The sequence below is a fragment of the Paenibacillus amylolyticus genome, assembly GCF_003719335.1.
GTDB classification, from domain to species: domain Bacteria; phylum Bacillota; class Bacilli; order Paenibacillales; family Paenibacillaceae; genus Paenibacillus; species Paenibacillus amylolyticus_D.
Window position 1 is genome coordinate 576715 of sequence record NZ_RIAS01000001.1, and the last position, 115343, is coordinate 692057.

Consider the following 115343-nt stretch of genomic DNA (forward strand, 5'->3'; position numbering starts at 1 on the left):
CCTGTTCTAACGAGCTCTTATTAGTTACTTACAGTCATCATCGTCTCCCGTGGAGGCTGGTAATTGTCCAGTTTGCGGAACGAAATGCCTTTCTGCTGCATCATATTTTTTACTTTGCTCGTATCTTTGGGATATGAGCGATGAAATACAATCTCCGTAACGCCACTGTTCGCCAGCATGTTGGCACATGTCCAGCAAGGCTCATCGGTTACATACACAGAGGAACCTTCGCGGTCAATGCGATCCGTGAATAAAAGCAAGTTCTGCTCCGCATGAATGGTACGAATACAGCGTTGCTTTTTAACCATTTCCTCCTGGCCGTCCGTGACTACAAGTTCATATTCTTCCGATATCATGCAACCTTCCTCGGAGCAATCCGCTACTCCCATCGGTGCTCCGTTATAGGCAGTACCCAGCAGCTTTTTCCCTTGAACCAGCACAGCTCCTACATGCCGGCGCGGACAACGGGAACGTGTCGATACCATATAAGCAATGTCCATAAAATACGTATCCCAGTCCTTGCGAAGCTCTATTGCACTCATGCCGTTTTCTCCTCCCGCCTTGAAGCTATTACTATTATGCTGAACTTTTAGCGAATCTGTACATACGGAGCCATCTTCTCCAGCATCTTCATGCCTATGCCCTTCACCTTGGTAAGATCACTAACTTTGGTAAAAGGACCATGTGCATTGCGATAATCCACAATAGCTTGAGCTTTCTTCTGTCCAATCCCCGGAAGCTCCGTGAGTTTGGTGACAGATGCCGTATTCACATCGATCTTACCGTGATCTGCCGTCTCACTGGTTGTTTTGTCAGCCGGTTTAGATGCTGTTTCAGATACAGATGAACGGCTTTCATTTAACTGGGTCTCTGGCTGAGCCGGTGGATTGCCTTGATTGCTTGACACAGTAGGAGCAACATTAGGCTCCTGAATCTTCGAATCCTGTGCTGAAGCAACATCGTCCGATTGCCGCTCGTTCCCATCACCTTTAGGCGCAACATCAGCTGAATACTCGGTAACCAAAGCAGCCGACTGTATAGCAGAAGAATTCTGCTCACTTGTCGGCTGATTGGAGCCGAGCTGCATCGGTTCCCAGCCGCTAGGTGGCTGTTCACTTTTGCCCGACCATAATATCAGTATACATCCAACCACTGCCGCAGCAATGGACAACACTTTGTTCCATCTCATCTTCCGCACACTCCCTCTTATTCAAAATAGAGATCATTTCGAACACGGGCGGTGCTTCCGAACCGTTTAATGCTATGGCGTACATAAATTACATATTTTCATGTCATGTGAACCAGAGTCCCCCGCATACAATAGAGGGAAGATACTGCGCCATTACCGTAAAGCATGAAAGGAGGCCTGAACCAATGAAGGTTGGATTTATCGGAACCGGCAGCATGGGCAGTCTGTTGATCTATGCCCTGATCCAATCCGGTGCACTCGAACCCCGTCAGATTGCAGCAAGCAATCGAACTCCATCCAAAGTACGTCAGCTTTCCCTCCGCTACCCAGGGCTGCATGAATCACAGAGCAATCGGGAAACAGTCATTCGTAGCAACATCATCTTCCTGTGCGTGAAACCGCTGGAATTCAGACATGTCATTGATGATATCCTGCCTGTTGTGAATTCCAATCACATAATTGTCTCGATCACCAGCCCCGTGCAGCTGCGCCATCTGGAATCTTCACTTCCTTGCAAAGTCTCCAAGGTTATCCCCAGTGTTACACATCAGGTTGGCAGCGGAGCAAGCCTATTCATCCATGGTGAACGCATGACTGCCGAAGATCGCTCTCTGCTCGAAGGCCTGATGAGTCATATCGGCAAACCATATCAAGTGGATGAAGCCTGCACCCGAATCACATCTGATTTCTCCAGCTGTGGCCCCGCATTCATATCCTTCTTTTTGGAGCAATGGATTGAAAGTGCTGTTCGACTGACAGGTATCAAGCGTGCGGACGCTTGTGCCCTTGCCGGTGAGATGCTTCTAGGAACAGGCAAGCTGCTCACCGAGGGAGGTTATACTCCACAAGAGCTTCAAGCTCGTGTCGCTGTACCTGGCGGAATTACCGCTCAGGCACTTGCACTACTGAGAAACAACCTGGATGGCGTATTTGACAGCCTGATCCATACGACACATGAAAAATACGATGAAGATTTAGTCAAACTGGATGAGGTATTCCGTGCCAGCGAGATTAACCGGCAACAATATTAACCAGTTTGCCTGGAACGGCAATGACTTTGCGAATAGTCTTGCCTTCCAGTGCCTGTTTCACAGGTGCAAGTTCCATGGTGTAATCCTGCATTCCCTGTGCATCTAGATCCTTCGCAATGGTCGCACGAGTTACAATTTTGCCATTCACTTGAACCACGATTTCCACTTCTGCATCCACAGTCATGGACTCATCGTATTCAGGCCAAGCTACGTAAGAGATTCCGCCTTCATGTCCAAGACGACTCCACAGTTCCTCTGCCATATGCGGTGCCAAAGGTGACAGCAATTGAACGAAGTTCTCCATCGCTTCGCGAGGCAGCGTCTCTGCTTTGTACGCGTCGTTGATGAAGATCATCAATTGGCTGATCGCCGTGTTGAAGCGCAGATGCTCCAGGTCTTCTGTGACTTTTTTGATCGTTTTGTGTGCTGTCCGTTTGAACTCATCGGTTCCACCTTCAGCCGTAATTTTCTCATTGATCGCACCAGTATCTTCGTTAATGAACAGGCGCCATACGCGTGACAGGAAACGGTGCATTCCCTCTACCCCGTTTGCGTTCCAAGGTTTAGTCGCTTCCAGAGGGCCCATAAACATTTCATAGAGACGCAGTGTATCTGCACCGAATTCGTTCACAATCTCATCTGGATTGATGACATTTCCCCGAGATTTACTCATTTTTTCATTGTTCGTTCCCAGAATCATACCTTGGTTAACCAGTTTATGGAACGGCTCTTTTGTGTGTACGACACCCAGATCATACAGCACTTTGTGCCAGAAACGAGCATACAACAAGTGCAGTACTGCATGTTCTGCTCCACCGATATACAGGTCAACTGGCAGCCATTGCTGTTGCTTTTCCCGTGAGATCAGTTCCTTGTCATTGTGTGGATCAATAAACCGCAGGTAATACCAGCAACTTCCGGCCCATTGTGGCATCGTGTTGGTTTCGCGGCGAGCTTTCATGCCTGTTTCCGGATCAACCGTATTTACCCAATCCGTTACGTTTGCCAGCGGTGATTCACCTGTGCCTGAAGGTTTGATCTGGTCGATGTCAGGCAGCAGCAATGGCAATTGATCTTCTGGTACAGTCTTCATCGTCCCGTCTTCCAGATGCAGAATCGGAATCGGCTCTCCCCAATAACGTTGACGGCTGAACAGCCAGTCGCGCAGACGGTACGTTGTTTTTCCTTGTCCTTTGCCGTTCTCTTCGAGCCAAGCGATCATTTTCGCCGCGGCTTCTTCATTGTTCAAACCGTTCAGGAAATCGGAGTTCACATGTGCGCCGTCACCTGTATACGCCTCTTTTGTAACATCTCCGCCGGTAATGACTTCAATGATATTCAGATCGAACTGATTCGCAAATTCCCAGTCACGTGCATCGTGACCCGGAACAGCCATAACAGCTCCTGTTCCGTAACCAGCCAGTACATAGTCAGCAATCCAGATCGGCAGCTTCGCTCCGTTGACCGGATTGATCGCGTATGCACCTGTGAACACACCTGTTTTGTCTTTGGCCAAGTCTGTACGTTCCAGATCAGTCTTACGCGCAGCCTGCTCCTGATAAGCTTTCACTGCCCCGCGTTGTTCTTCGGACGTAATCGCGTCAACCAATTCATGTTCTGGAGCCAGAACAGCAAAGCTTGCACCGAACAATGTGTCTGCACGGGTTGTGAATACTTTGATCACTTCTTCACGGCCTTCGATGGCAAAAACCACTTCAGCCCCGGTCGATTTGCCAATCCAGTTACGCTGCATATCCTTGATGCTTTCCGACCAGTCCAGCTCTTCCAGATCTTCCAGCAAACGCTCCGCGTATTCCGTAATTTTCAGTACCCATTGACGCATCGGTTTACGTACAACCGGGTGTCCGCCACGTTCACTCTTACCGTCAATAACCTCTTCGTTCGCCAGAACCGTGCCCAATGCTTCACACCAGTTCACCGGCACTTCATCGACATAGGCCAAACCTTTATTGTACAGCTGAATAAAGATCCACTGTGTCCATTTGTAATATTCAGGGTCTGTTGTACTGATCTCACGATCCCAGTCATATGAGAATCCGAGAGATTTGATCTGACGACGGAAATTGTCAATGTTGCGGAATGTGATATGACGCGGGTGCTCCCCCGTATCCAGTGCGTGCTGCTCTGCTGGCAGACCGAAAGCGTCCCAGCCCATTGGGTGCAGCACATTGTATCCACGCATCCGTTTGTAACGGGATACGATATCCGTTGCAGTATATCCTTCCGGGTGACCTACGTGCAGTCCTGAACCGGACGGATATGGGAACATATCCAGTGCATAAAACTTCGGTTTGGACGGGTCTTCTCCTGTTTTAAACGTTTTGTTTTCATCCCAATATTGCTGCCAACTTTTCTCCATCACTTGCGGCTGATAGCCGTGCTTCGGCTGATGATTCTCACTCATCTATAATTCCTCCTTCAGGTTATATGCGCTTGATAACAACAAAAAAACCTCAGCATCCCGTAGCGTTTGCAGCGCTAGGGACGAGAGGTTGAATTCCCGTGGTACCACCCTAGTTAGCGGACGAACGTGCTTCGTCATCCACTCCCTTTAGACCTGTAACGGCGGTTAACCGATGCGGATTTCCGGTTCTTCCCACAAGGCATAGAACTTTGTAATCACCGCATTTCTCCAAGGCGAGTTCGCAAAATACTGTCAATCGGCTTGCACCAACCGCCGACTCTCTGTCATGTACAGCACCTGCTACTGATCCTTATCATCGAAATATGTATACAATATAGGAAGCATTATATAAAAATGCAAGCTCAAAGTCAATATGACATGTCACAATCTCTTTCTCACAAGTCAGACTGTATTGCCCATCACATGCCAACTGGCCTTACTCACATTTTTCTAAACCGTTCAATGCCTTCATGCAAATTACGAATCGTCCAGTCGATATGCTCATTGTTATCATACAGACGGTAATCGCATTCAATCCGTAGCGCAAGATCAAAATACAAATCGTACAAACCTCTGCGCTTCCGCTCATGATCCGTCTCAACCTCACGTCCATATCCTTTGAGAAAACCCGGAGTATAGTTAAAATGACTGAAATAATGCTCCATGAGCGGATCGCCCCATAGCGAGCGTTCAAAATCTATAATTGCCGTAATTTGTTTATCCTGGACCAGCACATTGCCATCCCATAGATCCCAGCTGATCAGGGAAGGTTCTGTCACCTCATCCAGTGCATCTGATTTCTCATCAATTAAACGTCTCAGCTCATTGTAATCAATGCCGATGTCAACTCCCGCCTCTTCACCATCCGCAAGCATATCATCCATGAGCATCAAGAAAGCTTCTCTCCACGTCGCACGTTGTCTGTCCTTTCCGGAAAAATAACCAAACCTCTCCCCCTTAATCTCGTTGATTCGCTGGTTATACCAGCCTAACTGCTGTTCAACCGCTTCCTGATCTTCGGCAGTAAACTGTGCTTTCACCTGGTTGTATGGAATCCCAGACATAAACTCCATAATGAAATACTGGGCGGGGGCCATGATTAATGAAGCATCGTATGCCAGTACCAGAGGCACAGGGACATCCTTCAACTCAGCAACATGCTTGAGTGCTTCCACTTCGGCCGTCATTAAATCCTGTTCACAACGCATTAGATTGGTCGTAGCCGCAGGTGCAATTTTAAGAACAACTTTCCGTCCATCATCAAGCAAAATTTTATAAGCATGGTTGGCCCAGCCATCAATCATTTCCTCGTAATCTTGAATCGATACAGCAAGGTGATGCTTAATGATCTGATCCAGCTGTTCTTTGGACAATCTCGTTTTATATGTACTTTCCATCTCTACAAATCCCCCTGTGATTGGAATGTGGTTCGCTCGTTTAGAAAACGTTTTCCTTTTTCCATTCATTATGTCTCTCTTTGCTCCAAGCGGCAATACTTTTTATCATATCTGTTCAAAAAAAACTGCCTCTAGCAACATACTTACGCGTTGCACAAGGACAGTTTCTTATCCGAATTAATTTAAATTAGTTAAGCATCGCTATTTATATCTCATTAAGCATTCATTTTACAGCTACGTAGAACAAACGCTGCGCGTGATCTTCAGCTTCTTTCCACTCAAAGTCTGCATATACCTTCACATCACGGAAGCCCGCTTTGCTTAATTCAAGCTTCATCCATTCTGGATCATAAGCCCGTTGCATATGAATCTCCTCAAATCGCTGATACGTATCCCTGTTGCCATCATCCAATCTAGAAAAAATGCTCAGATGATGCTCAATCTCACACCGCTCCTGATCGAAATCACACGTCCAGATATATGAGACCGAGCGTTCATCTAATACAAAAGGCTGTTCCTCGTCATACCGAATCAATGTATTGGGATGGTGTACATCAAACAGAAATGTACCTCCCGGCTTCAGCATTTCATACGTCCGCTCGAATGTTCGAATGACATCTTCTGATTCCAGCAAATAGTTCACACAATCGCAGAACGAAATGACCGAGTCTACAGGTTCAGGCACTCTCCAATCACGCATATCCTGCTGTATCCAGCGTACACTGCCTTCCCGGTACAAACGGTGCCCCTTCGGTGTCGCTTCCATTTTGCTACGTGCAACAGATAACATATCTGCGGAGAGGTCAATACCCGTCACTTCAAAGCCAGAGTTCACCAGCGGAATCGTAATTGATCCCGTTCCACAGCCAAGCTCGGCCACACTTTTGGGCATGCCATGCTGTTCCCAGGCAGTTCTTGCAAACCTTATCCAGTCCGGATAAGGCATATCTTCCATTAATTCATCGTAAACGTAGGCAAATTTCCGGTAAGACATGTCGGCACCGCACTTTCAATATCATTTTCCTCGTCGGATTGGATCAAAACTCAAACAAAAAGCAGGGCTTCCGGTGTTTACCCAGCCTGGCCCTGCCTTACTTAAACCGCTGCATAAAGTATCGGCTCAATGAAACATGCAATATTTCAACCTGTACTCGGCTGCGCCTCGCCTGTGTCTACTCTTCCTGCTGTGGTTTTGGCACAGATTCGGACAGGTATGTCCAGTTTTCCTTCTGTACCACCAATCCATCTTTCATCAGCTTACCGAGAGCACGTTTGAACGCAGATTTACTGATGCCAAAACGTTGTTTGATAATATCCGGAGGTGTCGCATCGGAATACGGCATGCCGCCCATAGGGCGCTCTTTCATAAATGCGAGCAACTTGTCTGCGTCTTCGTTACGTCCGACTTCTTTACGCTGCGTCATCGCCAGGTTTACACGGCCGTCTTCACGCACCAGCGTAACCCGGCACTTCACCTTTTCACCCAAACGCAACATATGGCTGCGCTCCGAGGAATGGATCATGCCAATCGCTCCAAAACCAAGCACACCGCCATCTACGAGGACAAACGTACCCATCTGAAGTGGCTTGTACACCAAAGCTTCAACCCACTCATTCACCCATGTTGTCGGAGCGTGGAAGGCAAGCGGAGCAAGTTCACGTTCTCCGGCCAATTTGGCACGCAGACGTCCTTGCTTGTCATGCTCCATGATTACGAATACTTCATCCCCAACTTGGGGACGCAGTTCTTCAAGTTCAGGCAACTCACGGATTGGAAGCAACAACTGGCGACCAAGACCCATTTCCAGGAAGCAGCCGAGGCGCGGATGCACATCAGCTACGACCAGTTTAGCCATTTCACCAAGTGTGAGGTAAGGTTTTTTCATTGTAACAGCAAGGCGGTCTTCTGTATCAAAGAATACAAAAACCTCCAGCGTTTCACCGATCTTGATATCCCGAGTCAGCTCGGTATAGTGAAGCAATACATCTTCCGATCCTGTCGTCAAAAAGTAGCCAAACGGTGACACTTCACGTGAAACCGGCAGTGAGACGACTGTTCCTGCGATCAAACTCATACCGTTTCCACCACTTTGGCGTCAGACCAGAGACGCTCGATATTGTAATACTCACGCTCATCGCGGTGGAATACGTGAACCACGACGTCACCAAGATCCATCAGCACCCAGCGTGCAGAGTCCATACCTTCTATACCTTTAATGGTTACACCAGCTGTATGCGCCTGTTTGCGAATCTCTGTAGCAATCGCCTGTACCTGTGTATCCGAGTTACCGTGGCAGATCACAAAATAATCAGCGACCAGTGAAATATTGTTCAGGTCAAGCGCCACGATGTTTGATGCCTTTTTATCGTCAGCGGCGGCAACCACCATATTCATAAGTTCTTTCGATGATACTGTCATGAACCAACCTCCATAATCTATAATTGTGCAATCAAGTCATTACGTGAGAGCACCGTAAGCGGGTAGATGACACGGCGCTGGGAGAGCAATAGGCTGATCGTCGAATCAAACCCTGCTATCAGACCTTCCTCCAGACTGCGCTGTGCCTGCTCGCGAATGTACTCTACTCCCGGGAAATCACGTCCCGGCTCAATATAATCGGCAAGGCATACCACTTTGTCCAGCAGACTCATCCCTACCCTACCAGAAGTATGCCACCGAATGGCGTTAATAATTTCGGAATCGGACACACCATAATCCCGTTCAGCTACAAAGGCACCCACTTCCGAATGCCAAAGCTGTTTATCATGATGTAAAAGTTCTATATTTAATCCGTTATCACGAATAACTGCTTCCATCTCAGCTACCGGCCAATATTTGGCCACGTCATGTAAAATCGCCGCTATATCCGCTTTTGCCGGATCAGCACCATACTTTTCAGCTAAGACAACGGCTGATTCCATAACACCCTGCGTATGTTTCCAGCGCTTGGCCGGCATCTGTGCAGAGACAGCCTCGATTAACCCCTCACGGCTTAGTGCCATATAAACCGCTCCTTACAATATATTGATGAACTGCATCGGGGATCATAAACCGCACCGAATGTCCACTCGCAAGTCGTCTGCGAATAGCTGTGGATGAAATATCAACAAGCGGCATCTCGGCCAGCAGAACCCGTCCCTGCAATGCATCCGGTAAATCGTCCAGATGTAGCTGGAAGCCCGGACGTCCAACACCGATGAAGGTCATTTTGGACGCCAGCTCTTCAATCTCTTCCCATTTGGGAAGGTAGTTCACCATATCCGCCCCAATGATAAAATAAAATTCATGCTCAGGGAAGCGGCTCCATAATTCACGCATAGTGTCAATTGTATAGGATACGCCGCCAAGTTCCATTTCGATGCCTAGTACTTCATACTGAGGAGCTTGCTTCACAGCCGCCTCGGTCATTTCCAGACGTTGTTTCCCCGTCGCACCTGCACTGGGTTTGTGAGGCGGGACATGGGACGGCATAAACCAGATTTCATCCAGTGCATGCGAATCCCTTGCCGCTTCCGCTGCCAGCAGATGCCCCATGTGGATCGGATCAAACGTACCGCCCATGATGCCGATCTTCACCCGCGCCACGCTCCTTATCTTGGAAGTTCGATTTGTTTATTGTCGCGTGATTCTTTGTACAAGATAATGGTGCTACCAATCACTTGCACAAGTTCACTGCCTGTTTCGCGAGCTATTTCTGCAGCAATTTCATTTTTATCATCAAGGTTATTGTTTAGCACTTGAACTTTCATCAGTTCGCGCTTCTCAATTGCCTCTTCGATGTGACGGAACAAATGCTCATTCGTGCCCCCTTTACCAATTTGAAACACAGGGGTCAGATGATGTGCTTGTGACCGCAAAAAGCGCTTTTGTTTACCAGTTAACATGAATACTTCATACTCCTTATGTTGAGCAGGCTCTGCACATAGCACGAGGCTGATTCAGGGCCTGGCCGTTCAATTATTATTTTTCAAAACTATCCAGTACTGCACGTCGCATCGTGTCGACAGGGGCAGGGATGCCAAGCCAGTGTTCAAATGCGACCGCTCCTTGATAAACAAACATCCCTAGTCCGCCATGCACGGTGCATCCGCGCAAACGGGACTCACGAAGCAGACGTGTCTCTAGCGGGTTGTATATCAGATCGCTGACAGCTGCCCCTTCCCGGATCCATGCAGGATCAACTGGCACATCATCCACATGTGGGTGCATGCCCGCTGCTGTCGTATTGATAACGATATCTGCCGTTGCGAGTACAGTTTGAGCATCCTGCATCCCGTTGCCGGAGATGTCTCCCAGACCATGACCTCGCAAATCCGCAGCAAGAGCTAGTGCTCTGTCAGCCGTGCGGTTCAGAATGCTGATCTGTTCAGGCTTTTCGAGTGCAAGCGCATAGATCACACCTCTTGCCGCGCCGCCTGCACCAAGAACAGCAATCCGTTTCCCTGCAAGCTGAGGAACAGCCTCTTCTTTCAACGAGCGCACATATCCAATTCCGTCGGTATTGTACCCTGTCAGCTTGCCATTTTCGTTCACGATCGTATTTACTGCTCCAATTAAGCGAGCACTGTCATCAATCACATCGAGGTATTGCATCACCTGCTCCTTATGTGGAATCGTGACATTAACACCACGATAGCCCAAAGCAACAATGCCACGAATAGCAGCTTCAAGCTGATCAGGGTGCACATGCAGCGGCATGTACATTCCGTGCACACCGGTTGCTTGCAAAGCAGCATTATGCATGGCCGGGGATTTGGAATGAGCAATCGGGTCCCCCATTACACCCAGCAGTACAGGAAGTGAAGATTTGAACTTATTTTCTGCTGACATCGATACGCCTCCGATCTGATCCGTTGTTCGAATGTAAAGATTGTACCCAAATTAGATCAGGGAAGGACGAATCTGTACCCGAATGCCTTTTGGAACATGGACAGCCACCAGGGCACCGTTATCTCCGTTAACCTTGATCCAGCCCAGACCAGAGATGAATACATCCGACTGACTTCCACGCTTGATTCGGAATTCATGTCTCGTCCATTCCGGCATCTCGGCCGCGTACTCACGTGTTGGCGGAGCCAGCAACTCACCCAAGTGATCACGGTATAAATCATCTGCCCGCTCCAGTTTCGTCCGGTGGATGTTCAAAGCAGTGCTGATGAAACAAGTAAACGATTGGCGATCCCCTTCAATAAAATCAAACCGAGCCATTCCCCCAAAGAACAGAGTCTGACCGGAATTCAATTGATATACAGCAGGTTTAAGCGGTTTCTCCGGCATGATCGCTGCAAGATCCTGGCGCGATACAATTTCGCTGAAGCGCCATGGATACACAATTCCCGGCGTGTCAATAATATATTTTCCGTCGTCCAGGGGAATGTTCACCATATCCAGTGTCGTTCCCGGATAACGAGAGGTCGTCAATTCTTGTTCCAGATCGCTGTAGTCTCGAATCAAACGGTTAATCAGTGTCGATTTACCGACATTGGTTCCACCGACAACGTACACATCCCGATCTCCACGGTACGTGCCTACGAGCTCAAGCAGACGGTCAAACCCTTGGTTTTGCTTCGCACTGCAGAGCACAACATCTACTGTCCGCAGGCCCTGTTCCTTGGCTTGCTTTTGCACCCAGTTCCGAACTTTGTTCCAGTTAGTAACTTTAGGAAGCAAGTCCGTTTTGTTCACAGCAAGCAGTACCGGATTGTTGCCAACAAAGCGTTGCAATCCGGAGATAATACTGCCATCAAAATCAAACAAATCAACGATATGAATGACAAGCGCATCCTTATCCCCGATTTTGCTGAGCAGAGCCAGAAACTCGTCCTGATCCACCGTAACAGATGATGACTCATTATAATTTTTGATACGGAAACAGCGCTGGCAGATGACCGGCTCACGGTCAAGTGCTTTTTCTGGAAGATATCCGGGCAAATCAGGATTTTCCGTTTGTAAATTCACGCCGCATCCACTGCATCTTACGGCAATATTGCCGTTATGCGGTTCTGTCATTTCTTCTTTTCCTCCTCAAGCCATAAGCCTTTCTTACGCAAATTCGATAGAGCAATCCGTTCCACTCTCCGATTAAAGCGGGTCATAAAGCCCTCATCCCCGATGGAAATCGGCAGCACCAGAACGGTATAGAGTCCAAGCCTGTTCCCTCCATAAACATCGGTAAGCATCTGATCCCCTACAACAATCGTTTTTTCGGGAGTAAGCTCCATCATTTTCATTGCTTTACGAAACGGTACATTCGATGGTTTGCGTGCACTATGCACAAACTGGATATCCAGCGGAGTCGCAAACAGGGAAACCCGATTCAGATTGTTATTGGACACAATCATCAGCTTGAATCCCACCTCTTTTACACGCGCGAACCATTCGATCAATTCTGGTGTAGCATCAGGTGCTTTGGCTCCAACAAGCGTATTATCCAGGTCAGTTATGATTCCACGATACCCTTGAGCGTACAGTTCTTCCAAATCAATATCAAAAACCGTGTCTACACGCAGCTTGGGCATTAACATTTTAAACAAAGAAGTCACCTCAGTTTCATACGACACACTATATCACAAATCTGTCTTTCCTGAAAATGAAAACACCCTTTATCACGTTAAAAAAAGGAAAAACGGGACGGGCATTACCTATGCCCGTTCCGCTTTCAGTTCTTTCCGCAACTTCAAAGCTGCCTGATAGACAACTTTCCAATCATCGGCGGTTACGGTTGCCGGACTGTAGCGGGTCTGTTCAAATTTCATAAGCAACTCTTCCAATGTGCCTTGAGCAGATGGGATTAGCTGACTCCAGCGGGTTACGGACTCACGAAGCGTTTCGTCCCCACTGCGCGTCAGACCTCGTCTTCTTGCATAACGAATCCAGCGTTCTGTCTCAGCCAGCACCTTCTGTTCAGGTGTCAGCGGTCTGCCTGTCCGCAGTCGAAGCAGCAAAAATCGCAGTGAAAGGCGGTTGCGCCAGAACATATAAGCAACCCACAGTACGATAACAGCAACTGCAATCCAGATCACAAAAGTTGGAATCGCAGCTGTAGTCTGCTCAGGAGCAGGTGCTTGCTCTTCTTCTTGAACCGGTTCTTCCTCTGGTTGATCTTCTGGCTGATCCGCCGGCTGAACTTCTGGTGCTTCGGTCAGTAACGGCATATCAAATCCCGGTGTTGCTTCAACCGGAATCCATCCGTACTCGCCAAAATACACTTCTGCCCACGAATGTGCATCTGCATTCGTGACGGTGTAAGTCGTTTCAATGGGTGCACCTGGCTGCCGTGGAGCCTGCATGTCCGAGTTCAGCGACATCTGTCCGGGTGCATAACCCTTTACCCATCGGGCTGGGATGCCTTCCGCCCTTGCCATCATCACAAGCGCGGTGGAAAAGTAATCACAATACCCTTCACGAATATCAAACAAGAACCCTTCAACAAAATCATTGCTCACTTTCCGGGACAGATCCGGATTGTTGGTGTAGTTGAAGTTTTGTTGTAAATAGTCTTGCAGTAATGCTACTTTTTCATACGGTGTTTTTGCGGACGCTGTAACCTCGGCCGCGAGATCCTTTACCCTTTCAGGGAATCGGGAAGGCAATTGCAAATACTTGTCGTCTGCCGGATTGCTTGTATACAGAGTATCTGCTGATTTGGTACGAAGCTCATCTTCTACGATAATCGGCACTTCGGATACAACCGTATAGTTTTTGGGATACTGCGGCTGCTGACGCGATGTGACCACGTGCAACTCCGCCCGCTCTGTATTCCAAAGCATACGATCCGCTCTTTCTTCACCATTCACAGAGCTCACTTGTGATATGGAGTATGCACCAAATAAAATGGGATATACCGTGTCATTCAACATCGTTACTTTCTGTGTGACTTTTTTCGTATTTACTTTACCAGCCTCTTCATTTTCCAGCGTTTGACTGGCTGACACATTCTCCATTGAAGCACGTCCAGGCTCATCCCAGCCCGTGCCTGTATATTCAGAACGCGTTTCACCCCGCCAGTAACTTCGATCACTGGTCGTAATGGACATGACTGGCGTGTAATCAAAGTTAAACCCACCGCCAAGCTGACTATCCTCACGGCTGTATCCTGACTCCGTTGCTGTAGGGATATCCAGTACTCCGTTCCCGGATTGACTTGAAGATGTTCCCGTGTAATTTCGCCAAGCGGTGTAAGGATCGGTCAAGGTTGGCGGAATTTCCGGCATGTTCACACTGGCAACAATAATTAATGAGAAAATGATAGCAATATTCGCCAGTATTTTATAAGGATACCGAATCATTCGTTTCCAGCCCTGCGGATACTGAAGCTGATAATTACGGAAGTGCTGACATACGAGCCAACCCATACCTGCAAACATCACCCAGGCAATCTCAACCCAGAGTGGAATTTGAGTAAAGGAATCCAGAATGCCTAGAGATATGATATTAATTCCCAGGAACACAAGGATGCGGCGGGTTGAGTTTACAAGGCGAAGCGCAGCTTCTAACATCACCCATGCACACAAGGTAAACCAGATGTACGGAGGCATGTGCAAGATAAATTGCTCCATACGCTCTGTTAACGTCCCGTAAGGGATGTAAACCATGTAATCAATCAACGTTTTGTGCAAAATATATAAGAGAACAACGGCCTTGGTTATCGTTCGATACAGCATTTTAAAGGGAAGAATGACCTCCAAAATACTAACAGCTGCCAGAGTCCACAGCACCAGCGAAGTCGTCTCGGTATACCATGACTCCTGGGTGAACGATATCCATTGCAACGCAATGAGAAATATCCAGAGCAAGGATGCCGCATGATACCAGGATCTTTTCAATCCCAAACTTTCATTTCTTATGGCATTCATACCGAACCTCCCCCCATAACCGTTGGAAGTTCCTGCAGGTGAGCAACACTGAATGATCTTGTGCCCCTGCCACGCAGCATGGCATTCCATTCCTTACTTTGGCGAGATTCCGTTGAATCAATCAGAATGTGACATGGGGTCATGCCACGTGTATCTGCCCAGCGAAGCAACTCGAGAATCTTTTCATCTTTTTGTGGAGAGATGACAACAAAATAGGCTCCCTGCGGAAACTGACGGGCTAATTTCTCAACTCCAGGTAACAAGGTAGCATCCTTTCCGTTATCCTGGATATCCACGAGATGATGCATCATCTTCTGCCGTTCAATCAGACTTTCACTTGGAGGCATGAAGGATGACTTATCAGCCAAGGTTAACAATCCCATCCCCATGCGTTCCCTGCTGCCATAGTCTAGCAGAGAAGCTGTAGTAGAAACGGCCAGTTCGAATGCTTCACCGTGCGGATAACTTCCGGCGAGCGCATCCAGAACCAGAATGGTTTTAGGCACAGACTCATGTTCAAATTCTTTAGATTTCCAGTTGCCTGTTTTTGCTGTAGCATTCCAGTGAATGCGAGAAAGACGGTCCCCATAAACGTAGTCACGCACGCCGTTGATCTGGGTTGTTTCCCTGCGTGAACGTGTCAAGGCCGTCTGTGGCCCTGACAAGCGTGACTTGCGATCATACAGCTGCCAATAAGGAATAAATACCGTACGAGGTAAAACACGAAATTCACCACTGGCCTTGAATGTTCCGCGATGTTCGATCAATCCAAAAATATCCTCGCTAGCACATTCCGTATCCGAAAAAACATATTTTCCCCGCTCAAGCGGTGGAGTTTGAAAGGACAGTTCACCCGTTCCCCGCATACTCGGGATCAGGCTTTCCTTAAATGACCACGATTCCCCATTATGTCGATGTAACATCTCACGCACGACCACATAAGGAAGCGGAAGAAATCCCGGAATGGTCAAGTTCAGCTTCACCCGCACCTGATCACCGGCATGAAGCATTTCTTCATGATCCTGTCCGGAAGAGAGCCTCCGTACGCCCTGAGCCCGTTTCACACCGCTGAATCCGGCAATCGCAAGATACAGGCAAAGCAGCGTTACCATGGACAAAAGCATAAGTGAGGTCTTTCCTCCTTGAAATAAAACGTACGCCAGACAGCACATCCACACCACGGCGATGCCCCATACGCGAGGGTGGCGCAGGCCTCGATTGACTGTAGTCAAAAGCGGTCTCATCAACTATTGCCCCATCGATACAGGCACACGAACCTGCTGTAATACAGCGTTCAGAACGGCCTCTGAGCTCATGCTGTCCAATCTGGATTCGGGACGAAGCACAATACGATGAGAAATAACATACGGAGCCATCGTTTTCACATCATCCGGCAGCACGTAGTCTCTCTCTTGCAGGAAGGCAAAAGCTTTCACGGCCATCATGAAGGAAATTGCAGCCCTTGGGCTAGCACCCAATAAAACAGACGGGTGAGTGCGCGTGTGGCGAACAACATCCAGCAGATAATCCATCACAGGGTCTCCAATGAACACTTCTTTAATCTCTTGCTGGATAGCCGAGATCTGATCCATGTGAGTCACAGATTCAAGCCGATCTACCGGTTGGCCCGATTGATGCTGCTTCAGCAACATTTTTTCAATATCCTTGTCGGGATAACCAAGGCTGATTTTCAACATAAAACGGTCAAGCTGCGCTTCGGGTAACGTATAGGTCCCCTCAAAGTCAATCGGATTCTGTGTAGCACAGAGCATAAACGGATGCGGGAGATCATACGTGTCACCGTCCACGGTTACACTGCGCTCTTCCATAACTTCCAGCAATGCGGATTGCGTTTTGGTCGTTGCACGGTTAATCTCGTCTGCGAGCAAAATATTGGTCATGACCGGACCCGGTCGGAAATAAAAACGCTCATCCTTCGGATGGAAAACAGAAACTCCTGTAATATCACTTGGCAGGATATCAGGATTACATTGAATACGCCGGTATTCCCCGCGCATGGATTTTGATAGTGCTTTGATCAGCTGTGTTTTGCCCGTTCCCGGTACGTCTTCAATCAGAACGTGTCCACCTGCTAGCAAAGCTGTGAGTAAAAGTTGAATTTCAAAGGACTTCCCCATAATGCAGGATTCCAGATTGGAACGAACTGCAGAGATGATTTGGATCGACTCTTTGCGCACAGGCATGTGGTCTAACCTCCTAAAAAAGCATACAGATTTCCTTTTATTGTACATGATCCAACGTCACGAGTACACTCGAAGGAACTCACAATTTGTTTCCAGTCGTCAGATTCACCGCATTTAACGCATAGATACGACAAAAAAAAGGCCGCGGATCACATAGATCCGAAGCCCTTGCTTATCACAGCATATATTTAAAAATTTAACCTTTTGGCCTGACAACCAGTGCCGCGAGAAAAGAAAAGATAATCGCCGACGATATCCCTGCCGCCGTGAGATCGAAAATACCGGTGATTACGCCTATCCAACCCTCTTTTTCCAGTTCGGTTAAAGCTCCGTGCACCAAAGAATTTCCAAAGCTTGTAATGGGAATGGATGCCCCTGCACCAGCGAATTTCACCAGAGGGTCATACAAACCAAAGGCATCAGCTACAGCACCAGCCACCACCAGCGTACTCATCGTATGCGCGGGTGTTAACTTCGCACCATCCATCAACAGCTGTCCGATCACACAGATCAGACCACCTACGATAAAAGCCCATAGAAATTGCATCTCTTTTAACCCTCCTGTTCAATTGCGACAGCATGTGCAATACAAGGAATACTTTCACCCTGCTGATATGAGAGTGGAGACAAGAGCGCTCCTGTTGCAACCACAAGCACACGCTTCAGATTACCTTTTTGCATCCGGTTCAGGATGTGACCATAAGTAACTGTAGCAGAACATCCGCAGCCGCTTCCTCCAGCAACGACTTGAGGCTGACTCTCCCGATCATAGATCATGAGCCCGCAATCGTTAAAAACGGTCTGCTCCATCGGAATACCTTCCTTATGCAAAAGTTCCTTCGTTATAGGCAGACCGACCGAAGCCAGATCACCTGTAACGATGAGATCATAATATCCTGGCTCCAGTCCGGTATCTCTGAAATGAGAAATAATCGTATCTGCCGCAGCCGGTGCCATCGCTGCACCCATATTAAAAGGATCCTTGATGCCGAGATCCATAATCCGGCCAATCGTGGCTTTCGCTACATACGGGCCTTGTCCTGTACGGGAAATGACACCACAACCGGAACCCGTGACGGTGTACTGTGCATATGGCGGCTTCTGGGAACCATATTCCGTCGGATATCGAAACTGTTTTTCAACCGTACAGTTATGACTCACCGTTCCAGCGAGCACATAATCGCCGGCACCAGAATCGACAATCATGGACGCTAGAGCTAACGTTTCCATTGAGGTTGAGCAGGCTCCGAATACACCAAGATAGGGTGCGCCCAATTTCCTTGCCGAAAACGAACTGCTGATAATTTGGTTCATCAGATCCCCGCCGACAAAATAATGCAGTTCTTCCTTGGTAATATTGGCGTTCACCAATGCGAGCTGGGATGCCTGTTCCAGCAGTTTACGCTCTGCTTTTTCCCATGTTTTCTCACCGATCTCCAGGTTATCATAAACGTAATCAAAATCAGAAGATAACGGCCCCTTACCTTCATCTGGGCCTACAACGGTAGCTCTGCCTATAATTCGCGGCTGATGTTCATACTCCCAAGTCTGGCGGCCCAGCCTTTTCATAGATGTCCACCTCCAAAGCCCAAAAAGGCATACACGATCCCAATGATAAAAGCCGCCACGACCCCAAAAACAATGACGGAACCGGCAAGCTTGAACATATTTGCTCCAACACCGAGCACCAGGCCTTCAGCACGATGCTCCAAAGCAGCCGAGCACATGGAATTGGCAAATCCTGTGACAGGGACCCCCGTACCCGCTCCCGCCCACTGCGCAATTTTGTCGTATACACCGAGACATGTCAGAATAACTGAAATCAGAATCATGACGGCCACCGTGGGACTTGCGGCCTCTTTGGATGTCATGTCCAACCCAGCCATAAACGCTTCCTGGATGGCTTGTCCAATCAAACAGACGGTTCCCCCCACCAGAAAAGCTTTGATACAATTTTTAAAAATTGGACGTGAAGGTTCATGTTTTTTGGCGACTTTTTTATATTCCTTTTCATCCATCGATAGCGATGAGGTTTTCTTCTTTCCGGTTGCAGATTGTTCTGGCAAGTACAGGACCTCCTTTATGTGAATGGTTTGCAGTTATAGCTGAATGGCGATTGTGGAGCACTTCTATACATTGTTTGTTATTATCGGGAAGGTTATGTATCCGGCGAGAAACAGCATATGTTTCCAAAGAGAAAGAGATGGGGAAGTTATATAGATCACGCCGCTTGATTGTAGTTCACAACCTGTTTGTTCTATAAATAAAGAAGAATGATGACGAGCAAAATAAAGAGTACAATGAACAACACCTTCTCATTGCCTTCTTCAGGAGGCTTCATCTTGTATCCCGGCTCCTTCCTACGCTTGAACGTCGTTTAACAGGACAGCCTGATTACAGAAGAATATGGCTCCCTTTTATAATCATATTCATGAAGGCGGCTTCAAGATTGAGACAACAGCGGACAGAAAAACGGAAAATCTAGACTAACCACGCAAAATCATGCCTTAAAAACGTAACATAAACATAGACATTCACTTGTGCAAGGTTCATACTATAATGTGACCAGTGGTTAATAACGAGTCCTTTGTACGAAAAAAAGGACACCAGGCCAGCAACCGTTTTACTGTGACCTGATATACATATCAACAGAGGAGTTGTTAACACATGAATGAAAAAACGTTGGACATGTTTCGCACATTAACGGAATTCCCTTCCGCCTCCGGCTTCGAACGTGAACTGCGCGGCTGGATGAAGGAGCAACTGTCCGCATATACCGATGAATTTGTACAAGATCGCTTGGGTAGTCTCTTTGGTGTTCTTCGCGGGGATGAATCCGGCCCGAAAGTCATGGTCGCCGGACATTTTGACGAAGTCGGCTTTATGACAACAGGCATTACGGAAACGGGTATGATCAAATTCCGTCCACTTGGTGGATGGTGGAGTCAAGCTGTGCTTTCGCAGCGTCTTCAGATTATTACTCCTGAGCGCCGGATTACAGGTGTTGTCGGCTCTACGCCTACACACTTGCTGGATGAATCCCAGCGAAGCAAGCCGGTAGACTTGAATTCAATGTATCTGGACATTGGCGCAGATGATCGTGCGGAAGCAGAATCATGGGGAATTCATCCCGGAATGCAGATCGTACCGATCTGTGAATTCACACCGATGGCAAACCCTAAGAAAATTATGGCCAAAGCCTGGGATAACCGTTATGGTGTCGGTCTGGCTCTTGAACTGGTGGAAGAACTGCATAAAGAGAAGTTACCGAATATCCTCTATTCCGGTGCAACGGTTCAGGAGGAATTGGGACTGCGCGGAGCACGTACAGCAGCCAACCTTATTCAACCAGACATTTTCTTTGCTCTGGACTGTAGTGCGGCTAATGACATGACGGGTGACAAACAATCCTTTGGTCATATCGGTCAAGGTGCATTGCTTCGCATCTTTGACCCAGGAATGTTCACGCATCGTGGAATGGTGGAGTATGTTAAGGATACTGCTGCTTCCAATAAGATCAAGACGCAATACTTCATCTCGCCGGGCGGTACGGACGCAGGTCAGGTTCACTTGAGTGGTATTGGTGTACCTTCTACCGTAATTGGCATCTGCGGCCGATATATTCACACCTCATCTTCCATTATTCATACGGATGATTACGATGCGGCTAAAGAATTAATTGTGAAGCTCGTGAAAGGTCTCGATCGTTCAACGATGGAAACCATTATTAATAACGCTTGATTTAAGCATAAGTCAACGGTATAAAGCTTCAAACCATAGAGATATCCTTTTTCGGGGTATCTCTTTTTCTATCGATCAAATAAATAAATGGATCGTTTGAACATGTTGAGCACGAGATACATAAGATAGGATACTGGAAGGTTAGTTAACTAAAGATGAAGAACCAACACATCAAACAGCGGGGGACCTTTGTATGGCAATGGGAAGGAACGGAAAATCAAATAAAGGTTCCAGAAAAACTAATGCCGCAAACACCCTTCTGAGTGGCAATTTAAAAGGAAAAAAACTTGAACTGATTGTTGCCGCATTATTGGTTAGCGGGAAATTAAGAGTGGATGCAGTCACGCTGTTTAGAGAAGCCACATTAGTTGTAGAATTAGTGGGCCAGTATAAAACACTCCAAAAGGTTGAACCTTCTAATTCAGATAAACTAGTCCAATTTTTGGATGAAACGGGCCGAGATATGACTCTAAACGATGTAATTCAGGCTTTTCAGCAACGTATAAATTCCTAAATGCCAAGCATGAAAAGAGGTGGCTGTGATGTCTGAGTTTGATGGAGTCGGTTTTGCCGAAATGCTAATTGTACTTATTCTTATTGTTTTGTTAGCATTTGGTTCTACAGATATCGATACACTTAGCGGTACACCTACGAAAGTCTAAATTACTTGTTTCTTGATATGTAACCAAACAACAGCGATTCTGAGGCAATGGCGGCTTAGCGCGACCATTCAAGTTACGCTCTTGATTTTTAGAACGCCAGTCCATAAAAATGGGCTGGCGTTTGTGGTTGTCCTACAGAAATAAAGGCGAGAATGCAAACCAAGCCAAAATCAGTGTCAGGATCACGCAGACATTTTCTACAACTGCTCCATGTTTAGTTCCCGTACTCATCAGATTTGCACGAATACGCAGCTTTAATGGCGGCAATGGACGAATCCCTCGATTAGTCAAGGAATCGGCAAGCAGATGAAGAGCATAAGCGGAACCTCCAGCGACCCAAATTTCTGGGCCTTGTTGCTGCGTTGTACTGTACAGTAAACCCGTCCAAACAGCTGTTCCGTACAAGGTATGCGTTAATCCCCTGTGTGTAAGTGTCGTGCACAACATAAGCAGGCTACCTGCAATCAAATTCCACGGAGCAAAAGCATGACCATAGAAGACCAAGCCCAGTCCAATGGCAAACATTAATACTTTACGAAGTGATCGCGAAGGCAGGAACGACACAAGCCCAATGAATACAGCAAGCAGCAGATTCCACGGTTTGGCCGGAACGTAAAAATACACAAACACAGCCGCAGGCAAAAGAATGGTCTGCAGCAGTCGAATCAAACTGCTCGGCAATGCTTTCGATACCAGCAATGAATTAGGCTCATCAATATCTGGCAGCAACGAGCCTATTAGTGCGACTGTTACAGCCGGTGCAGCAACCTGCATTCCAAGGAGCTGCAACACTGAAAGCGAAACGCCTGTCCCGATAATAAGGTGGGATCTTCCCATCATGATGCAAAAACGTCCTTTCGAGAAAATAGGGAACGTAACCGACCCCAATCTGATCATACCTCGAAAGAAAAACAAGAACAATAGTTCGTATTTCTTATTTCCGAAAAATATTTTTCATTCGTGATGCTCATCACACTTATTTTAATATGAATGATCTATCGTAATTAGTGAAATTAATCACATTTAGTTCGAGTTAGTCGTTGTATAATTCAAATATAAGCCATTAAAAATGTTGGTAAATGCACAGGTTTACCCAAGGAGGCATTCACATGAACGGAAATAAAGAAAGACTAGTTGTCATTGGTAACGGGATGGCCGGAATCAGCACGGTAGAGCAAATTCTAAAATTAACTTCGCGTTTTGATATTACGGTTTTTGGTACAGAACCTTATCCCAACTACAATCGTATTATGTTGTCCTATGTCCTGGAAGGCAGTAAAACGCTGGATGACATTGTCCTTAACGATCTTCACTGGTACAAGGACTATGGAATCACGCTTCACACAGGCACAACCGTTGCCCGCATTGATGCGGAGACTCGTGAAGTTGTAACAGAAGATGGTCACCGTACTCCGTATGACAAAGTTATTATCGCAACAGGTTCAAGTTCTTTTATCCTCCCTGTACCCGGACATGACAAGCAAGGTGTCGTTGGGTTCCGTGATATCGCCGATTGCAATATCATGCTGGAAGCAGCAAAAGCATACAAAAAAGCAGCTGTCATCGGGGGCGGACTGCTGGGTTTGGAGGCTGCTAAAGGACTTGTCCAACTCGGCATGGATGTTACCGTTGTGCATTTGATGGATGATCTGATGGAGCGCCAACTCGATCCACAGGCTTCTGCGATGTTGAAAGCGGAACTGGAACGTCAGGGAATTAAATTCAAAATGGGAGCACAAACCTCCGAACTGCTAGGCGGAGACCGGGTTGAAGGCATTCGTTTTGCGGACGATTCTGTGCTGGCTGTGGATTTTGTAGTGATGGCAGTTGGTATTAAACCGAATACATCTGTGGCCCGCGAGAGCGGTTTGGAAGTCAATCGAGGGATCATCGTGGATGACTACATGCAGACCTCCCTGAAAGATGTCTACTCTGTCGGGGAATGTAACGAACATCGCGGGGTATGTTACGGACTTGTGGCTCCTCTCTTTGAGCAAGGCATGATTCTTGCCAAACATATTTGCGGCGTGGAGACTGCTCCGTATGAAGGCTCGGTTGTATCTACGAAATTGAAAATTTCGGGTGTAGACGTCTTCTCTACTGGCGAATTCATTGACAGCCCTGAACATACCGTGATTTCACAGAAAGATGACTGGAAACGTACTTACAAAAAAATCCTGCTTCGAGACAACAAAATGGTAGGCGCTGTACTCTTTGGTGACATTACGGATTCCGCTGAGCTGCAGAAACTGATCAAGAACCAGACTGAAATGACAGATGAATTGTACAGTTCACTTATGGGTACAGGCTGCGGCGGTCACAAAAAAACGACGTCAGTTGAAACGATGCCGGAAGATGAAATCGTTTGTGGATGTAACGGCGTAACCAAAGGTGCTATCGTAGATGTCATTACCAATCAAGGTCTGACTACAGTTGACGAGATTAAAGCCTGCACGGGTGCAACCCGCTCTTGTGGAGGATGTAAACCGGTGGTCGAACAGATTTTACAATACGTGCTTGGAGATCATTTCACTGCCGGTGGCAAACAGGGAATCTGTAGCTGCACAACTCTCGGGCGAGATGAAATTGTAGCTGAAATCCGGGAAAAAGGCTTGCAAACAAGCAAGGAAGTCATGAACGTACTTGGCTGGAGCCAGCCTGAGGGCTGCTCGAAATGTCGTCCGGCCATCAACTACTATCTGGGCATGATCTATCCGGACACACATGAGGATGAAAAAGAATCCCGTTTTGTTAACGAACGTATGAACGCAAACATTCAAAAAGACGGAACATATACCGTTGTACCTCGGATGTACGGCGGGGTAACGACACCAGCCGATCTGAAAAAGATCGCTGACGTCTCAGTCAAATATGATATCAAAGCGGTTAAAGTGACGGGCGGTCAACGTCTGGATCTCATCGGTGTCAAAAAAGAAGATTTGACTAAAGTGTGGGCTGAACTGGATATGCCTTCGGGTTACGCCTACGCGAAATCGCTTCGTACCGTTAAAACGTGCGTTGGCTCCCAATTCTGCCGCTTCGGTACTCAGGATTCGATGGCCATGGGTGCGAGAATCGAACGTAAATTTGAACGTCTCGATCTGCCAGCCAAATTCAAATATGCCGTGAACGGCTGTCCTCGAAACTGTGCAGAAGCATGCACGAAGGATATCGGTATCGTCGGCAATGATGGCGGCTGGGAAATCTTCATCGGTGGTAACGGCGGAATCAAAGCAAGACTCGCTGACTCGCTGTGTAAAGTGAAAACCGATGATGAACTGATCGAATTGTGCGGAGCCATCATGCAGTATTACCGCGAGACAGGTAACTATCTGGAGCGTACTTCGGAATGGGTAGAACGCATGGGTCTGGAGCACATCCGCTCGGTTGTTGTGGATAACATTGAGGAACGTAAAGCGCTGATGGGACGGATCGAGTTCGCCCTTGCACAGGTGGAAGAACCATGGCAAAAAGCGATTCGTGATGAAGAAGGCCAAAGCAAAATGTTCCATAGCATTGAAGTTACGGCTCGCCCATAAACCAAATCAGACTTCATATTTACCGGATTAAGTAGAGAAAAAATGAGTTTAAAGGAGTGGTTGATGATGACGACCAAACAAACAGGCACGTATTTCCCGGCTGGAGGTATAGATGAATTTCTGCCACGCATCGGCAGAGTTGTAGAGATCGACGATCTTCAGCTCGCGGTATTCCGTGCTTCGGATGGCACCATCTTTGCTGCTGACAACCATAACCCCCACCCTAAGGGTGGGCCGCTGGCTGAAGGCATTGTATCCGGGCACTATCTTTATGATCCGCTGTATGATTGGAAAATTGATTTGACGACAGGTCAGGTACAGGCACCTGATAACGGTCAAGTGCAGATGTACCCGGTCAAGGTGGAGAACGACCAGGTCTGGATTGCTGTCTAAACTCTGCTCTGCCGTAACAATGGAGATTCGATTGATGTTGACTAATGGGGGAAACCATGATGTATACACCAAGTGTTGAAGGAATTATTGAAGCTGCTGTTAAAAAGAGAGATCAGATGAATGCAAGTTTACCACGTTACATGGTCGCCGCCTTAATGGCAGGCGCATATGTAGGGCTTGGCATTATCCTGATTTTTAGTATCGGGGCTCCGCTGCTTGCAGCACACTCACCATTGCAAACGATGCTGATGGGCATGTCCTTCGGGCTCGCCCTGACGCTTGTAATCTTTGCCGGGTCAGAACTTTTCACAGGTAACAACATGTTTTTTACGATGAGTACACTCGCCGGGCGAACCACAGTGAATGATACGCTGAAAAACTGGGGACTTGTGTTTCTCGGCAACCTGATCGGCGCCGTCCTGCTCAGCCTGCTGATTGTAGGTAGCGGGCTGTTCAAAGCAGCCACCCCGGAGCATCTTCTGTTCGTCGTTTCTGCCAAAAAAATGAGTGCTCCAGTTACAGAACTTTTCTTCCGCGGCATTCTCTGTAACTGGCTCGTATGTCTGGCCATCTGGATGTCTGCTCGCTCCAAAGAAGATATCGCCAAACTGGTTCTCATCTGGTGGTGTCTGTATGCCTTTATCGCAAGCGGTTATGAGCACAGCGTAGCCAATATGACCCTCCTTTCCCTGGCGTGGCTGTTGCCAAACCACCCGGATGCGATTTCGCTGGCTGGCTGGTTCCACAATATGATTCCGGTCACACTTGGTAATATCATCGGTGGCGCCCTGTTTGTCGGTATGGCCTACTGGTACACTTCACCGGTACGCAAAAAAGCATAATATAATTCCCGCATACTGTGTTTCTGAAACTACTACTATCAATAGTTTCTTGACTGCACGATATCCTTAATTTCACCTTTGCTCAAAGCCATGTGGGATGCCGAATCTGATTCAGCATCCCACATGGCTTTTGACCTTCCTTTTACAAATTTACAAATAGTGTATACATCGTTAATCTTCGGTTAACATAACGACAGTATAGTCGGTGTATCGACCACCCAAATTAGCAAAGGATGATCACATCTATGGGAATCCATACCTACTTCCGATCACTGAACGATCTTGAACGTATCATTCGTACCCCTGGCAAATTCAAGTTCGAAGAACATTGTGTATCCGCCCACTCCTGGAAAGTCGTGCAATACGCCAAAACACTCGCCGATATCGAAGAACAGCAAGGTGTAAGCATCGATTGGAAAAAGTTATACGAGATCACCAGCAGCCATGATTATGGCGAAATTTTCATTGGTGATATCAAAACACCGGTCAAACACTACTCGCTGGAGCTTCGTTCCATGCTGCAACAGGTGGAAGAAGGCATGGTATCCCATTTTATTAATGAGAATATCCCACCTGAGTTTCAAGACATTTTCCGCAGACAATTGCGTGAAGGTAAAGACAACTCCGTTGAAGGGCTTATCCTTGAAGTAGCTGATAAAATGGATCAAGTGTATGAAGCATTTGCAGAGTTGCAACGTGGCAATACGGAAAAAGAATTCATTGTCATGTACCGCTACGCGTTAATCAAAATCAAAAACATCGACCTCCACTGTGTTCGTTATTTCCTGAACCACATCCTGCCCGATATTATCGAAGAGGGTAACCGCTCCCCGTTTGATATCCGCAAAATTACTGAAGAAGCATTATCCCAATAATCGCCCTGCCCACCGGATGAATTTGATCCATGGACAGAGCTTTTTTTGTTGCTTTGAGATGCTGGCTCGTGTCATCCTCTTTAGTCGTGCCACTTCTGATTTGCACGATTGCATCGTTTAGATAAAAAAAGCCCTCGTCTGAACTCATTGCATAACGTCCGATATACAGATCGTTACACGAGATCAGATGAGGACTCTCTTCCCCTACTCTACTGTATCACTACTAACTGATGAATCATTAATCATGCGCAAGTCCGCCCACATCAGGAGGTGAAGCGATATCACTGCTCTGTTCCAGGGATTTGATCATTTTCAAACGTGACGTGATAATCGCAATCAGAATAACGAACAGTCCCGCTATGATAAACAGCAAGGCTATACCTCTCCCTGGCCCGGTTCCAATGATCTGACCCACGGATGACGCCAGCGCTCCTCCCTCCACCAGCAGTGGATTAAACACATGGTCCGCCAAAAATCCGGCTAAACTGTACGCGATTATAAAACCAAGCTGGGACAGGATACCGATAATCCCCCATACTCTGCCCTGCTTTTCATTGGCAATATTGTTCCGCACCAATACATCTGCGCTCATATTAACAAATGGCAACGATGAAAGGAACAGAAATCCTGCAAAGATGATAAAGTAAATATTCGTAGAAACACCCAATAAGGAGAACGCCAGACCACACATGACCAGACCTGCAACCAGCACACTGGCATATTTCTTGGTCATGGTGAAAATACCGATGCACAAGCTGCTGATCAGCATACCGATTGCACTAACGGACTGAAACGTTCCCAGTGTCTTGGCATCAGTAAACGAGAGTAACATGGGGCCAATGAGCGTTTCCAGAAACCCGAGATAGAAGGTAACTAGGGAGATGATAATAACAAGTAGCAGTACGCCTTTGTTGGTGACAACTTCTCTCCAGCCTTCCTGAATATCGGTCAGCCAGTTGCGATCATCCTTATCCTCTCGTTCCACCTTCATGCTCTTGCGAATAACGAGTACGGCCAGAATGGCAATTAGGAATGTCGCAATGTTAATGATCATAATAACTTCAATCGTTGTTACACTAAGCAAAATACCCGCGATAATCGGTGAAAATAAAAACTTGGAGGATTCCGCAAGCTGTACTAGGCCACTTCCCTTAGAGAACTGGTCCTTATCCAACAAGTCCGTCGCTGACGCTTTATATGCCGGACTTTGCAGCGCCGAGAACACCGAGCTGAATGCCACACCCACATAGATATGCCATAACTGGATATCGCCCGTGAGCATGATCGACAGAATAAAGACCAGGCCGGCCGCAGAGCCAAGGTCACCAATGATCATCATCGTACGGCGGTCAAACCGGTCAGCCATCACTCCTCCAATCGGACGAAGCAAGATGTTGGGTAAAAACGTGAATAGCGTAATCAGCGCAACGCTGGTTGCCGTGTTTGTTTTTTCGAAGGCATATACCCCGAGAGAGAACGCGGTCAATCCGATACCAATCATCGAGATCAGTTGACCAAACCAGACAATCAGAAACTTACCAAATGATTTGTGAACAGTTTGTTCCATAGTTACGACTCCTTTACTTGTTGAGCTTTATGTGGGAAATATAGTTCCGTTACATAAGCAAAGCTTCCATTTGCAGCACCCAGAACCCGCTCCATAATCTGACTGAATGCTCTAACCTTCTTCTGAAACTCTTCTTCCTGCCAATGAAAAATACCCTGATCCAGCAAAAACTGCGAGGAGACGAGTAGAAACTCAATGCTCTCCTGAGGAGCGGGGGTATGAAATACCCCCTCCTGTATGCCCTGTTCCACGACTTCTGCCAGAATGGGACTGAGACGGAGAACCGTTTCAACCAGGCTTTTTTGATGCATCTCCACATTCTGTACACTGTGTAGCTGCTCGATCACGCCAAGCTTGCGATCATCAGGCTGATTCTGAGTCATAATGATGCGGAAAATTTTATCATGCGCGCTAAGCTCGGGATCTGCCACGACACGCCTCGCCGCCGCTTCGCCGCTCATAATAAAACGCATAACGATGGCATGCATAACCTCCTCTTTGGACTCAAAGTAGTAATAGAACGTGCCTTTGGCAATATCACATGCCTGGAGGATATCCATAATCGTTGCTTTGGTGTATCCTTTGGTCACGAACAGAATTTCAGCCGCATCCAAAATTTCATTTCTGCGTTCCTCCGGATTTTTCATCAATCTCATATTCTGTCCTCCATTACCTCTCGACCGACTGTCGGTCTATTTTAGTCATGAAGCTCTAAGTTTAGAACCCCATTTCCGTCAACCATTGTCCTAGCCGACTTTCTCTCGCCTTCAAATCCTGTTTGTCCCGGTCATACTTTCCGATGTTTTTGTCTGCAACCAGATTGCCGTCCATCATAAACAGCACTCGTTCGGAGCGGGCTGCAACTTTAACATCGTGAGTCACGAGTAAAATCGTTGTGCCTGTGGCATTAATATCACCAAGAATGTCCATGATTTCATGTGTTGATTTTGAATTCAGCGCCCCGGTAGGTTCATCTCCGAACAAAATATCCGGATTGTTGATCAAAGCCCGGCATATCGCGATCCGTTGCAGTTGTCCCCCTGAGGCTTGGGTAATGTTATGCTCAGCCAGTTCGTCGATTCCCATTTTTTTCATTAATGACATTGCACGGTTGTTAATCGTGTCCCGGTTGCTGTTTTTGGCCAGATAAGCAGAAAGGATGATGTTGTCGAGCAAGTTTAAATTTTTGAGCAGATGAATGTTCTGAAAAATAAAACCCATTTTGGTCAAGCGTAAACTCGCCAGATCTTTCTCCGGGAAAGCCGATATTTGTTTACCGTTAAAAAACACACTGCCTGTGCTGATCTGATCCATGCCACTGATGTTATAGAGCAAGGTCGATTTACCCGAACCGGATGGGCCCATAATGGAGACAAATTCTCCTTTTCTGAGCTGCAGATTAATATCTTTCAGAATGCGATGTTCTTCATTCTCGCCAATCGCTACGGATTTATTCACGTCTTTAGCTTCTAGTATTGTTGTCATCTTCGTTATGCCTCCCTATTCAACTATCATTTTCGAAATGCTAGTTTCCCGAATCGACTGAATGCTGATCCAGGCTGTAATGATGATCGTTCCTGCCAGCAGCAATGGACAGAGTACATACGCCTGCACCGGATTAATCACAAATACAATCTTTGAGGCGCCAAAGGAGGACATAATGCCACTTACCAGCATTGGACCCAGTGTATTGGATAAGATTGTGCCTGCGGCTACACCTACAATCAGGATGACCAATGACATCACGACATATTTCAACTTGATCTTGGATAACGCAAAGCCGATGCTTCGCAATACAGCAATATCGTTGTTATCTTTGGCAACCATCATCTGTAGGAACAGTGAGGTAATCAAAATAGAAATGAATACTCCAATGGCCAGTGCAAGTGTTGTCACCAGCTTTAATTGCTGAATTGTACCACCAAGCGTTTGATTCAAGTATCCTTGAAGATCAGTTACGCGCGCTGGCGAGAAGTCTTTCTCATATGTTGCAATTTTGGCAGCCATCACATCACGGTCTTTCAGATCCAAACTGACCACATACCACAGCACACTGTCTTTGTTGTAAGGCAAAAGCGCCTTTGCTGTTTTTCCGCCATTCGTCACATCCTGATAGATGCCGCTGACCGTCATTACTTGGTCTTGACCGCCCACTTGCAAGGTCAGCTGATCCCCCGTTTTAAGTTTGAGCTCATTGCTGTTTGCATCCGAGAGAGCAATCTCACGATCTGTCGCTGGGGCATTTCCACTTAGATAAGACAAAGGAAATATACTGAAGTCTCCGCTCTCCACGCTAAGATTATCGTAACTGCCTTCTGCATTACGAATCTTGAACTGGCTTGTTACGAGAGGGGAATATTTTTGAACATCTGCATCGTTTTTAATTTGATTCACCAGACGAGCATAACGTTGCTCTACATCAGTGGTATGTCTAAGATCGATTCTAATATCACTTTGCCCTACACCCATATAGGATATGAAGCTTGGAGCCTGCAGTGTGTTCAAAAAGTTAAGCGGTACGATCATAATAAATGAGCTGACGATGAATACGAATAATAACAAACGGAACATTTTGACACGCTGCATCACGTCTTTTAACCCAAGGAAAACAGGCACGGAAGACCAGCGATTACGTGACAGGTTTAAACGGTTGCGAACGATCTGTGTATCCCCCAAACTTCCCGTGCGAAGGGCCTCCACAGCAGAGATCGAACGAAAACGACGAAGCACTGCACGGCAGAACAGAACAACCATGGTGAAAATCAAACCTGTTGCGAGCAGAGGCACGGCGAAATGCAGTAATGTAGCCGGTGCTTTCCCCATGTACAGCATAATATTAGATACAAAGAGCTGGTTCACTCCGAGGGAAGCGACGTATCCCAAGATGGAAGCAAAACCTGCCATAAACACATATTTGACCAAATAGAGCCGCTTGATATCTTTTTCTGCGATACCAATGGCTTTCATCACGCTGATCTCTCGGTAATCTTCCTCAATTGTTGCAAGCATGGTAAAACGAATACACAGCATCGCAATCAGAATCAGCACCAGGCTGACCAAAATAATAACGGCTGCAATAATTCCGTCTGTCATCCCATTGAGGAGCTGGAACAAACCATAGGTCACCACCGGGCCAGCATTAGGAAGCCCTGCATTTTGATACGCTTGGGTGAACTCACTTGTTTTGGCAGGGTCATGCAGTCGGAACTCAATAAGATATTCCATCTCTCCGACTCCTTGCTTCAATTGCTCCAGATCATTCGGGCTTACGATAAACCGCTTTGAGTGCACAACAGATGGATTCATTTGTGCATCACGCACAAAATCAACAATGGTATATGAACGTTCAAAAGCCCCATTATTGATCCGAACCTGGTCACCGATATTTAATTTATTTTGCTGTAAATAATACACAGGTACAGCAATCTCGCCATCACGAACTTGGATAATCTCACTGTTCAGATTCAACAAATAGTCGAATTGCTGATTTTGTGTAACGAGGTCAATATCCATGACAGTGTTTTTCTCGGACTCTGCACCGAGGTAAAGGTTGGCTCCATTGATGTTAACCATCTCGACAATCTGATGTTGCTCAACCATTGCATTTCCTTCGGCCCATGTATTCACTTTGGTCTGATCCAGATCTCCAGCGTGCATTTGCACAAAATGAGGTGTCTTCGATTCAGAGAACAGATACTGAATGGAACTCGTCAGTTCCATGATCATTCGAGAACCGGAAGATACCAGCAAAGCAGCCAGCAGGACAAAAATAAACAGCGCAACCGTAATTCCTTTTTTCCTCATTAAGTCGTTTCTCAGCATTCTCAGCAGCATAAACTAACATGGCTCCTCTCATCTATCTACTATGTTCAGTCGTTCTACTTCTGGAGTCATAAAGCTTGTCAGATAATACGCCACTGTTGAAGGGTGGTGCATGATAAACATGTGTGTCCCTTCTCTAATGGTCTGCAGCTTCATCGGTACATCAAAATATCGTTCCCACTTGAGTGCCGACTGAAGGGGAACGGCATCGTCCCGTTCTCCCCACAGATAGAGCACTGGCAGTGAGAGAGGCTGACATTCAAGTGTCGCAGCGGATTCCAGCATTCGAAAATCTGCCCGAATTACAGGCATGAAATACTGCAAAAGTTCTTTTTCGTGGATGAGCTCTTTAGGTAGACCGTCATAGGAAAAAAGGTGATCGATCAGATGCTCATCAGACATCTGATCATAACGGTTCAATCCACATTCAGCAGGTGTATTGCAGGCGGATAACACAAGCCTTAATGTCTTCGCTACATCTGGAAGCTCCTCTTGTAACCGCCGAGCAACATAATAAGCTGTAATTCCGCCCAAGCTGTGCCCAAACAACATTGCACCAGGCTGGATTATAGACAACAGTTCGTTCGTATAGAGCTCTACAAGCTGCTGCATATGTTCCAGAGGCTCTTCCGAATTCATCCCGTGGCCGGGAGGGGTAAATGCCCATATTTCCGTATCCGGAAGGTGAGATACTAAAGGATAAAAACTCTGAGAGTATCCACCCAGATAAGGAAAACAGATCACCTGCCTGTTCCCCCTGCCCTTCTGCAGTCGTTCAAGATAATTCTGCGCCATCACTCCATCACCACCGTTAATTGCTTTATTTCGCGTCTAGAACATATGCAGGAAATGTCTGGAGCGTTGTGTCGACTTTTTTGAGTTTAAAGACGATATGAATGATAATTGCCGACGTTACAAAAAAGAAAAATTGCATGATCTGTACTTGCGGATTGAAGTAATACAGATCGATCTGACTTCCTGTAGCGACAAGCCAGAAGGCAAGAAGGTAAAACAACAGTGTGCCTTTGGTAGCATTGAAGATGTAGCTCTGAAACACGATAAACGCCATAAGCTGCACCACGTAGTATATGTATGTGGTTGAAGTACCAAAAGATGAAATCAGATACCCCGGAAGCACCCATAGTCCAAACAGGAGTCCTGTAATCAGACCACTTGTTACATTGTTTTTTAACTTGCCTTGCAGAAACGGAAGCAAGAATCCAATCCAGCCAAATAAACCGCCGATAAGCCCCGTCTCCTTGAACAAGTTCAAAATGCCGAGCCAAATCATTTCAGGTACACTATATGTCAGATCGGGAACCGGTATGCCGAATAGCAGGGAGCCAAAATGCATTGATGAAGCAAATATGATGGAAATACCAATAATTACAGGGATCCAGAACAGATCTTTTTTTCGCGGAACCAGCTTCAAGAACATGCCTTTCAGCGCGTCTTTGCCCCCCATTAAATAACAAGTAATTAATCCGGCAATGGAAGGAGAGTACAGAGCAACGATAGCTAACGGATGCATCAGATGAAGCTCACCAGTAATTGGTACAATAAAATCAGGAAAGAACATGAACAAGCTGGCAATACCATAACAAGTACCAAAGGACATCGCCAGAAACAGGTACATATACTTATTGGAAGGACTGGCTGCCGGGCTCGCCATTGGACGAACAGATGGCTGATTGGCTGTAATCATCGTGCCACCTCCTTGGCAGCAAGCTTTCTCTCAATGAGATCATGCAATCGGTTAATGGTACTGAAATTGGCCAAATCCAGATCATCATTTCCGATCTCAATCTGGAATCTACGCTCTACAAAATCCACTAAACGCATGGCAAAGAGTGAGTTAACAAATCTCATTTCAAAATAGTTGTCGTTGTCGCTAATTTGAGCGTCCTCATGTTCCATAGTAAGATTGTTTCCGATAAACTCTCGAATTTCCTGACGATAATCCACTGCTCTTCCCCCTTGTTATTGATGTTGTCTTTCAGGCACACTAACTTCAATATAGTCCGGAAACTCCACAACCTGCTTCAGATCATGCGAAAAGACAATCTTTCCGTCAGGGTCTGCAGAGAGCTGTGTAAAACCAGCAAAACGATAGCTGATATTCATCATCCGGTTTCTGCCGGTATCTCTGAAATCAGCAAGCATCTGCTTACCCTGTTGCCTCGCTTCACGCATGATATAAGTGAGCAATACACTTCCTGCCCCCCTAGACATGACGCGGCACGACATCAGCAACATGTTCAGTCTCCATATATCCGGCTGCTTATGAATAAGCGCAAGCCCGATCTTTCCATATGTTCCGTACTTGTCTTCAAGTTCGCACACCAATAGCAAGTAATCCTCTGAAGTCATCAACTGATGTAGTTCCTCATAACTGTAAGTGATCCCTGTAGCATTCAACTGATTGGTACGAACCGTGAGCTCTTCCGCTCGCTGAAGATCATCCTCTGTCGCTTCATAGATGGTAAATTTCATACCAAGTGAAGCCAGAAACTTCTCGGAAGGACCTTCATACTGTTCTTCGGCCTGCTTTCGAAGTGTATCTGCCTTATACATCTGTCTTCTGCGAGAAGAGTCTGCTGTAATAAAGCGAGGCATTAGTCTCGGGTCATTTAGCATCGTCTCATAGTGATCTGCATGAAGAACCTGAATATCTGCATGTACACTTTTCACTTCTTCCAGTTCAAACGGCTGGTCATCCACAAACAAGACGGCATCCATTCCGATATTGATGTTCTGCTGAATACGCCCAACGGATATGGACTTCGCATCCCAGTGAATCTCGGGGTATAAAAAATACTCAGCAATGCCCAATTCGGTAAGTTTGGCCCAAGCCAGCTCTGCATCATTTTTACTGGCAATGGAGTGCAGTATACCGCGGCGGTCTAATTGTTCTATCACCTCCTTAATACGCGCCCTTAACTTCACATCTCCGGATTCAAGTAAGACCCCATCCCAGATCGTGTGATCCAGATCCCATACGACACATTTGATATCCTTCAACCGCTCCATGGACATGCCTCCCTTTCGTTAATAGGCATAGAACCCTTGCCCCGTCTTGCGTCCCCAGTGTCCAGCATCCACCATTTTCTGCAGTAGCGGACAACAGCGGAATTTGGGATCCTGATAACTGTCGTACAGCACTTTAAGCGAATGCACGACGGTATCCAGACCGATCAGATCAGCTGTCTCCAGCGGGCCCATCTGATAATTAAAGCCCTTTTTCATGATGGCATCGATCTGCCCAGCTGTAGCGATACCATCCTGCACAATAAAGGCCGCTTCATTCATTAACAAATGCGAGAGTCGATTCGATACAAAGCCCGGCAAATCCTCGATGACGACCGTATTTTTGCCGAGAGACTCCAGAAACGCTACCATCTCTTGCTCTGTTTCAGGTGTTGTATGATGCCCATTGATCACCTCCACCATCGATTTAACGGGAACCGGATTCATCAGATGTACACCTATCGCACGTCTTGGATCAGGTAAAAAGGAGGCCAGCTTGGTTACTGAAATACAGCTTGTGTTCAACGCATAAAGAGCATCAGGACGGACCTTCTGACTCAAACGCGCATAAACTTCCTTTTTGGACTCTATATTTTCGGTCACATTTTCAATAATGATGCTGGCCTCTTCCACACCTTCGTCATGCATTTGGAACGATATTCGATCCATGATGATATCGAGCGGAACCTCACCGTATCCTTGTTTCAAGAAACAGGCTGAACGGTATTCACGACGTATAACATCAGGTGCCTGGGCGATCACGGACTCTGAATGATCCTGCAAAATGACCCGATACCCCGCTCTGGCAACATCCAGTGCTGTAGCACATCCCATAACGCCTGCGCCAATGATGGCAATAAGCTGATTATGCATACCTAACCTCTCTCCCTGTTGATCTGGCTTTATACAAGTTCATCGTAAAGCTCTTTCATCTCCGCAATAGCCCCAGGTACACGTTCACTGAACCAGGTCACATCCTTCATATCCAGCATAATGTTTGGATACATACGAGAGAGTGTCGATACAAGAATACCGTGCTCCGCGAGCTTGCCATTCAACAAAATATCAAAGGACATCAATTCAAACGTATAATCGGCCGTACTGCTAAGCTCTTCGGTGCAGCAATGATAGGAAGCGCATCCCGCTGGGCCTTGAACAACAAGGGGCAGCCCTGCCTTCGCTGCTTCCCTTATGAGAATGTCATGAATCATCTCAGCGTGACGATTCATACGATTCATGGCTTCTCCTCCATTGCGGCCCAACATTTCGAGCGTTGCTTTCACCGCGGCTGTGCCTAACGGATAACCGTTAAACGTTCCCGCATGAATGACTTTTTTGTCCACCAGCAGCTTCATGATATCGGCCCGGCCAACTAGAGCAGACACGGGAACACCTCCGCCAGCAATCGCTTTGCCCAGAGTGGTCAGATCAGGCGTAACACCAAACATCTCCTGAGCCCCGCCAAGTCCCATACGGAACCCTGTAATAATCTCATCAAAAATAAGTACAACCTGATGATGATCACATAGTTGTCTGACCTTTTGCAGATAACCTGGAGCTGGCATGACTCCGCCACCGTTTACACAAACCGGCTCCATGATTACTGCTGCAATGTCATCACCATGTTCAACAAACAATTCTTCTAAACGGACAGCATCGTTCCAAGGCAACAGATAGGATTGGGATTCCATGACATCCCTTGCCCTTCCCTGTGTTCCCTTCATGTCGCCAGGGTAGTCCGAAGGTACGGGCAATCCTGTCCGGGGCGTTTTACCGCCCATAATGTTATCTGAATTGCCATGATAATGACCTTCAAAACGAACAAAACGATTTTTTCCTGTCCAGGCGCGGGCAAGGCGCAGTGCATTTTGTACAATCTCCGTACCCGACAATCCAAAGCGGATCATCTCAGCTGAAGGAACATATTGATTGATTAATTCCAATGCCTCAGCGTCCAGATCACAATGGCTTACCGACAGAACACGATCAATCGTATCCTTCAGGCATTCGTTATATTCCTCGTTCCCGTGACCTACGATGAGTGCACCAAAGCGGGCATAGAGATCCAGATACTCACGGCCGTTCATATCGGTTACCCTGCTTCGGGAAGCATGGGCAAAGTGCAGCGGTGTCTCCTCCCAGGGTAGGTGGAAATTATAATGCACACCGCCAGGAAGGTGTTGTTTCACTCGCTGGTTATACGCCATCATATTTGAAGTAATCATCGCGCTTCGCCTCCCCGATATGTTTGAATCACGGCCGCATATATTGCCAGCAACTTCGACTGATCCTGCGAATCATCCAGCGAATAAGCAGTGATTGAAGTGTCATACTCGGCAATCATATTTCTTGCACTCTGGCCTGGGCCAACATCCATCCAAATGGTCGCACCCAACCGCCCAATTTGCCCTAAAGCCTGAATCCAGTGAATCGGCTGCAACAGCTGGGCTGTCAGTAACCTTGGGATATCCTCTGCTGCTCGGATGAACTCTCCGTTCACTGTGGAACATATCGCAAATGAAGGCTCGGAAAAGGCAAGCTTAGATACCATCGCTTCCATCTCAGGCTGGATAAATTGCATCAGTTCGCTATGATATGGTGCATCTGCTTTCATAGGCATCATGCGGAAGGGAATAAATTCCCCTCCAGCTTGATCTACGAGATCATCCAGCAAACGCAGACCTCCCGCCTCACCTGCAACAACGAATTGGTTAGGTGAGTTATACCCTGAGATAGTCACGTAATGAACCTCTCGAATATTAGCAACGATGTTTTCGAGTTCTGCTTGACCCATATCAACGACAATGCCTGCTCTGCCTTTCTGCTCCTGTATCGCACGATGCATCAAAGCGCCCCGTGAAGCCGCAAATTGGACTGCATCTGCAAACTTTAATGCACCAGCAGCCACCAAAGCAGAGATCTCTCCCAGGCTGTGACCAATCGCATAATCTGGATTAATTCCTGTCCGGCGAACGAAGGAATCAAACAACGCATAACTTGCTGTGAGGACAGCGGGCTGAGCATATTCGGATTGTGTCAGTTGCTCTAGTGAGCCGGCCAGAATCAAATCTCTGAGATCAAATCCAACAACCTCACTCGCTTCGGCAAAAATCAACCGGACTTCCGTTTCCCTGTCTAAGAGATCACTGCACATGCCGATATATTGGCTTCCTTGCCCTGGAAATAATGCGCAGATTGTCATAGCCCACCGCCACGCTTGTAATAGGTTTTCAGCCCGTAGTGTGAGATCATCTCCTGCTGCATCTGGGAAGAGCCTTCAATAATCTCCAGGATCTTAGCCTCCTTGTACAGTCTGGACACCGGATACTCACTGCTAATTCCATTGGCTCCATGAACCTGGAGCGCATCATTTGCAACTTCTACTGCAATTTTGGATGTAAAATATTTGGCAATCGTCGTTTCCATGACAGCCTGCGGATCCTTGGCTTCTCTAAGCTCGGCTGCCCGCAAACATAATGCCCTTGCTGCATGGACTTTCGTTACTGCATCACCAATCATGCCGCGAATGAGTTGAAAATGGCTGAGTTTCTGGTCAAATTGCTTTCGCTTACGTGAATAGGTCACCATGGAGTCAAGAGCCTCCTGCGCTATAGCGAGTCCTGCCCAAGCGATGCTATATCTGCCCTGATCAAGCGCACCGCTTACGATGTACTCAAAGCCTTCGTGCATACGCCCAATCAGATGGCTTTTGGGCACACGAACTTCATCAAGACCAATTTCAGCGATTCCTGTCTCGCCGCCAACCATTACCCCTTCGATGGCTTGTGTCTGCACACCGTCAAATTGGCGTTCAACCCAGAATGCTGTACTTCTCCCCTCTTGAGAGGCAACAATAATGAATACATCCGCTATGTCTCCAAAGGTTATCCACTTTTTCTTTCCATTAAGTACATAACAGTCCGCTTCTTCCCGCCAAGTTGTCTTTACGTTTTTGGCATCCGATCCAACCTCGGGCTCTGTCAGTCCAAACGCTCCGATCCATTCCCCGCGGACCAACTTGGGCAGCCAGGACGACTTTTGTTCTGGCGATCCGAAACGTACCAAGGTTTCGCTCACCAATGAGGTGTGTACCGTCAATAAGCTTCGAACCGCCGGAAGTGCTTTACCAAACACTTCCGTTAACAGTCCGTATGCTTTAGGACCAAGCCCCATTCCCCCATACTCATGTGGAATCGATGCAGCTAAATACCCTCTTTCGGCCATAGCACGAATTAACGAACGGGGGATGGACTGCTGCTCCTGAATCTGCCGGGCATGAGGACGAATCTCACGGGCAGCAAACAACTCGGCTTCATGGAGAATCTCCTGCTCCTGTTTCGAATCCAGTTCAATCATTCGACTGCCTCCCCTTGAAGAAGCGATTCATGAAGATATGAAGCGAATTCTGCAATCGTCTTGTATTCAAACAACGCAACAGGACTAATATCCACCTGTAGATGTTTACGAGTACGATTTATGATCTTGAGTGCCTGAACAGAAGAAACCCCTATTTTCAAAAAATTCGTTTCTTCATCAATCTCATCAGGTTCCTGTTTCAGTGCGGCAGCGATTTCGCCTTTAATAAACCCTTCAATCTCTTCTCTTGTCATATCAAGACCTCCGTTCCCTGATTCACCTCTACCCAATGTACATGTGGCTCGAATGGATGCGCTGGTAAATGTACGATCTGGCCCGTTCCATCGGGATGCAACTGTTCCCAATCCAGTGAAGCCCCCCGCACGTAGAGCTGTCCCAGCAACAAGGCTAATTGTTTTTCCATAGTAAGCGTTGTCGTCGCAGACAAGTGGATATAACTCTCTTTGCCTGTTCCTCCTGCAGGTTTGACCCCATCACCTGCAGCCAGCATCACAACAATATCAGCATCCGCCATCGGGCAGCTTGTGTCCTGAATACTTCCGGATGTTATTTTGCTTCGGTTCAGCATGGTTGTCTGCTTATCTGGAGCCTGGATGGAATACGCCTTATCCTTCAGCTGGAGCTGGGATACCATTTGTTCTCCACCGTCAATGCCACGAACCTCCTGGATGGAAGGTACGGCACGCATGAGGGATTCAAGCACGTTCACCCAATACTCCTGATCAGCCAGATCCAACTTATTTCCTCCAACAACGATGTTGACGCGGGCGGCTCGGCTTCTCGTTTTGAAGCCAAATTCCAAGCTTTCCTGACTCCACTCCCCAGTGCCGCTTACAGTTACAGCAGCACGGTAACGATAATGTTTTCGATACCTGTTCCGTGTAAAGCACAGATCTGTCAAGCGCAGATCCTGATGTTCTTCCATATATTGTTTGGTGTTATGAATCAGCTTCTGCAACGCCTGCTCTGACTTGGCAGAGAAGGTTAACAATTGATCCCGTTCCGAGTCCTGTCCCCAAACTGCCGGTGCGTTCCACTCCTCCAGCACAATATGGGCATTCGTACCGCCAAGACCAAATGAACTGATACCTGCTTTACGTGTTTTCCCTTCGGGTACCTTCCAGTCTGTATGCTCATTAACGATATAAAATGGAGACTGTTCCAGACGAAGAGCTGGATTAGGGTTATTCATATGCAGACTTGGAGCAAGTTCCTTGTGCTGCATACTAAGCAAAACTTTGGCCAGACTGGCTCCACTGGAAGCTGCGAATAGATGTCCAATATTGGTTTTGACCGAGCCTAGACCGATAGAGGTTTCTTCGCCGTATCCTTTCTCCTGAAACAGACGGAGTAACGCATTCACCTCAATGGGATCTCCAATTCTTGTTCCTGATCCATGCGCCTCGATATACGAGATTTCTTTTGGATTGAGATTGGCATCGTTATATGCAGCACGTAGCACTTCATACTGTCCCTGAGGATTAGGTGCCATAATGCCTAACGAATATCCGTCGTTATTCACCGCTGTGCCACGGATTACGCCATAGATATGTTTATTCGCGCGAACTGCCTCTGTTAGCGGCTCCAGGTATACAACTACTGCACCCTCCCCAATAACCGAACCATCCGCCTCCTGATCGAACACTTTGGTGTGTTGTGTAGATGAACAGATTCCGGCATTACGCGATAACTGGTGCACATGAGGTGTTGCCAAAATGCTCGCACCGCCTACAACCGCGCCAGAGATACGTTTGTCCTGAATCGCCGCCACCGCTTGCGTCAAGGCAACGAGAAAGGAAGAACAAGCTGTATCAATAGCCATCGCCGGGCCCGTGAAATTGTATAAATGTGAGATCGATGCCGCTGCGATATTGGACATATTGCCAACCATCGCATGAGAGTGCACCTCGAATCCCTTGCTACGATTCATGTAATCTACAACGAGATCAAAGTAAGAGCTGGGATTAATACCGACATATACACCAACATCACGTTTCTCCTCCTGATCCACGATCATGCCTGCATCCTCGAGCGCCTCATAGGCAACCTCCAGTAATTTTCGGTGCTGCGGATCCATAAATGCAGCTTGTTCCGTTGGCATTTCAAAAAATTCGTGGTCAAAGGTGTCCGGGTTCTTTAATTCTCCAATCCAATCTGTCCAATCCGGCCGTTTGGAGCGTACAGCCCGTTCCAGACTCACCTGATCCACACTGTCCAATCCTTGAACGAGATTTCTCCAGAACTCCTCTTGTGTATCTGCATCAGGCAGCCGAAGGGACAACCCTGTTATTGCAATCGCTCGGTGTACATTCAACTGATTATCCGGGCGTATTTCCTTTTCGAGTGACGTATTCTCTTCGGGAAGTTCCTGAAGATACTCGACCATTTCTTGTACCGTTCTGCCAAAGACGAGTACTTCCTGTCCCAGTTCACGTCCAATGTGTGCAGACAGCTTATCAAGTAATTGGTAGGCAAGAATGGAGTTTCCCCCTAGTGCCAGAAACGGAATATCTGTGGCTACTTTCTCCACAGGTAACTGTAGAACCTCAGCCCAAGCCCCACGCACAGTCTGCTCCATAGTTAAAGGATGAACGCTCTCCGCGATGGACTGTGATTGGTTTTGAAGGAGCATCGCTTCAATGGCCTCGATATCCTTGTTAAATGCACCGCCCTCATACTCGTTTCTCAGCATAAAGCGCTGAACTTTGCCACTGGTCGTTTTCGGAATAACCTTAATTGGAAGAACATGAGTAATCTCAATTCCTAGACCAGCCCTCATCCGATCTATTAAGTCCTTCCTTATTTCCAGAAACTGCGGTGTACTCGATTTAAATTTCACAAATACAAGCAGTTCTTCTGTTTGAGAAATGTTGTTGAAATGTCCCACGACCGTCAGATTGCCTCTTGGAATACTGCCATTTTGATATAAAATTTCTTCCAAATCATGTGCGTAATGATTTTGCCCACGGATAAAAACGATATCCTTGATTCGCCCACTTACAACCAGGGAGCCTTCCGCCATAAAACCGAGATCCCCCGTCTTCAGCCATCCGTCCACGAATAGCTCTCGATTGACCTCTGGCAGATTATAATAGCCGGAAGTTACCGATTCCCCGCGAATCTGGATTTCACCCACCGTGCGCTCATCGACAACTTCGCCGTGCTCATCGGCTATTCGAATCTGGATTCCCGTCATCGGATAACCTTCATGCACAAACTCAATCAGATCTGCCGGGTCATGAACAGCGGCATCCACCGGAATCGCTTTTCCTTGTTGCACAAGCGCTTTACGTGATATTTGTTCGATGCGCGGTTCCTCTTCCAACCTCCAGGTACACACACCCACAGTTGCCTCAGCCATGCCGTAAGCAGGAAACATCATATCCGTGCGGTAACCACAGGAACTGAATTTATGAGCAAATCGTTCAATGACTTTGGTTGATATAGGCTCGGCACCGTTTAAGGCCATGCGTAGCGAAGACAAATCTAGCGAAGCCAGTTTGGAATCCGGGATCTTTTGAACCATCCATTCAAAGCCAAAGTTTGTGCAGCAAAACCACTTCCCTTGATGTTCCGTAATTTTGCGCAGGAACAAGTGAGGTGATCGTACAAAGGTATACGGAGACATAACCATTAGATTAGCAGCGCTTAGTACAGTTGTTAGGTGTTGCCCAAACATTCCCATGTCATGCGTATGAGGCAGCCAGGTAAACACGTTATCTCCTTCTTCAGCACCAAGGAAAGTCTTGCATGCAATACTATTCGCAATAATATTGCGGTTGGTTAACTGTACCCCCTTAGGGATACCTGTACTTCCTGACGAAAACTGTAGAAAAACGACCTCTTCAGGAGCAGTCAGACTTATTTCAGCAAGTGTATAGCTTGTCTGAAGCTTGCTGACGCTAATGCAGTTCAATCCCTCAAAAATTGGACTCTCAGCAAGCTGCTTGTATTTTGGCAAAAATGCTTCTTCTACCACTACAGCAGGTTTCCCGAGGATTCCCCAGATTTTCGTGAATTTCTCCAAACCAGCTGAACCCGGCTCCCAGGAGGCAGGAGGACTGACCGGGGCGACAATAATGCCACCCAGGATGCAAGCCCAAAATGTACGATAAAACTGCTGTGAATGATCAATCTCTAATATAACGACTTCTCCCTTAGCTAACCCGCTCTCAAGCAGGCCTTGGAGATACAAACGTCCTTGCTTCAGCAGCTCAGGATACGATTCAAACTGTTCTTCTCCAGATGAACTGATATAAGTGATTCCCTTATCCGGATGTTTGTCAGCGATATACATAAGAAGTTCAGCAACTGTTGCATAATGCTCCGGCACAATCAACTCCGGCCCTCGTTGTATGGATTTACTGGACATGTTGCACCTCCACTGCCTCATTATGAACTTTCACTTTTACATTCCCGTGACTGCCGAGTTGCTCCTCAATCTGCTGTTTTAACCGCTCCATATCCAAACCTGTATGACAACCCAGGTGCACGTAAATAGAATTTTCATCATATCGAATGACCCATTCCATATATGCGAGGCTCGGATTAGAATCTGAGTCATCAATCTGTTCCGACTCTGGAATTGTCTCCTCGCAGGAGATAAAGCCCTGGAAGTTGAACAAAATAAGTTTCCTTGGTTCCTGACCCGTCTGTCTGTAAGCTGCAGCCAATTGTTTTTGAATTTTGGAATATGGAGACCTCATGACCGAATCATCTGTTAGTGCCATAAAGTTAATACTGTGTCGTTTCGTGAAATCTAGGCGTTCCATCAAATCTTCCTGAGCAAAATCAGCATGCACAAGAATCGGAATCAGATCGAGGAATTCACCCACGTGATCATAATAAGTTTCTTGTCCGTACTCTCTGCCGTAATGCACAAGCGCAACAGGCAACTCATCTGTATTCAAATAAGATGCGACAATGCCGGCAAAGGATTTGAAATAATTCCACCAGGACTCATTAAGATCTTGGTCTGTAATATCTGTACGCGGTATTTCAACCGTTATGGCGGAGGGCTCTGACTCGCCTGCGGTGATTAACAGTTGATTCATAACGCTACTATTACATTGCTGCCAAGCCTGAATGGAGTACTGCTCCTCGAGCTCATGCTCAGTGATGTTAACAGGTCCCCGAGACAGCATGTTTACATAATCCTCGTATTTGCGTATTTCCAATGAACCTTCTGTATCAATCATCCCAGCTTGCTGGTTACGGGCAATTGCCGAATCAAGTTGCTGCTTGATGATCTCGGCGCTCATGCCATCAAAGGCAAGGTGATCGAAACTCCAAATCAGTTTGTGCTTACTAGCTCCTGTTCGCAGAATACACAGACGCCATGGCAATCCATCGAGTGTATAAGAATTGTGTAATAGCGACTGAATTAATTTGTGCTCCATTTGTTCCAGCGTAGCAAGGGCGTAGTGACGAACATCAAGATACGGGATGAGCTGTTGCAACATATCTGCTGCTTCGGACAAATCACACTGATGCCACTGTAACGTGTCTTCCTCATATATAATGCTGTGTAGCAACTGATGACGGGCAATCACCCCGAGAATCAGTCTTTTCACAGTAAATTCATTTAAATTACCCTCCAATATAGTTGTAAAACCGCTTGTTCGCGCAGTTGTAGAAGCGTGTGCTCGTTGAATTGGAGATAGTGGGAAACGACCGATAACAGGTGTTCCCGCCATAAAACTTGAAACCTGATTACAATTATTCAAGACATGTAATGCCAGGCTGTCCAATTGTTTCTCATGAAGTGATATGTCTTGGGGAACTGCGATAGGGGACTGAATTTGCAGGCTTTCTTCGAATAAACTGGATGGGGAATTCAACATTTCCAGCGAATTCGCTAACGCTTTAACTGTAGGATATTGGAATAATTCGCTCACACTGATGGCAATTCCTTCTTTTGACAAAATTTGCGTAAGTGCGATACCTTTAAGCGAATGTCCGCCGTTTTGGAAGAAATGATCGGTTACGCCAAAGTTAGGATTACTCAGCACCTTTCTCATCGCTGCAAGGATTTTTCGCTCGATCTCCGTCAGGACAGAATCTGTCGCTGTAGGAACGGACTGTGCTTCTACCAGATCGGCTAAAGCCTTCCGATCCACCTTGCCGTTAGCATTAATAGGCAGATGATCCATTCGCCAGATCTGTGCAGGTACCATATATTCGGGCAGTCGCTTGTGCAACTCTGTTCGAACATCATCAACCGCTCGTGCAGCGCTGGATTCACATGTATAAAAGGCAGTGACATATAAACTTCCGGAAGCATCTGTGGCTGTCATCACAAACGAATCCCTGATTCCCGGAAGCTGCTCCAAACAATTGTGGATCTCGGATAACTCGATTCGGAATCCCCTGATTTTCACTTGAAAATCAGATCGTTCAATAAAGATCAAGCTGCCATCAGGTAGACGCTTGACGATATCGCCCGTCCGGTACATCCGTTCGCCTTTGCGGAAAGGATCAGCTATAAAATGTTTTAAAGTCAACTCTTCCCGGTTCAAATACCCAATGCCTACCGCATCCCCGCTGATGTATAACTCGCCTGGCACATTGGCAGGAACAGGATTCATATCCTCATCCAGAACATATAGAGCTGTATTGGACAACGGATAACCTATTGGCAGAGAGTCGGTATACGGCTCTGTTTGCTCCAGCAAATAATAGGAGGCAAAGAAGGTCGCTTCCGTCGGTCCATATCCATTTAACAGTACGCCTGGACCGACACATGCCATTGCTTTATTTGCGTGGCTCACGGATGCCGCTTCGCCCCCAAACATCACTCTGCGAACATGTTTCAGACATGCTGCATCCCAATCCACCAGCATATTAAACAACGAGGTTGTAATGAAAAATACAGAGATCTGCTGCTGACGAATTACTGCCGCCAGACGAGCCATATCTAGAATAATCTCTTTTGGTATGAGTACCAGAGTGGCCCCATTGATTAATGAAGCAAAAATATCAAAGATCGAACCGTCAAACGCATAATTGGAAACTTGTAAAACCCGGTCCTCAGGCACCACCGTCACAAAATTGCTTTTCTTCATCACTTTAATGACATTGCGATGACTCATCACCGTGCCTTTTGGCGTTCCGGTCGAACCTGACGTATAGATGATATATGCCGGATCGGCTGCAGCAGTCTTTATTTGCTGGACTATAGGCTCTACAGACTCTCCTGAAACAAACGAACCCAGTTCTACAGACGGAATCATGACACGTGGAACCACCGATTTCCATGCCGAGGCATACGATTCTTCGGTCAAGAGTATAGAAGCATTGCAATCTTGTAAGATAAACTCAATGCGAGCCGGCGGTGACGCCGGATCAATTGGTACATATTGACAACCTGTTGTTAGTGTAGCAAGGATACTAATCATCTGGATCGGTCCGCGGTCCAGGATCAAAGCAATACTTGAGCCTGATGCCACGTCTTGTTCGAGTATGCGGGATGCAAGCTTCTGGACTTGTGCATACACATCAGCATAACTCCACTCCTCGTCCCCCCACACCAAGGCGGTCTTCTGTGGATGTAATTGAACCTGTTCCTCAAATAGTTCGGGAATCGTTGCTTCCCGCGGATAGTCCATGTGATTGTCGTTGACACCGAACAACAGCCATTCATCCTCTTCAGGCACAGTAAGCTTGATCTGGCGAACCTGCTTAACCTCCCCTGTGACCATCTGAGTTAAGACATACCGGAACTTGTCCATCATCATTTCCATGGATTGTGTATGGAACAATTCAGAACGATATTCAAGTTCAAGCGTATACTGTTGCTCGTGTTCAACGACCGTCCAGGTCTGATCAAACTTGGCATCGACCTTGCCTTCCATCCAGGGTTCAACTTGTAATGTCCCTGCTTCAAGCTCATCCGTACCCATATTAATGTAATTAAGAACAATATCGAAAAGCGGATTACGGCTCCCATCACCCATCAGATCAAGCTTCTCAACCAACGCTTCATATGGATATTGCTGATGTTCATAGCAGGATAACAGCTTGCTGCGAACCTCGTTCAGATAAAGCTCAATAGGCTGATCTTTGTTTAATATAGTACGAATGGCGAGCATGTTTACAAACATACCCATGACGTTATTCAGTTCTGGCTTTTCTCTTCCTGCTACAGCTGTACCCAAGACCAAATCATGCTGTCCCGTGTATTTGGAGATCAACACATTTAAAGCCGCCATGAACAACATGTATGGAGTAAGCCCCTGTTTTGCACAAAAATCATTAATCTGTTCACTTAATTGTTCTCCAAGCTCAGAGCTAATTCGGCCACCCTGGTTAGAAAGTTCCCCACGTCTAGGGTAATCTGTAAGCAATTCGACAGGCGCAGGCACATCCTTGAATTCCCCAAGCCAAAACGCCTCATCTTCGGCAGCATGCCCGATTGATGTAGATTGATCAAGCCATTCAGCATAGTCCTTGTACTGAATCGATAATGGTTCTAAAGATTCTCCACTGTACAACCGAGCAAATTCTTGCATAAGAATCGCGATGGAGCTCTGATCAGAGATAATATGATGCATATCTATGAACAGAATATGTTCCTCGTCGGACAGGCGGGCAAGTTTTACGCGGACCAGTGGTGCTTGGGTCAGCTCAAATGGTTGCAGCCATTGCATCAATTGCTGCTCTGGCTCTTCTTTTTCAAGTTCCAGCAATTCCACCACACTTGGAACCTGATCCTCAATGACCTGATACAGTTCACCTTCAAACATTTCAAATCGCGTACGAAACGCCTCATGACGCTGCACGAGAGCATCCATCACCGTTGCAAAATGTGCCGTATCCAGCTCACCCTGCAACCGGTAGGAACTTGCGAGATTGTATGCTGTGCTCTCCCCTTGCATCCATTCATGTACCACGAACATTCTTCGTTGCGCAGAAGTGGTCTTGTATCGGTCTTTGTATGCTGCCGGTAAAATGCTGTCTCCTGCTCCCGAATGCTCCAATCCCGTGTCTTGTTGCTGATCAATCCACGCCACCATACGGGCAAAGACAGAATGATCGAAAACATCCTCTAGTCCCATCGCAACTCCAAATGTTTCCTTGACTCGCGATGCCAGAGTGATAGCTTTTAAGGAATGTCCGCCAAGCTGGAAGAAATCATCTTCCGAGGTTACGGACTCACAACCAAGCAATTCCTGCCAGAGCTGTGCCGTTGCGTCGTATATTTCATCCCCGGTCAACCGGACTCCGCTCTTGCCACCCATCATTTGTTCCGGTGAAGAGTTCCCCGAAGCAGCAGCCTGTGGCATACCCGAAAGCAGGTATAGCGGAACATCATGCTTATGAACGATTGGATCGAATGAATAGGTCGGAAGAGATATCTTTTGCCCCGATCCCTGGCCATTAACCTGCTCCCAATGGAGTTCAATGCCTCTGCACCAGCAATATCCCAATGTTTTCATGAAATAGATATCTGCTTCAAGTGAGCTGGAACGATCTCCAGTAACAGAGATAACCTGCGCATCCTTCAACATATCGTTGTCAACAAGCTCATCGTTCTGCAGCGGATAGGCTGTAACCCAAAGTGTATTTTCCGCAGACTGTAAAAGATTTCTCGATGTGCCGATTGTACTCATTGCTTCACATAAGGTACCTTCTTGTGTCTGCCAATCTTCACGGCTATATAACAGACGCACTGCATGAGCCAACTCAAGCGTATTGCTAATTACTTGTCCGACCAGTTCACCGACACCTTCTCCACATATTCCATCGGGTTTAATCCCTGACTCAATCAACGTTGCAAACAGAGCGTACTGCACCACAAAGCAATACATAAATTTCAGACGTGAATCCTGAATCGGCCTGCCTATACTCTGGCGAAGTGCATACTGTTCCTTGGATTCAAAAAAGTTCAGTACTTCTTCAAAGTGTTGCTTGAATCGATCAGACACTAGACTGCGGTACCTGGAAGCATAAAGTTCCCGAATTACGTGTGGTTCCCATCGGACATTCCCACGGATGTAGAACATCACTCTAGGTTTATTCCCCTGTATCACACTCGCTTGTGCCTCATGTTCCTCCACCTGATCTTGCGAAGGGACGTAGCCATCCACAACGACAAGAGCTTTCCGGTGATTAAATCGCCCTCTCCCTTCTTGCAATGTCCAAGCAGCGCTCGGCACCTGTTCCGGCATGTTTTCGAGTGCCTGTAAAATCGATTGGTACGTTCGATTCAAAGCCGATTCGCTCTTGGCCGAGAACGGGAGTAAGTGTACAGGCTGGTAGACACTTTGACTCTCTCGTACGGGCGGTTGCTCCAAAATCACGTGAGCATTCGTGCCGCCAATCCCGAAAGAACTTACCGCTGCGCGCAGAACCTGCTCCTGATCTTTGAAGTGTTGCGGCTCCCGATTAATGTAGAAAGGACTGCGTTCCAGTTCCAGCATGGGATTGCTTCTTTCCATATAAATTTGCGGCGGAACTGTTCGGTGATGCAACGTTAGAACGGTTTTGATAAATCCAGCAACACCAGCTGCAGCGTCCAGATGACCGATGTTTGCTTTGATCGAACCGAGAGCGCAATAATTACGTTTATCCGTTCCCCAGGACTGTCTAAGTGCTTCGATCTCGATGGGATCACCGAGCTTGGTGCCTGTCCCATGTGCCTCCACATAATTGATTTCCTGTGGAGACACCCCCGAACGGTCAAGTGCGGTTTGAATGACCTTCACCTGTCCGGTAACACTTGGCGCAGTATATCCGATTTTATCCAATCCATCATTGTTAATCGCTGAGCCTTTGATCACGGCAAAGACCTGATCCCCATCGCGCAAAGCATCACGAAGCGGCTTCAGCACAACCATGCCGCACCCGTTCCCCGAAACGGTACCTGATGCCTGTTCGTCAAATGCTCGGCAATGCCCATCCTTGGAATAGATCATGCCTTCATGCCAGTGATACCCTTCTTTGAGCGGATAAGAGATGGACACTCCCCCTGCGAGAGCCACGTCACATTCTCCCCGGATCAGTGATTCTGCTGCCTGATGAATAGCGACGAGCGAGGTCGAGCATGCCGTCTGCACAGCCATACTTGGCCCTCTTAGATTCAGCTTGTGAGATATACGTGTCGTAATATAATCCTTCTCATTCAGCGTCATCGCTTCAAAAGCTTGCAACAGATCACCTGAACGACCCAAGAATTGCACCATCCAAGGTAAACTCAATCCGCTTCCGGCAAATAAACCGATGGAACCTGAGTACCGATATGGATCACAGCCTGCATGTTCAAGTGCCTCCCAGGAACACTGATGAAGCAGTCTAATCTGCGGATCCATCATATTGGACTCCTGATACGGGTATTCGAAAAATCCGGAATCAAAAAACTCGGTATCTTGCAAAACGCCTTTAGCTCGCACATATTCAGGATGTTTATACTCTTCAGGCCGCACCCCTGCTGCTGCCAATTCTTCTTCAGTCAGTCGGGTAATGCCGTCCTTACCTGCCATCAGATTGTCCCAGAACTCCTCAATATTTCTTGATCCTGGAAAACGACCGGCCATACCTATAACAGCGATATCCGATGGGGAAGTGCTTCTGTTCCTGCTGTTCACATCGGCATCTGTTTTGATATTTATTGCCTGTTCTTGGCGTTTTCGCTGCTCCTCCACCAGATCATGGGCGGCTCTGTCCATAATCACTCTTTCTTGCATCATGAAAGGATCAGGTTTGACCGCAGTGCTCGTGCTCGCGATGACTTCCTTGGATACATGTTCTTGCTCACGTTTATTCTGAACAGGGACATCCACAGCAGTCAACATCTGTTCAGACATCAGATAATCAACCAGCGAAGTAATGGAAGAGTGTTCAAACAACTGCACAAGCGGAATATTTTTCCCCAGATATGCGTTTAACCGGTTATTAATTAAGATCAGACCTAGCGAGTTACCGCCAATATCAAAAAAGTGCTCTTGTACTCCGACATGATCCCGGTTCAACATCTCTTTCCATGTTTCAATCAGCATCTGTTCCAGCTCTTTGCGAGCCTCTTCTCTTCCCACTGGAGAAGAGGAACCAGCAATGAAAGATGGAGCTGGCTTCTCATTAGCTTCGATCGCCTCAATAGCTCCAAAGTCAGTCCATTGAAGAGCATTCCGATTCAGTTTGCCATTCGGCAGAACCGGCAATTTGTCTAGACGAATGATGCGTGAAGGCATCATATACTGTGGCAACCTCTGTTTGAGCCAAGACCTAAGCAATGTGTCCTGCTCTTCCTTATTTGATACACTTACGTCCGGCTTCAAGCTGTAGTAGAGAACCAGTTGCAACCGCTCAGGCTGGTTTCCTTCGACCGTCACGACGGCTTCTCTTAAACGTTCATAGCTCATAGCCATTTGCTCGATCTCGTTTAATTCGATCCGGTACCCTCTGATCTTCACTTGTTGATCCAAACGTCCTGCTAGTTCGACCTCTCCGTCCTGCAACACACGAGCCAGGTCACCTGTCCGGTACATACGTCCACCCAAAACCTTCGCATCGTCAATGAACTTGGCAGTCGTTTCGCTCATATTATTCAGGTAACCTCTGGACACCCCGCGGCCTGCAATACAGAGTTCCCCATACTTTCCGGGAGGCAGTAGCTCACCCTGCTCATCCATGATATAAAGCTCCGTATTAGCAATGGGTTTGCCAATCGTGATGAGTCCAGATTGTTGCAACTCTTTGGTCGTTGACCAAATCGTCGTTTCTGTAGGGCCATACATATTAAAGACACGGGCGGACGAATATTTTTTAATATCGGTCAGAAGCCCTGCCGGAACACTTTCTCCCCCCGTAAGGACACACCGAAGATGAGAAAGTGCCTTGGCAAATTCCGAATTCTCAACAAATGCTTTAATCCGAGACACCGTGCTGAGAATGTGCGTTACGCCATGCTGCCTTATCCGGCGCGCGGCAAGAACGGGATCAAGCTGCTCCTGCTCGTCTGCCAAATATAGAGAATATCCTGTACACAATGGTGCCCACACTTCAAATCCGAAAATATCAAAAGACACCGTTGTTACACTAATCATTCGGTCTGTTTCATATTCAAAAATGTTTCGGTGTCTGATGTCTTCCACAAAATTGACCATCGCTTCATGAGTAATCATCACCCCTTTAGGCCTTCCGGTGGATCCAGAGGTGAAGATGACACAAGACAAGTCAGAAGACAGGACGTCCACATTTGGATTAATAGTTGAACGTTCGTCAGCAAAATCAGGCTCATAAACGATGCGTTCTCCTTCAAAGGCCACGACATCGGCCTTATTAGCAGTGCACAGCAGCAACTTCATCTTGCTATCTTGCATCATGTCCAGAATACGTTGCGGTGGAAATGCTGGATCTATAGGCAGATAGGCTGCACCCGCTTTAAGTACTGCGATCAACATAATAATGAGAGTTTCATTCCGGCCAGTTAATATGCCCACAGGTTCATCTCTGCGCACCCCTCGATCAATTAGCTTCCAAGCCAGCGCATTCGCTCGCTCATTAAGCTCAAGGTAGGTAAGTTCCTTGCCCGAAGAAACAATAAGTGCAGTCTTGTCTGGTGTACGCTCTGCCTGTAGTTCGAACAACCGATGCAAGCTCAGGGTATGATCATAATGCAAAATGGGTCCCGCCAACCGATGAACCTCAGCTCCCGAAGCATACTGGACTCGTTCATACAGTTGACCTAGAGGTGCATCCGGTTGCTGCACAACCTGCTCACATAGTTCAATGAAGTCCTGAATCATACGCTCAACTGTTTCCCCCCGGAACAGGTCTAGCGCATATTCAATGTATCCTTCGATGACTTGCTGTTCCCTGTTCTCCTGACATGTCAGCAACAGGTCATAGGTTGAGACTCCAGTCTCCACAGGAATAGAACTGAATTGAAGTCCATGAAGTTCAAGATCATGCAACTCCATGTTCTGATAATCAAAACACACATCAAAGATGGCATTACGGTTCAGTTCCCGCTTAAGTCCAAGCTGCGTTACAAGCTCATTGAATGGATACTCCTGATGCGCAAAAGCATCAAGTGTATTCTGTTTCAGCTCTTGTAAAAAGCCAGTATACGCCCGATCTGATGTTGGATAATTCCGCATGGCAATCATATTGACAAACATTCCGACTGTTTCTTTCCATTCTTCCTGTAACCTACCGGCTACAGGGGTCCCGACTACGATGTCCTGCTGACCTGTTCGACTCGCTAACAGAAGATTCCATACACTCAACATCACCATATACATGGAAACTTCCGTGGATGAAGCCAGCTTGTGCAATCGCTCCGATAACGAGTGGCTCAACGTGAAATGAACTCGTTCACCTTGCATCGCTCGCTGCAATGGACGATCATGGTCAAGCGGAAGCTGCAGTACAGGCGGCGTCGGACCCAAACGTTCCAGCCAGTATGTTTGATGCGGCTGATATGCCTGGGAGGTAAGACGTTGCTGTTGCCAAACCGCATAATCTTTGTAATGTAACCGGACAGTGCGTTCCTCCCCAAAATACAGTGCATTGAAGTCACGTGTAATTAACTCAACTGAAGTACCGTCCGCAATAATATGATGTATATCAAAGAACAACAGATGCTTGCGCGCTCCTGTTCTAATCAGATTCACTCGCATGAGTGGAGCATGATGAAGCACAAAAGGACGAATCAGTGTCGGAATCAAAGCAGAAATCTCTTGTGCATCGGCTAAATACTGCTCGGTAAAGCTGAAATCTAAAGGAACGGATGGATGAACAATCTGCACGACTTGATCTCCGCGTATTTCAAACGTCGTTCGAAGTGCTTCATGACATTGCACCAGCTTTTCCAGTGCAGCCTCTACTCTGGCATGATCCAAGTCTCCTTCGATCAGGGTGGCCGACGGCAAATTATACGCCGTGCTATTTGGATCCAGCATTGATTGGGTGAACATACGCATCTGCGCAGATGAGATCGGATAGGCATCCATAATCGGTGCAGCCTCAATCATGTTCTGCTTCTGTACTTGCGGCTCAACCATCGCAAAGAGATGTTCCGCCAGTTGGGCTGGAGTAGCATGGTTAAACACATCCGCAACCTCTGCCTGAATCCCGATGGAAGACCGGATCGATGCGGACAAACTGACTGCTTTCAGCGAGTCTCCACCAACGGCGAAGAAATTAACATGCTCTTCCAGGTCGTTTATGCCAAAAATGGTTTCATACGCCTCCAGAACAACCCGTTTCATGGCCCCCAGACTACCTGCATAACCTCCCGCAATGGAAAGGGACGTGTTGCTATATCGTTCACTCGTCTGAGGTGTATGTTGACTACCGCTTGTTCCTTCCAACGTCGCACCACCAATAAGCGACTGACCAATGGGATAATGCTGCTTATCAAAACGATAGGTTGGCAAGGAGCATTTGCGGCGTACGTTCTGTCCCTTGAATACCTTCCACTTCGGCTCGATGCCCTCGCACCATAACTCGGCGATTCTGCGGGTGGTATACAGCACGTCCGGTTCTGTTTCTCTAACATGACGCAGCATATTCAATACGGTTTGTGTTTCCTTGGACTGAATGTGCTGTCTCACAAACGAGCTTAATGTGCGTCCTGCCCCAACCTCGATGAATACAGCTTGTTCTTCTTTTAACATTTCCGCCAGATTTGCTTCAAACAGAACGGGTTCTAAAATATGCCTTGCCCAATAGTTCGGATTTACGATCTCATCCGGCAATGCCCATGTTCCGCTTGTATTGGAGAGCAATGGAATCTGCGGGCTGTGCAGCAAATAAGCCGACAGACTGTGTTCAAACTCCATCGCAGCATCCTTCATCATCGGTGTATGGAAGGCATGGGAAGTTTTCACACGAACGCATTTCCAGCCGAGTCTTCCAGCCTTTTCTTCCATTCGGCCAATTGCCTCTGCTGTCCCGCCAATAACACTTGAACCTGTTGTATTAACCAGAGCCAGCCACGTATCTTCTTCCAATTGGGATTTTACCAACTGAGAGTCCTCCATGATGGCGAGCATGACACCGGGCTGTTGTTGCTGCATCAAACGTCCCCGTAGTCTTACGATCTGTACAGCATCTGCAAGATCAAATACACCTGCAACCACAGCTGCTGTCAGTTCTCCGATGCTATGTCCAATCATGCCGTCTGGCCGGATACCCAGATCGATCAAAGATTGAGCCATAGCATAACTGGTCATGAATAGTGCAAACTGGCTGTACTCCGTCTGGTTAATTCGCTCTGGATGCTCATCACCGTATACAACAGAAAGAATCTCTCCCCGTTCTTCTTCAGCTAGCAGATCCAGAATCTGCTGTACATGCTTCTTGAACAGCGGTGCAATGCCCGACTGTTCTGTCGATTTGTACAATGCCACACCCATGCCTTGATACTGACTGCCCTGCCCAGGGAACATAAAATAAACCGGGCGCCGATCTTGCGGCGAATGAACCATTTTTGCCTTCTCCAGCTGACGTATGAATTGCTCGGGATCATCTTTCCAGCTTTTATCCAGAACCAGTGCCTTACGATAAGCAAAACCTGTTCGACCGGTCTGCAATGTCCACGCTGCATCCGAAACGGACAGCTGTGGATGCTGTGCGAGATGCTCCATAATTTGTTCAGCAGTGCGGCTCAGCGAGTACTCTGTTTTGGCTGAAAAAAGCAATACATTAACATCATCATCCGGACTGCACTTGTCCATCTTGGGAGCCTCCTCCAATACCATGTGAGCATTCGTGCCTCCCACACCAAATGAATTAATCCCTGCACGCAGAACACCAGCTTCACCTGGTTTCCAGTCCACCCCTTGCGAGTTGACCTTGAAGGGCGTGCTTGCAAAATCAATCTTCGGATTCGGCTGTTCATAATTGGCGGTACCCGGGATATAACCTTGATCAAGGCTAAGTGCAACCTTAATCAAACCAACGACGCCAGCCGCTGTATCCGTATGTCCCACGTTGCCTTTTACTGAGCCAAGATAACAGAACTGCTTTTTCTCGGAGGCAAAAGCACGTGTCAACGATTCGACTTCAATCGGATCACCCAGAAGTGTGCCTGTGCCATGCGCCTCAATGTAACTAACCGTTTCGGGATCAACTCCGGCTGCCTGATACGCATCCTGAATGACCTCTGCCTGACCGCTTACACTTGGCGCAAGAAAGCTAAGCTTCTCCTGACCGTCATTATTAATGGCTGAACCTTTAATGACCCCGTAAATATGATCTGTATCTCGCAAAGCATCGCTTAACCGCTTCAACACCACGATCCCCATACCATTGGAGAACACCGTGCCGCTTGCGGCTGCATCAAATGGACGGCAATGGCCATCCGAGGAAAACATCATGCCCTCCTCGTACACGTAGCCACCTTCATTCGGCAGCTCCACCGTAATTCCACCAGCTACAGCCACATCGCATTCCCCAACGATTAAAGACTGGCATGCCAGATGTGGAGTCACCAAAGACGTTGAACATCCCGTAAGAGCTGTATAAGCAGGACCTCTAAGGTTTAATTTATAGGCCATTCGCGTAGCCAAAAAATGATTGGTGCTGAGTGTAAATGCTTCATATTTACTGCTGTATCCCGCATCCCCAAACAGCACTTGGCGATACCACTCGAAGTCATCCGATCCACCGAGGAATACGCCAACTTTGCCTGCTTCATCGGGTCTGCACCCTGCATCCTCGAACGCTTCCCATATTCCCTGATACATCAGTCTGAACTGAGGGGACATCATTTTAACTTCGCCAGGTGTATAATCAAAAAAACCTGCATCAAATTCCTCAATCCCGTTGACCCGTCCTTTGGCTTTAACATAACGAGGGGAACGCAGCAACGTCTCGTCTACACCGAGTGTCCTCAGTTCCTCATCACTGTAAAAATGAATGCTCTCCTCTTGTGCCATCAGATTACGCCAGAATTCATGAATATCCTCTGCTCCGGGTACATTCACGGACATTCCTACAATGGCAATATCCTCACGCAGGATACCCGCTTTCCGCCCAAAACGTTCTTCTCGCAACATCGGTATCGGTGCTGCTTCCTGTTTTTGTCCCATTGCTGCGAACTGCCGCAATGTAGGGCACTCAAAAAAACGGGGCACCGGAAAGTCCACATCAGTACGATGTTTTAATCGATTATGGGCCTGAATAACGGAAAATGAATTGCCACCCAGTTCGAAGAAATGATCGTCTCTTCCGACCCTCTCCACCCCGAGTACTTCCGCCCATACGGCAGCAATCTCTTGCTCCAACTCCGTAGCAGGAGCAACGTAAGCCGTACTTGAAGTGTGAATATGCGTGGTATCTGCGATTAGCGCATTGCGATCAATTTTCCCGCTGCTATTGAGTGGGAACTCCGATTTATGTACAAAAACAGATGGAATCATATAGGCCGGCAGAGATTTGGACAAATGTTCTCTCAGATCAGCTATGGGCAATTCCTGTTCCGACAGATAGTAGGCATACAGTAAACCGGACCCTGTATCGGATGATTTCATCACAACAACGGTTTGAATGACTCCCGGGTAGGATGAAAGGGTATTTTCTATCTCACCTGTTTCTAACCTTGCACCCTGAATTTTGACCTGAAAATCAATGCGTCCCAGGTATTCAATCGTTCCGCTTGGCAGGGATCGAACCATGTCCCCAGTGCGGTACATCATTCTGAAATGATCAGGGTCCTTCTCTTCGTCAAAGAAAGGATTAGGAACGAATTTCTCCTTTGTCATTTCTTCCAGATTCAAATATCCACGTGCAAGACCTACACCGCTTAGACATAGTTCCCCCGGAATACCCAAAGGCTGCAATTCATCCCGGCTTCCCACGACATACCATCTGGACTCGTTCAGCGGGGAACCAATAGGTATGTTTCCATGCCCCTCATAGGTACTCAATGGATAATGGGAGACCCATATCGTACATTCTGTAGGACCATATACATTATCCAGGCTTGCCCGGATATTCAGTTTGTTAAATTTTTTAATGATATCGGGTGTGACGGCCTCTCCGCCTACAAATACCCATCTCAGCGTGTCCAGTCCCGAGAGATCAGAGCGAAGTTCCATCGTTTCGAGAAAAAGACGGAATAGCGTCGGTACAAAGTTGATATGAGTTACGTGATGTTCAGCTACTGTAGTCAAGATCTGATCAGGGTTCTTCTCCTCGCCTGGCGGCAGAATACTTAATGCTCCCTCACCCATAAACCAACCAAACAATTCTGTACAGGATACATCAAAGGTATACGCTGTTTTTAACATATACACATCACTTGCTTGTACTGGAAAACGACGTTCCAAATCGAGCAATGTATTGACCACACTATGATTTTCAATCATGACTCCTTTAGGTTTGCCCGTTGATCCCGACGTGTACATAATGTAGGCGAGACTGTAAGGATCTAAAGGCTCTTCGGGATTGGAACTATCTCCCGTGTATACCATCCCATCTTCTGTGTAGATATAGTGAGCCGGAAGAGAGTCATCCTCCACTTCTGGCCGGATGGCAATGACGGTGGATATATTCGCATCGGATAAAATATAGGCTTTTCTGGATACCGGATAGGAAGGGTCTAGGGGAACAAAAGCACATCCAGCCTTCAGAACAGCCAGCAAGGCGATGACCAGATCGGAAGAACGTGGCATCTGAACACCGACTGCCTCATTTTCGGTCTTTTTTCGTGCGATGATCTGTTTTGCCAGTTGATTGGCCTTTGCATTAACTTGTGCGTAGGTTTGTTTTTCTTTTCCTTCCAGTAGGGCGACTCGTTCTGGGTGATTTGTTACTTTTGTATGAAAAACATCGATGATATGCTGCGGAGTATAGGGAAAATATGAAGTTTGGTTAAATTGATGCAGCAATTGCTCCTGCTCTTCCTGCATCAGCAGGCTGTATTCACCAATGCTCTTCGCTGGTTCAGTTACCAGCTGTTGCATGAGGAACAAGAAGCGCTGACCCATTCGTTCAATGGAGTCTGCTCGAAACACATTCGGTTTATATTGCAGTTTCAGCTGTGTACCTTGAGGTGTGCCGTTCAATACAACCATCAGATCACCTGGGAAAGTAACCTTATCCTGTTCCACAAGCTGGCTTCCTGACAGATCATCCTCATATGAGTCATACACAAAGGAGATGTCAAATACCGATGGGGAACCTGGTTGCACCTGCAACATACTGTCTCTGACGATTAGATTATTGGGATAGCCAATGTGTTTATACGTATCGATCCAGGCTGCAGTAACTTGCTTAAGGAGAGAAGCAAATTTTGATTCAAGATCAATCTGGAACCGCATCGGCAACATATGTACAAAACAGCCAATCGTTTCTTCCAATTCGATACCCGGACGGTGGGAATACGGAGAAGCAAACGTGATATCCTCTTTGCCTGCATATTTATTCAAGAGAATGCTGAATGCCCCCATGAAAAACATAAATACAGTAACTTCATGGTCCTTTGACATCTGTGTAATGTCAGCCATCAACGCTTCGGGAATTTCAAAACGCTGCTCATGCCCCACACCGATCTGCGAACCGCCAGTCGGATAGTCATGCTGTAGTGCCATGGGCTCTGCGCCCTTCAATTTGGATAACCAGAATTCACGCTCCCGATTATACTTGTTCTCCTGTAACTTCAGGTTTTCTGCTTCAATATAAGAGATAAAACCTTGATCCTGTTTTACTTCCCAAGGTAGATCCTGCAGAATGCAGGTGTACGCATGGAGAAGTTTATTTTTTAAAAGTTCCAGCGACATACCATCACAGATTAAATGGTGGACACAGAGAGTAAGAACGTGTCTGTTCTCATCTATGTGTACAAGCATGATTCGAAACAGAGGGCCTTGCTCCAATATGAAGGGAGCCTGAATACATTCTTCAATGTATGCCTCCAGTTGTTGTTCCTTGTTGTCCTGATGTTCCTGACTCAGATCCCGCAAAATCAGGGAGTACTCCATATCATCTTGGATCGCTAGGACTGGTCTGTCCTGTTGTATCTCAATATGCGTGCGGAGTACGACTTGTTCATGCATAAGCAATTCAATCGAACGTCGAAAGGCTTCAAGTTGAAGCCTTTCTAATTGTATCGAAGCCGAGATGTTATAAGAAGAAGGATCATTCACTTGGCAATCGAAATAAATTCCCTTTTGTGTTTCGGAGAGTTCCACGGTTTTACGTACCATCACGACCACACCTCATTCATTAATTGAGATTCAAGCTGTGTTGTCATAAATCCAGTCCCTGTTTAGCTCATTACCCAGATGCCGCCAGCCCATACGGAAAGAACCGTGATAAACGTTTGATAGACAACATCCATAATCAAATTGCCGATACTGTCCCCATCTGCCTTGCGATTTTTGATCATGACATAAGTATGTGACCACAGACCACTCAAACCATATATGTACATCGTAACCAATACACCGACCCAGAAGTTCCCTTGAAACCAGATTGCCATAATGCCCATAACGCCAAGTCCGACTTGCGAGAATCCATATTTGACCTGAAACGGTCCTCCTGGCCAACCTAGCATTTTGGCTGTCTGTTCTGCTCTAGCAATGTTAACCACGTAACCAATAACACCTACAAGTCCAAATGTAACCACAAACTGATGAAGCAATAACACTCTGCTAATCTCGCTCATTTCGCCAGGGAAACCGAGCATCCAAAGATGAATCGTTCCTGAAATAAGCCCAAATAACCATAGAACCAAAAACCACATCGCTGTTTCACTCCTGCCAATTTGTTATTTTGGAATCATTTGTAACTAAATGAATTAATTTGTAGATAACCACATTATATAATTGCTTTTACATTTGTCAATTCGTACATAATTTTCTATTTTGTCGAAGGTTTTTACATTTTTCTTCTCTTATACGCAATGAATCTATCATACCTAGTTCTATTTAACTTGAAATTATCGGGACTTAAATACCATTTTTACACATAATAAACCAATAAATGTTTCTTTTTTAACACTCCAAAAGAACCACCACTCATTTATTTCAACCTCAAAAAAATTTTAATAACCATTGGTTGATTCTTTTTACCCATATATTCAGATTACTTTAGTCATCTTTAAAAATAATAAAAATTGACAACACTTATTCATGTAACTATTATAGTTACATAGATATACACTTTCGTTTCACACATCCACAGCCACTCCTTGGAAGTGGTATTGCCTTAATACCCCATAGGTGCGCTGTACATACACGATTGTTCAATAGTGACAATGAAGCTGCTAACGATGCAAATGTTGCAAACCACATTTTAGGAGGAAACAAAATGAAATTGTTAGTTACAGGCGCTACAGGTAAACTTGGTTCACTGGTTGTTGACGCGTTGTTGAAGACAAACACTGCAACAGACTTGGCTGTTAGTGTGCGTTCACCTGAAAAAGCAGAAGCATTGCGCTCCCAAGGTGTAGACGTTCGTCAAGGGGATTTCGATCAGCCGGAAACGCTGGAGAAAGCCTTCGCTGGTGTAGATCGGTTACTACTGATCTCCACAGACGGTGATAACGAAACACGTATCCGTCAGCACCAGACTGCTGTTCAAGCTGCCAAAAAAGCAGGTGTCGGTTATATCGCTTATACAAGTGTAGTCAACGCCGAGCATAACCCGCTATCCCTTGCTGAGGTACACCGCAAGACAGAACAAGCAATTCGTGAGTCCGGCATCCCTTATACGTTCCTGCGTAACAATTGGTACCTTGAAAATGAAGCTGGCAGTGTACAAGCCGCAACACATGGTGCTCCTTGGGTACATGCAACGAATGATAGCCAGGTTGGCTGGGCTACTCGACTTGATTATGCTGAAGCAGCTGCTACTGTACTTGCAGGCGAAGGACATGAGAATAAGGTCTATGAATTGTCTGGTAAACTGCGCACACAAGCTGAGCTTGCTGCCATTGCTGGTGAAGTGTTAGAGCAGGAGATTAACGTACAAAATGTCGACGATGCGGCTTATGCGGACATCATGAAAGGTGCAGGTTTGCCTGACTTTGTTGTATCCATGCTGGTTGAAATGCAAAGCGCGATTCGCCAGGGCGCACTGGCTGTCGAGAGCGATGCACTGGAAACATTGCTTGGACGTCCGGCTCAACCGTTAAGCGAAGGTTTTAAAGCCATTTTAGGTAAATAAATTCGTCATGTTGCCATCGCATTAACATACAGGATATAGAAAAAGGGTTGTTCCATACGTCAACAGATGACGGGGAACGGCCCTTTTCGTGTATATTATGAATAGATTCGAACAAACCTTACACATGATTGCTTTCACTAATCCATTAATCTTGCTCAATATAGCGCACAGGGATCACATCAGCCAGCCAAATACTCTCGTTGCCATGGTAAAAAAGAATACCTTCACGTGCGGCCTGCCCGGCCTGAATGCGCAGAATGACAGGCTGATCATCTCGCCTTTGTCCAACTTGACGTGCCGTATCCATATCAGCCGATAGATGCACATACTGCCGTTGCCGTGGTTGCAAACCGTGCTCCATGATGGAGGACACAGCATGTACGGGTGTACCGTGATACAACAATTCGGGAGGTTGTGTAGCTATTTTGGATATTTTTTGCGGTGTGGAATGACCATAAAGTGCACGAATTCGTCCAGCATTGATCTCGTGCCTTTTTTTCTCCGAAACTGCAATCATATGTTCCAGGTCATTTTCTGTTACATTCCGCCACCCCGGGCTTTCGTGCAAAGCGACGAGCAGTTGTGACATCTCTACCCATCCCTCTTCATCCAGCTCAAGCTCGTATTCCCATGGTGCATGTCTCAATGCATAGGAAAGCTCTTTACTTAATTTCATGTAGTCGATGTCTCTCACCTTCTCTCATCTATCCTTGTTGCTGAACTGCCGCCATAATCTCCTGAATGTTACGAGCAAGAGCTTCGTGATCCTCCTGTGTAAACTGGATATGTCCATTAATACCGCGATGAATAATCGTATTCATCACTGGATGAGCCTCTTCATTGGATGCAACACGAATCAGGTCGTCAGCAAAATCAACCGCCTGCTGTTCACTGTAGTTGAATGGCTTGGTCAACATTCGGATGCTCAGTGCATGAGCCTGGGGTTCGGCCAAACGGTCACGATGAGTAATGCTGTATACCGCACCAAAACCAAAAGCGGCAAGCACTTGACGTTGCAGTTCCGTCGTTTCTGCGAGTGGTGTGCCAATCAGTTCGCAGACCTGATCCACCATCTGTTCCAGTTCATGGGCTGCCGCGCCCAAAATAACATCATTCTTATCATCCGTGTTCATAAAATCATTCATATTCACATTCTCCGTTCTGTGCTTTATTCCATGTTGGGGACGGCAGGTGTTTGAAAGCTTCCTGATGAATGCCCGCATGATTCATTGCTTTCCGCAAACGGGTCGCCACTTCCATAAAATAAACATCGGGCAACCGGTCACCAGCGAGCTGTTTCAGTTGATCGTCATTTTCCAGATCGCGATATAATGCACGCAGATCTTCTACTAGTATTTTCTTCATATCTTCCGTTGTAATCCAATGCGACATGCTGCATTCGTTTACAAGCGTCTGCAGCGTTTCATCCACAGCCTGCCTGTCATACAACATGTGCGATACTAAATATTGCAAATCATAGAGATCCTTGAATCTGGGCCTCACAATCGTCTGATGCAGCTTCCAAGCCACTTGAGTGGAGAGCGGTACAGTCCACGGTACTACAAAAGACTCTCCCCGTAACGGCTGATAGTTTAACGGGACAGGCTCCGCATCCAGCTTCAGGTTGAATGAAACGTCGAGAAAAAGCTCGTCCTCATACCGATTCCCTTCACTGGATTCACTCTGAATGGCATAAGCAATATCCGTATTCACTGTCGGAAAGTCCTCGTCCATTGCATAGTCAATCTCACGCCAGAAAGGATTCTCCCGAAAGCTGCGAAAATGAATCCCGTCGTTCAGATCAAGTTCAGTCACCTGAATCATCCAATCCGTAAAAATCTGCTTGGCCTGATCCGCGTGTTCAATCGTACCTTTATACAAAAAATCAATATCCTCTACATGTCGCAAACTTTGGTTCTCCAAATATTGTCTCGTTAACAGGCTGCCTTTCAAAATAAAAGATGAATTGACTAGCGTAGCCCGTTTCAATAGAGCTTCCAATACAACAATCAGTCTCTCTTCTTCATTGAAGCGATGCATCGGTATCTCATTCCCGTTCCCCGTCACAATTCTTCCCCCATTCTTCATCTTAAACGGATCAGGCAGATTCAATCAGATCCAGCCCCGATCCAATTCTTCCCGACTATCATATATACACAGTTCATATTGTTGTTTGAGAAGTTCTATCTGGTTAGATTGCAAAATGGTATGAATCTCTTCCACACTGTCATAAAAGTGATCCGCATGTTCATATTCTCGCACAGTCACAAACCTTATACTGCCATCCTTATGGAGCGAATTACGGGAGATATGTCCCTCTGTCCCCGCAAATATATGCTTCAGCCTATTCACATCTTCGACTTGAACCTTACCATGCCACTCAAAATAAGGTCTGGACTGAGGCACCATCGGTTGTTTAAAAAACCGTTCCTCCCTGGCCGGTATCTCCACTTTGATCCGTACCACAGTAAACCCGTTATTCCTAAACGTTATTGAAATCTCTTCAATGACACGCTGTACATCCTGAAAATACTCGCTATGGACAATGCCCGTAATCATCGGTTGATGGATGTGCTCTCCCTGATCAAGTTCGATCAGGACCGGTTTTACGTTCTCTTCGTCACAGACACGGATAAAAGTTTGCGTTTCTTGCGGGCTCAGGTCACTTAGGGTAACATGAAATTCAAACTCCATTTGTTATAACCCTCTTTCCTCCAACGTGCTTATGCTAAATTAAATTAAATCTACCTTTATTATAGTAAAACCCAAAATAGTAAAAAAACCAAATCTTCTCTGCAGATAGAGTCGATTTGGTCTCATTTAAACACCACAGCTACATACGCAGCACAGTCTTGCTCCACTTTCATTGAAACTCACCACGGTCAGGCCGTCTCATGCTGCTTCTTCGGCTCTGACTCATAGACCTGGGTGTGCTCATTTTTCTCATGCATCCACTCCATCATACCTGGTTTGCGAACCTTCCACACCAAGGCCTGAATGCGAAGCGATCTTCTCACCCAAAACAGAGAGGTACAGCGCTTCTCCGAACGCACCATAAGTCCCCAATGAATTACTCGGGCAAGCCACGGATTGACATATTCATTGTGCTTGCGCACGGATGGCAATTCATCTTGGAATAAACGTTGCTTCACATCCATGGGCGGCTGACCACAAGTCCAGTAATGAAGCAAGGCGGACAGACTATAGATATCTGACATCGGTCCCTGAACCGCTTTCTCGGAATAAAATTCAAGCGGCGAATACCCTTTAGAGGTGAAAATCGCCTGTTTTGCTCCGGTCTGCATCGGCCAGCGCACAGCTGCACCAAAGTCCAGCAATTTGGGCGATCCATCCTCCATCACCATGACATTGGAAGGTTTGACATCCCGGTGGAGAATGCCTTGTTTATGAATATAATCCAGCGTATCCACCAGCGGCAGCAGCGTATCGGTAATAAACTCGGGCTGCAATGCATGGTTACGTTCCTGTAAATAATCGGTCAAGATCATGCCGGTACAATATTCTGTGATCAGATATCCCGTATCATTGGCCTCGAAATGATCCACATATGTAATAATGTGAGGATGGTTAAGAGATGACAACAACTCACCCTCCTGAAGAAATGCAGATAACAGTTCATGGAATTGCCCGCCATATCCTCGGGATGCACAATATACACTGCGCTTATCCGTCTGACGTGCAGCAATCCGATGGGGGAAAAATTCCTTTATAGCGACTTTCGCACCTGTATGCCGATTCCGCCCAACATACACAATCGCTAATTCACTGTTAGTTAATACCTGTCTTACCTGATATGTATCATTCAAAATGACATTGCGTTGCAAAGCCATATTCCAGTTATTTTTTCTCATCCCAAACCTCTTTTCAACCTTGTCGATCGGAAGACTTGCTATATAAGTTGAACTAAAGATTTTACACAGTCCTCTCCGTTAACGTGTAAAAGAGATGTTCAACTTATATAGATGACTGTGTAATTGATCCTTAAACACTTCGCAAAATGAATCAAACCAGTTATCAGTTCATCGCTAACCATCTTTATAAACCATACACCACTGTTTGAAACATTTTTTTCGCGGAAAGTGCAAATTCGTTCAAGCTTCCGTTTTCTATATAAAAGATGTAAGCACTCTTCTATACATAGTATCGACAAAAGGGGCAGTTTCGTTAATTTGTTCGTAAAAATACGAACTGCCCCATGTTCCTATGCTAAGCATTGATGTCATCGTTTTTTATTAACTATTTGATCTTCGAAATACGATGCTTCTAATAGTGCTTATTTAAAAATTGCTGAATCTCCTCATTCATCTCTCTTAGTACATCCTCAGAAGGGAAGTGACCTGTATCATATTTGATCGCCTGTACATTCGGAATAATTTTCTGAGCACGGTCAATACACTTATCCCCTGGGAAAAAGACATCCTTCTCCCCCACTAGAAGTAATGTAGGCGAGGTATAATTTTCAAGTTCTTCTCGCTCTGCGAGTTTGGGCAGATCCTGCTCCAGGCTGACATATTTGAATATTTTGCCGATCAAGTTTTTATCCGCTTCCTTCATACAATGGCATGACAGGTTATCCGTAATCTTTTGCAAAGAAGCTGGCGAAGAAGTCATACGATACTTAACGAGTGGAAGTGTAATATCATGAGCGGTTTTCATTCTGGAGTTGACAGCAAGACCCGCGGGAGCTACCAGTACTGAGCACGCAATACGTTCCGGAATATAAGTAGCTAATCTCAGAATGATGCCGCCGCCAAATGAAGGACCAATGAACGCACTTTGTTCAATATCGTAATGATCCAGCAGATCGGATACCCACATCGCCAAGCTGTCAAAACGAGCTGAAATGCTCGTTTCCTCGCTGTACCCGGGATGGCCAATCGTATCCGGCGCAATAATCCGATAGGATTGAAATAAGGAAGAGAACCAGGACAGGGTCATCGGATTCACACAATTGCCACCCTGAAGAATAAATAACGGCTTACCATCTTCCGGCCCAGTCAGCAACACATGTGTTTTCCCAAAACGTGTCTCCACATACTCTCTTGTAAATCCTTCACCCAGCTCACTCAAATAAATTTCGTATTCTTCCAGAATACTGCTCTTGCCTTCTTCACTTTTATAAATGGAACTCATGTCTGCCTCCTGCAATGTGTACTCATCTCACCTATTCCAGTGATCAAAATCCGGATATTCCCGGCCCAAAAAGATAAAGAGGGCCTGTGAAAAATGACAGGCTCCTCCATATGTGCGACTTATCATATGCTGATGATTATAGAATGGAAATTGGAAATTGTAAATATCGTTTCTAATAGACGAGCTTATCTTTTTTAAACTCAAGTGGAAGTATCACTTCCGACCGTAATCTGCCTTGATCTCGCCCCACTGTTTTGTCTGCCATTTGAGCACTTTATTGGTGTACGTATTCGTGCGAAGCCACTGCTCCGCCCGGTCAATCATTAACCAGATTTCTTCCGTTGAGTTGTCACGTGGCAGTGTTGTCGCAACTTTTTTTTGTTTCAGCCATTTCATCGCATTGACCGAATCGGTGTAGACCGTTTTGTTACTACCTTCTTTTTTGAGATATGCCAGCGCATGCACAATCGCCAGAAATTCCCCCAAATTATTGGTGCCTTTTGATATCGGCCCGACGGAAAAAAGCACCTCACCTGTGCGAGTATCCACACCTTTGTATTCTACTGGTCCTGGGTTGCCTCGTGTGCCTACATCAACAGAGATGCTATCATAGTCTATCTCCTCGGATGTCTCCATCCCGGCACTTCGCCCGCTACTACCGGGTCTCGACTTGGAAGCGCCACCTGCGCTTGAACCCCAGTTCCCCTTCCAGCCAGCACGATAAGCCGCTTCGGCAGCTTCCTTGGACTCATATGATTTATATTTGGCTCCGGCATATTGATCTGTCTGTGCTTTGCACGCCGCCCAAGTATCATATACGCCGGGTTGCTTCCCTTCCCATACCACGTAATATTTCTGCTTTGCCATGCGTAACCGCTCCTTTGTTTACTGCATCAATACCCTATTGTAAACGAAGAAGTGGTTAAAATGAAAGTTTGTTATGGGCCTCAGCGTCAGAACAGAGTATAACCAGAACGAATGAAGTGGGTATACTCCCTCTCATTCCAGAACATTCTAATAAACAGAGTACACACACCGGAAGAGAAAGGATGTTGTGCATGGATTGGATCTGGAAATCCGTCTTACTTGTTCTCATTGGTATGATCCTGCTGCGAATCGCAGGTCGCAAATCGATCTCTCAAATGAGTGTTGCAACAACCGTTATTATGATCTCCATTGGAACAACGATTGTACAGCCGATTGCCAACCATGAATTAGGGAAAGCGATTGGCTCCGCAGCCGTGTTTATTGTAACATTGCTCATCGTAGAGCAACTACAAATGAAATTTAACTTTTTTGAACAGATAATGAGCGGACGCTCCAAGGTCGTTGTGGAGGATGGTAAAGTCATCATTCCGAATCTGAAACGAATGCGGTATACGATGGATCAGCTAGAGATGCATTTAAGACAGGCAGGAATTAATAGTATAGAGGATTTGCAGACAGCCACGGTCGAACCTAACGGGCAACTCGGATATGTCCTGAAACGTCACGCTCGTCCAGTGACCGTTAGCGATCTGGAAGAGATTTTGCGTAATTACACCATTACAACTAAACCTGATACGGTTCAACAGCAAAAGATCAGTAAAAGCCAACCCACAAAGACGAGTACGAATTCGACTGACATTTTCGAAGAGGTCATCAAGGGAGACCACACTCACCCCATTAATCCCAAACTTCAATAAATACACTGCTTGCTTTATAAAAAAAGCGATAATAGATCACACCCTGGTAAGCCATATCTCTATCGCTCAAACCAGGGCGGCCTATATCAATTTGAATGAGTCACTTGACATTAGTTTGATATCAAATTATATTACAAATATGAAAACAAGAGATGCTGTTTCACTTATATCCAAAATTAAAGAGAAAACCAGTCGTTTTATTTTGACCGAAATGGCGGCACAGGGCATTCACGATCTCGCTACATCTCATGGAGATATCATCTACGCACTTTACAATCATCAGCGGTTGACCATGGCGGAGATTGCAAAGAACATTCGCAAAGATAAATCGACGGTAACCGCACTTGTGGATAAATTGGTGCGAACCGGATACGTCGCCAAAGAGCGAGATGCAACTGATTCACGCATCCTCCATGTAGCTTTAACACCCAAAGGCGAAGCATTACAACCGATTTTCGAGAATATTTCACAGCGATTGCTGGACACCTTCTATACGGGCGTTACAGACGATGAGAAAAATGAACTGCTTCGCATTCTGATCAAAATACACGATAACTTTTAATTTTTTTTGGATTAATAGTTTTATATCAAACTAAATTCCCGAGGAGGATTTATATGATAGATTACACACAATATTTACCTGAACATGAGGTAGAGCGAATCGGTAAACATGAACTTCACGTTGAAGTTTACAAGCCAAATCAAGGATCAGGCACGACAACGATGAGCACTCATCCTCCGCTGTTATTGGTTCACGGGGCATACACAGGCAGCTGGATGTGGAGTAAGTATATCCCCCACTTTGTAGAGCATGGATGGACTTGTTATGCAATGAATCTCAGAAGCCACTATAGAAGCCGGGTGATGGACATGACTCAAATATCGGTGGAGAATTATTTGGAGGACATTCGTGAGGTACTGTCTCTGCTTGATGAACCTTTTATAGTGGTGGGCTTCAGCATGGGAGGCATACTCAGCCAAAAGATTGCGGAAACCGCTGACCTGGCAGGTTTAATTATCATCGACACCAGTATCAGCAGAGAAGTTCATGATGCCCTCCCTTACCCCTTGGTGGATCGAATAGAACCAGGAATAATCATGCCCGCACCTTTACGCGAGGAGAACGAAACGATCGATGAAACCTCAGAGGATATCGCTTTTCAACGCCACTATCTGCAAATGGAATCGGCAAAAGCATTTCGAACCTTTTCAGCCCTCTGTGGAGCAAAAGGGCTTTCCATCGATGGGAGTCTGATTACTTGTCCCAGTCTCGTGATTAAAGCTGTGTTGTCTGAGGACGAGGATCAAAGAGGGCAATTAACCGCGAAGCAACTAGGGTCCAGTTATGCCGGGCTTTGGGATACAACACATACAGGTCTGCTTGTGGGTCAGCGATATAAAGAAGCCGTAGATGTGATTCTGGAGTGGCTTGATTCCAATTATTCAGATAAAAAAACGGGATGAGAGAAAAGAGCAACCTCCTTGGAGATTGCTCTTTCTTTTTCTCGTTCCTTACTTCAATAATTCTTAAATTCTTTATGTCCTTAGTTCTTTAGTTCTTATTCTCCATCGGTTTATCTGCTTTAAATAAAAGGTACATTTCCCCTTACTGCTTCGCTCTTTTCTTGATCATATAAATAACTGAGACGATCAGGAACCACACGGGTGTTACAAACAACGCCACTCTTGTATCGTCTGCGAGCGCCAATACAATGACCACAAAGGTCAGAAACACCAGAATGAATATATTGGAAAAAGGATAGAGCGGCAGTCTGAACCGACTTTGACGTGCCAGGTCAGGCTGAGTGCGCTTATATCGCAGATGACAGATCACCATGATTCCCCAGACAAATATAAAACATACCGTTGACACACTGGTAACCAGTGTGAAAACCCCTTCGGGCATGATGTAGTTCAGCACAATCGCGATAAAGATCACAACGGTGGAGAAAAAAAGCGCATTGGCTGGAACCTTTCTATTGTTAACACGCGCAAAGGATTCGGGTGCATTTCGGTCTTTGGCCATGGAATATACCATACGGCTTGTACTGAAAATCGCACTGTTACATGCAGATGCCGCCGATGTCAGCACGACAAAATTAACCACTCCGGCTGCTGCCGCAATACCTACCGCTGCAAATACCTGTACAAACGGGCTTTCCGTTGGCACAATCGCATTCCATGGATAGATGCTCATAATAATCAACAAAGCACCCACATAGAAAAGCAATACCCGAATAGGAATCTGATTAATGGCTTTGGGAATGACTTTTTCCGGATTTTCCGTCTCCCCTGCGGTCAACCCCACCAGTTCCATGCCTACAAACGCAAACACGACCATCTGAAATGAGATGATGAAACCATGCATTCCATTCGGAAACCAGCCCCCGTGGCTCCAGAGGTTAGTAAAGCTTGCAGCACCCTGATCCGTTGTAAAACCTGTAAAGATCATATACAAACCAACCACGATAAGTGCCAGTATAGCGATGACTTTAATCAAGGCAAACCAAAACTCCATCTCCCCAAACAGCTTGACCGTAGCCAAATTCATCCCTAGCAAAATCACCAAGGCAATCAGTCCCGGCATCCATTGTGGTACGTTCGGAAACCAGAACTGCGTGTATAAACCAACAGCAGTAATATCCGCCATCGCGATGGATATCCAGCAGAACCAATACGTCCACCCCGTAATAAACGCCGCCATATTTCCCAGGTAATCACGCACGAAATCCACAAAGGAGTGGTACTGCAGATTGCTCAGCAACAACTCTCCAAGTGCTCTCATAATGAGGAATAATACGACACCTGTAATGATATATGCGAGCAGGATCGATGGGCCGGTGAGTTGAATCGTTTTGCCCGCTCCGAGAAACAACCCTGTTCCGATCGCCCCTCCAATCGCCATTAGCTGCACATGCCTGTTCTTTAATCCTCTTGTCAACGTTTCTTCCTGCATGGTACACCACCACTCTCTTTCTGCGCATGCTCTCTGTGATGCAAAAATAATATACCATCTAATATATAATAATCTTCGCTGAATACCTATCATTACTTTTTGATTATTTTATCATGAAGCAGATTTCAAAACGTGTATGACCACAATTCGCATCGGAGCCAATAGAATGTAAACAAGCTGCCGCCTGTTTGATACAGACAGCAGCTTTGAAGTCCTAACATTTTTTAGTTTCTTGCGGGAATTAATCCCCTCCCTCGTACCATAGCTCCAGCGGCAAACCAACCAGAGATTTGCCAATCCACTCTCTGGCGATGTTGTTGGAGGGACCCATGGCGATGCCTGCACGTGCATCACGGAAGAGGCGTTCAAACACGCCTTTTTTATAACCATAACCTCCGGTAACATCCAGCGCTGCTTTGGTCGCTTTATTAGCAACTTCTGCAGCATGAATTTTGAATTCAACCAGCGCCAGGAACAGCTCGACTTGCGGTCTGCCCTGTGCCTGAAGTTCGTCCAGCTGCCTCGCAAGAGATAACTGCCATGGCTTCAAGCTGGAGATCAGCACCTTCACCTCAGCCAACTGCTGGCGGATGATCTGGTAATCAGCCAAACGCTTGTTAAAGTCCCGATGAACCATACCCTTCACATACTCGGATGCAGCCTCAAGAGCTGCCTCGGCAACTCCAAGCCAGGTGGAGCCCAGGCCAATCAGATATACGGGGGATACACCACTTTCCAGAATTTCGCGTCCCTGTCCCTCCGTACCGAGCTTATCCCTAGCAGCAATCCGGACGCCCTCGTACGTGATCGGGCCACTATGGTTTCCTCGAACACCAAGTGCATCCCATATCCCCGAAGTAATGCCTTCCAGTTGCCCATCGACAAGGAAAAAGCTCACATCTGTTGGAGTTTGTGCTCCTGGCGTGCGGGTCTGGGTTACATAAAAATCAGCTTGTCCCGAACTTGTCGTGAACGACTTTTCGGCATTCAGAATGTAATCATCTCCGTCTCGGGAAGCCTCGCTGAAATTAAACCACCAGTGACCTCCCGAAGCGCGCTCGCTAGTAGAGTACGTACCAATGGCCCCATTGCGTACCGGCTTTAGCCAGCGCTCCTTCTGATCCTCATTTCCGTAGAGGGCTATCGTCTGAACGGCTCCAACATGCATGACATACACCAGTGAAGTCGAAGGGCATCCCTTGGCAATTTCTTCTGCCGCAATCGCAAAGGCAACATGATCCAGGCCGCGTCCGTCGAAGCGCTCGGGAATCAGCACGCCATTCCACCCGGTCTCGGCAAGCGCGGACAGATTCTCACGCGGGAACCGACCCTCACGGTCGATCAGTTCCGCACGTGGTTTAATGACTTCGTCGACAATGCCCCGGATTTCAGCTCTCAATTGCTCATAGTCAGGCTGGGTGTGAATCGTCTTTGCTTGAATACTCATATGTCATCTCTCCTCTAATTAAAATAGGGATTATCCCTCAATAACACGAATACAGATGTACCCATCCATTCCATCTATTAAAATCAATGTTCTGCTCAGGTAGCTGTAACCCGGCTTAGCGCAGCCTCCTTCTCTTTAACCAGCGGGATGACCTTCTCACCGAAAGCCTGAATATCCTCATCGTAATGAAGAAAGCCGATCAGAACGAGGTCTACTCCAATCTTTTTCAACGCAATGATGCGGTCTGCCACCTGCTCGGGAGTACCAATCAAGCCTGTTTTGAACCCGTCATTATATTGCACCAGGTCGTCAAAATTGGAATTCGACCACATTCCCTCCTGTTCAGGGGAGGCTTTGCCTGCAAATTGAACCTGACTGCGAAAACCCTCCACGGCCTCAGGATCAGCATATCGAATAATCTGACGAAGTACCTCCACTGCTTCTTCTTCCGTATCCCGCACGATGGCAAATGCATTGACTCCGAATCGCAGCTTGCGATTATAGGACGCCGCCCGCTCGGTCACATCCTCAATCTGGGAACGGAAACCATCAATGGTATTCCCGTTCATGAAATACCAATCCGAGACTCGTGCAGCCATGTCGCGTGCAGCCGCCGAATTTCCTCCCTGAAACACAGGGGGAACTGCAACCGGTTTGGGTTTGTGTGGCGCTTCATGAATACGGTAAAAGTCACCCTGGTGATTGGCTTTGTCTTGCGTCCACAACTCCTTCAGCACACGAATAAACTCTTCGGAGCGACGATATCGCTCGTTATGGTCCAGCCACGGTTCTCCGAATCCATGAAATTCACCCTTGAACCAGCCGCTGACAATATTTACGGCAACCCGTCCTTGGCTGATATGGTCAATCGTCGTAATCGCTTTTGCTACTGGACCGGGATGCCATAATCCTGGCAATATGGCCGCTATCAGTTTCAAGCGATCTGTAACTACCGCGAGTGCAGAGGCAAGAGCAATGGCTTCCAGTTGATTTTCAGCCCCGTAGCTGGCCATAAATCTGGTTTGCAATAACGCATAATCAAAGCCCGCCTCTTCTGCGATTCTGGCATACCTCGCGTTATCCTCGAATGACCAGCCTGTTTTTTGCGGGATGCTGGAGATAACCAAACCCCCACTTACATTAGGAACCCAATACGCAAATTGCATGGACATCTTAAATCACCTCTTCAATGGAATGAATTATAGTCAAGGGCCAGGACCCTCTCTACCGGAGATAAATGCAACAAAAAAAGACATCTTCAACCTTATACATGTGAAGTGCCTTTAGTTCGTCTAATCGGCCAGAAAATATGATGTTTTCAATGAAGATAACGCAAAAAGCAGACGGCATCATTTGGAAGCTGCAGGCGTTTTTACCACATGATCAGGAAGGGTATTATTGGCGATCATCTCACCAAAAGGACTGATAAATGAACGTTCACCGTTGTTCCCATACTGTGCATAATTCAGCTTTGGGAACAACAGCTCGGCAGTACGGTAGGCTTCTTCCAGATGCGGGTACCCCGACATAATGAAGGTTTCAATACCCAATGCCTCGTACTCCCTCATTCTCTCTGCAACCTGGTCGGGATCGCCTACAAGCGCTGTACCGGCACCGCCTCTGACCAGTCCAATGCCTGCCCACAGATTCGGGCTGATTTCCAGATTGGAACGATCCCCGTTATGCAGTCTGGCCATTCGCTGTTGACCGACGGAATCCATACGAGCATAGATCTTCTGGGCTGAAGCAATGGTTTCTTCATCCAGATGAGCGATCAGGTCATTCGCGGCCTGCCAGGCCTCTTCTGCGGTTGGACGAACGATGACATGAAGCCGGATGCCAAAGCGCAAACTTCTTCCCTTTTTGGCAGCAAGCTCTCGCATTCGGTTGATCTTGGCCTCTACCTGATCTGGTGGCTCACCCCAAGTCAGGTATACATCCACATGCTCTGATGCCACCTCCATGGCAGCATCAGAGGAGCCTCCAAAATAAAGCGGAGGATAAGGCTTCTGAATGGTCGGATACAGAACCGCTCCGCCGTGGACCTTTAAATATTTGCCGTCAAAATTGACTTCTTCGCCAGCCAGTTCCTTGCGCCATATCGTTAGAAATTCATCTGTTAATTCGTAGCGCTCATCATGACCCAGGAATACCCCGTCTCCCTCAAGCTCAATCGGGTCACCTCCGGCTACGACATTGATCAGCAATCTCCCTTTGGAAAATCGGTCCAATGTGCTCGCCATTCGTGCCGCCGTGGTAGGCAGCATCAGCCCTGGACGGGCAGCGACCAGAAATTTCAGCTTGTCCGTTACCGATACCAGCGAGGAAGCAACAATCCAGGCGTCTTCACATGATTTTCCCGTAGGCAGCAACACTCCGGCAAACCCAAGCTCATCGGCAGCTTGTGCTACCTGCTTGCAATAGTGGTAGGTCACTGCCCTGGCGCCTTCTCGGGTGCCCAGAAATCTTCCGTCCCCATGTGTCGGGATAAACCAAAACAATTCCATTTTTTCTCTCCTCCTGCTCATATGATGGCTATCCTGCTCTAGCTTTTCTCTTGAATCAGCTTCCAGACAGGAGCTGTTAACGACGATTTGTCATGTCGAACGTAATGGGATGCAAGGCCACGGATCGGATCACCTGCATAAAACTTTTCATATAAAAGATGTCTTGCGCCGAGCGGACTGCCGATGAGATCCCAGGCCAGCTTGAACAGCTCCACTTTTTTCTCAGCACTTACTGCAGCTCCTTCAAAATACAAATGCATAAGTTCGGATATCGGACCGTAGAAGTCCTCAATCCCGGAAGGAGTCTGAACAAAGCCACCTGCGCCAACTTGTTGAAGTATCTCGACAGCCCGTGGATAATATTTGGTTCCCAAATTTCGCGCCGTCTCCACATACGTTAGATCAGGAACGAGCACGCCTGCCGCATCAGGCACGGCTTTGGCCTCCGCTGCAATAATCAGTGCCTTGATCACGTCAATCTGTGTCAGCAGCTCCCCCAGTTTCTCTTGAATATGCAAAAATCCGGTTACGCCAATCGACTCAGCCACCGCAAACGCCACCCCTGTGACAAATTCCAGCTTGGCTACAAAGCGCACGACATTTTGGTGAAATGCCAGTCCATTGGCCGTACGGTTCCCGCGAAGTTTCAGCACCTTGTCAGAATCTCCGTAGAGAAGCACCCTTTCCCAAGGAATCAGAACATCATCGAAAAAAAGGACGGCATCCATCTCATCGTATCGTGCACTGAGTGGATGGTTGCGTTCTCGGGCATCAGCAAACGACTCCCTGCACACAATATGCAGTCCTGGTGAATTCGCGGGTACGATCAGGACATGAGCATGTTTCTGATGCCGGGTCTGAAATTGCAGAAACGAAAAGATGAGAAAATCATGCGTATACGGTGCACCCGTTGCAATCATTTTGGCTCCCCTGACCACAATGCCTTCAGAAGTTTCCTTCACCACATGGAGAAATCGCTCGGCGATCCGCTGATCATCCAGCCCGCTAGAACGATCAATCTGGGGATCAATGATCGCTGTCGTCAGAAAGAGGTCTCGGTCTCTGGCCTCGTGGTAATAGGTACTGATTTTGTCCACGAATCGCGGGTCCAGTTCGGATAATTCGTGCCGGGCAGCATACCACCCGGTGATTATGGAACGGGCATAGTCAGATAACCGGCTCATCATGCCACTGGTACTAGAAGACCAGACCGCAAAGGACTGACTGCGCTTGTTCAGCTCGGCTGCTGTATACGGAATGAGAAATGAGCTGTGTACGTATCGTTCCTGTCCATCGGGAGCAAAGCCTACCTGCTTCCGTTGAAGAGGATCATCGAGCATGTTAAACAGCTGCCTGATGGTGGACAGCGTGCCTTTAAAAGCCGCATGCTCAGAAATATTCCTGACCTGCTGCCCCTCGAGCCAGACACATCGTCCATCCTTCAGACTGGAAATGAAAGTGTCTCCCCTCAAAATATCACCCCTTGCTCAAATTTTATTTTTCCGATTGATTTGCTTTGTTTTATTGTTTATCATAGCTAATATCCATTGGAGTGCAACAATCAATCATCCAAGTTTTGACGGTTACCAAACACTAATCCTTGATCTGTTGGGCAACGTCAAAATAAACTACAATTTGGCTTCATCTGGAGGTGGCTGAATTGTAAGCTCATTCCCATAGACTTATTAAATACGGATCTAGACGGTGTTGTTTAACCAACAATTCATCCCAATTTGTTGTATTCGAGGTGATATAAGTGAATGAATCCCGAAGCATAGACCGAAGAATTCACAGAACTCGTGTCATGATCTCCGAAGCCTTTTTGACCATTATGGCGAAGCAAAATTACCCGGACATCAGTGTCGTAGACATCGCAGAACAAGCCAACATCAACCGCTCAACGTTCTATGCCCACTTTATAGACAAGGAGGATTTGCTGGATACCATTGTAAACGAGAAATTCCAGTTGCTGGACGATGTGCTCAAGGAACGTGGTGCTGCCATCGATGTGCTTCCCTCATTTGCCGAGCCTGACCCGATCTTTGAGGTCTTGTTTGAACACATCTTTGAACATGATGAGTTCTACCGCGTTATGCTGCTGATCAATCCTGTTGGCAATTTCAGTACCAGGTTGAACGAGGTGATTAAAGCTCACTTTTTCCAACGGATAACTCGAATCGGACTAAATCAAAAGGTTCAGGTGCCGCTGGACATTTTACTGGATCATCTCAGCTTCTCCACCACCGGAATCATTCATAAATGGCTAGAAAACAACAAAATTTACTCTCCCCATCATATGGCTTTGCAGCTTACCCGCCTTGCCCGACTAGGTGCGTACACCGCGATGGGTGCTCAGGGTCAGGAAACACATTAACCCATTCCTGACGCAGCCTGACTACATCAAAAAATGAACTTCTTTTGGACATGGGAAGAACCCCCATCATGAGTAAACGTAGTTTTTTCTACTGCCTACGATAATGGGAGTGTATCAGAGATTCAGAGATTGGACTTTTCCTCCTTGCGTTATATCGCGTAAACCGACGCGCGTATTCCTTTCCTGTTACATCTTCGTTTTTTTAAAGCTGATCCATGATCGGTATATCAAAACAGCTCCGTCTGATCCACCTGTGCCTCAATCCGCTCCAGCGTCCCAGGGGCTTTATTCCGGAATAGTATTCATGGGAAAAGCTCCTGACGTGATGAGTCTGTCTCATTGCATACATATACGAAAAAGGACCACCTTTCTTCCTAACGAAAGGCCGCCCTTCTAATCTTAAACACATACATTAGTTCACATCTATTTCTGCTTATAAAACTCATGGTACAGCTTCATCAACGCGCGTTTCTCGATCCGCGAAACATAACTGCGTGAAATGCCAAGCTCCTTGGCAATCTCGCGCTGCGTGCGCTCTTCTCCGCCAGCTTCCAGGCCAAAGCGGCCAATGACGACTTCTTTCTCCCGATCATCCAAAATGTCAAGATTACGATAAATCTTGCTTTTCTCAATTTTCAGTTGCACGCGATCTACCACATCATCCGCCTCGGTGCCGAGGATATCAATTAATGTAATTTCATTTCCTTCTTTATCCGTCCCAATGGGGTCATGCAGGGATACGTCTTTTCGTGTTTTTTTCAGGGATCTGAGATGCATCAGGATTTCGTTTTCAATACATCTCGCTGCAAATGTAGCAAGCTTTGTGCCTTTGCCTTGCTGAAAGCTTTCGATAGCTTTGATCAATCCAATCGTTCCAATTGAAATCAGGTCTTCCTGATCTTCTCCGGTATTGTCAAACTTCTTGACGATATGCGCCACAAGACGCAGATTGTGTTCAATGAGCAGATTGCGCGAGTGGGCATTACCTTCAGCCATGAGGCGCAGGTGTTTGGCTTCGTCATCCTCAGCGAGCGGCTGAGGAAACGCATTGTTTTTGACATACGAAACGAGTAACGTTAATTCTTTGATGAACAGGGCTATTGCGGTAAACAATCCGGGCACAGATGACACCTCCTGCAGTTTTACAACGATCTGGCCTGAGCACATAAGGGAACAGGGTCGATCTATTGTATGTGGGCAGAGGCCTAGAAGTGCACGTACCATTAAATCCGCACCAAAATAAACACGTTACACGCTCACCGTTACAACTGAACCCACTCTCTCCAGCAGCAAAAACTCTTTCTCCACACTTTCAATAAAATAGGTTCTCTCCCCAAACAAAATCACATCATGCTGCACCAGCGGAACTTCGCTTTTAAAATAGATAACGTTATCCGTTTCCCGAAATGCACCTTTATAATAAAACATCGTAATTGGTTCCTCCTCTTTCATGAAACTACCTATGTACGTCTCATCTTATACTATACTGTTTACCCTTCCGATCTGAATCTGTTACACCCAAAATACATAAAGCCTCAGGCCATGTACAAGACATGCCTGAGGCTGATGCTCATCCGAACGCTCCCATCTTAACGCTACACTCTTATTAGAGAATAGTGTGGATGGCACGTTCAGATGATTACTTTTGGATGGGAGCTAGTGTACTATTTAAAAATGCGTTGCGAGAACTGATAAAGGCCACTGTTCCAAACTTTTGGCTCATGTCCGCCAACATCTTGATACCAAATGTGTGGAACGTTCATACTGCTGAGACCATTTTTAAAGTTCTGGCTCACCCACAACAAGCCATCACTTCCTCCGCAGGAAATCCAGAGCAATTTCAGTTTGCTGGCTGCCTGTCCAGGATTCGTGATCAATTGGTTCACAGGCTTCGTATTCGGCGCTGCCGAGAAGGCACCTACATAAGCGAACGTATCCAGATTCTTCAATCCAAAGTTGAGAGATTGTCCGCCACCCATGGACAGACCAGCAAGTGCACGATTGTTCTTATCTTTATAGACGGGATAGTTTCTCTCAATGTGAGGGATGAGATCCTTGAGCAAATCTTGCTCGAACCGTTCAAACGCGGCGACCTTATCCGGTGCATAAATATCACCTATCGGGCGGTCATCCTTCATCGCACGGCCATTCGGCATAACCACGATCATCTGCGACAGTTTGCCCTCAGAATACAGGTTGTCCAGAATGTTCTTCGGTTTCATTGCATTAGCCCACTCGTACTCATCCCCGCCAATACCATGCAGGAGGTACAGCACGCTATACTTTTTATTAGGTGAATATCCAGGCGGCGTGTACACCATCGCTTTCCGTGCATTGCCAACCGTCGTAGAATTATAGGTAATGAGGTTCATATTCCCATGCGGAATGTTATTGCGGTAGCCATCATACCCCGGTGGTGCCGGTACAACCGGCGTTGAATTTAGAGTATTGTTTACCTCATTGTTGGAAGCATTGGTAGATTCATATGCAGTGTTCTGAGCAGAAATTTCGCTAGATTCCGTGGCAGACGCCATCGTTGGAGCAAGCATAGCAACAACCATAGAAAGACTTAAAAGGATAGAAATACGTTTCTTCATTCACTTTTCTCCTCTCAATTGGGTTAATCACAAGCAATACCTCTGTCATGAAAGCCCTTACAAATAAATCCACCACCTCCCTTCCGTCATACGCAATGCGGGTAGAATACGTTGAAAATTGTAGATTAAACTTGATTTCTCTTTTTAAAATTACTTATATAGTATATTTAAACTTATTTATCCATTTTTTGCAACTATATTCGACACTTTATATCTACGCGTAATCTACCTTTATATAAAAGCAAAGAATTCACGCTTCTCTTTTCTAACAAACCTCACTATAAAAAAATGTAAATTACTGTTGTTAAATTGAATATTTTACCTTATTATAATCTCAAACAAGGAGGTGTCTATACCAATTCACACTTTTTTCTCGTTTTTTCTTCCTTCAAGGCATTTTATTTCACCAAGTCAGGCGGCATGATTGATTGTTCTGCAAACCAACTATTTCTTGGGAGGGAAATGATTGTGAACAAACTTCGCTCATCTATTCAAAAGACATGGGCCTCATTTTTGGTTTTCACGTTATTGCTGCCTTTACTTGTCGGCCTTTGGCCTACCAATGCCTACTCTGCTTCTAACAACGAGGGAAAACTATACATAACAGCCGACAATGAATTTTCACTTTTTGTAAACGGCAAACAAGCAGGTAAAGGGGATGACTGGACCAAAGCGTATACGTTCCCTGTCCCCATTCAACCGGGTACAAATGTGATTGCGGTTCAAGCCAAGGACTGGGGTTCGTACGCCGGACTGCTGGCAGATCTCAGTTATGAAGATGAAAATTTGGTTACCGACTTCAACTGGAAAGTATCTGAACGATACGTTGAGGGTTGGGAACAACCTAGATTCGATGATACATCCTGGGCACGTGCTTCCGATCTTGGACGTTATGGCATTGACCCGTGGAGACAAATCCAAGGTATGCCGGAAGAAACAAGTGCACGTTGGATCTGGGCAGGCAAAACAAATGTGGATGCCCCCATTGCGGAAGCTTATTTCCGCATTACATTTACCATTTCGGAAGACGGCCTGGGGGTCAGTAATCCGATTACATCCTCCGGTCAGTTTGAACAGGTCGATTACCAATTAAAACCGACGCAACCTATGCCATCTTCCATTGTACAAAAACTACCCGTCGTTAATTCCGTCTTCGAAACGGTGGAAGAAAAAGGTTCAATCGAACTGAATTCCCGAGAAGCCGCTCAGATTGGAAACCTGCTTTCACCTGGTCAGATTTTTCTGGATGAGTCCTCCGCCAGGGCAATCAAAGTGGCTAGCACCAGCAAAAGCAAAGATGGATTACTGGTGGATTACACTACACCTGGTGTAGATGAACTGTTTGATTATTATGATATTCCTGAGCAGGAAGTTTCTTTGGAAGAGCGAAATATTGTCATGCCTGATCTGGATATGGTGCTGGAAAGCAATGAACGGCCCGGAGCATCCTCCCTATCTGATGAGCAGACAAACATGGATCAAGAGATCAAACATTTCAACATTGATAACACGCTCCAGCAAGAGGCTAATCTCTCTAATCCAGATTTTCAGACCAATGAAGCCCTTACAGCCGCTACTCCTACGGACCTGAGTGGCATCATATTAGATCAAAGTGATGAAACTTCGATTCATGAGAATGACGAAACCTTGATCCATGAGGGTGAAGAAGCTTCCGCAGGTTTGAATCAAGCAAATTCCGCAGACATTACTGAAGCAAACGCCATTGATATGAATGAACTTATTCGCACCGCTGGAGCAGGTGATTTTGCCACTTGTAAAAAATCGGGCAACGAGTTTGTCTGTGATTTCAAAAAAGTGCTTGTGAATCAACAAAATGCAAACGGTAACAAAGTTTACGTTGAAGCGGGCGGCAAACTTACATTGATCGCACCCAAAGTAACGGGAAAATACGGTTTCTGGGGAAAATACGATCTGAAATTCACAGCAGGCGAGAAAGCGAACGTCTACATTAAAGGCGACGCCAAATTCAAAAAAGAAGTTAAAGTGCCGATTATGGGCTTCAATATCGGTGCAGGTAGTCTGGGCTCCGTATCCGTTGGGGTATTCCTTGTCATTGGTATCGATGGCAATGTCACATTTGAATTCCAAGTGGATCAGGGGTATACCGTAACTTTAGGAGTAAAAGGTAAAACACGGGCCTATATTCCTGTACAAATCAAGCCTTACAGCAATGTGAGCCGTTATCTTACCGTCACACATAAAATTGAAGGACAAGTCACGGCTTGGGCAGGAGCCAAAGCCGAAGTGAGTTTGAAAATTGCAGGCAAAAAAATATTAGAGGTCAGTGTGTTCGCAGGCATTGAGGCCACAGGAAAGTGGACAAGCAGCAACAGCGTTCCAAGTACCATGTCCCTTACCATTGATGCGCTTGTGAAAGGAGAAGGGGCTGTATTTAATAAGTCCTTCAAACTCTTTGAGCTACGCTGGAACCTCGTAAGACTGGTGAAAAACCCTACAAATCCGGGAACCGGGCAGAACCTGGCGAGAAATGCTACCGTAACGGCATCCTCCACCTATCCAGGGTACTCCACAGCCCGAATCAATGATGGCGACCGTAACACGGCACTCGGGGAAAGCTATAGCTGGGCAAATAATCGTAATTCGTCATTACCGCAATATGTCATTCTTGATCTGCCTGCATCCAGTTCCATCCAGCGAATCGATCTATACACAACCAAGGGTTATGTCCTTGCCAACTACGACCTGCAATACTGGAATGGTTCAAGCTGGGTAAATCTCGTTCAAGTCACAGGCAACCAGGAAACGACACGATCACATACTTTTGCAGCCGTTAACACCTCCAAGGTACGTGTCGTCGCTAGCAAAGGGCCTTCACATCAGCCAACCTATGTTCGAATTAACGAGCTTGAAATCTATTAATATAAAGTACAAAAAAACCTCAGTTTTCTTGTTTCTAACAAGAGACTGAGGTTTTCTTCATTGTCATTAGTCCATCGATGGTAATCTAATGTACCGATACGGGACGAATAGCATCTGCACCTTCAGGCGAAGATTTCTTATCCTGCTTAAAGAAACTGAGTAAAAGTCCAAGCAATCCAAGTGCTGCAATTACTGCAGCATAGATTGGCACTGAGATCAGCCCTGTATGTGTAATAGCGAATCCGCCGAGATAAGCCCCCGCCGCATTCCCCAGATTAAACGCAGAGTGACTGGATGTCGTCGCCAGTAGCGGAGCTTCACGCGTCATATTCATAATGCGAAGCTGCAGTCCTGGCATAATGCCAAAGGCTGCGACCCCCCAGAAGAAGATCGTGATTACGGCCAACACCGGATTGTGCAGCGTCAGCGTTAATGCAGCAAGCAATACTGCAAGAATGCCAAAGTTTACAATAAGCGAAGGCATAAGCTTCCAGTCCGCCAGACGACCACCAGCCATATTCCCTAGTGTAACACCGAAGCCAAACAACACCAGAATCCAGGTTACACTCTGCTCCGCAAAGCCGCTAATATCAACCAGCATCGGCGTAATGTAGGTGAAAACTGCAAACAAACTTCCGCAACCCAGCGCTCCGATTAGAAGCACGAGCAATACCTGTGGACGGATCAGATTGCGGAACTGTTGTCCCAGGTTAGCTGGTGTACCTTGCGGAATAACCGGGATAAAACGAATAATCCCAAACAGTGAAATAATGCCCAGAATTGTGATCGCGCCAAAAGAGGAACGCCAGCCGAGCTGTTGACCGATAAATGTACCAAATGGAACACCGATAATATTGGCGATGGTCAGTCCCGCAAGCACTACCGACACCGCTCCCGCCCTCCGGTCTGGTGTTACAAGCTTGGTAGCCATGATTGAACCTACACCAAGGAACGTACCGTGAGCAAATGCCGTCAGAATACGTGCCGAGATGAGCAGCCCATAGGTGGGTGCAATGACAGATAACGCGTTACCCAAGATGAAAATACACATCAGTAGCACCAATAGTTTTTTCTGCGGAATCTTGTGCGTGAATACAGTTAGAATGGGAGCGCCGACGGCTACACCGAGTGCATATCCCGTAATTAGTTGTCCCGCCTGTGGTATGCTGACGTTAAGATCCGTTGCCACATTAGGCAACAAACCCATAATAATAAATTCAGTCATGCCAATGGCGAAAGCTCCAATCGTCAAGCATAACAGTGACAAAGGAAACGGTTTTCGTTTACCAGACTCTGGAGTCTGTGACGTACTCGCGGATGCTGCCTTTTCACCCGCCGTAGGTTCTAAGGAATGTTCTGTCTTACTCATGATGTTTTCTCTTCTCCTGTCCTTCATGTATCTATTGTTTTACGCTAAGCTCTTTCTCTCCATGTTCTATGATGTTCTATGATCTTCTCTTCATTTCATCTCTTGTTACCTGCCTAACATACGATCCGTAAGCCTGGACTTCCTACTTCCTACTTCTCCTGCGCGGCGCTGCCCGATGCTTTTAGCCATAATGCCTCATTTAACTGATCAAACGTATCTCTCATCGCCAGCTTGTCCTGCCAATACGATGGAATCCCACTTCGCCCGTAATATGCACCCGCTATCTGTCCATAGACAGCACCGGTTGTATCTGCATCATCTCCCAGATTAACGGCAAGCAATACGCCATCTGAAAAACTGGATGACTTGTTGAACGCCCAGAGCGCGGCTTCCAGAGAACGAACCACATACCCACTGCCTTGAATCTCGGGTGGTTCTTTACGCCCATATGATCCCATAACCACTTCTTCGATGGCAGGTGAAAAAGAACTCCCTTGCTCCGTCCGCCAGCGCTTCATCGTCTCTGGAGATAACATTGCGGCCTTGTCTGCTCCTCGGAATCCCGCCACAAGAATAGCTGCCAGCACTTCGCAGGCCTCTTCACTTTCCGTCGCTGCATGTGTTGTCCGCGAACTCAGCCCTGCGTAGCGAACCGCCTCCGACGGTTGAAGCGCATAAGCCATGGCAACTGGAGCAAGTCTCATGATAGAGCCATTCCCGGCAGTCATGGGGTCAGTTGATCCACTGTAGGCTTCACCGGTTCGAGCAAATCGTTCCAGTGCGCTTCGCGTAGCTCCACCAATATCAAAACAATCTCCAGTACTGCTCATATAACCGATCTTATACCAATTCGTATAGCGGCGCATCTGATCAGCGGGATCAAAATTAGGCTGACGCACCAGACTTTCCGCCAAACAAAGAGCCATAGAGGTATCGTCAGTCCATTCTCCGGCTTTTAATCCAAACACTCCGCCGCCTACCATATCTGTAACAGGCTCGAAGGTGCCCGGACTGCTGAATTCAACGGTTGTTCCTAGCGCATCTCCTACTGCAAGCCCGATCAAACTGCCCTCAAAACGATCTCTTTGCAACATGTTGTCTTCCTCCTTCACATCACTTATCTAACAGGCAATTCATGGCCTCATTGTGCTTCCTCAATTAAATTTACAAACCCCATTCTCTCCTACCCAGCTTTACAGGCTCATTCTCTTATTTTCCCACATGCGCTGATCTGGCGTAAAGCCAATTAAACCAAACACGCTGAATCATTCCTTCTATTATAAACGTGTCGAAAGCTGTTGAATGATCAAATCCAATCCATTTTCATAAAAAAATATTATTTTATTTGTGCTGAAAAAAAAGTTCATCCAGTATATCGCTTACATGCAACGGGCTTAACGGTTTGCGAGGAATGATACTTTCTGAAAACAGATCACATATATGAAAATTTTCAATGTAAACATTCATAACACACTTGACCCTATTCTTCGTCCTATGATACGGTTTTATTAGTTCGAACGCATATTTTTTCCCAGATTAATATTCATTTTCAGCTTTTCGCGTCAACTAATGTTCCGCATGTTAATGAATATACGGGAATTTATTTGCAGAAAGTTTACAAAATGAAATGATTTATTTTTCAAACCCAACGCAAATTCTGAAAACAGGAGGAACAAATGTATGATTAAGGCACTGATTTTTGACTTCGATGGAACAATTATTGACACAGAGACAGCGTGGTATATTGCATTTCGTGATGCGTACAAAGAACATGGTGTTGATCTGACACTTGAGATGTATTCTGAGTGCATTGGTACCAGTCTCAAAACCTTCAATCCGTACGAGTACCTCATCACAGATTTGAACCTTCCGATTGATCGGGATGCGTTCAGGGAATCGATTCAATTGCAACATGCTGCATTAATGAACAAAGAAAAGGTTCGCCCAGGTATACAGGAATATTTGGAACAAGCAAGCAAAGCCGGTATAAAGCTCGCTGTAGCTTCCAGTTCCAAACGTGAATGGGTAGAGCAACATCTGGAGCAACTGAAATTAAAAGACTATTTTGAAGTGATTCGCACGGCAGATGATGTTGCCAATGTAAAGCCCGATCCGGAACTGTACAATCATGCACTTGAAGCCCTTGGAGTAACTCCAGACGAGGCCGTAGCCATTGAGGACTCACCTAACGGCGCGCGTGCAGCTGCTGCTGCGGGTATGCATTGCGTTGTCATCTCGAATACCATCACTGGAACGTTGGAATTCGATATGCCTCACCAGCGGCTATCCTGCCTGACCGACCTGCAATTTAACGATTTGATCTCGAAGCCACTCGTCACCACCGTGTAAGGTCTGAACGAATTTCGTCATCCAATCTTAAAGGGGGAGTTCACACATGAAAGCTGTACATTTTGGTGCGGGCAATATAGGCCGCGGGTTTATCGGTCATATGTTGTCCGCTTCCAACTATGACGTCTGCTTTGTCGCTCGTAACCCAAAGAATATATCGTTGCTTCAACAGAGGCAAGAGTATCCGATCACTCTTGCCAATAACGAACAGGATACAACTATTGTAAACAACGTAACCGCGATTAACGTAAACGAGCAGCATCGTGTCGCGGAAGAGATTGCATCCGCTGATCTCATTACAACAGCAGTAGGTGTATCTGCCTTAGGGGATATCGCCGAACCGATTGCAAAAGGCATCTATCTGCGCATGAAAGCCAATAATCATAATCCTCTGCACATTATCGCTTGTGAAAATGCGATTGGCGGGAGCACCCGGCTGAAAAAACGTATCTATCCTTTTCTGGATGAGTCCACCCGTGCCAAAGCCGAACGTTTTGTTTCATTCCCCAATGCAGCTGTGGACCGGATTGTTCCGGCTCAGAACCACGAAGACCCGCTGCAGGTCACGGTTGAACCTTTTTATGAATGGGTCGTTCACCGCCCGGCAATGCTGGATGGGTTTAAAGAAATCGAGGGCGTTCACTATGTTGATTCACTGGAACCTTATATTGAGCGCAAAATGTTTACGGTCAACACGGGCCATTGTGTCGCCGCATACTTCGGTTACCTCGCAGGCTTGAAGACCATTCGGCAGGTTATGAGCAACACGGCTCTTCGCGCCAAGGTACGTTATGTCATGGAAGAGACGGGAGCTATGCTGATCCGTAAACACGGTTTCAACGCTGATAAACATCAAAAATATATCGATACCATATTGGGACGGTTCGCCAACCCCAATCTCACCGACCAAGTAACACGGGTCGCTCGTTCTCCACTTCGCAAGCTTTCACCTCATGACCGGCTTGTTCGCCCAGCGATGCAGGCCAGTGAATTCGGAATCGCTATTCCTCACTTAACCTCCGCGATGGCGGCCGCTATGCTGTTTGATAACAAAAGCGATGAGGAAGCCATGAAGCTGCAACGTTATATCCGTGAAGATGGACTCTCTCCTTTTATCCGCGAACGTATGGGCATTCCCGAAGAACATGTCCTTCATCATCACATCATCACCCGTTATGAAGAGCTTCAAGGGCACAAGGTACTTACCTGAGCTTGAGCTCAGTCTGTGGATCGACCATGTCCGTTGACCAACAACATCATGAACACGGCAAACAGCCGGGAGGAACTTGTGCTTGGTCCTGTTCCTTCCGGCTCTGCTATGTTTCTTTTTCAAAATACCCTATGCTTTAAGATCTGCTCACCTGCTCACCCTCTCTCCGTCAACAGCAAAACAGCGCATCCCCTCTGATCAGGAGACACGCTGCCCACAGCTATTGCTTTATTCATTCTTAATGGAATTCACCGATGCATATACCATAGGCAGGAACCCTTCGGAAGGTTCACCCACTGGCGCATCAATGTGGAAAATGAATCCATTGCCGTCCAGTTCTTTGACGATGAAATATTGCGTTTTCTTCCCATTCTGAGACATCATAAATAGTCTTGCATCTTTCATCGGCCCATTGCTGAGCTGCTCAGGCGTTAATTCTTTGACTTCTCCCACCTCGGACAACTCCGCCTTCGCGTCCATCTTTAAATAATCCAGATTAAAGTCGGAAGGTAGCTTTTCGATCTCTACCTTGTATCCAGGATCAATCTTCATCGTTAACTCATGGTCTTCTGCATCAAAAGCCATCGGCTCAAAGATATATAACGAATACCCTTTAGTCTGTACCAGAGTTACTGGCCGCTTCTCCGTGATTCCCTCTACCGTCACTTCCAGCTCTGACGATTGTGGACGTTCTGATGTAACGATGTTTCCCGCCCCAGTACCGGTTTCATTGTCATCCGCAGATGCAATTTTAGTAATACCAGTGAGTACCAGTTGTTTGGTTGATGCATCCACCGTTTTTTCTACATATTTGAAACGAACCGAATCCTCATCATCGATATCGTCCAGTAATTTCTGCATATCCTCGCCCACCTGAAAAGACATCGCTTTATCCTTTACACGAATCTCAACCGTGTGCGGGTCCGCCCAACCCGTCAGAATGCCCTCTGTTTCAATGACATCCCTTTCCTCGGGCTTCTGTTCCGGAACTGGCGATGTTTCCTTTGTATTGTTCACAGATGGTTGAAGTGTAGGCGCGCTACTCCCGCAAGCCACAAGCGAGAATCCCATGAGCAGAACCACTAATGTAGTGCTGACCTTTGCCCTATTCCTTTTTCGCATATGAACACCTCCGTTAGCTTAAACGCAATGCTGCTTGTCCATGTTGCTACATCCATTGAACCAGCGATGCTTCACACTACGATCAATCCAGGTAGCAGAGCACCCTTTCAATCGCTGATTTGTGCAAAGACGATTCGTTCTATTTATATAGCTTCTTATAATATCTACTTACACGGGAATCAGGTAGCTCAATCACGCATAAACGGTATTCAAAGGCCAACTCTCCAGCTTAACCCGCTTGATCCAGCTTGACCAATTGCGCATTCGCAGCGTTGAATGCTTGCGTCTGCAAGTTGAATTGTTTGCGTACTTCCGCAAGCTTGGCGTATTCTTCATTACGTGTACGGATGGCACGTTTGATTTTAACCAGATTCGGCTTAACATTTGCTCGCATGAGCCCGTACAGTTGTTCCTCAGCATTCAGGCTATGCTCATATGAAACTACAAATAGCTCAAAGGTTTTGGCTCTTGCCTCGTATTGATCCAGCACTTTACCTGCATGAGCAAGCGTCTCTTCCTTCTCAATAGTAAGCTCCTTCAGAGAACTGCGCAGTGCTTCAATTTTCTTTCCTGTGTCCTGCATAACCTTCCCCGTCTGTTCAAGCAACGCTCGACGTTCCTTAATATCAGCCTCTGCTTGATCAAGCAATGCTTCGATATTGCTGTTCTTTTTCTTGCCTTTGCTTAAAATGGTTTTGTATAATTCCATATCCTCTGCTTCATAACGTGTCAAAGCCTTCAGGCTTTTCTCGATCTCCTGACCGCTCTGCACCAAACGATTTACCTGATTGGCCGCAGGCTCCTGCGGCTCTCCACACCCGCTAAGTAAAAGCATCAGCAATAGGCTGCATACTGCAAGTGTAATTTTTTTGCTCGTGATTAACATGTGTTCTCCCTCTCTTGCCATAACCATTAAAGGTCCATCATTATGCTCTTCTCATGTACATACTACACCCGGCGTCATCTTGTAACATACAACGGTTACTATGCGCCATTTATCGTTCACAGACGGGTATCCCCACTAAAATTGGCGACCCAGTGTGCGCTCGGATCATACACCTCGAATTCGTAACCCCGTTCTTCAAGCAGCTTCATAATGCGCGGCAGCGCCTGCACAGTCTGTTCCCGTTCGTGCATCAAAATAACTTCCTTATCCCTGTGCACACTGTTGCTCACTCGGGCTACGATTTTATCCGGCTGACCGGGAAGGTTCCAGTCCAGGGAATCTGTCGTCCAGTCCCACATTTTGAAACCCGCCGCTGCAATGTCTCCCCTGAATGATTCGCCAATTTGCGGACTGCTTCCGTATGGAGCGCGGATGAGATACGGTGTGTATCCGATCAGTTTCTCGACCATTTTCTGTTCCTTTTTGAACTCATTCACAAAGTTCGCCGAGCTTCCGCTCTTATAGAGCTTGTTATAGTTATGTGTCATGCTGTGTAATCCAGGGTAACTGCCTTCCTTCACCAAACGTTTCACCGCATCCGGATGTTCATTCAACTGCCGCCCAATCATGAAAAACGTTGCCTTCGCTTCATGTTGTTTTAAAATATCAAGCAATTGATCTGTATATTGACTTGGCCCATCATCAAATGTTATGTACACCACTTTTCGAACCTGACCCATAAATCGTGCCGGCTCCTCTTTCGCCTCCGGTGTGGCCTGAATCATCCCCAGTTTGGCAGGTTGCTCAATGACAGCAATAGGAGGTGGTGCCAATACCGTTTTCATCCAATGAGTCATACCGATAAACACATATGTCAAGCCCGCAACAAACACAAGCAAGAGCATGATCGCCACGCTCAATCTGCCGTAGCGGATTTTCCTTCTTTTATGAGTTTGTTTTCGACTGACACTGCGAATCGCATTTCCATACTCTCGCGTTGTTTCTTGTTGTACTCTCACGACCTAGCCACTTCCCAACTGTCTTTTTTTCCCGATGAATGGAATATTATATCGATTCACGTCTCTATATAGAAGATTAATAGAAAAACCGTCCCTGTGAATGACAGAATAGTTACAAGCTCGGTTACAATCTACTTATCTCTTTTCCATGTTTCTCTAGCTCCTGATATGCAACTGAATTCATGCCTGCTATTGATCTTCCCTGCGCTGACCTTCTCCTGTATAATGAGGTGATTTAGGTTATCTATTTACAAGAAGGAGCTACACCTATGACAAGCATGAACCGTGCCGGCAGATCCATCTATTTGTTATTTTTTGTTGGCATTATTGCCATTTCTTTCTCTTCTATTTTTGTACGCTGGTCTGACGCAGATGTTGCGGTCATTGCCATGTATCGTCTGTTTCTAACCAATGTGCTCATGCTGCCTTTCGTTTGGCCACACAGGCATGAGATGCTTCGTCTGAATGTTCGCCAGTGGATCTTGTTACTAGCTTCAGGCGTGATGCTTGCGCTACACTTCCTGCTCTGGATGGGATCACTGAGATTAACCAGTGTCGCCAGTTCCACCGTCATCCTTGCTCTGGAGCCAATCCTGATTCTTGCTGGGTCGGTGTGGTTGTTTAAAGCCAAAATTAACCGCATGATGCTCATCGGCATGGGTATTGCGCTGTTCGGGTCAATCATTATTGGTGCAGGAGATTTTCAGGTGGCGGGTACTGCTTTGCAGGGAGATATTTTATCGTTACTTGGCACGATGGCAGTGGCTGTGCATATGTTGCTGGGTCAATTTTTGCGAACAGGTCTCAGTGCATTCTCGTATAATTTCTGGGTGTTTCTTGTCGCTGCCTGTACGTTCGCGGTGTACAATCTGTTCATGGGGCATCCGTTCGGCGGGTATGCGGCTTCGGAGTGGGGGATTTTCCTGCTACTGGCCATCGTCCCTACCATCTTTGGACATTACCTCTTCAACTGGTTGCTGCAATACATGAATGCTACCACCGTATCTATGGGTGTTCTCGGAGAGCCTGTATTCTCATCCTTGCTGGCTTGGGTGCTGCTGGGTGAGGCACTGAGTACACTTCAAATGTCGGCAGGTGTCGTGATCCTGTTCGGGGTGTGGATCTTCATTCGGTATGGCAAAACCAAACCCCAGCCCATTCCGGCTGATGCGCCGATCGCGGCTACGGTTCCCGTTGAACCGAAGACGGTGTAGATGTTTTAATGGCTTAATGATTTAATGATTTAACCCTGTTTTCTATGAAACTTGTACCGATGAAAAATGAAAGTACCCGGTCAGGTCTGCCAGCCGCAGACCCCGACTATATAACTTGAACCATTACATATGAAGGCGGTGTGTTGTTATGAAAAATATTGTATCCATGCGCTGGCTGCTCGCCAGAATGTACGAAACCGATGTTGCCATCGTGGATTGCCGCTTCCTGCTGGGGCAACCCGATGCCGGACGTGAAGCCTATGAAGCCGGACATATCCCAGGGGCTGTCTACCTTGATCTGGAAAAGGATCTTTCCGCTCCGGTCACCGAGCACGGCGGACGCCATCCACTTCCTGATCCGGCTGTTCTGTCAAACCGCCTCGCCAAAGCAGGCATCAGCTCTAACAGCCGCATCATTGCCTATGATGATCAAGGCGGCATGAATGCATCACGTTTGTGGTGGCTGCTCCGCTACTTGGGACATGAGCAAGTCTATGTCATGGATGAGAGTTTCTCGGCTTGGCAGAATGCCAAGTTCCCGGTGACAACAGACGTGCCGGTACAGATTCCGTCTTCGTTCGAGTGGAGTTTGCATCCGCAGATGCTGGCGAGTGTAGAGGATGTGCAACAAGCATCGGCAAGCGGCAGCGCCGTGCTCATCGACTCCCGCGATGCCCGCCGCTATGCAGGGCTGGAGGAACCGATCGATGCCAAGGCCGGACACATTCCGGGGGCTGTGAACTATTTTTGGAAAGACGTGCTTGGTGCAGATGGTCGCTGGTCTGGTGTTGGCGCGCTTGAGGAGCGGTTCGCGAAGCTGGGGAAAGACGATGCGATTATTGTATACTGCGGATCAGGCGTCTCCGCCTGCCCGAACGTGATTGCGCTGGAGGAAGCGGGATACACGAATGTGAGGCTGTATTCCGGAAGCTGGAGCGACTGGATCAGTTATGAGGAGAATGCGGTGGCTACCGGGGAAGTCTGACTTTGAATAATGACGGCTCGAATAGGTAAAATACACCTAGCTTGAGATATGCAAAAACACCAGGATAGGCTTGAAAGCTCATCGTGGTGTTTTTGATGTATCTAAGTATTTACCTCAATACTCCACACCGGAGTAAATATTTACTGTACAGATACATTGCAAATGTGAGCAACAGGATAAAGATATCAAATATTGAAACGAACGTCCCTAGGGGGTGCTGTGAGATGGCTACACCGAGTGCAATATCCCTAGACAATACGGTACCATTGGGTATGAGAATTGCTGTATACAGACGTATCCACCGTTCAACGAGCGTGGTGACGCAACCTTTATTTTTCCCACGACCGGATACGACGGTATCCAGCTCTCAGTGCCCATACTTGTATAGGGTTGTCACATTTCGGGATAAGAATATATGAAATATAAATCGATAAGTCCTACTGCTCATTGCGTGAGAGATAATTCATGTGTCATAATCCGCTCTGCCATTTCCTCGGCTTGCAGCACCGCAGACAACGGGTCGGAGAGAAAATACCTATTCCAATCAAGGTTAATAATCCGGCAGTGATCTGTCTCGATCGATTTCTGCCATGGTTTGACTGTAGATTGCTCATCAGACCCATGACTTGGACCGTTATCCAACACTAACAGGTAGTCCTCCAGATACCCACCTACCGCACTCCGCACCACATCCAGGTATTCCAGGCCTGGCTCCAGCAGTTCCTGGCGAACCTTGGCTGCTGGCTTCAAGTTCAATAACCCGTAGGCTGCCTTACCTCCACGAGTCCCCGTATCTCCCACAAGGGTAATATGTTCTCCCCAATTTGGATCAATGACCGTAAATGTCTTCTCTGTGGAGAACTTGTCCGTGATCGTTTGTCGTATAGAATGTACTCTTCGCCCGTATTCCTTAATCCATGTTTCGGCTTCTATATGGCGATTCAGAATACGCCCCATCTCACGGACCCCCTCCTCGACAGAGCCGTACCCACTCCCTCCATAGACAACTGTAGGTGCAATCCGGGCATAGGAAGCGTTGGCAGCATGATTCCAGGTGATAATCAGATCCGGTTCCAGTTCAACCACCTTTTCAATCGAGATAAAATTGTGATTGCCGATATCCTGTACTTGATCACAGATATAAGGCCCCAGCATTTGGTTGCTTTCAATGAGTGAATGCGGTGCTCCAAGAGGTGTCACACCCAGTGCCAGCACTTCTCCCAAATGCCAGTCCACGACAACACGACTAGGTTTTTCAGGTATCCTAATCTCGCCTGAGCCTGTGGCAAACATCCGAGTTCTGGCTCCTGGCACGGCAGACGCCGAGGACTTCCTCGCTTGAACTCCTGTCAGGTCTGTATTCTCTTGAGCTGGCCGAGTTTGATTAGCTTCAACTAAGGATACCGTTCGTTGGCTCCATTCCGAATAATGACTTTTCTGAAGAGCGTGTGGCTGGAATATATTCGGGGTTGAATTCGGAATGCTACTGTCTCGACGTTTTCTGTAATCGCCCGGAGAAACCCCGTAATGTTTTTTGAAATAGCGACTTAGTGTATAACCGTTCTCATAGCCTACTCTCTCTGCGATTTCCTGTAAGGTTCCTTTCGTGCTTACCAGCAGTTTCAACGCCTGTTCCATCCGAATCTGTGACAGTACACGACTGGGACTTGTGTTCAATTGAAGCTGAAACAATTGGTTCAGATACCTCGGACTGCAATCCAGCATGTCAGCTACCTGTTCCATTTTGAGTGGTTCCCCGTAGTGACGAGTCAGATATCGCACCGCCTGATCTACCCGATCCAGCTTCGTACGGTTCTTTCTCTGCTCTTGCATTTGTTTCAGCATCTCGGCGAGCCATTGGTAGAATAATGCCTTGGTTTGAATCCGGCCTGCTGACTGTAGTTCATTCCACTGTCTGTATATCAATTGCATGATTTCAATTAAAGGCAATGGATGCATTGGTTCAAACCCGAAACTTACTTGCAGAGAATCTGACCCAGTATTGGTTAAGGAACTTTCTGTATTTGCCTTCTCTGGCTCTAATGACGAATAAGACAACATATGTATTTCCATCGGACTCTTAACCAGACAATCCAGACGCGTTCCTTTGGAGGCGTGCAGAATATAAGTTCCTTTAATCTGATGCATCGCTTGCCCAAGCAGGATCTTTCCCTTGCCATTCGTAACTAATAAAAAAGCATTCGAGGGAAGCGTCCACGTACTAGGATCTTTACTGATGTTAACGGTCATGATTCGAATATCCAGTAATCGGATTGTTATATGCTCCCATAATGCCCCGTATTCTTCTATGTTCATCGTCATGGTCCTTTCTTTATTTCTCGTTACCATCCAAAGCTTTGCCTCATCATATATGATAACCATTCTCAATTCAACCTGTCGATTGAGTTCTGAAATGGTTATGCTTTCGCTTCCGAATCGGTTATTGTGCAATCGCAAGTTTCCCTCTAGAGTTATATTAAATGAAAATCATTATCAATTAGAAAGAGGGGTCGTCATTTTGTTTAAGAAAGCTTGGTATCGTATATCCCTGCCTGTTTTGCTGTTCATGGTCATATTCATGAGTGGTTGTACCCGGAACGAGGCAGTGGGGCCAGCCGCGACAGAAACAGAAAACACCGCGCCACAGACAAGAACACTCTCCACAATGATGGGAGACGTCACTGTACCCCTCACTCCGGAGCGGGTTGTCGTCGACTGGAATATAGGACATGTGCTGGCTGTCGGCGTAACACCTGTTGGTGTACCGAGCAGCCTGCTGGATTATGGCATGTTCCTGCGTGATAAACTTGTGGATAGCGCGGATTTGGGTAACCATAGTGAGGTTTCACTTGAGAAAATGGTAGAGTTGGAACCGGATCTGATTATCACATGGGACCAGGAGAAATTTCAGACCTATTCCAAAATAGCTCCGACTGTTGTATTCGTACCCGATCAGTATGATTCCATGGAAGCCGAGGTGACCGCCATGGGCGAGATTCTGAATCGCGAAGCAGAAGCCATTGCGTGGAACGAATCGTTTAGTCAACGGATTGCAGCGGCTCAGGCCAAAATCAAAGGTGTAATTCCGGCCGATGCCACCTTCACCGTTGCCGATTTTAACTTTTTGAAGAACCCAGCCATTATCGGCAACAGTGCCAATCGTGGTGGAAGAGCAACCTATGAATTGCTAGGACTGACTCCGGCACCCAAGGTGAAGTCCGATATTCTGGACCAAGGTAAAGAAAACCTGGAAGCTAGCGCAGAGGTGTTCGGAGAGTACGTGGGTGATTACCTGCTGATGATGGTTACAGAAGGCACAAAGGATCATTCCCTGTTGCCTAACGTATGGGACAACCTGCCTGCGGTGCAGAACAACCATATCTTCAAACTGGATATCCATAAATATTTCACCGCTGATCCCTACACCTCCATTCTACAAGCCGAAGAGATCGCAGATCGACTCGCAAGTGGGCAGACTGAGCTGAATTAGAGCAAGTCTATAAATCTATTGAAAGTTTACAATTGAAAAGAGGAACTGAAGGCCAATTAAGATTTCCTGAGTTCCTTACGAAATCGCCTGTCCATTCGCCAAGAACGGCAATCCAGATTTCAACACTTTTTATCAAGCTCAAAAAACAGTACACAAACAGCGCCCACCAGAATGATTCAGGTAGCGCTGTCTTTATTCTCACCTGCACAATGGGGATGGACACCAGCACAAGACAACTCCTCATTAGAAATCGAGTCCAGACATAATCATCGTATAACACACCATGTGTTTGCTTTAAGACCTCCGTACATAATCATTTAGACCCAATGATTGCTCCATTTAATCAGCATGTGTGTCCTTAAAGAGTCTGAATTAACAATAAGCACTTCCCCTTTCCCCTGCATCCAAAATTCTGTGGCGAATATCCTTCAGCTGAATGTTCGCATAATCCCATAGCAGTAAATGATCCTCTTTCATCACGGTTGTCTACTCGCGCGTGAAACAATGCTCTAAACGGGATTTTGTTGCCGGGTGAGGCATATAAATCATAACTCGCTGATCTGGTTCGTTTGGGAATTGAAGGGTGACATGCTCAAATTCAATAACTCCAAAAGTGGGGTGCAAAAGCTTCTTGTAGCCGTCAAGGGAGCCTGGCACTTCATGATACTGCCACATCCTTGTAAAATCAGCACTTGTCCTCTTCAGATCTTCAATTAACTTGTCGAATGAATCATCGTTCAGATAACGTGCTCTTGCCGTTCTAAACTCAGCAATCATTCTTCGTGAGACACTTTCCCAATCCTCCGATCCTTCTTTCCACATAGGGTCGGTAAATTGGCGCCACATCAAGTTATAATCATGCGGGGGTGACACCCTATTAATCATAAATACAGCATCTGCCGCTTTATTCCAAGCTAAAAAAACCCCACTTTTTCCCGATGACATAGGCCGGATTAGGATTCAATTCATTCAGCATATCCTGAATGGATGGGCTGATTTTCTCTTCAATGATAGTTGATTGAGGAGGCAGTGATTCTCCAGCAAGCAGAAAGAGATGTCTTCGCTCATTGGGTGTCAGCTTGAGTGCTGAAGCCAAGCTTTCCAGTACACCTACCGACGGACGAATATCACGACCTTGCTCAAGGCGCGTGTACCATGAGAGTCCTATATTAGCGATCCCAGCGACCTCCTCTCGCCGCAAGCCTCGTGTGCGACGACGATTGCCAGGCAAAAGGCCAACATCAAGGGGAGAAACTGAGGATCGTAAATCTCTTAAGAAATTACCTAGCGCTAAACGGCGCTCACTGTCGTTCAATTAAAACCTCCCCCTTATCCTATCACTTGCAAACCTACCATCAAGCAGGTTCTCGTGACCATGTAGTAGTCAAAGTATACTGAAGGCAGTTGATGAGATCAACAATTCTAGGCAAGGAGAATGAATATGACAACCATTGCAGGACAAATGTTGGCGAACAAGGTAGTAATGATTACAGGTGCGGGGCGAGGCATTGGAGCTGAGGCAGCAAGGCTGTTTGTACAGCAAGGAGCTTCTGTGATGCTCGTCGCGAGGACAGAGTCTGAATTGCGTAAAGTCAGGAATGAAATTGTGACATCGGGTGGAGATGCTGCATATTTCACAGCCGAGCTGTCAGATGCAGGCAATGTTGAAGAAGCTGTTAAAGCTACAGTGGAACGATATGGCCGTCTTGATGCTGCTTTTAATAACGCAGGTATCGGAGTCACGTACGGGTGAAGGGAAAAATGCCTCGCTCTTCATTGCATTCCCTGCTCATGAGGCCCGCTATATCAAAATAGTTCAGACCGGAACGGATTCTCACTGGTGGTCTGTAGCTGAAATCGCAGTTTATACCGCTGATCAGACGCCTTGGACACCCGGGGAACAGGATGAGCTGCTGCCTACGGAACTGGATCGGACGTCTTGGACAGCTAAAGCTTCCACGTCTGAAGACGTTAGCGCACTGCTGGACGATAATCTGAACTCACGCTGGACCTCTGCATCCGGACAACAAGCAGACCAGTGGATTCAGATCGATCTGGGAAGCATCCAGAATTTCAGCCGGTTAACTATGGACTCAGGCAGCAGTACCAATGACTATGCCCGCAGTTTTACAATCGTCACTTCAACGGATGGCGAGCAATGGAATTCGGTTTCAGAAGCTGTGGGAACAGATTCTTTAATCTCAGTGACATTCACGAACCAGAAGGCACGATATGTCAAAATTGCTTTGACTACGGACAATGCTGAGTGGTGGTGGTCTATTGCTGAATTGAAGCTGTACCATTGATACGCTGAATTAAAAAAACATCAATTTTACGCAGAATTAAAAAATCATTAATCATTAATCTAAGGATTTAAATATCGTTCGTGTAACCACCTCTCTCCCTCAATTTTACGGAACAGGGGTGGTTTTTTGGTAATCACCCGCTTCTACATGTAATAAGCAGTTATCTCGAATTAAATACGTATTTTCAAATCACGAATACGAACGGCGGCAAAACACACTGAATATCCGCCTAAGCAACTTTAGAGACCAGCATATGCTTCTTTGCGCTGTTCCCGAGATCAAAATATTGGAAAATTGAGGATTGACAGAGCGAGTCATTCAATTTAATATAATCATAGCGGAAAACTATGAATAAAATCAGTATCAATAAACCCACTAAAGGAGACTACAAATGGCTGCCCTCCAAACGTTTAAAGCATCTGCTCATCTGCAAAACGGAGTTCAAGTGAAAGTAGCATCCCGAAACTTCGAGTTTATTATCGACGAGCCCAAAAACTTGGGTGGAACCGATACCGGCATGAATCCGGTGGAAGCTTTACTCGCCTCGCTGGGGGCATGTCAGTCGATCGTAGCTAGGGTATATGCACCCAAATTCGGGGTGAATCTCAAGGATTTCTTTGTAGATGTAGAAGGCGATATTGACCTGGATGGCTTTTTCGACAAATCAGAGGTGCGTCCGGGCTATTCCGATATTCGGTATACATTCCGTATCAAAACAGATTCTCCCCAAGAGCAGGTTGAAGCATTTGTACAATTCCTGGAGAGCAAGTGCCCGGTTGGAGATACGTTGGCACATCCGGTTAATCTCAAGTTGGACAGAATTATCATCGAAAACTAAGCAGCCTATTAGATATAACAAAAGCCCGCGTTTTTCGCGGGCTTCTGTCATAACCTGATTAACTCGGCTATTAACTTCGTATGGCTTCCAAAGTTAATCTATCGTTATTAACTTTATTTTAACGGAACCTCCATCTCCAGCTCCTGAATATAATTTTTCACGATCTCCCCATCGGCATCCAGCTTATACGCTCCACTTGTTGCACCAGGTACTTCCATCTCGGGATAAAACGGTTTGATTGTTATCGATTTAGCATCACCATTAATCGGAGTTAACACGATGTCCTTATATAGTGCTTTTTCTTTATTGTTTACATCTGTACCAAATGCTGTCCACCAATCCAGCTGACGGCCGCTGTCATCCACAAACTCATACAGAATACGAGAAAGCTGCTCGGTTGTATCTCCCTTCCCAATCAGTTGAATACGAGTTGAAGTTGATGTAAGACTTATTTTACCAAGCTCAAGAGTTATGTTCCCAGCCTGTTTGGTCAAGCTGCCTGTTAACACCACTGGTTTGTCTGCTGTCTTTTGCATTGGAAGTTCAACAATGTAAGGTTTATCCACCCCTGCAAGTTTTACCTTTAGTTTAAGCTGAAACTTCTCTGGAAAAGTGTAGCCTTTGCCGCCTAACCATGAAGGATCCGTAATTTTAACACGAACACTTTTAGAATGATCTCCAGGCCCCCACCCCAGGTTAGGCCTTTGCCCAAGAGTTTTTCCACCAAGCTCCATAATAGATTTTCCGTTAATATAAACGTCAATAGACTCAAGAGTCCCTTCATCCATAGGCTTGCTTTCATCTCCTGCACCGTTGTACACGAAGCTGTTCTTTAGTCCCTTGCCCGTCCGGTCGATTGAAATATCAATAAGGTTTCCGTCAAACACAGCTTTTTTCACCTCAAGCGTAATTCCACTCTGAGTCACTCGAACCACGTCCGCTTTAATCGCATTCTTCCCTTTTTCTCCAGTAGCTTGAGCTGCCGCAGCATCAACCGTTGTTGCTTGGTATCCCCAAGCCCCGCCTCCAACTAACAATCCTGTTGCCAAAGCTGTTACCGCAATCATTTTAGATGTGTTTTTCATGGTTTATCGTCTCCTCTAATCTCGTATAGTTTCTGTATCTCTGCTTGATCCACCGGAACGGTGATCTCCAGCTCGTTGATATAATTTTTAATGACTTCCCCGCGCTCGTTTAGCTTGAAGTGTCCTGAAGAGGATGAAGGATCCTCCATTTCAGGCAAAAAAGCTTTCAGTTTGATCGATGAAGGAGCCTTTGCCATACGTTCAAACAGCACATTATAACGAAGCTCTCCTGCGTGGCCGGTTTCATGCGCACCATATCCGCTAATGAAACCCAGCACATTGCCCCTGTCATCCCAAAGTTCGAACCATAGCCGGCGCTGCCATTCCTGATCACCCGAAACAACACTTAACAATACTTGGGTTGTAATCGGTGTGAACTGGATTTCGCTTAAGGTCAGCTTGTGGCCTCTCCATTCTCTCGACTTCTGAATGGTGGACATGACTTTGGCCTGCTGTTTACGTACTGGAAATTCCATCACAAATGGCTCCTCAATCCCCTCCAGACCAATCTGAACTGTCAGCGTAAATGCATCTGGAAGTGCTGATGTGAACTGTTGCGATGCGGAAAGTGGTGTTAATTCATAAATAGCTGTATTTGGATCGGAAGTGGGTATTACTTTAAAGCCCATATTCCATCCATTGTCCTGCCGATCGATGGGACGTCCATCGATCTGTGCATCGAAGGAATGAATGGCTCCTTTAGGATATTTTGACTTTGTTCCGTTTCCCGTAGAAATTTGGTCAAGAATACCGCCACTTCGTTTTTCTCCATCACGAGTAACTATCATGGATAGCCTTATGCCATCGTAGACAAGCTCTGGAATACGGAGAGTGATTCCATCATGGGTGGCGCTGGCTTCCACGACATCTGCAAGACCGCTCTCCTCCAAGGTTTGCAGGCCTAAGTCGTCAGCGGCCAGTTTAAACAGACTGCCGATGAGTGGAACACTTTGCAGTGATGCTGCTATGGTTGGTGATACAGCGGCACCGCCCAGCAAGCTGCCTATGGCAACAATCATCACCGCTACAGCTGTCAAAAGGAACCTGTAAACCGGGGACACAGAACGAACAAACTTTTTACGGTGGTGACTGCGTTTTTGCATCGGGAGAACCTCCAGTGCGGCATAGACCTCTTCCTGACGGTGGCGAATCATGTCGGGTACCTTACCCGCATTCGCTTTACCCAATTCCCGCAGTTCCTGATCAAGATCACGTTGATTCAATCGCACTCTCCCCTTTCCAATCCATTTGTTTCGCAAGCACCCCGCGTGCTCTGTGTAATCGTGCTTTGACAGCACCTTCCGACAGTTTCAGAACACTCGCTATTTGTTTGATCGGCAAATCCTGATAATAGAACAGATGAATAACCAAACGTAACGACTCGTCCAGATTCTCAACAGCTTCCCTTAAATCTTGCTGCCTGCTGTTTACAAAATGTGTTAGATTGCCGCGTGTTTCAGTCTGCTCAGGCAGCTCCGCCATGACAACGGTTCGTTTGCGCATACGGAGCACCTGATTACATTCATTAATGAGAATGCGAATAAGCCATGTTTTAAAATAAGCTGTATTCCGTAAACCGGTTATGCCTTTATATGCTTTCAGTGTTGTTTCCTGAAGAGCATCCGCGCAATCCTCATCCCGTCCCACAATGGATTTTGCCAAACTGTACAGCTCGGGCTCCAGCCTCCGGAATAGCTGAATAAAAGCTTCACGATCTCCCTGCTGTGCTCTTTTGACTTCTTGCTCCATAGTTTGATGCACGAATTTCACTCCTTCTGAGGGCCCTCTATTAAATTAGATGGACAAACACAGCAAAAGGTTATATGTAGGATAAAAATAAATTTACGTGATTCACTAAAATGCTAAAAAAACAGTTCATTAGGTCTTCTTTTTCGGATGAGAAAATTTGTTTCCAGCAAGCGCCTTTCTGTACGTAACACATGGCAGTGCAAAGGTAGCTTTAGATGCTACTGAGCAATTATCTAATGCAATGTATCCAAATCTCCTAAATACGCATCATTCAACGACTTCCTCTTACCCATCGTAGACAGGTGGCAGCTTTTTTTGATTCATCATAACAAAAAACCGTGATGGACATCTGTCCACCACGGTTGAATAATGAAATCTATTATTGCTTTTTACTTAACGATACATTTGCTGTTAACGTCTTGTCGATCGTCGTCCAGTTTACATAAGCACCCAGTATTTCATTAATAACGGAAACCGGAACTACGGTTTCGCCATTTAAAAGCTTTGGCACTTTACTATTGAACACTAGTTTATCGTTAATTGAATACACATCTGAACCAATTTGAGCACTTATATTTTTCGTGCCTAATTTGATTTGCGTTGTACGCGTCTTATTATCCCACACTACTGTACCGCCCAATAGCTCCGAAATTGTTCGAATCGGTACGTAGAACTCATCGTTATGAACAACCGGTTTGATTAACGTACCACCTACATTCATTGCAACGTCAACATATTCAAGGAAATCGGTCTTTCGAATGAGTCCATGAACCCCTTTAGTTCGGTCTACCACCTGAGATACTTCATAATCCGTTGCGGCCGATAGGTACGCATAAGCTACACTTCTATCCATATCAAGCTTATCGGATAAGAACTGAATCGATTCACGCACTGATTCTTTCATTGCTTCATCCAAATCAGGGTCCAGTCCAATGGGAATCCAATAATCCTCTGTTTCAGCAAAGGGTTGCGTGAATTCTCCACGATGTGGTATTGATGGATCACCTTTCTTTAACACCGTTAACCGAACTGTCCCCCTTAAGGAAGCTTCCAATGCAGTTAACGCTACTTCTCCATCTCCTTGAGCAAAGTGCGGATCTCCAGTATAGAATAGACCGCCTTTAACTTGAATCGGATAATAAATAGTTGCACCGACACCTAACTCATTAATATCCATGTTCCCTCCTGTTTCTATAGGTGGGATAGAACTCACTACTTCGCTGGTATTTGGTGCAACCCCCATAACACCTAGAAACGGGTTAATTGGGAAACGTACATTTTTTCCAGTTTTTGTTGGTAATAAACCATACCAATTACCGTTGATTTCTTCAATAGGAGTAAATATAGATACATTATTATATAATTCCGGTTTTGTTGCGCTAGCTCCCTCTTGTGGGCCTGTATTTTCTGGAAATTCGTTAGGAAGGGCACCTTTACCATGGCGGTTAGAAATGACACCATAGGGAACTCGAGTTTGCAACGAAAGGACTTCTACTTTAAGAACATCTCCTGGCACCGCTCCCTCAACCGCTACTGGCCCAGTGATAATATGAGGTCCGTCTTTTACATAATCATGCTGAATCGCAGAAGAGGCAATTGCCTTCGCATCATTCAACACTCCATCGGGAGAGATACCGAATTTGCCGAAGTACTCCACTGGATTTCTCCCTTGATCCTCGATCAGTCCCTCATGCGATACCGTATCAAATGTTACAGCACTTCCTGATGGTACAGTAAGAATCGGAGAGCTATCTCGATTAGGCAGTGATCCCCAGCGAATGTTCCCAATCGCAGACGTTACATAATAATCACCTTCTACCTTATCAAGGGTTGTTGGTTGCAGCGGCATACTAAAGCCCACTGAAGGTAGAGCAAATGCAAACATACCTATAATCCCTACTGAAACCCCAAATTTCCTAATTGTTCGGTTAATAAACATTACGCTCCCCCTCTGTGATATGTAATATTTCCTAACACAAACAAACAATAACATATAACTACATTTTCAACAATATATTATTGTCAGTAAATATAACATTAAGTAAATGCATACCAAGAAAAACTGATAAAAACAAAAAAAAATGTAAATATACCTAACACTAAAATACATATAAAACACAAAAACATATAAAACTTAAATACATTTCGAAAACTTGATAAACACCCTTCAGAGATTTGAACAAACAAAATCAAGTGAGTTGGAGCGACTTGATCAGTTAAGAGGGGAACGCGGTGGCGACGGCGGAAGAATAAAGACTAAGAGCCCGCGTCAAAACCGTGGGCTTCTTTGTGCTTCCATTGCTTCTGTATAACTTCAGATGCTAATATCCCCTACTTTTGTAACATTAAGATTTAAATTGTTTTCTCGGCATACTTCGTAAAGGTTGTTTGATAGGATAGGTTTGAAGATATTTATGTAGTCCAGCATAAAAAACTCATGGTCGCCAATTCGCTCCTCATGCAGACAGATTCGAGATACAACTTTGACAATAGTGGAGGTTGCTGTACCGATGCAGTAATGGACACTTTGCGCCCATATTACGAACATTCATGATCAAAAATAACCAAACGATCCAGCTGACATCTTCGTTTTTTTACTGCATCCATACTGATCCTGTTTTCTTACATTCATTTACTTGTCCCACTTTCTTCTAATACTTATAATAAAATCAAAGTGAGGTTTACATATATAAAAAGAGGAGTAATAGTAATGAATTTAAAACGATTCAAATGTGCTGCCGTGGCACTCACAATTCTGCTTGTTGTGCAACTTTCAGTCATTGGCGGCTCTTCCGTGTCTGCAAAGGCTACGGAGCAGCCGTTACCTGAGCCTGAATGGACTTTTAAGCTCCCAAAGGGGTACACACTCAGTAGTTCATACAATAGTGTACAGAGCGCGAACCGTGTGTTCTTTGATGTACAGAAGAAAGTGGCTCTCTCGCCTTCAAAGTCCGTTTTCACAAATTTTCTTTATGGAGCCGTCGATCGCCAAAAAGGTACTCATTGGATTTACGACTATTCGGACATCAAAAAGGATAAACCTTTCAGTGGCTCTGAACCATATTATAGCAAGGATGGTTACAGCTACTTTTACAAAAGAAACGACAATGGAACAGAATATAGACTCACAGGAGTCGATCCGAACGGGAAGCTAAAGTGGACGAAAAAAATTAACAATCCATTTCATTTGTTTGTGCTGGATAGCGGAAATATCTTAATTTACTATTCTATCTATTCTTCAACAAGTAAGACCTCTATCCGTTATTTTGAGGAGTACACTAATAACGGATATCCTGTACGGAAGCTCAAGATTGATAAAGGCCTGTTAACTACAGGGGCACTTCAAGTGGTGTCCAATGGATTCATTCTTCATACTTCTGACCAAAATCACACTAGGATCTACCCTAACCTCAATGCCCTTAAAGTCCCGCTAGTTCAGTACAACACTAATAAAATCGAAGTGATGCCATTTCGTGGAGGCTCCTTTTTGGTATACCAGTTTAGTAAAAATGAAGCTACAGTAATCGCATTTACCTCCGAAGGCAAAAAGAAATGGGTGCGTTCTCTTCATCCCAAGGATAAGATCAGCATTACCGGCAACAACTATCTAATCCAAAGTAACGGGACTGTATTCAGCCTCTACAACAAAGACAACCAGTTGTTAGGCAAGCAACAGCTTGGGAATATCGGTGACACTGACTGGCTTTCCCGCATCACATCTTCGGGCGATATCACTGTGGAGAAGCAGTATCAGTGGCAGGAGCGTCCGGCTATTATCGACGAAAATAATTTCAAAGGGGATTCAGCTCGGGAGGATTTCTACGTGCTTGACCCTGTGAATTTACAGGTTAAATACCACCTTGCCACGTTGTGGTACGACATCGATGTTGGCCATGATTATATTTATGCGGGTAACGGCGAACTCTATCTTACAGACCGTTGGTTTCGCAATACCCTTGCAAAATATATACTTAAATAGCACAGCAATTGGCTAATATACCAGATCGGATTCGCTTCATCAAAAGAATGGTACTATACGAAAATGCTACTTCAGTACCTGCTCGAATACAATAATGAGAGAGAATTATTGATTCTGGAATTAAAATTTATAATTTCAGGAGATTACTCCCCTTCCTAATTAATCAACTGTCGATTAACGTAATTGCCAACCAAAGGCCGTACTTTTTCACGGGCTTTGGTTGGCAATTTTATTTAGTGAAGGCACATGTCGTGGTTTCAAACCTCTTCAATTTAAATACTCGAAGGGCCGGACATGTTCCAGAGGCCTTAACTATTTTCGGAAAGATGCGCTTGGTGAAAATGGTTGTGGATCAGGCGTTGAAGCATTAGAGGAACGGTTCGTGAAGCCGGATTCTCGAATGTGAAGCTATATTCCGGAAGCCGAGCAACTGAATCAGTTATGAGGGAATGAAATGGCGGCAGAGATGAATAACGTTTCCTCGATAAAACAAGGAGCCTGCGAAGAACGCGGGCTCTTTGGCATTGCGGATATTTGAATAAATATGCTCAATTATGATTTAGGCATTCGTCAGTGATTACAATTCGCGAATTCATTCTATAGACTTAATTCGATTCCTTCTAAGGCTTGAGGTAGGAAGGTCAGTCACTCTGGAAGTATGAATGAATTCTCGATGAGGTTTTTAATTTTTTTCTGCTGTTCTTCCATAACCACTACCTCTTTTGAGAGTTGATTAAAGAAAGAATAATGGCTTTTTATACCTAACATTATTAAATATAGAGCGCCTTCAGAGCGACTGTTTATATGGCCACTTGTAATTAAATCATCGATAATATTCATAACATCATCTGAAATACGCACTGGAACTATATTTTCTCCAGCCTCTTTATTGTCATAATTTTTTTGAGCTGATAAACGTTGGACCGCCTCTTCAGTAAGTAAATTTTTTTGTATAAGATCCTCAAGAATTGAAGCATCGATTGGAACACCCATTTGCATTGCACGTTCAAGCTTTTCTTCCGTAGCTTTTTGAATATCCATTTTTCCACACTCCTTTTTGTTCATATTAAAAGAACTATAAACATACGCTAATTATTTTCAAAATACTTAAAAAATCTAACGGTTTCATTATAATCTTCTTTGTCGGAATAAATGTTCAACATGTTCCCTAACTCAATCGCAAAATCTACATATCCATTAGCTTTTGCAGTTATTATATTTCGACTAACTTTATATGTATCGACATGGTTTGTATGGTTGTCAGTATACTCTCTTCCTTCTAAAATCCCTGCTTGTTTAATAAGTTCCACTGCTGAACATATAGCACCAATATACTTTCGGTTAATATCTAACTTCTTGATAATTGATATTAGTTGCTTATTCCCTTCAATTGCTCCAATATCTCCTCCTGGAATAATAAGTACTTCTACTTCGTCCCAATCTACTTCATTTATATCTTTTTGGGGTTTAACTGCAAAACCTTCGTGGGAATTGACCATCTCGGAACTTAAACCCACTGTTATAATTTCCCCTTGCGTTTTCATTAGATAGGTTGCCAGCATGATTTCGAAATTGACAAATCCATCGTAAATTAAGACATGAGTATTAATGTTTACACCTGCTTTCATTTATTTTGAAAAATAGAAAAGAATGAAAAGAGAAATAATTCCGGAAATGTCCCTACTAAAATAAATGAAAATGTTCTTGATATGGCTTGTTCGTCCTGTTTCAAAATACACATATCAGATATAGTGGAGAATATGAAGAAATCCATGTGTCTGAGAGGTGAACGACTATGCCGGAGTCATATCATGAAACATGTAGAGCGGCGACTGCTTCGCTTCTGGTTTTATTCCGAAGATATTCCTGAGGACTGGAGAAAGGGACACAGCGACCATTTTTTCGATCTTACGGTGACCATTGACGCCGAATCACTGATCGTGCAATATACTGCAGGGCCAAGCAGATGAAGCAAAAGAGCCTACATTCGGAGACTAATTCTTGTTTATACGCTACCGACAGCCTGAAGGCCATAACACAGATTTCACGTTTTGAAGCTAGGGTGTAGTAAATAACAAGGATCACGGCTCTTACCTATCCACTATTTCAATTTACCTGCCCATTCACTGTTCTCCCAGATGGCAGGATTATTAATCACCTGACTCTCCCCACGCATAATGGAATCGTAACTATCCTTTCCAGATGTATACCAGTCCACAATAACTAACTTGCCTTTCAGATCTTGTACCAAGAATTCGGTAGACTCCGCATATTCACCTACATCCTTTATAATACGTGCATTCATTTTTAGATAGTAAACATTTTGCTCTCCTTCAACAATGTCTACTTTTTCAGCATCCATCTTGACCTCTTTTACTTGGTTATAGGTTAGGTTGTTCTTCCGAAAAAGATTATATTGTGATTTAATCTTTTTTTCCGTATAACGTTGGAAATTCTGATTATCTACATATCTACTAACGTCAAATTCCAGACCGTTCCATATGGCTTTGTAATATCCAGATAAAGCCTCTGCACAGAGTTCATAAGCCTTTTCAGTATCCAAAGTAGTTATACTTAGATTGTGGATCGTGTCCGTCCCTGTCTGAGTAGCAGAAGCCCCATGGTCCCCTTTGTTCATACTACGATCAGATTGTTCACATGCACTAGTGAGCCACATCGCTACGAACAATAAAACAAGGTAAGCATGCTTCATAGTATTCCTCCAAGGCTCAATTTTAGATTGCACAATATTTATTAAAATTTTATATAATTAACATAATTATTTACATTTTTACCTTCGAAGGATATACTCTAATATGAATGAATATCTTAATCATTCCTACATTAGGAGGGTATGTATGATGAAACGCTGGCTATCTTTATCTCTAAGTTTTTGCCTGGTTTTTCTGATGACAGCTCCACTTGCAGAAGGGAAAACGAATCAGGTTGGCTCTAGCGGGCTCTATGAAGTAAGTACAAGGGTTGCCTTGTATGCGAATATTCAAGGAGTGAAAACGTCTCTTCCTACCGTTGTTTTCGTTAGCGGATATGGTGACGATTCATCCGTCTGGTCTGGTATCCAATCCGAGATATCCCAAAAAACGTTAACTGTTTCTTATGATCGTGCTGGACTCGGCCTTAGTGACGATACTACCAAAGATAAAACAACAAAACAACAGGTGAAAGAGTTACATAAGCTACTTCGAAAGGCTAATATTCCAGGTCCATATGTACTGGTAGGACACAGCATTGGCGGATTAAATGTGAGAGGATTTGCTGACCGTTATACTAATGAAGTTGCAGGAGCTGTGCTGATCGATGCTTCTCACGAAAAGCAAGAGGAAGCTGTTTTGGCAACCTTGCCACCCGAATTTATTGAAATGTATCAATCACAGTTTACTGCGGAGGGAAATTACGCGGAAGTGACCAAGAGCTTTAAATACATTGAAAAACTGCGTTCGAAGGATGCTTTGAGAAATTTACCATTAACTGTAATCTCTGCAACAGAACACGGCATGGGTCCAGAAATGGAAATCAAATGGGCTGAAATGCAACAAGATTTAGCATCCTTGTCTAATCAGGCTACTCATGTCACTGCGCAAGGCTCAGGACACTATGTGTACCTTGAACAACCTGAGCTTGTGCAGCAAGCAATCATCTCTATGCTAGAGTAATAACTTATGTATCGGGGTTGCTCTGTAAAATAAGTTTTTGTAAAGATAACCGTTAATTCATGTTTAATGACCTACTTCAATCTTTCCTATAGAAAATCTTGAAGCTCGCGATAAGCGAGCTTTTTGACTTCCCTGTAAACAACCTGCCTCGATCAGATGTGCTTGAGGAAGAAGCATATTCCACTTAGATAACAGCAGAAAGAAATATGATATTGCTATCGGACCGTAATCCTAATTCGGCATTTCATAGTTACACACCACGCTTGCCTCCTGTAGGACATATGTCTCTTTTTCTACGAAAACGATTAAAAAAACTTTATAATCCACTCCCAATGATCGATATACAACAAATGAACATCCGCTTACCCCATGTTTTCAACCTGAAATCGATCTCAGGAATGCGGCACGGGAGAACAGAATCATACATATAACAGGTTGTTAGGAAAAAAAGAGAAAATTCTGTCTGGTGAACGGACAAGAGCTAACAAAGGAGAAGAAGATATGAAGGGACGAAGGAGTCACCAACGAAACAAACGCAGCATCTGCGTGAACTTGCTGTTATCCATGCTATTGTTGGTTAGCAGCTTGCCGCTATGGCCAAGCAAGGCAGCGAACGCTGCAGCAGAAGGGTCATATCTCTTATCCCTGAACAGACCGGTGTATAGCTCCTCATCCCTTGGTGGGAATACAGCCGATCTTGCCGTGGATGGAAACCTAAATACCCGATGGGAAAGTGCATGGCAGCAGGACCCTCAGTGGATCTATGTTGACCTTGGCGCATCTGCCTCCATCTCGAACATTTCGATTCAGTGGGAAAATGCTTATGCATCCGCTTTCGACCTTGAAGTGTCGGATGACGAAGTTAACTGGGAGCAAGTATACTCCACAACGAAGGGTCAGGGCGGTTTGACGGAAGTGGAGGTTTCCGCCGATGCACGATATGTGCGTTTATTCAGTCATGAACGGGCACAGCAAGCCTACGGTGTTTCTCTGTACGCGTTCGATGTGTATGGAACGGGCGGAGCAAATCCGCCTCCAAAGCCAGTTGCCGTCAACCTTGCCCTTGGTAAATCGGTTATGGCATCGTCGGAAGAGATAGATGAACCTAGCCGCTCCGCCGAAGACAAGGCCAAGATGGAGAAGCGCAATTATGAAGCGCGCAATGTGACGGATGGTGACCCAGGTACACGCTGGTCTTCCATTTACAAGGATCAGGAATGGATTGTTGTGGACCTTGGCAGGCCTCATGAAATCGGTGGAATTTCGCTGCTATGGGAAAATGCGTTTGGACGTGCTTATGACATTCAAGTATCCAACGACGCAAAGCAATGGACTACGTTGGTTCGAGAGTTACACAGCAACGGTGGACGAGATGACATTCCTGTGTATGCAGAAGCCAGATATGTAAAGTTCGCAGGACTTGGCCGAGGTACAACCAACGGCTATTCACTATATGCCTTTGATGTGTATGAGTATATTCAAGGTGATGAAAAACCGGTCTATACCATTCCGACCCTGCCTGAAATGTCTTCGGTACAGGTTGGGGCTGGCAGTTACGCCATTAATGACATCACCATGCTGCAACCGAAAAACCCGAAAAATCGCACAGCCGACATTACCGCGCCGATTCCATCCAATGACTGGTGGCAGTCGATTCTCGTTTCGGATTTAGGAGATGGAAACAGTCTGGTTACACTTCCGTTCAAAAACCGATACACCAAGCAAGGGCTTCATATTTTGAATCCTGGTGCGGGATACCTCTCTGCTGACGGCAACTCGATGGATGCCGATGGTGAAGCTGACCTTATCCTGACGACAAGCAATATGAACCCGGCCAAGGTCAATACCAAGGTAGCAGGATACGGGGATTATTCCGCAAACATCATCATGAGTGATGATGACACGGCGAAGGTCAATACAACCTTTGTCAAAGGCTCCCCTTTCCTGTACAACACGTTCGAGAACCCGGACACCATCCTGCTCCGTTCACCGAACATCACACGCCTCTTTGATGATCAAAACCGTGAGATTGTACTGCAGGATGGGGAATCCTGGACTGGGGATCACATCGGTGTAGAAGTCACCAATCAGGACAGAGCACCTTCGCCGCAAACCTTTATAAAAAACTATGGCCTTTATGCAACAGAAGGAACCACAGTTATAAAGCTTGGCAATACACTTAAGATTAAGCTGGGATCAAGCGGAAATTATTTATCGCTGGCTACCCTGCCGTCTGCGTCAGAATTAGCATACTATTACCAGCATGCCTATGCTTTTGTGACGGATACGAAGGTGAACTACGACTATAACGAGAGCACTTCACAAGTTACAACGACCTTCAATTCCGTTACACAAACGAAGCGTGCCAACTTTTCAGCGAACACATTAATGGCTTTGTTTCCGCACCAGTGGAAAATTGCAACAACTCCACTCACGGAGCTCACGTATCCTTCCATTCGTGGAATGATGAAAGTGAGCGAAGGCAACAGTTTTACGACACAGGATCGTTTCTACGGCATTATTCCGCAATTTGTGGAGCCGGATGATCCGACATACTCACGCGCGCAATTAATCAGTTATCTGGACCAGCTTGATGCGGATACGTCAGGCAATGTAATGAGTGAAGATCCGTACTGGCAGGGGAAAAAGCTTCATCCGCTTGCGCTCGGTGTGCTCATTAGCGATCAGCTTGGTGATCACGAACGACGGGACCACTACCTGTCCCTGTTAAGAAGCATTTTGACCGACTGGTACACCTATTCACCGGATGAACGTCTGCACTCCTATTATTTTTATTATTCGGAGCAATGGGGAACGATTTTCCCTTATGGAAGCGGGTTCGGGGTCAATACCGGGCTGACGGATCATCATTTTACGTACGGCTATTACGTCTTTGCATCTGCGGTGTTGGCTATGTATGATCCAACTTTTGTACAGGATTATGGCGATATGGTTGAACTGCTGATCCGGGATTATGCCAATCCTTCGCGCACAGACGATCAATTCCCATGGATGCGTAATTTTGATCCTTATGCAGGCCATTCCTGGGCGGGCGGTTATGCCGACAATCGCAGCGGAAACAATCAGGAAGCTGCAGGCGAAGCTCTGTTCAGTTGGGTCGGGCAATATATGTGGGGCGAGGTAACAGGGAATAAAGCCTATCGCGATACAGGCATCTGGGGCTTTGTCACCGAGGAAAAAGCGGCTGAGCAATATTGGTTCAACTACGATGGAGACAACTGGCTAGAAGGATACAAACACGCTACTGTAGGTCATGTATACGGCAGTGCTTACCTGTATGGCACGTACTTCTCCAACGACGCAGAGCATATTTACGGCATTCACTGGCTGCCGCCGGCGGAGTGGATGACCTATTATGGCC

91 protein-coding genes, 1 pseudogene and 1 other annotated feature (1 of these 93 running past the window's edge) are annotated in these 115343 nt (G+C 46.2%); of the genes and pseudogenes, 25 read left to right on the plus strand and 67 right to left on the minus strand.

Translation table 11 applies throughout. The annotated features are described in order from the left end of the window. Positions 1-20 precede the first annotated feature (20 nt). Positions 21-542: a deoxycytidylate deaminase gene (locus EC604_RS02615; protein ID WP_123062605.1), complete on the minus strand. Its 522-nt coding sequence runs from the start codon at positions 540-542 to the stop codon at positions 21-23. A 47-nt stretch (positions 543-589) separates the two neighbouring features. Continuing rightward, positions 590-1189 (minus strand): ComEA family DNA-binding protein, encoded by a 600-nt coding sequence (locus tag EC604_RS02620; protein WP_240036615.1) that lies wholly within the window; start codon positions 1187-1189, stop codon positions 590-592. A 185-nt stretch (positions 1190-1374) separates the two neighbouring features. On the opposite strand from EC604_RS02620, the gene comER reads away from it, so the two are divergent. After that, the gene (gene comER, locus EC604_RS02625; RefSeq protein ID WP_123062606.1) at positions 1375-2220 is read left to right on the plus strand and encodes a late competence protein ComER; all 846 of its coding nucleotides are present in this window, start codon (positions 1375-1377) and stop codon (positions 2218-2220) included. Here comER and leuS read toward each other — a convergent pair. From leuS to spoVAC, 17 genes are all read right to left on the minus strand, one after another. After that, positions 2201-4645 carry a leucine--tRNA ligase gene (leuS, locus tag EC604_RS02630; protein ID WP_123062607.1) on the minus strand — a complete coding sequence of 815 codons (2445 nt, stop codon included), beginning with the start codon at positions 4643-4645 and terminating at the stop codon, positions 2201-2203. The two genes, comER and leuS, sit on opposite strands and share 20 nt — an antisense overlap. Positions 4646-4718: 73 nt before the next feature. Continuing rightward, positions 4719-4971 (minus strand) — a binding site (T-box leader). Positions 4972-5085: 114 nt separating this feature from the next. Then, positions 5086-6042, minus strand: a complete 957-nt coding sequence (locus EC604_RS02635; protein WP_161556836.1) for a phosphotransferase family protein — start codon at positions 6040-6042, stop codon at positions 5086-5088. 223 nt (positions 6043-6265) lie between these two features. Continuing rightward, positions 6266-7036 (minus strand): class I SAM-dependent DNA methyltransferase, encoded by a 771-nt coding sequence (locus tag EC604_RS02640; RefSeq protein ID WP_123062609.1) that lies wholly within the window; start codon positions 7034-7036, stop codon positions 6266-6268. A gap of 178 nt (positions 7037-7214) precedes the next feature. Continuing rightward, positions 7215-8117: a CvfB family protein gene (locus tag EC604_RS02645; protein WP_123062610.1), complete on the minus strand. Its 903-nt coding sequence runs from the start codon at positions 8115-8117 to the stop codon at positions 7215-7217. Continuing rightward, positions 8114-8461: a ribosome silencing factor gene (rsfS, locus tag EC604_RS02650; protein WP_123062611.1), complete on the minus strand. Its 348-nt coding sequence runs from the start codon at positions 8459-8461 to the stop codon at positions 8114-8116. Before rsfS ends, EC604_RS02645 begins: the two co-directional genes overlap by 4 nt. A gap of 17 nt (positions 8462-8478) precedes the next feature. After that, positions 8479-9045: a bis(5'-nucleosyl)-tetraphosphatase (symmetrical) YqeK gene (gene yqeK, locus EC604_RS02655; RefSeq protein ID WP_123062612.1), complete on the minus strand. Its 567-nt coding sequence runs from the start codon at positions 9043-9045 to the stop codon at positions 8479-8481. Next, on the minus strand, positions 9029-9619 hold the full coding sequence (locus EC604_RS02660; RefSeq protein ID WP_123062613.1) for a nicotinate-nucleotide adenylyltransferase: 591 nt from the start codon (positions 9617-9619) through the stop codon (positions 9029-9031). Before EC604_RS02660 ends, yqeK begins: the two co-directional genes overlap by 17 nt. 14 nt (positions 9620-9633) lie before the next feature. Continuing rightward, a complete protein-coding gene (yhbY, locus tag EC604_RS02665; protein WP_123062614.1) occupies positions 9634-9927 on the minus strand; it encodes a ribosome assembly RNA-binding protein YhbY in 294 nt (97 codons plus the stop codon). A gap of 76 nt (positions 9928-10003) precedes the next feature. Continuing rightward, positions 10004-10873, minus strand: a complete 870-nt coding sequence (gene aroE / locus EC604_RS02670) for a shikimate dehydrogenase (protein WP_123062615.1) — start codon at positions 10871-10873, stop codon at positions 10004-10006. A 51-nt stretch (positions 10874-10924) separates the two neighbouring features. Beyond that, positions 10925-12052, minus strand: coding sequence for a ribosome biogenesis GTPase YqeH (gene yqeH / locus EC604_RS02675; protein ID WP_123062616.1), 1128 nt, complete (start codon positions 12050-12052; stop codon positions 10925-10927). Continuing rightward, positions 12049-12576: a YqeG family HAD IIIA-type phosphatase gene (locus EC604_RS02680; protein WP_123062617.1), complete on the minus strand. Its 528-nt coding sequence runs from the start codon at positions 12574-12576 to the stop codon at positions 12049-12051. Before EC604_RS02680 ends, yqeH begins: the two co-directional genes overlap by 4 nt. Before the next feature lie 108 nt (positions 12577-12684). Further along, a complete protein-coding gene (locus EC604_RS02685) occupies positions 12685-14898 on the minus strand; it encodes a transglutaminaseTgpA domain-containing protein (protein WP_123062618.1) in 2214 nt (737 codons plus the stop codon). Further along, positions 14895-16142 carry a DUF58 domain-containing protein gene (locus EC604_RS02690; protein ID WP_123062619.1) on the minus strand — a complete coding sequence of 416 codons (1248 nt, stop codon included), beginning with the start codon at positions 16140-16142 and terminating at the stop codon, positions 14895-14897. The genes EC604_RS02685 and EC604_RS02690 overlap by 4 nt, the downstream gene beginning before the upstream one ends. Positions 16143-16145: 3 nt before the next feature. Then, complete coding sequence (locus EC604_RS02695) at positions 16146-17102, minus strand: AAA family ATPase (protein WP_123062620.1); 957 nt, start codon at positions 17100-17102, stop codon at positions 16146-16148. Between the two features lie 196 nt (positions 17103-17298). Further along, positions 17299-17649 (minus strand): stage V sporulation protein AE, encoded by a 351-nt coding sequence (spoVAE, locus tag EC604_RS02700; protein ID WP_123062621.1) that lies wholly within the window; start codon positions 17647-17649, stop codon positions 17299-17301. A gap of 5 nt (positions 17650-17654) precedes the next feature. After that, positions 17655-18671 carry a stage V sporulation protein AD gene (spoVAD, locus tag EC604_RS02705; protein ID WP_123062622.1) on the minus strand — a complete coding sequence of 339 codons (1017 nt, stop codon included), beginning with the start codon at positions 18669-18671 and terminating at the stop codon, positions 17655-17657. Then, complete coding sequence (gene spoVAC, locus EC604_RS02710) at positions 18668-19120, minus strand: stage V sporulation protein AC (RefSeq protein WP_123062868.1); 453 nt, start codon at positions 19118-19120, stop codon at positions 18668-18670. The genes spoVAD and spoVAC overlap by 4 nt, the downstream gene beginning before the upstream one ends. 649 nt (positions 19121-19769) lie before the next feature. On the opposite strand from spoVAC, the gene EC604_RS02715 reads away from it, so the two are divergent. Both EC604_RS02715 and EC604_RS02720 read left to right on the plus strand, forming a co-directional pair. After that, positions 19770-20843, plus strand: a complete 1074-nt coding sequence (locus tag EC604_RS02715) for a M42 family metallopeptidase (RefSeq protein ID WP_123062623.1) — start codon at positions 19770-19772, stop codon at positions 20841-20843. 193 nt (positions 20844-21036) lie between these two features. Then, on the plus strand, positions 21037-21357 hold the full coding sequence (locus EC604_RS02720) for a hypothetical protein (RefSeq protein ID WP_123062624.1): 321 nt from the start codon (positions 21037-21039) through the stop codon (positions 21355-21357). Between the two features lie 280 nt (positions 21358-21637). On the opposite strand, the gene EC604_RS02725 is transcribed toward EC604_RS02720, so the two are convergent. Beyond that, positions 21638-22345 carry a metal-dependent hydrolase gene (locus EC604_RS02725; protein ID WP_123062625.1) on the minus strand — a complete coding sequence of 236 codons (708 nt, stop codon included), beginning with the start codon at positions 22343-22345 and terminating at the stop codon, positions 21638-21640. A gap of 269 nt (positions 22346-22614) precedes the next feature. On the opposite strand from EC604_RS02725, the gene nirB reads away from it, so the two are divergent. The 4 genes from nirB (at position 22615) to EC604_RS02745 (ending at position 27154) form a co-directional block, all read left to right on the plus strand. After that, entirely contained in the window at positions 22615-25044 is a 2430-nt protein-coding gene (nirB, locus tag EC604_RS02730) for a nitrite reductase large subunit NirB (protein WP_123062626.1), read from the plus strand. Positions 25045-25110: 66 nt separating this feature from the next. Continuing rightward, positions 25111-25437 (plus strand): nitrite reductase small subunit NirD, encoded by a 327-nt coding sequence (gene nirD / locus EC604_RS02735; RefSeq protein WP_123062627.1) that lies wholly within the window; start codon positions 25111-25113, stop codon positions 25435-25437. Positions 25438-25496: 59 nt separating this feature from the next. Next, positions 25497-26279 (plus strand): formate/nitrite transporter family protein, encoded by a 783-nt coding sequence (locus tag EC604_RS02740; RefSeq protein ID WP_123062628.1) that lies wholly within the window; start codon positions 25497-25499, stop codon positions 26277-26279. Between the two features lie 245 nt (positions 26280-26524). Next, a complete protein-coding gene (locus EC604_RS02745; protein ID WP_090914967.1) occupies positions 26525-27154 on the plus strand; it encodes a YfbR-like 5'-deoxynucleotidase in 630 nt (209 codons plus the stop codon). 238 nt (positions 27155-27392) lie between these two features. Here EC604_RS02745 and EC604_RS02750 read toward each other — a convergent pair whose 3' ends face one another. The 16 genes from EC604_RS02750 to EC604_RS02825 all read right to left on the minus strand — a co-directional run bounded on the left by EC604_RS02750 (position 27393) and on the right by EC604_RS02825 (position 61641). Next, positions 27393-28721, minus strand: a complete 1329-nt coding sequence (locus tag EC604_RS02750) for an MFS transporter (protein WP_123062629.1) — start codon at positions 28719-28721, stop codon at positions 27393-27395. A gap of 2 nt (positions 28722-28723) precedes the next feature. After that, complete coding sequence (locus tag EC604_RS02755) at positions 28724-29377, minus strand: TetR/AcrR family transcriptional regulator (protein WP_123062630.1); 654 nt, start codon at positions 29375-29377, stop codon at positions 28724-28726. A 61-nt stretch (positions 29378-29438) separates the two neighbouring features. Further along, a complete protein-coding gene (locus EC604_RS02760) occupies positions 29439-30206 on the minus strand; it encodes an ABC transporter ATP-binding protein (RefSeq protein WP_123062631.1) in 768 nt (255 codons plus the stop codon). 15 nt (positions 30207-30221) lie between these two features. Beyond that, positions 30222-32555, minus strand: coding sequence for an ABC transporter permease (locus tag EC604_RS02765; RefSeq protein ID WP_123062632.1), 2334 nt, complete (start codon positions 32553-32555; stop codon positions 30222-30224). A gap of 18 nt (positions 32556-32573) precedes the next feature. After that, positions 32574-33338 (minus strand): thioesterase II family protein, encoded by a 765-nt coding sequence (locus EC604_RS02770; RefSeq protein ID WP_123062633.1) that lies wholly within the window; start codon positions 33336-33338, stop codon positions 32574-32576. Between the two features lie 25 nt (positions 33339-33363). Beyond that, a complete protein-coding gene (locus tag EC604_RS30100; RefSeq protein WP_192895044.1) occupies positions 33364-34248 on the minus strand; it encodes a hypothetical protein in 885 nt (294 codons plus the stop codon). Continuing rightward, entirely contained in the window at positions 34245-34508 is a 264-nt protein-coding gene (locus EC604_RS02780; protein ID WP_090914983.1) for an acyl carrier protein, read from the minus strand. The genes EC604_RS30100 and EC604_RS02780 overlap by 4 nt, the downstream gene beginning before the upstream one ends. 15 nt (positions 34509-34523) lie before the next feature. Then, positions 34524-35573 (minus strand): HAD-IIIC family phosphatase, encoded by a 1050-nt coding sequence (locus EC604_RS02785; RefSeq protein ID WP_123062634.1) that lies wholly within the window; start codon positions 35571-35573, stop codon positions 34524-34526. Positions 35574-35591: 18 nt separating this feature from the next. Continuing rightward, complete coding sequence (locus tag EC604_RS02790; RefSeq protein WP_123062635.1) at positions 35592-36443, minus strand: 3-hydroxyacyl-CoA dehydrogenase family protein; 852 nt, start codon at positions 36441-36443, stop codon at positions 35592-35594. A gap of 29 nt (positions 36444-36472) precedes the next feature. Continuing rightward, complete coding sequence (locus EC604_RS02795; protein WP_123062636.1) at positions 36473-37795, minus strand: aspartate aminotransferase family protein; 1323 nt, start codon at positions 37793-37795, stop codon at positions 36473-36475. After that, the gene (locus tag EC604_RS02800; RefSeq protein ID WP_123062637.1) at positions 37792-38772 is read right to left on the minus strand and encodes an ACP S-malonyltransferase; all 981 of its coding nucleotides are present in this window, start codon (positions 38770-38772) and stop codon (positions 37792-37794) included. Before EC604_RS02800 ends, EC604_RS02795 begins: the two co-directional genes overlap by 4 nt. Next, entirely contained in the window at positions 38769-39926 is a 1158-nt protein-coding gene (locus tag EC604_RS02805) for an acyl-CoA dehydrogenase family protein (RefSeq protein WP_123062638.1), read from the minus strand. The genes EC604_RS02800 and EC604_RS02805 overlap by 4 nt, the downstream gene beginning before the upstream one ends. Next, positions 39923-40180: an acyl carrier protein gene (locus EC604_RS02810; protein WP_090914993.1), complete on the minus strand. Its 258-nt coding sequence runs from the start codon at positions 40178-40180 to the stop codon at positions 39923-39925. Before EC604_RS02810 ends, EC604_RS02805 begins: the two co-directional genes overlap by 4 nt. Further along, positions 40177-44319 carry a beta-ketoacyl synthase N-terminal-like domain-containing protein gene (locus tag EC604_RS02815; protein WP_161556837.1) on the minus strand — a complete coding sequence of 1381 codons (4143 nt, stop codon included), beginning with the start codon at positions 44317-44319 and terminating at the stop codon, positions 40177-40179. The genes EC604_RS02810 and EC604_RS02815 overlap by 4 nt, the downstream gene beginning before the upstream one ends. Continuing rightward, a complete protein-coding gene (locus tag EC604_RS02820; RefSeq protein WP_123062640.1) occupies positions 44309-61102 on the minus strand; it encodes a non-ribosomal peptide synthetase/type I polyketide synthase in 16794 nt (5597 codons plus the stop codon). The genes EC604_RS02815 and EC604_RS02820 overlap by 11 nt, the downstream gene beginning before the upstream one ends. 62 nt (positions 61103-61164) lie before the next feature. After that, the gene (locus tag EC604_RS02825; RefSeq protein WP_240036616.1) at positions 61165-61641 is read right to left on the minus strand and encodes a DUF6790 family protein; all 477 of its coding nucleotides are present in this window, start codon (positions 61639-61641) and stop codon (positions 61165-61167) included. A gap of 566 nt (positions 61642-62207) precedes the next feature. Between EC604_RS02825 and EC604_RS02830 the strand changes: the two genes are divergently transcribed. Continuing rightward, entirely contained in the window at positions 62208-63065 is an 858-nt protein-coding gene (locus EC604_RS02830; protein ID WP_123062641.1) for an SDR family oxidoreductase, read from the plus strand. A gap of 145 nt (positions 63066-63210) precedes the next feature. On the opposite strand, the gene EC604_RS02835 is transcribed toward EC604_RS02830, so the two are convergent. The 7 genes from EC604_RS02835 to rnhA form a co-directional block, all read right to left on the minus strand. Further along, positions 63211-63750, minus strand: coding sequence for an RNA 2'-phosphotransferase (locus tag EC604_RS02835; RefSeq protein ID WP_123062870.1), 540 nt, complete (start codon positions 63748-63750; stop codon positions 63211-63213). A gap of 19 nt (positions 63751-63769) precedes the next feature. Then, the gene (imm48, locus tag EC604_RS02840) at positions 63770-64210 is read right to left on the minus strand and encodes an Imm48 family immunity protein (RefSeq protein WP_123062642.1); all 441 of its coding nucleotides are present in this window, start codon (positions 64208-64210) and stop codon (positions 63770-63772) included. Next, entirely contained in the window at positions 64203-65153 is a 951-nt protein-coding gene (locus EC604_RS02845) for a nucleotidyl transferase AbiEii/AbiGii toxin family protein (RefSeq protein WP_240036617.1), read from the minus strand. The genes imm48 and EC604_RS02845 overlap by 8 nt, the downstream gene beginning before the upstream one ends. A gap of 24 nt (positions 65154-65177) precedes the next feature. Beyond that, complete coding sequence (locus EC604_RS02850) at positions 65178-65759, minus strand: hypothetical protein (RefSeq protein WP_123062643.1); 582 nt, start codon at positions 65757-65759, stop codon at positions 65178-65180. A 188-nt stretch (positions 65760-65947) separates the two neighbouring features. Beyond that, the gene (locus tag EC604_RS02855; protein WP_123062644.1) at positions 65948-66937 is read right to left on the minus strand and encodes a serine/threonine protein kinase; all 990 of its coding nucleotides are present in this window, start codon (positions 66935-66937) and stop codon (positions 65948-65950) included. A gap of 412 nt (positions 66938-67349) precedes the next feature. Then, positions 67350-68219, minus strand: coding sequence for an alpha/beta fold hydrolase (locus EC604_RS02860; RefSeq protein ID WP_123062645.1), 870 nt, complete (start codon positions 68217-68219; stop codon positions 67350-67352). A 213-nt stretch (positions 68220-68432) separates the two neighbouring features. Then, positions 68433-69086 carry a ribonuclease H gene (gene rnhA / locus EC604_RS02865; RefSeq protein ID WP_123062646.1) on the minus strand — a complete coding sequence of 218 codons (654 nt, stop codon included), beginning with the start codon at positions 69084-69086 and terminating at the stop codon, positions 68433-68435. A 191-nt stretch (positions 69087-69277) separates the two neighbouring features. Between rnhA and EC604_RS02870 the strand changes: the two genes are divergently transcribed. The 3 genes from EC604_RS02870 (at position 69278) to EC604_RS02880 (ending at position 71368) form a co-directional block, all read left to right on the plus strand. Continuing rightward, a complete protein-coding gene (locus EC604_RS02870; RefSeq protein WP_240036618.1) occupies positions 69278-69904 on the plus strand; it encodes a DUF421 domain-containing protein in 627 nt (208 codons plus the stop codon). 139 nt (positions 69905-70043) lie between these two features. Next, complete coding sequence (locus tag EC604_RS02875) at positions 70044-70466, plus strand: MarR family winged helix-turn-helix transcriptional regulator (protein WP_123062873.1); 423 nt, start codon at positions 70044-70046, stop codon at positions 70464-70466. Between the two features lie 53 nt (positions 70467-70519). Next, entirely contained in the window at positions 70520-71368 is an 849-nt protein-coding gene (locus tag EC604_RS02880) for an alpha/beta fold hydrolase (protein WP_123062647.1), read from the plus strand. A gap of 142 nt (positions 71369-71510) precedes the next feature. Here the strand turns inward: EC604_RS02880 and EC604_RS02885 are convergent, their stop codons facing one another. The 5 genes from EC604_RS02885 to EC604_RS02905 form a co-directional block, all read right to left on the minus strand. Next, positions 71511-72860, minus strand: a complete 1350-nt coding sequence (locus tag EC604_RS02885) for an amino acid permease (RefSeq protein WP_123062648.1) — start codon at positions 72858-72860, stop codon at positions 71511-71513. 241 nt (positions 72861-73101) lie between these two features. Then, positions 73102-74307, minus strand: coding sequence for an acyl-CoA dehydrogenase family protein (locus tag EC604_RS02890; RefSeq protein WP_123062649.1), 1206 nt, complete (start codon positions 74305-74307; stop codon positions 73102-73104). Between the two features lie 95 nt (positions 74308-74402). Then, positions 74403-75479, minus strand: coding sequence for a dimethylsulfone monooxygenase SfnG (gene sfnG / locus EC604_RS02895; protein ID WP_123062650.1), 1077 nt, complete (start codon positions 75477-75479; stop codon positions 74403-74405). Between the two features lie 177 nt (positions 75480-75656). Further along, the gene (gene ssuD / locus EC604_RS02900) at positions 75657-76814 is read right to left on the minus strand and encodes an FMNH2-dependent alkanesulfonate monooxygenase (RefSeq protein ID WP_123062651.1); all 1158 of its coding nucleotides are present in this window, start codon (positions 76812-76814) and stop codon (positions 75657-75659) included. Between the two features lie 38 nt (positions 76815-76852). Beyond that, positions 76853-78286 carry a 4-hydroxyphenylacetate 3-hydroxylase family protein gene (locus EC604_RS02905; protein ID WP_123062652.1) on the minus strand — a complete coding sequence of 478 codons (1434 nt, stop codon included), beginning with the start codon at positions 78284-78286 and terminating at the stop codon, positions 76853-76855. 284 nt (positions 78287-78570) lie between these two features. Between EC604_RS02905 and EC604_RS02910 the strand changes: the two genes are divergently transcribed. After that, positions 78571-79188, plus strand: coding sequence for a TetR/AcrR family transcriptional regulator (locus EC604_RS02910; RefSeq protein ID WP_123062653.1), 618 nt, complete (start codon positions 78571-78573; stop codon positions 79186-79188). A 423-nt stretch (positions 79189-79611) separates the two neighbouring features. Here EC604_RS02910 and sigK read toward each other — a convergent pair whose 3' ends face one another. From sigK to EC604_RS02925, 3 genes are all read right to left on the minus strand, one after another. Next, entirely contained in the window at positions 79612-80310 is a 699-nt protein-coding gene (sigK, locus tag EC604_RS02915) for an RNA polymerase sporulation sigma factor SigK (protein WP_090915017.1), read from the minus strand. A gap of 126 nt (positions 80311-80436) precedes the next feature. Further along, positions 80437-80616, minus strand: coding sequence for a hypothetical protein (locus EC604_RS02920; RefSeq protein ID WP_123062654.1), 180 nt, complete (start codon positions 80614-80616; stop codon positions 80437-80439). A gap of 236 nt (positions 80617-80852) precedes the next feature. Continuing rightward, a complete protein-coding gene (locus tag EC604_RS02925; protein WP_429349979.1) occupies positions 80853-81560 on the minus strand; it encodes an alpha/beta hydrolase in 708 nt (235 codons plus the stop codon). A gap of 693 nt (positions 81561-82253) precedes the next feature. Here EC604_RS02925 and EC604_RS02930 point away from each other — a divergent pair. Further along, a complete protein-coding gene (locus EC604_RS02930; protein WP_151458035.1) occupies positions 82254-84686 on the plus strand; it encodes a hypothetical protein in 2433 nt (810 codons plus the stop codon). Between the two features lie 85 nt (positions 84687-84771). Here EC604_RS02930 and EC604_RS02935 read toward each other — a convergent pair whose 3' ends face one another. Together EC604_RS02935 and EC604_RS02940 are read right to left on the minus strand one after the other, a co-directional pair. Further along, positions 84772-86055, minus strand: coding sequence for an MFS transporter (locus EC604_RS02935; RefSeq protein ID WP_240036619.1), 1284 nt, complete (start codon positions 86053-86055; stop codon positions 84772-84774). 149 nt (positions 86056-86204) lie between these two features. Next, a complete protein-coding gene (locus tag EC604_RS02940) occupies positions 86205-87149 on the minus strand; it encodes an ADP-ribosylglycohydrolase family protein (protein ID WP_123062657.1) in 945 nt (314 codons plus the stop codon). A 586-nt stretch (positions 87150-87735) separates the two neighbouring features. Here EC604_RS02940 and EC604_RS02945 point away from each other — a divergent pair. Both EC604_RS02945 and EC604_RS02950 read left to right on the plus strand, forming a co-directional pair. Further along, entirely contained in the window at positions 87736-88404 is a 669-nt protein-coding gene (locus tag EC604_RS02945) for an HAD family hydrolase (RefSeq protein WP_123062658.1), read from the plus strand. Between the two features lie 46 nt (positions 88405-88450). Further along, positions 88451-89614 carry a mannitol-1-phosphate 5-dehydrogenase gene (locus EC604_RS02950; RefSeq protein ID WP_123062659.1) on the plus strand — a complete coding sequence of 388 codons (1164 nt, stop codon included), beginning with the start codon at positions 88451-88453 and terminating at the stop codon, positions 89612-89614. A 228-nt stretch (positions 89615-89842) separates the two neighbouring features. Here EC604_RS02950 and EC604_RS02955 read toward each other — a convergent pair whose 3' ends face one another. From EC604_RS02955 to EC604_RS02965, 3 genes are all read right to left on the minus strand, one after another. Beyond that, positions 89843-90736, minus strand: coding sequence for a hypothetical protein (locus tag EC604_RS02955; RefSeq protein WP_123062660.1), 894 nt, complete (start codon positions 90734-90736; stop codon positions 89843-89845). Positions 90737-90965: 229 nt separating this feature from the next. Beyond that, entirely contained in the window at positions 90966-91643 is a 678-nt protein-coding gene (locus tag EC604_RS02960; protein WP_161556838.1) for a YkyA family protein, read from the minus strand. 95 nt (positions 91644-91738) lie between these two features. Beyond that, entirely contained in the window at positions 91739-92641 is a 903-nt protein-coding gene (locus EC604_RS02965; protein WP_240036620.1) for a polysaccharide deacetylase family protein, read from the minus strand. Between the two features lie 269 nt (positions 92642-92910). On the opposite strand from EC604_RS02965, the gene EC604_RS02970 reads away from it, so the two are divergent. After that, on the plus strand, positions 92911-93855 hold the full coding sequence (locus EC604_RS02970; protein ID WP_123062662.1) for a DMT family transporter: 945 nt from the start codon (positions 92911-92913) through the stop codon (positions 93853-93855). Positions 93856-94003: 148 nt separating this feature from the next. After that, positions 94004-94840, plus strand: coding sequence for a sulfurtransferase (locus EC604_RS02975; RefSeq protein ID WP_123062663.1), 837 nt, complete (start codon positions 94004-94006; stop codon positions 94838-94840). Positions 94841-95039: 199 nt separating this feature from the next. Here EC604_RS02975 and EC604_RS30945 read toward each other — a convergent pair. Next, positions 95040-95207 (minus strand): annotated as a pseudogene (locus EC604_RS30945) (IS30 family transposase); the annotation flags it as partial. A 77-nt stretch (positions 95208-95284) separates the two neighbouring features. Continuing rightward, on the minus strand, positions 95285-97156 hold the full coding sequence (locus EC604_RS02980) for a helix-turn-helix domain-containing protein (protein ID WP_161556839.1): 1872 nt from the start codon (positions 97154-97156) through the stop codon (positions 95285-95287). A gap of 202 nt (positions 97157-97358) precedes the next feature. Here EC604_RS02980 and EC604_RS02985 point away from each other — a divergent pair, with 202 nt between their 5' ends. Further along, entirely contained in the window at positions 97359-98330 is a 972-nt protein-coding gene (locus tag EC604_RS02985; RefSeq protein WP_161556840.1) for an ABC transporter substrate-binding protein, read from the plus strand. Between the two features lie 486 nt (positions 98331-98816). Here EC604_RS02985 and EC604_RS30230 read toward each other — a convergent pair whose 3' ends face one another. Together EC604_RS30230 and EC604_RS30235 are read right to left on the minus strand one after the other, a co-directional pair. Further along, positions 98817-99275, minus strand: a complete 459-nt coding sequence (locus EC604_RS30230) for a hypothetical protein (RefSeq protein ID WP_205127905.1) — start codon at positions 99273-99275, stop codon at positions 98817-98819. After that, positions 99235-99645 (minus strand): helix-turn-helix domain-containing protein, encoded by a 411-nt coding sequence (locus EC604_RS30235; protein WP_205127906.1) that lies wholly within the window; start codon positions 99643-99645, stop codon positions 99235-99237. The genes EC604_RS30230 and EC604_RS30235 overlap by 41 nt, the downstream gene beginning before the upstream one ends. A 126-nt stretch (positions 99646-99771) precedes the next feature. Here EC604_RS30235 and EC604_RS03000 point away from each other — a divergent pair, with 126 nt between their 5' ends. From EC604_RS03000 to EC604_RS03010, 3 genes are all read left to right on the plus strand, one after another. Further along, positions 99772-100083: an SDR family NAD(P)-dependent oxidoreductase gene (locus EC604_RS03000; protein WP_123062667.1), complete on the plus strand. Its 312-nt coding sequence runs from the start codon at positions 99772-99774 to the stop codon at positions 100081-100083. Beyond that, a complete protein-coding gene (locus tag EC604_RS03005) occupies positions 100028-100636 on the plus strand; it encodes a discoidin domain-containing protein (RefSeq protein WP_205127907.1) in 609 nt (202 codons plus the stop codon). The genes EC604_RS03000 and EC604_RS03005 overlap by 56 nt, the downstream gene beginning before the upstream one ends. A 391-nt stretch (positions 100637-101027) precedes the next feature. Beyond that, positions 101028-101474 carry an OsmC family protein gene (locus EC604_RS03010; protein WP_091028202.1) on the plus strand — a complete coding sequence of 149 codons (447 nt, stop codon included), beginning with the start codon at positions 101028-101030 and terminating at the stop codon, positions 101472-101474. Positions 101475-101587: 113 nt separating this feature from the next. Here EC604_RS03010 and EC604_RS03015 read toward each other — a convergent pair whose 3' ends face one another. The 4 genes from EC604_RS03015 to EC604_RS03030 all read right to left on the minus strand — a co-directional run bounded on the left by EC604_RS03015 (position 101588) and on the right by EC604_RS03030 (position 106247). Continuing rightward, positions 101588-102559: a DUF5643 domain-containing protein gene (locus tag EC604_RS03015; protein WP_123062669.1), complete on the minus strand. Its 972-nt coding sequence runs from the start codon at positions 102557-102559 to the stop codon at positions 101588-101590. Beyond that, entirely contained in the window at positions 102556-103782 is a 1227-nt protein-coding gene (locus EC604_RS03020) for a DUF4179 domain-containing protein (RefSeq protein ID WP_123062670.1), read from the minus strand. The genes EC604_RS03015 and EC604_RS03020 overlap by 4 nt, the downstream gene beginning before the upstream one ends. After that, complete coding sequence (locus EC604_RS03025) at positions 103769-104320, minus strand: RNA polymerase sigma factor (protein ID WP_345789248.1); 552 nt, start codon at positions 104318-104320, stop codon at positions 103769-103771. Before EC604_RS03025 ends, EC604_RS03020 begins: the two co-directional genes overlap by 14 nt. A 367-nt stretch (positions 104321-104687) precedes the next feature. Next, positions 104688-106247, minus strand: a complete 1560-nt coding sequence (locus tag EC604_RS03030) for an acetamidase/formamidase family protein (RefSeq protein WP_123062671.1) — start codon at positions 106245-106247, stop codon at positions 104688-104690. A gap of 771 nt (positions 106248-107018) precedes the next feature. On the opposite strand from EC604_RS03030, the gene EC604_RS03035 reads away from it, so the two are divergent. Beyond that, positions 107019-108287: a hypothetical protein gene (locus EC604_RS03035; protein ID WP_123062672.1), complete on the plus strand. Its 1269-nt coding sequence runs from the start codon at positions 107019-107021 to the stop codon at positions 108285-108287. 645 nt (positions 108288-108932) lie between these two features. Here EC604_RS03035 and EC604_RS03040 read toward each other — a convergent pair. Together EC604_RS03040 and EC604_RS03045 are read right to left on the minus strand one after the other, a co-directional pair. Continuing rightward, the gene (locus EC604_RS03040; RefSeq protein WP_123062673.1) at positions 108933-109328 is read right to left on the minus strand and encodes a hypothetical protein; all 396 of its coding nucleotides are present in this window, start codon (positions 109326-109328) and stop codon (positions 108933-108935) included. A gap of 47 nt (positions 109329-109375) precedes the next feature. Beyond that, positions 109376-109915 carry a DJ-1/PfpI family protein gene (locus tag EC604_RS03045; protein WP_275670016.1) on the minus strand — a complete coding sequence of 180 codons (540 nt, stop codon included), beginning with the start codon at positions 109913-109915 and terminating at the stop codon, positions 109376-109378. Between the two features lie 183 nt (positions 109916-110098). Between EC604_RS03045 and EC604_RS29825 the strand changes: the two genes are divergently transcribed. Next, entirely contained in the window at positions 110099-110257 is a 159-nt protein-coding gene (locus EC604_RS29825; protein ID WP_161556842.1) for a hypothetical protein, read from the plus strand. Positions 110258-110388: 131 nt separating this feature from the next. Here EC604_RS29825 and EC604_RS03050 read toward each other — a convergent pair whose 3' ends face one another. After that, the gene (locus EC604_RS03050) at positions 110389-111000 is read right to left on the minus strand and encodes a hypothetical protein (RefSeq protein ID WP_123062674.1); all 612 of its coding nucleotides are present in this window, start codon (positions 110998-111000) and stop codon (positions 110389-110391) included. Positions 111001-111148: 148 nt separating this feature from the next. On the opposite strand from EC604_RS03050, the gene EC604_RS03055 reads away from it, so the two are divergent. Continuing rightward, positions 111149-111961 carry an alpha/beta fold hydrolase gene (locus tag EC604_RS03055; RefSeq protein ID WP_161556843.1) on the plus strand — a complete coding sequence of 271 codons (813 nt, stop codon included), beginning with the start codon at positions 111149-111151 and terminating at the stop codon, positions 111959-111961. A 501-nt stretch (positions 111962-112462) separates the two neighbouring features. Next, a protein-coding gene (locus tag EC604_RS03060; RefSeq protein WP_123062676.1) for a discoidin domain-containing protein crosses the window boundary here: on the plus strand, positions 112463-115343 show its 5' portion. The gene runs 2099 nt beyond the window's last position; only the first 2881 of its 4980 coding nucleotides appear in the window; it begins with the start codon at positions 112463-112465; the stop codon falls past the right edge of the window.

Coding starts and splice junctions, on each gene's coding strand:
- EC604_RS02615 (WP_123062605.1), bottom strand. CDS start 542: ATGAGTGCAATAGAGCTTCGCAAGGACTGGGATACGTATTTTATGGAC.
- EC604_RS02620 (WP_240036615.1), bottom strand. CDS start 1,189: ATGAGATGGAACAAAGTGTTGTCCATTGCTGCGGCAGTGGTTGGATGT.
- comER (WP_123062606.1), top strand. CDS start 1,375: ATGAAGGTTGGATTTATCGGAACCGGCAGCATGGGCAGTCTGTTGATC.
- leuS (WP_123062607.1), bottom strand. CDS start 4,645: ATGAGTGAGAATCATCAGCCGAAGCACGGCTATCAGCCGCAAGTGATG.
- EC604_RS02635 (WP_161556836.1), bottom strand. CDS start 6,042: ATGGAAAGTACATATAAAACGAGATTGTCCAAAGAACAGCTGGATCAG.
- EC604_RS02640 (WP_123062609.1), bottom strand. CDS start 7,036: ATGTCTTACCGGAAATTTGCCTACGTTTACGATGAATTAATGGAAGAT.
- EC604_RS02645 (WP_123062610.1), bottom strand. CDS start 8,117: ATGAGTTTGATCGCAGGAACAGTCGTCTCACTGCCGGTTTCACGTGAA.
- rsfS (WP_123062611.1), bottom strand. CDS start 8,461: ATGACAGTATCATCGAAAGAACTTATGAATATGGTGGTTGCCGCCGCT.
- yqeK (WP_123062612.1), bottom strand. CDS start 9,045: ATGGCACTAAGCCGTGAGGGGTTAATCGAGGCTGTCTCTGCACAGATG.
- yhbY (WP_123062614.1), bottom strand. CDS start 9,927: ATGTTAACTGGTAAACAAAAGCGCTTTTTGCGGTCACAAGCACATCAT.
- aroE (WP_123062615.1), bottom strand. CDS start 10,873: ATGTCAGCAGAAAATAAGTTCAAATCTTCACTTCCTGTACTGCTGGGT.
- yqeH (WP_123062616.1), bottom strand. CDS start 12,052: ATGACAGAACCGCATAACGGCAATATTGCCGTAAGATGCAGTGGATGC.
- EC604_RS02685 (WP_123062618.1), bottom strand. CDS start 14,898: ATGAATGCCATAAGAAATGAAAGTTTGGGATTGAAAAGATCCTGGTAT.
- EC604_RS02690 (WP_123062619.1), bottom strand. CDS start 16,142: ATGAGACCGCTTTTGACTACAGTCAATCGAGGCCTGCGCCACCCTCGC.
- EC604_RS02695 (WP_123062620.1), bottom strand. CDS start 17,102: ATGCCTGTGCGCAAAGAGTCGATCCAAATCATCTCTGCAGTTCGTTCC.
- spoVAE (WP_123062621.1), bottom strand. CDS start 17,649: ATGCAATTTCTATGGGCTTTTATCGTAGGTGGTCTGATCTGTGTGATC.
- spoVAD (WP_123062622.1), bottom strand. CDS start 18,671: ATGAAAAGGCTGGGCCGCCAGACTTGGGAGTATGAACATCAGCCGCGA.
- spoVAC (WP_123062868.1), bottom strand. CDS start 19,120: ATGGATGAAAAGGAATATAAAAAAGTCGCCAAAAAACATGAACCTTCA.
- EC604_RS02715 (WP_123062623.1), top strand. CDS start 19,770: ATGAATGAAAAAACGTTGGACATGTTTCGCACATTAACGGAATTCCCT.
- EC604_RS02720 (WP_123062624.1), top strand. CDS start 21,037: ATGGCAATGGGAAGGAACGGAAAATCAAATAAAGGTTCCAGAAAAACT.
- EC604_RS02725 (WP_123062625.1), bottom strand. CDS start 22,345: ATGATGGGAAGATCCCACCTTATTATCGGGACAGGCGTTTCGCTTTCA.
- nirB (WP_123062626.1), top strand. CDS start 22,615: ATGAACGGAAATAAAGAAAGACTAGTTGTCATTGGTAACGGGATGGCC.
- nirD (WP_123062627.1), top strand. CDS start 25,111: ATGACGACCAAACAAACAGGCACGTATTTCCCGGCTGGAGGTATAGAT.
- EC604_RS02740 (WP_123062628.1), top strand. CDS start 25,497: ATGTATACACCAAGTGTTGAAGGAATTATTGAAGCTGCTGTTAAAAAG.
- EC604_RS02745 (WP_090914967.1), top strand. CDS start 26,525: ATGGGAATCCATACCTACTTCCGATCACTGAACGATCTTGAACGTATC.
- EC604_RS02750 (WP_123062629.1), bottom strand. CDS start 28,721: ATGGAACAAACTGTTCACAAATCATTTGGTAAGTTTCTGATTGTCTGG.
- EC604_RS02755 (WP_123062630.1), bottom strand. CDS start 29,377: ATGAGATTGATGAAAAATCCGGAGGAACGCAGAAATGAAATTTTGGAT.
- EC604_RS02760 (WP_123062631.1), bottom strand. CDS start 30,206: ATGACAACAATACTAGAAGCTAAAGACGTGAATAAATCCGTAGCGATT.
- EC604_RS02765 (WP_123062632.1), bottom strand. CDS start 32,555: ATGCTGCTGAGAATGCTGAGAAACGACTTAATGAGGAAAAAAGGAATT.
- EC604_RS02770 (WP_123062633.1), bottom strand. CDS start 33,338: ATGGCGCAGAATTATCTTGAACGACTGCAGAAGGGCAGGGGGAACAGG.
- EC604_RS30100 (WP_192895044.1), bottom strand. CDS start 34,248: ATGATTACAGCCAATCAGCCATCTGTTCGTCCAATGGCGAGCCCGGCA.
- EC604_RS02785 (WP_123062634.1), bottom strand. CDS start 35,573: ATGGAGCGGTTGAAGGATATCAAATGTGTCGTATGGGATCTGGATCAC.
- EC604_RS02790 (WP_123062635.1), bottom strand. CDS start 36,443: ATGCATAATCAGCTTATTGCCATCATTGGCGCAGGCGTTATGGGATGT.
- EC604_RS02795 (WP_123062636.1), bottom strand. CDS start 37,795: ATGATTACTTCAAATATGATGGCGTATAACCAGCGAGTGAAACAACAC.
- EC604_RS02800 (WP_123062637.1), bottom strand. CDS start 38,772: ATGACAATCTGCGCATTATTTCCAGGGCAAGGAAGCCAATATATCGGC.
- EC604_RS02805 (WP_123062638.1), bottom strand. CDS start 39,926: ATGATTGAACTGGATTCGAAACAGGAGCAGGAGATTCTCCATGAAGCC.
- EC604_RS02810 (WP_090914993.1), bottom strand. CDS start 40,180: ATGACAAGAGAAGAGATTGAAGGGTTTATTAAAGGCGAAATCGCTGCC.
- EC604_RS02815 (WP_161556837.1), bottom strand. CDS start 44,319: ATGTCCAGTAAATCCATACAACGAGGGCCGGAGTTGATTGTGCCGGAG.
- EC604_RS02820 (WP_123062640.1), bottom strand. CDS start 61,102: ATGGTACGTAAAACCGTGGAACTCTCCGAAACACAAAAGGGAATTTAT.
- EC604_RS02825 (WP_240036616.1), bottom strand. CDS start 61,641: ATGTGGTTTTTGGTTCTATGGTTATTTGGGCTTATTTCAGGAACGATT.
- EC604_RS02830 (WP_123062641.1), top strand. CDS start 62,208: ATGAAATTGTTAGTTACAGGCGCTACAGGTAAACTTGGTTCACTGGTT.
- imm48 (WP_123062642.1), bottom strand. CDS start 64,210: ATGAATGATTTTATGAACACGGATGATAAGAATGATGTTATTTTGGGC.
- EC604_RS02845 (WP_240036617.1), bottom strand. CDS start 65,153: ATGAAGAATGGGGGAAGAATTGTGACGGGGAACGGGAATGAGATACCG.
- EC604_RS02850 (WP_123062643.1), bottom strand. CDS start 65,759: ATGGAGTTTGAATTTCATGTTACCCTAAGTGACCTGAGCCCGCAAGAA.
- EC604_RS02855 (WP_123062644.1), bottom strand. CDS start 66,937: ATGAGAAAAAATAACTGGAATATGGCTTTGCAACGCAATGTCATTTTG.
- EC604_RS02860 (WP_123062645.1), bottom strand. CDS start 68,219: ATGAGTTCCATTTATAAAAGTGAAGAAGGCAAGAGCAGTATTCTGGAA.
- rnhA (WP_123062646.1), bottom strand. CDS start 69,086: ATGGCAAAGCAGAAATATTACGTGGTATGGGAAGGGAAGCAACCCGGC.
- EC604_RS02870 (WP_240036618.1), top strand. CDS start 69,278: ATGGATTGGATCTGGAAATCCGTCTTACTTGTTCTCATTGGTATGATC.
- EC604_RS02875 (WP_123062873.1), top strand. CDS start 70,044: ATGAAAACAAGAGATGCTGTTTCACTTATATCCAAAATTAAAGAGAAA.
- EC604_RS02880 (WP_123062647.1), top strand. CDS start 70,520: ATGATAGATTACACACAATATTTACCTGAACATGAGGTAGAGCGAATC.
- EC604_RS02885 (WP_123062648.1), bottom strand. CDS start 72,860: ATGCAGGAAGAAACGTTGACAAGAGGATTAAAGAACAGGCATGTGCAG.
- EC604_RS02890 (WP_123062649.1), bottom strand. CDS start 74,307: ATGAGTATTCAAGCAAAGACGATTCACACCCAGCCTGACTATGAGCAA.
- sfnG (WP_123062650.1), bottom strand. CDS start 75,479: ATGTCCATGCAATTTGCGTATTGGGTTCCTAATGTAAGTGGGGGTTTG.
- ssuD (WP_123062651.1), bottom strand. CDS start 76,814: ATGGAATTGTTTTGGTTTATCCCGACACATGGGGACGGAAGATTTCTG.
- EC604_RS02920 (WP_123062654.1), bottom strand. CDS start 80,616: ATGTTTTATTATAAAGGTGCATTTCGGGAAACGGATAACGTTATCTAT.
- EC604_RS02925 (WP_429349979.1), bottom strand. CDS start 81,560: ATGAACCTCATTACCTATAATTCTACGACGGTTGGCAATGCACGGAAA.
- EC604_RS02935 (WP_240036619.1), bottom strand. CDS start 86,055: ATGAGTAAGACAGAACATTCCTTAGAACCTACGGCGGGTGAAAAGGCA.
- EC604_RS02940 (WP_123062657.1), bottom strand. CDS start 87,149: ATGTTGCAAAGAGATCGTTTTGAGGGCAGTTTGATCGGGCTTGCAGTA.
- EC604_RS02945 (WP_123062658.1), top strand. CDS start 87,736: ATGATTAAGGCACTGATTTTTGACTTCGATGGAACAATTATTGACACA.
- EC604_RS02950 (WP_123062659.1), top strand. CDS start 88,451: ATGAAAGCTGTACATTTTGGTGCGGGCAATATAGGCCGCGGGTTTATC.
- EC604_RS02955 (WP_123062660.1), bottom strand. CDS start 90,736: ATGCGAAAAAGGAATAGGGCAAAGGTCAGCACTACATTAGTGGTTCTG.
- EC604_RS02960 (WP_161556838.1), bottom strand. CDS start 91,643: ATGGCAAGAGAGGGAGAACACATGTTAATCACGAGCAAAAAAATTACA.
- EC604_RS02970 (WP_123062662.1), top strand. CDS start 92,911: ATGACAAGCATGAACCGTGCCGGCAGATCCATCTATTTGTTATTTTTT.
- EC604_RS02975 (WP_123062663.1), top strand. CDS start 94,004: ATGAAAAATATTGTATCCATGCGCTGGCTGCTCGCCAGAATGTACGAA.
- EC604_RS02980 (WP_161556839.1), bottom strand. CDS start 97,156: ATGAACATAGAAGAATACGGGGCATTATGGGAGCATATAACAATCCGA.
- EC604_RS30230 (WP_205127905.1), bottom strand. CDS start 99,275: ATGTCATCGGGAAAAAGTGGGGTTTTTTTAGCTTGGAATAAAGCGGCA.
- EC604_RS03000 (WP_123062667.1), top strand. CDS start 99,772: ATGACAACCATTGCAGGACAAATGTTGGCGAACAAGGTAGTAATGATT.
- EC604_RS03005 (WP_205127907.1), top strand. CDS start 100,028: ATGGCCGTCTTGATGCTGCTTTTAATAACGCAGGTATCGGAGTCACGT.
- EC604_RS03010 (WP_091028202.1), top strand. CDS start 101,028: ATGGCTGCCCTCCAAACGTTTAAAGCATCTGCTCATCTGCAAAACGGA.
- EC604_RS03015 (WP_123062669.1), bottom strand. CDS start 102,559: ATGAAAAACACATCTAAAATGATTGCGGTAACAGCTTTGGCAACAGGA.
- EC604_RS03030 (WP_123062671.1), bottom strand. CDS start 106,247: ATGTTTATTAACCGAACAATTAGGAAATTTGGGGTTTCAGTAGGGATT.
- EC604_RS03035 (WP_123062672.1), top strand. CDS start 107,019: ATGAATTTAAAACGATTCAAATGTGCTGCCGTGGCACTCACAATTCTG.
- EC604_RS03040 (WP_123062673.1), bottom strand. CDS start 109,328: ATGGATATTCAAAAAGCTACGGAAGAAAAGCTTGAACGTGCAATGCAA.
- EC604_RS03045 (WP_275670016.1), bottom strand. CDS start 109,915: ATGAAAGCAGGTGTAAACATTAATACTCATGTCTTAATTTACGATGGA.
- EC604_RS29825 (WP_161556842.1), top strand. CDS start 110,099: ATGAAACATGTAGAGCGGCGACTGCTTCGCTTCTGGTTTTATTCCGAA.
- EC604_RS03050 (WP_123062674.1), bottom strand. CDS start 111,000: ATGAAGCATGCTTACCTTGTTTTATTGTTCGTAGCGATGTGGCTCACT.
- EC604_RS03055 (WP_161556843.1), top strand. CDS start 111,149: ATGAAACGCTGGCTATCTTTATCTCTAAGTTTTTGCCTGGTTTTTCTG.